At 68.2% G+C, this 100,734-nt stretch carries 100 protein-coding genes; 49 read left to right on the top strand and 51 right to left on the bottom strand.

Going from position 1 to position 100,734, the window contains the following annotated elements:
- The 5 genes from DDE13_RS03430 to DDE13_RS03410 all read right to left on the bottom strand — a co-directional run.
- Positions 1-1,322: glycerol-3-phosphate dehydrogenase/oxidase (locus DDE13_RS03430; protein ID WP_222626017.1), on the bottom strand; the 1,322-nt coding region annotated here is incomplete at its 3' end.
- Positions 1,312-2,844 carry an FGGY-family carbohydrate kinase gene (locus DDE13_RS03425; RefSeq protein WP_111401468.1) on the bottom strand — a complete coding sequence of 511 codons (1,533 nt, stop codon included), beginning with the start codon at positions 2,842-2,844 and terminating at the stop codon, positions 1,312-1,314. The genes DDE13_RS03430 and DDE13_RS03425, both read right to left, overlap by 11 nt.
- Positions 2,845-2,860: 16 nt before the next feature.
- Positions 2,861-3,316: a D-erythrulose-4-phosphate isomerase gene (derI, locus tag DDE13_RS03420; protein WP_111401466.1), complete on the bottom strand. Its 456-nt coding sequence runs from the start codon at positions 3,314-3,316 to the stop codon at positions 2,861-2,863.
- Positions 3,317-3,327: 11 nt separating this feature from the next.
- The gene (locus tag DDE13_RS03415; protein ID WP_111401464.1) at positions 3,328-4,101 is read right to left on the bottom strand and encodes a triose-phosphate isomerase; all 774 of its coding nucleotides are present in this window, start codon (positions 4,099-4,101) and stop codon (positions 3,328-3,330) included.
- A complete protein-coding gene (locus tag DDE13_RS03410; RefSeq protein WP_111401488.1) occupies positions 4,098-4,874 on the bottom strand; it encodes a DeoR/GlpR family DNA-binding transcription regulator in 777 nt (258 codons plus the stop codon). The genes DDE13_RS03415 and DDE13_RS03410 overlap by 4 nt, the downstream gene beginning before the upstream one ends.
- 125 nt (positions 4,875-4,999) lie before the next feature.
- Between DDE13_RS03410 and DDE13_RS03405 the strand changes: the two genes are divergently transcribed.
- Positions 5,000-6,025, top strand: a complete 1,026-nt coding sequence (locus DDE13_RS03405; protein ID WP_111401462.1) for a class 1 fructose-bisphosphatase — start codon at positions 5,000-5,002, stop codon at positions 6,023-6,025.
- 28 nt (positions 6,026-6,053) lie between these two features.
- The gene (fba, locus tag DDE13_RS03400; protein ID WP_111401460.1) at positions 6,054-7,088 is read left to right on the top strand and encodes a class II fructose-bisphosphate aldolase; all 1,035 of its coding nucleotides are present in this window, start codon (positions 6,054-6,056) and stop codon (positions 7,086-7,088) included.
- Positions 7,089-7,090: 2 nt separating this feature from the next.
- Here the strand turns inward: fba and DDE13_RS03395 are convergent, their stop codons facing one another.
- From DDE13_RS03395 to DDE13_RS03380, 4 genes are read right to left on the bottom strand one after another with little or no spacing between them, the layout of a single operon-like run.
- Positions 7,091-8,047, bottom strand: a complete 957-nt coding sequence (locus DDE13_RS03395) for a sugar-binding transcriptional regulator (RefSeq protein WP_111401458.1) — start codon at positions 8,045-8,047, stop codon at positions 7,091-7,093.
- Positions 8,048-8,099: 52 nt separating this feature from the next.
- Positions 8,100-9,032: a sugar phosphate isomerase/epimerase family protein gene (locus DDE13_RS03390; RefSeq protein WP_111401456.1), complete on the bottom strand. Its 933-nt coding sequence runs from the start codon at positions 9,030-9,032 to the stop codon at positions 8,100-8,102.
- Position 9,033: 1 nt separating this feature from the next.
- Entirely contained in the window at positions 9,034-10,545 is a 1,512-nt protein-coding gene (locus DDE13_RS03385) for a glycerol-3-phosphate dehydrogenase (RefSeq protein WP_111401454.1), read from the bottom strand.
- Positions 10,542-12,098: an FGGY-family carbohydrate kinase gene (locus DDE13_RS03380; protein WP_111401452.1), complete on the bottom strand. Its 1,557-nt coding sequence runs from the start codon at positions 12,096-12,098 to the stop codon at positions 10,542-10,544. The genes DDE13_RS03385 and DDE13_RS03380 overlap by 4 nt, the downstream gene beginning before the upstream one ends.
- Before the next feature lie 288 nt (positions 12,099-12,386).
- Between DDE13_RS03380 and DDE13_RS03375 the strand changes: the two genes are divergently transcribed.
- The 7 genes from DDE13_RS03375 (at position 12,387) to DDE13_RS03345 (ending at position 19,924) form a co-directional block, all read left to right on the top strand.
- Positions 12,387-13,043, top strand: coding sequence for a DUF2291 family protein (locus DDE13_RS03375; protein WP_111401450.1), 657 nt, complete (start codon positions 12,387-12,389; stop codon positions 13,041-13,043).
- Entirely contained in the window at positions 13,040-14,593 is a 1,554-nt protein-coding gene (locus DDE13_RS03370; RefSeq protein WP_111401448.1) for a sugar ABC transporter ATP-binding protein, read from the top strand. The genes DDE13_RS03375 and DDE13_RS03370 overlap by 4 nt, the downstream gene beginning before the upstream one ends.
- A gap of 21 nt (positions 14,594-14,614) precedes the next feature.
- Entirely contained in the window at positions 14,615-15,661 is a 1,047-nt protein-coding gene (locus tag DDE13_RS03365) for an ABC transporter permease (RefSeq protein WP_111401446.1), read from the top strand.
- Between the two features lie 90 nt (positions 15,662-15,751).
- Positions 15,752-16,699: a D-ribose ABC transporter substrate-binding protein gene (locus tag DDE13_RS03360; protein WP_111401444.1), complete on the top strand. Its 948-nt coding sequence runs from the start codon at positions 15,752-15,754 to the stop codon at positions 16,697-16,699.
- Between the two features lie 159 nt (positions 16,700-16,858).
- On the top strand, positions 16,859-17,794 hold the full coding sequence (locus DDE13_RS03355; protein WP_111401442.1) for a transketolase: 936 nt from the start codon (positions 16,859-16,861) through the stop codon (positions 17,792-17,794).
- 1 nt (position 17,795) lies between these two features.
- A complete protein-coding gene (locus DDE13_RS03350; RefSeq protein WP_111401440.1) occupies positions 17,796-18,800 on the top strand; it encodes a transketolase family protein in 1,005 nt (334 codons plus the stop codon).
- The gene (locus tag DDE13_RS03345) at positions 18,800-19,924 is read left to right on the top strand and encodes a RuBisCO large subunit C-terminal-like domain-containing protein (RefSeq protein WP_111401438.1); all 1,125 of its coding nucleotides are present in this window, start codon (positions 18,800-18,802) and stop codon (positions 19,922-19,924) included. Before DDE13_RS03350 ends, DDE13_RS03345 begins: the two co-directional genes overlap by 1 nt.
- On the opposite strand, the gene DDE13_RS03340 is transcribed toward DDE13_RS03345, so the two are convergent.
- From DDE13_RS03340 to DDE13_RS03325, 4 genes are read right to left on the bottom strand one after another with little or no spacing between them, the layout of a single operon-like run.
- A complete protein-coding gene (locus tag DDE13_RS03340; RefSeq protein WP_111401434.1) occupies positions 19,921-20,370 on the bottom strand; it encodes an RbsD/FucU family protein in 450 nt (149 codons plus the stop codon). The genes DDE13_RS03345 and DDE13_RS03340 overlap by 4 nt on opposite strands.
- A 49-nt stretch (positions 20,371-20,419) precedes the next feature.
- Entirely contained in the window at positions 20,420-21,469 is a 1,050-nt protein-coding gene (locus DDE13_RS03335) for a substrate-binding domain-containing protein (protein WP_111401432.1), read from the bottom strand.
- A 23-nt stretch (positions 21,470-21,492) separates the two neighbouring features.
- Positions 21,493-22,554, bottom strand: coding sequence for an ABC transporter permease (locus DDE13_RS03330; RefSeq protein ID WP_111401430.1), 1,062 nt, complete (start codon positions 22,552-22,554; stop codon positions 21,493-21,495).
- Positions 22,551-24,062: a sugar ABC transporter ATP-binding protein gene (locus tag DDE13_RS03325; protein WP_111401428.1), complete on the bottom strand. Its 1,512-nt coding sequence runs from the start codon at positions 24,060-24,062 to the stop codon at positions 22,551-22,553. The genes DDE13_RS03330 and DDE13_RS03325 overlap by 4 nt, the downstream gene beginning before the upstream one ends.
- A gap of 126 nt (positions 24,063-24,188) precedes the next feature.
- Here DDE13_RS03325 and mtnK point away from each other — a divergent pair, with 126 nt between their 5' ends.
- Positions 24,189-25,460 carry an S-methyl-5-thioribose kinase gene (mtnK, locus tag DDE13_RS03320; RefSeq protein ID WP_235868568.1) on the top strand — a complete coding sequence of 424 codons (1,272 nt, stop codon included), beginning with the start codon at positions 24,189-24,191 and terminating at the stop codon, positions 25,458-25,460.
- Positions 25,457-26,560, top strand: a complete 1,104-nt coding sequence (gene mtnA, locus DDE13_RS03315) for an S-methyl-5-thioribose-1-phosphate isomerase (RefSeq protein WP_111401424.1) — start codon at positions 25,457-25,459, stop codon at positions 26,558-26,560. Before mtnK ends, mtnA begins: the two co-directional genes overlap by 4 nt.
- 5 nt (positions 26,561-26,565) lie before the next feature.
- On the opposite strand, the gene DDE13_RS03310 is transcribed toward mtnA, so the two are convergent.
- From DDE13_RS03310 to DDE13_RS03300, 3 genes are all read right to left on the bottom strand, one after another.
- Positions 26,566-27,540: a sugar-binding transcriptional regulator gene (locus DDE13_RS03310; protein WP_111401422.1), complete on the bottom strand. Its 975-nt coding sequence runs from the start codon at positions 27,538-27,540 to the stop codon at positions 26,566-26,568.
- Positions 27,541-27,629: 89 nt separating this feature from the next.
- Positions 27,630-28,478, bottom strand: coding sequence for a sugar phosphate isomerase/epimerase family protein (locus tag DDE13_RS03305; protein WP_111401420.1), 849 nt, complete (start codon positions 28,476-28,478; stop codon positions 27,630-27,632).
- 20 nt (positions 28,479-28,498) lie between these two features.
- The gene (locus DDE13_RS03300; protein ID WP_111401418.1) at positions 28,499-29,455 is read right to left on the bottom strand and encodes a sugar-binding transcriptional regulator; all 957 of its coding nucleotides are present in this window, start codon (positions 29,453-29,455) and stop codon (positions 28,499-28,501) included.
- 284 nt (positions 29,456-29,739) lie between these two features.
- Here DDE13_RS03300 and DDE13_RS03295 point away from each other — a divergent pair, with 284 nt between their 5' ends.
- From DDE13_RS03295 to DDE13_RS03270, 6 genes are read left to right on the top strand one after another with little or no spacing between them, the layout of a single operon-like run.
- Complete coding sequence (locus DDE13_RS03295) at positions 29,740-30,720, top strand: autoinducer 2 ABC transporter substrate-binding protein (protein WP_222626016.1); 981 nt, start codon at positions 29,740-29,742, stop codon at positions 30,718-30,720.
- 60 nt (positions 30,721-30,780) lie between these two features.
- Complete coding sequence (locus DDE13_RS03290; protein WP_235868567.1) at positions 30,781-32,304, top strand: sugar ABC transporter ATP-binding protein; 1,524 nt, start codon at positions 30,781-30,783, stop codon at positions 32,302-32,304.
- The gene (locus DDE13_RS03285) at positions 32,301-33,287 is read left to right on the top strand and encodes an ABC transporter permease (RefSeq protein WP_111401414.1); all 987 of its coding nucleotides are present in this window, start codon (positions 32,301-32,303) and stop codon (positions 33,285-33,287) included. The genes DDE13_RS03290 and DDE13_RS03285 overlap by 4 nt, the downstream gene beginning before the upstream one ends.
- Positions 33,288-33,297: 10 nt before the next feature.
- Entirely contained in the window at positions 33,298-34,332 is a 1,035-nt protein-coding gene (locus tag DDE13_RS03280) for an ABC transporter permease (RefSeq protein WP_111401412.1), read from the top strand.
- Positions 34,329-35,330, top strand: a complete 1,002-nt coding sequence (locus DDE13_RS03275) for a dihydroxyacetone kinase subunit DhaK (RefSeq protein WP_111401410.1) — start codon at positions 34,329-34,331, stop codon at positions 35,328-35,330. Before DDE13_RS03280 ends, DDE13_RS03275 begins: the two co-directional genes overlap by 4 nt.
- Positions 35,327-35,941: a dihydroxyacetone kinase subunit L gene (locus DDE13_RS03270; protein ID WP_111401408.1), complete on the top strand. Its 615-nt coding sequence runs from the start codon at positions 35,327-35,329 to the stop codon at positions 35,939-35,941. The genes DDE13_RS03275 and DDE13_RS03270 overlap by 4 nt, the downstream gene beginning before the upstream one ends.
- A gap of 72 nt (positions 35,942-36,013) precedes the next feature.
- On the opposite strand, the gene DDE13_RS03265 is transcribed toward DDE13_RS03270, so the two are convergent.
- Positions 36,014-37,096 carry an aldo/keto reductase gene (locus DDE13_RS03265; RefSeq protein ID WP_111401406.1) on the bottom strand — a complete coding sequence of 361 codons (1,083 nt, stop codon included), beginning with the start codon at positions 37,094-37,096 and terminating at the stop codon, positions 36,014-36,016.
- 306 nt (positions 37,097-37,402) lie between these two features.
- Here DDE13_RS03265 and DDE13_RS03255 point away from each other — a divergent pair, with 306 nt between their 5' ends.
- A complete protein-coding gene (locus DDE13_RS03255; protein ID WP_111401402.1) occupies positions 37,403-37,939 on the top strand; it encodes a DUF3833 domain-containing protein in 537 nt (178 codons plus the stop codon).
- Between the two features lie 106 nt (positions 37,940-38,045).
- On the opposite strand, the gene DDE13_RS03250 is transcribed toward DDE13_RS03255, so the two are convergent.
- Together DDE13_RS03250 and DDE13_RS03245 are read right to left on the bottom strand one after the other, a co-directional pair.
- Positions 38,046-38,699: a helix-turn-helix domain-containing protein gene (locus DDE13_RS03250; protein WP_111401400.1), complete on the bottom strand. Its 654-nt coding sequence runs from the start codon at positions 38,697-38,699 to the stop codon at positions 38,046-38,048.
- A gap of 104 nt (positions 38,700-38,803) precedes the next feature.
- Positions 38,804-39,877 carry a LacI family DNA-binding transcriptional regulator gene (locus DDE13_RS03245; RefSeq protein WP_111401398.1) on the bottom strand — a complete coding sequence of 358 codons (1,074 nt, stop codon included), beginning with the start codon at positions 39,875-39,877 and terminating at the stop codon, positions 38,804-38,806.
- Between the two features lie 133 nt (positions 39,878-40,010).
- On the opposite strand from DDE13_RS03245, the gene DDE13_RS03240 reads away from it, so the two are divergent.
- The 12 genes from DDE13_RS03240 to DDE13_RS03185 all read left to right on the top strand — a co-directional run bounded on the left by DDE13_RS03240 (position 40,011) and on the right by DDE13_RS03185 (position 50,465).
- Positions 40,011-40,190: a hypothetical protein gene (locus tag DDE13_RS03240; RefSeq protein WP_111401396.1), complete on the top strand. Its 180-nt coding sequence runs from the start codon at positions 40,011-40,013 to the stop codon at positions 40,188-40,190.
- Positions 40,191-40,223: 33 nt separating this feature from the next.
- On the top strand, positions 40,224-41,369 hold the full coding sequence (locus DDE13_RS03235) for a TRAP transporter substrate-binding protein (protein ID WP_111401394.1): 1,146 nt from the start codon (positions 40,224-40,226) through the stop codon (positions 41,367-41,369).
- A 124-nt stretch (positions 41,370-41,493) separates the two neighbouring features.
- Positions 41,494-42,009 carry a TRAP transporter small permease gene (locus DDE13_RS03230; protein ID WP_111401392.1) on the top strand — a complete coding sequence of 172 codons (516 nt, stop codon included), beginning with the start codon at positions 41,494-41,496 and terminating at the stop codon, positions 42,007-42,009.
- A 10-nt stretch (positions 42,010-42,019) separates the two neighbouring features.
- Positions 42,020-43,348 (top strand): TRAP transporter large permease, encoded by a 1,329-nt coding sequence (locus tag DDE13_RS03225; RefSeq protein ID WP_111401390.1) that lies wholly within the window; start codon positions 42,020-42,022, stop codon positions 43,346-43,348.
- A 14-nt stretch (positions 43,349-43,362) separates the two neighbouring features.
- Positions 43,363-44,670, top strand: a complete 1,308-nt coding sequence (hisD, locus tag DDE13_RS03220) for a histidinol dehydrogenase (protein ID WP_111401388.1) — start codon at positions 43,363-43,365, stop codon at positions 44,668-44,670.
- A 3-nt stretch (positions 44,671-44,673) separates the two neighbouring features.
- Complete coding sequence (locus tag DDE13_RS03215) at positions 44,674-45,429, top strand: SDR family NAD(P)-dependent oxidoreductase (RefSeq protein ID WP_111401386.1); 756 nt, start codon at positions 44,674-44,676, stop codon at positions 45,427-45,429.
- A complete protein-coding gene (locus DDE13_RS03210; RefSeq protein WP_111401384.1) occupies positions 45,426-46,409 on the top strand; it encodes a zinc-dependent alcohol dehydrogenase in 984 nt (327 codons plus the stop codon). The genes DDE13_RS03215 and DDE13_RS03210 overlap by 4 nt, the downstream gene beginning before the upstream one ends.
- A gap of 18 nt (positions 46,410-46,427) precedes the next feature.
- Complete coding sequence (locus DDE13_RS03205; RefSeq protein ID WP_111401382.1) at positions 46,428-46,718, top strand: UxaA family hydrolase; 291 nt, start codon at positions 46,428-46,430, stop codon at positions 46,716-46,718.
- Between the two features lie 13 nt (positions 46,719-46,731).
- Positions 46,732-47,913, top strand: a complete 1,182-nt coding sequence (locus DDE13_RS03200; RefSeq protein ID WP_111401380.1) for a UxaA family hydrolase — start codon at positions 46,732-46,734, stop codon at positions 47,911-47,913.
- 52 nt (positions 47,914-47,965) lie between these two features.
- Positions 47,966-48,973 carry an Ldh family oxidoreductase gene (locus DDE13_RS03195; protein WP_111401378.1) on the top strand — a complete coding sequence of 336 codons (1,008 nt, stop codon included), beginning with the start codon at positions 47,966-47,968 and terminating at the stop codon, positions 48,971-48,973.
- Positions 48,963-50,012: a YeiH family protein gene (locus tag DDE13_RS03190; protein ID WP_111401376.1), complete on the top strand. Its 1,050-nt coding sequence runs from the start codon at positions 48,963-48,965 to the stop codon at positions 50,010-50,012. The genes DDE13_RS03195 and DDE13_RS03190 overlap by 11 nt, the downstream gene beginning before the upstream one ends.
- Positions 50,013-50,030: 18 nt before the next feature.
- On the top strand, positions 50,031-50,465 hold the full coding sequence (locus tag DDE13_RS03185; RefSeq protein ID WP_222626015.1) for a universal stress protein: 435 nt from the start codon (positions 50,031-50,033) through the stop codon (positions 50,463-50,465).
- 80 nt (positions 50,466-50,545) lie between these two features.
- Here the strand turns inward: DDE13_RS03185 and modC are convergent, their stop codons facing one another.
- From modC to DDE13_RS03125, 12 genes are all read right to left on the bottom strand, one after another.
- On the bottom strand, positions 50,546-51,643 hold the full coding sequence (gene modC, locus DDE13_RS03180) for a molybdenum ABC transporter ATP-binding protein (protein WP_111401374.1): 1,098 nt from the start codon (positions 51,641-51,643) through the stop codon (positions 50,546-50,548).
- Between the two features lie 3 nt (positions 51,644-51,646).
- Positions 51,647-52,327, bottom strand: coding sequence for a molybdate ABC transporter permease subunit (gene modB, locus DDE13_RS03175; protein ID WP_111401372.1), 681 nt, complete (start codon positions 52,325-52,327; stop codon positions 51,647-51,649).
- Entirely contained in the window at positions 52,324-53,088 is a 765-nt protein-coding gene (gene modA, locus DDE13_RS03170) for a molybdate ABC transporter substrate-binding protein (RefSeq protein WP_235868566.1), read from the bottom strand. Before modA ends, modB begins: the two co-directional genes overlap by 4 nt.
- 66 nt (positions 53,089-53,154) lie before the next feature.
- On the bottom strand, positions 53,155-53,526 hold the full coding sequence (locus tag DDE13_RS03165) for a winged helix-turn-helix domain-containing protein (RefSeq protein ID WP_111401370.1): 372 nt from the start codon (positions 53,524-53,526) through the stop codon (positions 53,155-53,157).
- A gap of 40 nt (positions 53,527-53,566) precedes the next feature.
- Complete coding sequence (locus DDE13_RS03160; RefSeq protein WP_222626014.1) at positions 53,567-55,696, bottom strand: AAA family ATPase; 2,130 nt, start codon at positions 55,694-55,696, stop codon at positions 53,567-53,569.
- 143 nt (positions 55,697-55,839) lie between these two features.
- Positions 55,840-56,934: a pyrroloquinoline quinone biosynthesis protein PqqE gene (pqqE, locus tag DDE13_RS03155; protein ID WP_111401368.1), complete on the bottom strand. Its 1,095-nt coding sequence runs from the start codon at positions 56,932-56,934 to the stop codon at positions 55,840-55,842.
- The gene (gene pqqD / locus DDE13_RS03150) at positions 56,931-57,212 is read right to left on the bottom strand and encodes a pyrroloquinoline quinone biosynthesis peptide chaperone PqqD (protein WP_111401366.1); all 282 of its coding nucleotides are present in this window, start codon (positions 57,210-57,212) and stop codon (positions 56,931-56,933) included. Before pqqD ends, pqqE begins: the two co-directional genes overlap by 4 nt.
- Positions 57,209-57,964: a pyrroloquinoline-quinone synthase PqqC gene (gene pqqC / locus DDE13_RS03145; RefSeq protein WP_111401364.1), complete on the bottom strand. Its 756-nt coding sequence runs from the start codon at positions 57,962-57,964 to the stop codon at positions 57,209-57,211. The genes pqqD and pqqC overlap by 4 nt, the downstream gene beginning before the upstream one ends.
- Positions 57,961-58,857, bottom strand: a complete 897-nt coding sequence (gene pqqB / locus DDE13_RS03140) for a pyrroloquinoline quinone biosynthesis protein PqqB (RefSeq protein WP_111401362.1) — start codon at positions 58,855-58,857, stop codon at positions 57,961-57,963. Before pqqB ends, pqqC begins: the two co-directional genes overlap by 4 nt.
- Before the next feature lie 22 nt (positions 58,858-58,879).
- Entirely contained in the window at positions 58,880-58,981 is a 102-nt protein-coding gene (pqqA, locus tag DDE13_RS03135; RefSeq protein WP_111401477.1) for a pyrroloquinoline quinone precursor peptide PqqA, read from the bottom strand.
- Between the two features lie 166 nt (positions 58,982-59,147).
- Positions 59,148-59,555: a type II toxin-antitoxin system VapC family toxin gene (locus DDE13_RS03130; protein WP_111401360.1), complete on the bottom strand. Its 408-nt coding sequence runs from the start codon at positions 59,553-59,555 to the stop codon at positions 59,148-59,150.
- Between the two features lie 10 nt (positions 59,556-59,565).
- On the bottom strand, positions 59,566-59,826 hold the full coding sequence (locus tag DDE13_RS03125; RefSeq protein WP_111401358.1) for a type II toxin-antitoxin system Phd/YefM family antitoxin: 261 nt from the start codon (positions 59,824-59,826) through the stop codon (positions 59,566-59,568).
- 346 nt (positions 59,827-60,172) lie between these two features.
- Here DDE13_RS03125 and DDE13_RS03120 point away from each other — a divergent pair, with 346 nt between their 5' ends.
- Both DDE13_RS03120 and DDE13_RS03115 read left to right on the top strand, forming a co-directional pair.
- Positions 60,173-61,642, top strand: a complete 1,470-nt coding sequence (locus DDE13_RS03120) for an alpha/beta hydrolase (RefSeq protein ID WP_111401356.1) — start codon at positions 60,173-60,175, stop codon at positions 61,640-61,642.
- A 61-nt stretch (positions 61,643-61,703) separates the two neighbouring features.
- Positions 61,704-63,269: a bifunctional GNAT family N-acetyltransferase/carbon-nitrogen hydrolase family protein gene (locus DDE13_RS03115; protein ID WP_111401354.1), complete on the top strand. Its 1,566-nt coding sequence runs from the start codon at positions 61,704-61,706 to the stop codon at positions 63,267-63,269.
- A gap of 96 nt (positions 63,270-63,365) precedes the next feature.
- On the opposite strand, the gene DDE13_RS03110 is transcribed toward DDE13_RS03115, so the two are convergent.
- Complete coding sequence (locus tag DDE13_RS03110; RefSeq protein ID WP_111401351.1) at positions 63,366-64,076, bottom strand: DnaA N-terminal domain-containing protein; 711 nt, start codon at positions 64,074-64,076, stop codon at positions 63,366-63,368.
- A gap of 370 nt (positions 64,077-64,446) precedes the next feature.
- Between DDE13_RS03110 and DDE13_RS03105 the strand changes: the two genes are divergently transcribed.
- The 13 genes from DDE13_RS03105 (at position 64,447) to DDE13_RS03045 (ending at position 78,510) form a co-directional block, all read left to right on the top strand.
- The gene (locus tag DDE13_RS03105; RefSeq protein WP_111401349.1) at positions 64,447-65,766 is read left to right on the top strand and encodes an AAA family ATPase; all 1,320 of its coding nucleotides are present in this window, start codon (positions 64,447-64,449) and stop codon (positions 65,764-65,766) included.
- 1 nt (position 65,767) lies between these two features.
- Complete coding sequence (locus DDE13_RS03100; RefSeq protein WP_111401347.1) at positions 65,768-66,871, top strand: ParB N-terminal domain-containing protein; 1,104 nt, start codon at positions 65,768-65,770, stop codon at positions 66,869-66,871.
- 170 nt (positions 66,872-67,041) lie between these two features.
- Positions 67,042-67,809 carry a 2-keto-4-pentenoate hydratase gene (locus DDE13_RS03095; RefSeq protein ID WP_111401344.1) on the top strand — a complete coding sequence of 256 codons (768 nt, stop codon included), beginning with the start codon at positions 67,042-67,044 and terminating at the stop codon, positions 67,807-67,809.
- Positions 67,810-67,869: 60 nt separating this feature from the next.
- Positions 67,870-68,730 (top strand): MurR/RpiR family transcriptional regulator, encoded by an 861-nt coding sequence (locus DDE13_RS03090; RefSeq protein ID WP_111401342.1) that lies wholly within the window; start codon positions 67,870-67,872, stop codon positions 68,728-68,730.
- 196 nt (positions 68,731-68,926) lie between these two features.
- The gene (locus DDE13_RS03085; protein ID WP_111401340.1) at positions 68,927-69,925 is read left to right on the top strand and encodes a TRAP transporter substrate-binding protein; all 999 of its coding nucleotides are present in this window, start codon (positions 68,927-68,929) and stop codon (positions 69,923-69,925) included.
- A 72-nt stretch (positions 69,926-69,997) separates the two neighbouring features.
- On the top strand, positions 69,998-70,519 hold the full coding sequence (locus DDE13_RS03080; protein WP_111401338.1) for a TRAP transporter small permease: 522 nt from the start codon (positions 69,998-70,000) through the stop codon (positions 70,517-70,519).
- Positions 70,519-71,808, top strand: a complete 1,290-nt coding sequence (locus DDE13_RS03075; protein WP_111401336.1) for a TRAP transporter large permease — start codon at positions 70,519-70,521, stop codon at positions 71,806-71,808. The genes DDE13_RS03080 and DDE13_RS03075 overlap by 1 nt, the downstream gene beginning before the upstream one ends.
- A gap of 4 nt (positions 71,809-71,812) precedes the next feature.
- Complete coding sequence (locus tag DDE13_RS03070; protein ID WP_162630837.1) at positions 71,813-72,499, top strand: aspartate/glutamate racemase family protein; 687 nt, start codon at positions 71,813-71,815, stop codon at positions 72,497-72,499.
- 27 nt (positions 72,500-72,526) lie between these two features.
- Entirely contained in the window at positions 72,527-73,681 is a 1,155-nt protein-coding gene (locus DDE13_RS03065) for an MFS transporter (RefSeq protein WP_162630836.1), read from the top strand.
- A gap of 66 nt (positions 73,682-73,747) precedes the next feature.
- Positions 73,748-75,367 (top strand): thiamine pyrophosphate-binding protein, encoded by a 1,620-nt coding sequence (locus DDE13_RS03060; protein ID WP_111401330.1) that lies wholly within the window; start codon positions 73,748-73,750, stop codon positions 75,365-75,367.
- Between the two features lie 147 nt (positions 75,368-75,514).
- Positions 75,515-76,873 (top strand): tetratricopeptide repeat protein, encoded by a 1,359-nt coding sequence (locus tag DDE13_RS03055; RefSeq protein ID WP_111401327.1) that lies wholly within the window; start codon positions 75,515-75,517, stop codon positions 76,871-76,873.
- A gap of 3 nt (positions 76,874-76,876) precedes the next feature.
- On the top strand, positions 76,877-77,719 hold the full coding sequence (locus DDE13_RS03050; protein ID WP_235868565.1) for an alpha/beta hydrolase family esterase: 843 nt from the start codon (positions 76,877-76,879) through the stop codon (positions 77,717-77,719).
- Between the two features lie 98 nt (positions 77,720-77,817).
- Positions 77,818-78,510: a GntR family transcriptional regulator gene (locus tag DDE13_RS03045; RefSeq protein WP_111401325.1), complete on the top strand. Its 693-nt coding sequence runs from the start codon at positions 77,818-77,820 to the stop codon at positions 78,508-78,510.
- Positions 78,511-78,521: 11 nt separating this feature from the next.
- Here the strand turns inward: DDE13_RS03045 and DDE13_RS03040 are convergent, their stop codons facing one another.
- From DDE13_RS03040 to DDE13_RS03005, 8 genes are all read right to left on the bottom strand, one after another.
- Positions 78,522-79,289, bottom strand: coding sequence for a LamB/YcsF family protein (locus DDE13_RS03040; RefSeq protein WP_111401323.1), 768 nt, complete (start codon positions 79,287-79,289; stop codon positions 78,522-78,524).
- Positions 79,286-80,299: a 5-oxoprolinase subunit C family protein gene (locus DDE13_RS03035; protein ID WP_328587832.1), complete on the bottom strand. Its 1,014-nt coding sequence runs from the start codon at positions 80,297-80,299 to the stop codon at positions 79,286-79,288. Before DDE13_RS03035 ends, DDE13_RS03040 begins: the two co-directional genes overlap by 4 nt.
- Positions 80,290-81,027: a 5-oxoprolinase subunit B family protein gene (locus tag DDE13_RS03030; protein ID WP_111401470.1), complete on the bottom strand. Its 738-nt coding sequence runs from the start codon at positions 81,025-81,027 to the stop codon at positions 80,290-80,292. The genes DDE13_RS03035 and DDE13_RS03030 overlap by 10 nt, the downstream gene beginning before the upstream one ends.
- A gap of 9 nt (positions 81,028-81,036) precedes the next feature.
- A complete protein-coding gene (locus DDE13_RS03025) occupies positions 81,037-82,320 on the bottom strand; it encodes a TRAP transporter large permease (protein ID WP_111401321.1) in 1,284 nt (427 codons plus the stop codon).
- Complete coding sequence (locus tag DDE13_RS03020; RefSeq protein WP_111401319.1) at positions 82,317-82,880, bottom strand: TRAP transporter small permease subunit; 564 nt, start codon at positions 82,878-82,880, stop codon at positions 82,317-82,319. Before DDE13_RS03020 ends, DDE13_RS03025 begins: the two co-directional genes overlap by 4 nt.
- The gene (locus DDE13_RS03015) at positions 82,880-83,911 is read right to left on the bottom strand and encodes a TRAP transporter substrate-binding protein (protein WP_111401317.1); all 1,032 of its coding nucleotides are present in this window, start codon (positions 83,909-83,911) and stop codon (positions 82,880-82,882) included. The genes DDE13_RS03020 and DDE13_RS03015 overlap by 1 nt, the downstream gene beginning before the upstream one ends.
- A gap of 23 nt (positions 83,912-83,934) precedes the next feature.
- Positions 83,935-84,741 carry a putative hydro-lyase gene (locus DDE13_RS03010; RefSeq protein ID WP_111401315.1) on the bottom strand — a complete coding sequence of 269 codons (807 nt, stop codon included), beginning with the start codon at positions 84,739-84,741 and terminating at the stop codon, positions 83,935-83,937.
- Between the two features lie 90 nt (positions 84,742-84,831).
- A complete protein-coding gene (locus DDE13_RS03005; protein WP_111401313.1) occupies positions 84,832-85,731 on the bottom strand; it encodes a LysR family transcriptional regulator in 900 nt (299 codons plus the stop codon).
- Positions 85,732-85,859: 128 nt separating this feature from the next.
- Here DDE13_RS03005 and DDE13_RS03000 point away from each other — a divergent pair, with 128 nt between their 5' ends.
- Positions 85,860-86,891 (top strand): trans-3-hydroxy-L-proline dehydratase, encoded by a 1,032-nt coding sequence (locus DDE13_RS03000; RefSeq protein WP_111401311.1) that lies wholly within the window; start codon positions 85,860-85,862, stop codon positions 86,889-86,891.
- A gap of 7 nt (positions 86,892-86,898) precedes the next feature.
- Here DDE13_RS03000 and DDE13_RS02995 read toward each other — a convergent pair whose 3' ends face one another.
- Genes DDE13_RS02995 through lhpI form a run of 4 tightly spaced genes read right to left on the bottom strand, consistent with a single transcriptional unit; the run spans position 86,899 to position 91,727 of the window.
- Positions 86,899-88,143 carry an NAD(P)/FAD-dependent oxidoreductase gene (locus DDE13_RS02995; protein ID WP_111401308.1) on the bottom strand — a complete coding sequence of 415 codons (1,245 nt, stop codon included), beginning with the start codon at positions 88,141-88,143 and terminating at the stop codon, positions 86,899-86,901.
- The gene (locus tag DDE13_RS02990) at positions 88,140-89,054 is read right to left on the bottom strand and encodes a 4-hydroxyproline epimerase (RefSeq protein WP_111401306.1); all 915 of its coding nucleotides are present in this window, start codon (positions 89,052-89,054) and stop codon (positions 88,140-88,142) included. Before DDE13_RS02990 ends, DDE13_RS02995 begins: the two co-directional genes overlap by 4 nt.
- Entirely contained in the window at positions 89,045-90,004 is a 960-nt protein-coding gene (locus DDE13_RS02985; RefSeq protein WP_111401304.1) for a dihydrodipicolinate synthase family protein, read from the bottom strand. The genes DDE13_RS02990 and DDE13_RS02985 overlap by 10 nt, the downstream gene beginning before the upstream one ends.
- A 22-nt stretch (positions 90,005-90,026) precedes the next feature.
- Entirely contained in the window at positions 90,027-91,727 is a 1,701-nt protein-coding gene (lhpI, locus tag DDE13_RS02980; RefSeq protein ID WP_111401302.1) for a cis-3-hydroxy-L-proline dehydratase, read from the bottom strand.
- Positions 91,728-91,857: 130 nt separating this feature from the next.
- Between lhpI and DDE13_RS02975 the strand changes: the two genes are divergently transcribed.
- Positions 91,858-92,490, top strand: coding sequence for a helix-turn-helix domain-containing protein (locus DDE13_RS02975; protein WP_111401300.1), 633 nt, complete (start codon positions 91,858-91,860; stop codon positions 92,488-92,490).
- A gap of 67 nt (positions 92,491-92,557) precedes the next feature.
- Complete coding sequence (locus DDE13_RS02970) at positions 92,558-93,595, top strand: Ldh family oxidoreductase (protein WP_111401298.1); 1,038 nt, start codon at positions 92,558-92,560, stop codon at positions 93,593-93,595.
- Positions 93,596-93,619: 24 nt separating this feature from the next.
- Here DDE13_RS02970 and DDE13_RS02965 read toward each other — a convergent pair whose 3' ends face one another.
- From DDE13_RS02965 to DDE13_RS02940, 6 genes are all read right to left on the bottom strand, one after another.
- Positions 93,620-94,531, bottom strand: a complete 912-nt coding sequence (locus DDE13_RS02965; protein WP_111401296.1) for a dihydrodipicolinate synthase family protein — start codon at positions 94,529-94,531, stop codon at positions 93,620-93,622.
- On the bottom strand, positions 94,528-95,703 hold the full coding sequence (locus tag DDE13_RS02960) for an L-rhamnonate dehydratase (RefSeq protein WP_111401294.1): 1,176 nt from the start codon (positions 95,701-95,703) through the stop codon (positions 94,528-94,530). The genes DDE13_RS02965 and DDE13_RS02960 overlap by 4 nt, the downstream gene beginning before the upstream one ends.
- Before the next feature lie 15 nt (positions 95,704-95,718).
- Positions 95,719-96,732 (bottom strand): 4-hydroxythreonine-4-phosphate dehydrogenase PdxA, encoded by a 1,014-nt coding sequence (locus DDE13_RS02955; protein WP_111401292.1) that lies wholly within the window; start codon positions 96,730-96,732, stop codon positions 95,719-95,721.
- Positions 96,729-98,009, bottom strand: a complete 1,281-nt coding sequence (locus DDE13_RS02950) for a TRAP transporter large permease (protein ID WP_111401290.1) — start codon at positions 98,007-98,009, stop codon at positions 96,729-96,731. Before DDE13_RS02950 ends, DDE13_RS02955 begins: the two co-directional genes overlap by 4 nt.
- On the bottom strand, positions 98,006-98,569 hold the full coding sequence (locus DDE13_RS02945) for a TRAP transporter small permease (protein WP_111401288.1): 564 nt from the start codon (positions 98,567-98,569) through the stop codon (positions 98,006-98,008). Before DDE13_RS02945 ends, DDE13_RS02950 begins: the two co-directional genes overlap by 4 nt.
- A 64-nt stretch (positions 98,570-98,633) precedes the next feature.
- Complete coding sequence (locus DDE13_RS02940) at positions 98,634-99,617, bottom strand: TRAP transporter substrate-binding protein (RefSeq protein WP_111401286.1); 984 nt, start codon at positions 99,615-99,617, stop codon at positions 98,634-98,636.
- Positions 99,618-99,759: 142 nt separating this feature from the next.
- Here DDE13_RS02940 and DDE13_RS02935 point away from each other — a divergent pair, with 142 nt between their 5' ends.
- Positions 99,760-100,413: a GntR family transcriptional regulator gene (locus DDE13_RS02935; protein WP_222626013.1), complete on the top strand. Its 654-nt coding sequence runs from the start codon at positions 99,760-99,762 to the stop codon at positions 100,411-100,413.
- A gap of 12 nt (positions 100,414-100,425) precedes the next feature.
- Here DDE13_RS02935 and DDE13_RS02930 read toward each other — a convergent pair.
- A partial coding sequence (locus DDE13_RS02930; RefSeq protein ID WP_162630835.1) for a transposase occupies positions 100,426-100,734 on the bottom strand: 309 nt, incomplete at its 5' end.

The raw sequence follows: 100,734 nt of genomic DNA, 5'->3' as shown, positions 1-100,734 counted from the left end.
GCCGCGCCGGAGGCCTGCGCGCAGGCCGTGATCCAGGCCGCGCGCGCGTCCGGTCCGGGGAGGTCGCGCCCGCCGCCGATGGCCATGGCATCGGTCGCCACGCGGCGCGGGCGGTTCAGACGGGCAAGCACGGTATCGGCGACTTCGGCCGCGAAGGCGCGAAAGGTCGTCCATTTCCCGCCCACGAGCGAAATCACCGGGAACGAACGGTCCGGTGCGGGGTCGGTCACGGGCGCGGAATGGTCCCGGCTGATGAGCCCCGGCGCGGTGCCCTTGCTGTTGGGCAGCGGACGGATCCCCGCATAGGCATAGACGATCTGGCTGTCATCGAATTCCAGCCCTGGCAGCAGCGCGCGCAGGCTGTCCATGAAATACGCGGTCTCGGATGCGGTGCAGATCGCGGCATCGGGATCGTCTGCGGCGATGTCGGTGGACCCCACCAGCGCGCGGCCCGCGTACGGAAAGACCAGCAGGATGCGCCCGTCATCGGCTTCGAAATAGATCATCCGCCCGTCGAGCTGCCGCACAAGCTCGGGGTGGTCCAGCAGCACATGGGCGCCCTTCGTCCCGCCGATCAGCGCGCTGTCGATCCCGAGCACCGCGTTGACCCGGTCGATCCATGGCCCGGCGGCGTTCACCACGAGATCCGCACGCACATGGCGCGGGCCGCCTTCGGGCAATTCGAGTGCGATCACCCCGTCGCACTGGCACGTCACGGGTGTCCAGTTGAGCGCCTCGGACTCTGGTGACAGCGCCACGCCGTCCTGCACCAGTTCCAGCACCAGCCGTTCCGGCGCGGTGATAGACGCATCATGGTAGCAGCCCACCGCCCTGATGCGCGGGGTCAGCGCGGGCAGGTCGGCCAGCGCCGCCTTGCGCCCCAGCATCCGGTGGCGGGGCATCACGCGGGCACGCGCGCCGTACAGGTCGTAAAGCGCCAACCCGATCTTCACCAGAAGCGCCCCGCGGCTGCGCGGTGCAGTCCGCGACCCCAGAAGCGTGCGGATCGCGGCGCCGATCCCCTTGGTCCATGACAGGATCGGGATCACCGTCGGCAGGGGCCGCACGAGATGCCCGGCGTTACGCAAGAGCAGGTTGCGTTCATAAGTCGATTCCGCGACCAGCCGGAGTTCCCCGGTCTCGAGGTATTTCAGCCCGCCATGGATCAGCCGCGATGGGGCGGCGCTGGTGCCCGACCCGAAATCGCCCTTGTCCACGATCAGGCAGCGCAGACTCTGCGCGCAGAGATCGCGGAACAGCCCCGCGCCGTTCACCCCCGCGCCGATGATGACCACGTCGAAATGGTCGGTTTCATCGGTCATGGGCATCCCCATGCGGCATGGCGTTCAGCCGGTCCCAGACCGGGGCCAGGTCGTCGGCGATGGCGCGCCACGTGGCGTAGCGGTCGGCGCAGTGCGCCGCGCGGGCCGGGTCGGGTCGATAGACGGTGGCGATGGCATCCATGTCGCGCGGATCGGCCTCCGGTCCTGCGAAGGCGCCCACGGCGGCACCTGCGCACAGGGCCGCGCCCCAGGCGGCGGATTCGTCGGTGTCGGTCACGGTGACCTCCATCCCCAGCACATCGGCGAAAAGCTGCGCAACGACGGGGTTGCGCGACACGCCGCCGGTCAGCCGCACCGCGTCCGCCGGGAACGCCCCGCGCAGGGTGTCGACGTGGTGGCGGTGGTTGAAGGCGACGCCTTCCAGCAGCGCCGCCAGCATGTCGCCCCGGTCGTGCCAGCCGCGCAGGCCGAGGAACCCGGCGCTGGGGCCGGGCCCACGGGGCGAGCCGAAAAGGTACGGATGCCAGACCACCGGTGCGGCGCGGCCCAGCCCTGCCGCGATCTCGTCGGCCAGCGCGGCGTGGATGCTGCGCCCTGCGGCGTTGGCGGCATGGGTATCGGCGGCGCAGAGCGTGTCGAGGAACCAGTCGTAATTGGTGGTCGAGGCAGGCGAGATCGACATGGCGTTCCAGCGCCCCTGCGCGACCGCGTTGCGACAGAACCAGCCGGCGCCGGTGCGCGGCGTGTCGGTGACGCATTCGTTGATCGAATAGGTGCCCGCGACGATGCCGACGACGCCCGGCACATGCGCCCCGATCCCTTGCGCCGAGGCTGTCACGTCATGCAGCCCCGCCGCGACCGGCGTGCCGGGGGCGAGGCCCGTGTCGCGGGCGGCCGCGTCGGTGACATGGCCGACGATCTCGGCCGACCCGGCGATGGGCGGCAGGGCATGGGCCAGCGCACCCAGACCGAACAGGTCGAGCGCGTCCGGCGCATAGTCCTGTGTGGCCACGTCGGTGAAGGATGTGCTCGCCTCCGTCCGGTCGGTGCCGATGGTGCCGGTCAGGCAATACCGCAGCCAGTCCTTGCAGGCGAGGACATGGCCGATGGCGGCGAAGCGTTCCGTTTCGTTGTCCCTCACCCAGGCCAGCAGCGCCGACGGGGCGGACACGTGGGGTTCCTGCCCCGTCAGCGACAGGCTGCGCGCGGCGGTCCCATCCGCCTGCCAGCGCGCGACCTGCGCGCCTGCCCGGCTGTCGAGCGACAGGATGCCATGCCCCAGCGGTTCGCCGGCGCGGTCGAGCATATAGACCCCGTCACCATGGGCCGTCGCCGCGACCGCGATCACGTCGCCGGGCGCGGTGCCGCTTGCCGTCAGCGCGTCGCGGATGACCGACGCGGTCTGACGCCACAGGTCAGCCATGTCCCGTTCCACGCGGTGGGGGGCGGGGATGCGCTGTTCCACGCTGCGGCGCGCCACGCTGATCTGGCGGCCCGCAAGGTCGAACACCACCGCCTTGGTGACGGTCAGCCCGCTGTCGATGGCAACGATCCGCGCCATGCCGCCGCCCACCGGATCAGGCCGAGCGGTACTTGGCATCGACCCCGTCGATGGCCTGCACGTTGCCCGCCGACTTGCCCTCCGGGTCGAAGGATGCCGACAGGAAGGCGTCGGCGATGTCCTTGGCCAGTTCCGGCCCGATCACCCGCGCGCCCATGGTTATGACATGGGCGTTGTTCGACGTGGCGGCCTTGCCGGCGGAATAGGTGTCGTGGCACTGCGCCGCGCGGATGCCCGGCACCTTGTTGGCCGACAGCGCCACGCCGATGCCCGTGCCGCAGAACAGGATGGCGCGGTCGTATTCGCCCGCCAGAACCGCCGTGCACACCCGGTCGGCCATGTTGGCATAGAACGGGTCGGGCCCCGCAGGGCCGTCCGAGATGTCGGCAACGTCGTGCTTGCCCTTCAGGTGTTCGGCGACGACTTTCGCCAGGGGCGCCCCGGCGCTGTCGCCTGCGATCGCGATCTTCATGGTCTGTCCTTTCAGCTGTCGAGAGTGGCGGCGCAGCGCGCGAGAATGTCGAGATACCCCTCGACAGCCCACGCGGAGCGCCCGATGAAAAGCCCGTCGATATGCGGGCACTGGATAAGCTCGGCGCAATTGCCGGGATTGACCGACCCGCCGTAAAGGCACGGCACGGCACGGCCCAGCATGTCGCGCGCGACGGCGATGATCTCGGCCTGCCGTGCGTCGGCATAATCGGCGGTCGCGGGGATGCCGTTTTCGCCGATGGCCCAGACGGGTTCATAGGCCAGCAGGATCGGTGCGCCGTGCTGGTCCGGGCCAAGCCGCGCCAGTGCGCCATCCACCTGCCGCGCCAGCACGTCCGCCGCCTGCCCGCTTTCGCGATCCGCCAGCGTCTCGCCGATGCAGATGAGCGGCGTCAGACCGTGGCGCACGGTGGCTTCGACCTTCAGGCCCACCGTCTCGTCGGTTTCGCCGAAATGTTCGCGCCGTTCCGAATGGCCCAGTTCCACGAGGTCCAGCCCGCAATCGGTCAGCATCACCGGCGACACCTCGCCCGTCCAGGCGCCGCTGTCGGCCCAGTGCATGTTCTGCGCGCCGACCTTGACGGATGTGTCCGCCAGCGCCGCCTTGACCTCGCGCACCATGGTGAAGGGCGGGATCACGAAGCGCTGGATGCGCGGGTCGCGGTCGGAATCGGCGGCGGCAAGGGCGGCGGCAAAGGCCCGCGCCTCGGCCAGCGTCTTGTTCATTTTCCAGCTCGTGCCGATCCAGAAGCGGGTTTCGGTCATTGGGCAGCCTCCGGCGGTGCGATGGTCAGGGTGAGGCCCGCACGGTCCAGCGCCGCGATGGCGTCGGGGTTCGGGCGTGCGTCGGTGATGATGTCGTCGAACTCGGACAGGTCGGCGAGCTTGTGCAGCGCCGCGTGGCCGAAGCGCAGATGGTTGACGATCAGGCAGCGGCGCCCGGCGGCATCCATCATCGCCCGCTTGGCGCGCACGACCGTGTCGTCCATGTGGAACACCTCCGTTCCCGCGACAGCGGGGGTGGAGATGAAGCCGATATCGGCGCGCAGGCCCGCAAGGCTGTCTTCGCAGACCTTGCCAAGAAACGCGTTGAACTTGGCCGAATAGACCCCGCCAAGCGCGATCAGGGTGATCCCCGTCTCGCCCCGCAGCGCGTCGATCACGGCGCAATTGTTGGTGATGACGGTCAGCGGGCGGCAGGCCACGGTCATGCGACCCAGCACGGCGGCCATGGACCCGTCGTTGATCATCACTGTCATGCCCGGCTCGATAAGCCCCAGCGCGGCCGCCGCGACTGCGGCCTTCGTCGCCCCGCCCTGCCGTTCGCGGAACCGGAAATCACTCTCGAACCGCGTGCCGGATTCGATCGTCGCCCCGCCGCGGAACTTGCGCAGCAGGCCGGCCGATTCCAGTTCGTCGAGATCACGGTGGATGGTCATGCGGGACACGGCAAACCGCTCGGCCAACGCATCGAGATCGGCCCGGTGTTCCGCCACCAGGATCTCCATGATCGCCTGCTGCCTGTCTTCGCGTTTCAACGCCATCCCCTCTTGGATTTCTAACATCGCATGTCACAAATCACAGGTCAATGATGTTATTTTGTGATTTTATCTTGTGACGCCCCACCCGGCAAGCTATGATCCACGCAACGCAGGAGGCTTGCATGCCCGACCACACCCCGCCCAACCCGACACCGGCACGCCTGACGCTCGAGACCGACGGCGAAATCCGGGGCACGCCGCTTGCCGCATACCTGGCCGAGACCTGCGGAACGGATCCGCAGCGCCGCGCGCTGGCCGTGCTGATCGAGGGCATCGCGGCGGCCTCCGTACCGCTGGCCCGGCGGCTGGCCGCGGGCAAGCTTCCGGGCGATCCGACCGCCATCGTGGGCACGAACGAATCCGGCGACCGGCAGAAGGCGCTCGACATGGGTGCGCACCATCACCTTGTCGCCGCGATGAATGGCCTGTCCGTTGCAAGCGTTCTGTCGGAAGAGGCGGAGGAGATCATCCCCCTCGACCCCGCCGGGCTGTTCGACGTGGCCATGGACCCGATCGACGGGTCGGGCAGCATCGGCATCGGCGCGCCGCTTGGAGCGCTCTTCTGCGTCTTTCCGGCGGGCGGTGGGTTCCTGCGCAAGGGGCGCGAGGCGATCGCGGCGGTCTACGTGTCCTTCGGGCACAGCACCGATCTGGGCTTCAGCATGGGCGATGGCGTGGCGCTTGCGACGCTCGACCCGGACACAGGCGTCTTCCATATCGACACACCGCGCGTCGCCTTGCCACCAAGCGCCGACACCGTGGCGTTCAACGCGTCCAACCTGTGCCACTGGTCGGACGGCCTGCGCCGCTATGTCGGCGACCTGATGAAAGGCGCGGACGGGCCGCGCGGGCGGGATGTCAACATGCGCTGGCTCGCGGCGGCTGTGGGCGACCTGCACCGCATCCTGCGCCGCGAAGGGCTGTTCATGTATCCCGCCGACGCGCGGCCGGGATACGAGGACGGCTATCTGCGGCTGGCCTATGAAGCCTTTCCCATCGCCTTCCTGATCGAACAGGCCGGCGGGGCCGCGACGGACGGGGCGACGCCAATCCTCGACCTCGCCCCCGCCCATCCCCATGCCCGCGTGCCGCTGTTCTTCGGTGCGCGGGACGAGATCGCCACGGTGCACGACTACCTCGCACGCTGACACCACAAAGACCGCCAAGGAGGCCCCCATGGCCCGCATCACCCTGCGCCAGCTTCTCGACCACGCCGCCGACAACGCCTATGCCGTGCCTGCCTTCAACATGTCGAACATGGAACAGGGCCTGGCGATCATGGCCGCCGCGGACAAGGTCGGCGCACCGGTCATCCTGCAGGCCAGCCGCGGCGCGCGCGCCTATGCCCACGACACGGTTCTGGCACGGCTGATCGACGGGCTGGTGGAGATCTATCCGCATATCCCCGTCTGCATGCATCTCGACCACGGCAACGGGCTTGCCTCCTGCGCGACGGCGATCCAGCACGGGTTCACGTCGGTGATGATGGACGGCTCGCTGATGGCGGACGGTACGACACCCGCCGATTTCGCCTATAACGCCGCGATCACCCGGCAGGTGGTGGACATGGCACATGCCTGCGGCGTGTCGGTTGAGGGCGAACTGGGCGTGCTCGGGTCGCTGGAGACGGGCATGGGCGACCAGGAGGACGGGCACGGCGCCACCGAAAAGCTGTCGCACGACCAGCTTCTGACCGACCCGGAGGAGGCCGAGCGCTTCGTCGCGGAAACCGGGGTCGATGCGCTGGCCGTGGCCATGGGCACCAGCCACGGCGCCTACAAGTTCACCCGCCAGCCCGATGGCGACGTGCTGGCGATGTCGGTGATCGAGGCGATCAACAAGCGCTTGCCCAACACCCATCTGGTGATGCACGGCTCATCCTCGGTGCCCGAGGAACTGCGGCTGGACATCAACGCCTATGGCGGGAACATCCCGCCCACATGGGGCGTGCCGCTGGAAGAAATCCAGCGCGGCATCCGGCATGGCGTGCGCAAGGTGAACATCGACACCGACCTGCGGCTGGCCGCCACCGCCGCCATTCGCCGCGTGCTGACCGAAGACCCGGCGGAGTTCGACCCGCGTAAATACCTGAAGCCCGCGATGGCGGCGATGACCGCCCAATGCATCGTGAAGTTCGACGCCTTCGGCACCAGCGGACAGGCCGAGAAGATTCGCGTGAAATCGCTGTCCGAGATGGTCCGGTATTACTGACGTCAGCCTTCGAGCAGCGCGCGCGCGGTGCGTTCGTCGGAAATCAGCCCCGACAGGCGGCCCGAGTTCAGCACCGCGCGCAGGGGCGCGATCTTTTCCGCGCCACCCGCGAGCGCGATGATCCGGTCGTTCCCGCCGGTGTCCAGAGACACGGCCAGCGTGCGCGCCGTGAGCGGGGTTTCGATCACCCGGCCCGCGGGGTCGAAGAAATGGCCCAGCATCTCGCCCACGCCGCCCACGTCGCGGATCGCCGCGATCTCGGACGCTTCGATCATGCCGGACGTGACAAGCTGCGTGTCCGCCTGCACGGTGCCGATACCTACGATCTTCAGCGGGGCATCCTGCGCCATGGCGAAGACCTCCGCCACACCGCGCTGCGCGAGCAGCACCTCGCGATCCTCGGCGGTGTTGGCGAAGAACGGCACCGGCATGACATAGGCGCGCGCACCGGTCTTCTCGGCCAGCAGGTGCATCACATCATGGGGGTTCGCGGCGAAATTGCGCGTCAGCCCCCCCAGCAGCGACACGAAGCTCAGCCCGTTGGTGGTCAGCCGCGGCATGGTGCGCACGGCCTCGGCCAGCGTGCGGCCATGGCCGATACCGATGGTCTGTTCCTCGCCGCCGTCGAGCCAGCGGCGCAAACGCGCGGCGCCGGCAAGCCCCAATGCGCGCAAGGGCAGGCCCGGTTCGTCGAGATCGGGCGCGATCTCGCAGGTCGTCAGACCGAACCGCGCCGTCAGCGCCTGTTCAAGCTCGATGCATTCGATGATGTCGCCTTCGATGCTGACCTTGACGGCACCATCGGCCACGGCGCGCGCGATCAGCCGGTGCGCCTTGACCGACGGCACGCCCAGCCGTTCGGCGACCTCGGCCTGCCGCAACCCGCCGACATAGTGCAGCCACGCCGCCCGGATCGACAGGGATTTTTCCGCGACTGCGGCCGCCGGGTCGCGCGCCATGTGCCGTGCCTTTCTTCATGTCCCGCCTGCCGCGTTCGGCGCGGGGCCTCGATCAGACCTTAAGGTCTTGCGCCCCGCTGTCGATATGCGGCGCCCAGAATGCGACGCTTTCGGCGATCTGGGGGATCACCTGACGGTCGTTGGGTTCGCGTTCCTTGAAGGACAGCTCCAGGCAGATCTCGTTGTCCGCCGCGCCGCCCTCGGCGAAGGCTGCCAGAAGCGGCGCAGGCTGGATCGCACCCTTGGCGTTGAATTCGGCGGTGAAGGGACGGTGGCCGGACTTGTCCATCATCGACTGCTTGATGTGGATGATCGGGCTGACGCGCGGCACCGCCCGTGCCCAGGCATAGGGGTCGGTGTCGTCCGGGTCGGGCGAGGTCACGTCGCCATGGTCGATATCGGCCATCATCCACATCGGGATCGCCATGTCGGCGGCCGTCAGCCTGTCCTGCAACGCCATGCAGGCGGCGATGGTTTCCCCGAATTCGCGCCCGACGCTCATGGGTTCCCAGAAGACGTAGTCCAGCCCCGCGGCTTTCGCGTGCTCCGCCACCTCGGCCCAGCAGTCGATGGCGATTTGCGTCAGATCTTCGCGCCGCTGCGGGTCGTCGTAGTCGCGGAAGGTGAAGATGGCGAACTGCGTTCCCACCGACGTGCCGCCCAGATCGCCGATGATATCCGCGAAGGTCTTGAACCAATCGACGTAATACCGGCGCACGTCCCTGTCAGGGTGGCCAAAATGGTTCAGCCGCCCGTAAGGCCCCGTCATGCCGGAGGTCACGCGCACCCCGGTGCGATCAAGCGCCGCCCCCATGGCCCGCGTCAGCCGCCGGATCACCGGGGCGGGCCAGCTTGGGTTGATGAATTCGTGCGTGAGTTGCAGGTCGCGGATGCGGATATCCCGCGCCACCGTGTCGATCAGGTCGTCCGGATCGGCGAAGCGGTTCACCAGCGGGTTGGTGTTGAGCGAAAGGGTCAGCGCCATGTCATGCCGCCTGCGCGTGGGCGCGGTCGAACCAGTCGGCAAAGGCCGCCTGTTCCGCGTCGCTCAGGTGCAACCGGTGCTTGGTGCGCCGCCACAGGATATCCTCCGCCGTCCGCGCCCATTCGTGCTGGAGGAGGTAATTCACCTCGGCCTCGTAGAGGTTGCCGCCGAAATGCCGCCCCAGCCCGTCAAGGCTGTCGGCCCCGCCCGCGATCATGTCGATCCGCGTGCCGTAGAGCCGCCCATAATGCTGGCGCAGCGCGCGCGGCATCCACGGGTAATCCTGCTTGATGCGGTTGCGGAACGCCTCGTAATCGGCCTTCTTCATGTCGCCGCCGGGCAGGGCCGCCTTGTGGGTCCAGTCCTTCTTCATGCCGGGGAAGAATTTCGCGATCCGGTGCATCCCGCGTTCGGCCAGTTCGCGGAACGTCGTGATCTTGCCGCCGAAGATGTTCAACAGCGGCGCGCCCCCGGTCTCGTCCAGGTCGAATACGTAATCGCGCGTCACCGCCGACGGGTTGCCCTGCCCGTCGTCGAACAGCGGGCGCACGCCCGAGAAGGTGGTCAGCACGTCGTCGCGGGTCAGTTCCTCCTTGAAGTAGCGGTTCACGGCGTCGATCAGATACTGGACCTCGGACTCGTCCGCGGTCACGTCCTCGGCCCGGCCTTCATAGGCGATGTCGGTCGTGCCGATCAGCGCCTTGTCGCGTTCATAGGGATTGATGAAGATCACCCGCTTGTCGTGGTTCTGCACGAGATACGCGTTCTCGCCCTTCCAGAACTTCGGCACGATGATGTGGCTGCCCTTCACGAGCCGCACATTGCGGGTGGAGTTGGACCCCGCTACCCGTGTCACCACGTCCGTCACCCACGGTCCGGCGGCGTTCACCAGCACTTTCGGCTCGAACACCCGCGTCTCGCCGGTCAGGCTGTCTGTCGTCGTCACGCGCCATTTGCCATCCTCGCGCCGGGCGGACGTGCAGGGCGACCGGGTCAGAACCGTCGCGCCCCGCTCCGCCGCGTCCACCGCGTTCAGGATCACCAGCCGCGCATCGTCCACCCAGCAGTCGGAATACTCGAACCCGCGGGTATACTTGTCCTTGATCGCGGCACCCTCGGGATCGCGGCGCAGGTCGAGCGTTCGGGTACCCGGCAGCTTTTTGCGCCCCCCGAGATTGTCGTACAGGAACAGCCCCAGCCGCACGAGCCACGCAGGTCGGTCCATCGGCGAATGGGGCAGCACGAAGCGCATGGGCCAGATGATGTGTGGCGCGTTGCGCATCAGGATTTCGCGTTCGATCAGCGCCTCCCGCACCAGCCGGAATTCGTAGTATTCGAGATAGCGCAGCCCGCCATGCACCAGCTTGCCCGAGCGCGAGGACGTGCCCTCGGCCAGGTCGTCCTTTTCGGCGAGCACCACGCTCAGCCCCCGCCCGGCGGCGTCGCGGGCGATGCCGGCCCCGTTGATGCCCCCGCCGATCACGAAAAGATCGACCTTCTGGATATCCGTCATGTTCTCGCTCCTTTGGCAGGGATGTCGCCCCAGGCGGGCGCCAGCACCGTGCGCGTTGCGCGGTATGTCGTGAAAAGACTGTCATAGACCGGGACAAGGCTTGTGTCGGGCGGCTCCGGCGGGGCCAGCAGCGGCGTGGTCCATTCGGCGATGCAGGCATCCATGTCCGGATAGGCGCCGATGGCGACCGCGGCCATCATGGCGCAGCCCGCCGCACCGGCCTCTTCTCGCGCCGAGATCCGTACGGGGGTGTCGAGCGCTGCCGACAGAACCCGGCGCAGGGCCGCGGACCGTGCCGCCCCGCCGGTCAGGCGCAGCTCGCGCGGCATGTCGCCCATCGCGGAATAGCAATCGCGCGCGGCCATCCCCAGCCCTTCGATCACGGCGCGCACGAGGTCCGGAAAGCGGTGGGTGGCGTTCAGGCCGATCAGGCTTGCGCGGGCACGGGCATCGACGAAGGGGCCACGTTCGCCCGCCTCGGAAATATAGGGATGATAGACCAGCGCGCCGGGGCGCGAGCGGTCCATCCACCCGTCGATCCGCGCCACCAGTTCGGCATGGGTCACGCTGCCGCCGGTATCGTCCACCAGATCCGCCGCCAGCGCCAACAGCCAATCGAGGTTCAGCGTCGCGGCCATGTTGGTCTGCACCTGCGTGACCAGACCGGGCACGGGCAGGCAGATCACGTAGCCGGTGCCTTCGGCGTTCAGGTGCACCGCATCCGCCGGCACCGCGCGCATGTGCACGCCTGTCGATCCCACGGTAGAACAGGCCGCACCCGCATCGCCCGTATGCACCCCGGCCCCGAGCGCGGTCATCACCATGTCCACGTAGCCCAGCGATACCGGCGTGCCCGCACGCAAGCCCGTCGCCGCTGCGGCCTCCGCCGTCAGCGGGAAGGTGTCCGTCGTGCCATCGACGATCTCGGGCAGCAGGTGGCGGCGATGGGTCAGCCCCAGCGCGCCGATCACCGTGTCGCTATACGTCCGCGCGCGGAAATCGCCGAAGGTGAAGCTGGCTTCGGACGGGTCGGTCGCGCGCATGCCGGTCAGGTTCAGGAACAGCCAGTCCTTGCAATGCAGCGCCACCTCTGCCCGGTCCAGAAGGTCGGGGTGATGGGCATCCATATGGGCCATCTGGCTCCCCTGCTGGCAGGTGTTCAGCCCGGTTCCCGTGGCTTCGAACCGCGCGCGTTCGTCCGGCCCTGCGGCCAGCCGCGACACGGTCGGGGCGGCGCGGGCATCGAGCCAGAGCCAGGCATCCGTGACCGGCGCGTTGCCGGCCCCCACCAGCCAAGACCCATCCCCCTGCCCGGTCAGCGCCACTGCGGCGGTCCGGCCCGCAAGCCCGTCGATTCGGTCGCCAAGCGCGCGCAGCGCCGCGACGCAATCGGCCCATGTCCGGCTGAGGGATTGCGTGGCCGATCCGTCCGCGCCTTGCGTGTAGACGTTGCGCACAGCCGCCGAATCGACTTGCCGCCCCGCCAGATCGAACGCCACGGCCTTGATGACCGATGTCCCGGCATCGACCCCGATGATCAGGTCAGCGGACATGGTGCGATTTTGCCTTTGCGGACGCGGTGCAACGCTGTGTCACGACGTGATCTCCCTCCCCGTGCCGCAACGCCTGTTGCCCGGCGGTTCCTGCGCGGCTGATGACCGAAACCTAGCACAAAAAATCCGGCTGTCTGTATTTTTTTGCAGACAGCGCATTTTTTTTCGTCTAGCGTCTGGGAAACGATGGATGCCAACTCGGGGAGGAGGAGCCCCGGAAAGGCACCAGGCAGGACAGGACGCATCGGAACCGGCGCAGCGCCGATCACGACGCAAGGGGGGGACCAGATGACCGAGACCAGCACCGCGCCCGCTCGACGTGCCGGACCGTCGCGCCGCAACGCGATCGTCGGCCTTGCTGCCGCGGCGCTTGTCGCCGCGATCGCGTTCGACACCACCGTCGTGCGCATCGGGTCCGACGCCGACCTGCGCGAGCAGGCCTTCGATCCCGATGCCTACGGTCGCGACCAGTTCCCGCGCATCCGCGATGTCGTGATCGCGCGAGCCGCCGACGCCCCGGCCCTGGCCGAAAAGCTGGACACGGACAAGACTGCCGCGATCGCCGATCATGGCCGGATGGCCGGGGCGTTTCCGGTGCTTGCCGTGTCCTTCAGCGGCACGGTCGGCGACGGCACATCGGGGATCTTCGGCGTGGACGTGCCGGGCATGCCCGACGGCGTGTCGATCAGGGTGCAGACCGGCCCGGCGATCAACGGCACCGAGTTGCGGGATATCCCCGGCGACATCGTCTTCGGCGATTTCACTAATCAGATCGAGTACCAGGATGCCGGCGCGGGCATCAACCGCGCCATGGCGGCCGCAACGCTCGACGGTCTCGACCGCGACGCGCTGCCGGGCAAGACCGTGTCGGTGACGGGCGTCTTCACGCTCATCAACCCGGCAAGCTGGCTCGTGACCCCCGTGACGTTCGAGGTGCAGCCATGAAGGCCCCGGTGACGGATGAAACCCCCACCGACCGCCCCGACCTGGGCGAGGTCGTTCTGGCAGCGCGCAACGTGGCCAAGTCCTTCGGCGCGGTCCACGCGCTCAAGGGCGTGAATTTCGACGTGCATCGCGGGCAGGTCACGACGCTGTTCGGCGAGAACGGCGCGGGCAAGTCCACGCTGATGAAAATCCTGTCAGGCGTGCAGCGCCCCTCCAGCGGCGCGCTGATCCTCGACGGGCAGCCGATCGAACTGCACTCGACCGTGGACGCCCAGAACCGCGGGATTTCAATCATCCACCAGGAACTCAGCCTCGCGCCGAACATGAACGTGCGCGACAACATCTTTCTCGGGCGCGAGATCATGGGTCGCGGCGGCGTGGACTATGCCGAGGAGGAACGCCGCACCCGCGCCCTGATGCGCGAACTGGAAGAGGACATCGACCCGCTGACACCGGTGGAAGACCTGCGCCTTGGCCAGCAGCAGGTTGTGGAGATCGCCCGCGCGCTGTCGGTCAATTCGCGCATCCTCATCATGGACGAACCCACGTCGGCGCTGTCCGCGTCCGAAGTGGAGGTGCTGTTCAAGGTGATCCGCGACCTGAAGGCTCGTGGCGTGTCCATCGTCTATATCTCGCATCACCTCGAAGAGGCGCTGACGATTACCGACCATGCCGTGGTGCTGCGCGACGGGAACATGACCGCCTATGCCCCGCGCGCCGAGATCGATCTGGAATGGATCGTGCGCAACATGGTGGGCGAGAATTTCGACCTTGGCAGTCCGCCCACCGGATACGACATGGGCGTGCCCGCGCTGGAACTGCGCGGGCTGAGCGTGGGTGCAGCGTCCGGGTCCGGGGTCGCGGTCGACCGGCTCGACCTGACCGTGCGCGCGGGGGAGATCGTTTGCATCTACGGGCTGATGGGCGCCGGGCGCACGGAAATGATGGAATGCGCCGCGGGCCGCCTGCCCGCCCTCGAAGGGCAGGTGCTGCTCCATGGGCAGGACGTGGGCCACATGACCATCGCGCAGCGCATCGCCGCGGGGCTCGTGCTCGTGCCCGAGGACCGGCAGCGCGACGGGCTGGTGCAGACGATGACGGTGGGGCGCAACCTGTCGCTCGCGTCCATCGGCAACTTCACGCGCGGACTGTTCACCAACCGCAGCGACGAGGCTGCGATCATCGACCGGTCGATCCGCGAGGTGACGGTAAAGACCGACGGACCGGACGCGCCCATCGGGTCGCTGTCGGGCGGCAACCAGCAGAAGGTCGTGATCGGCAAGATGCTGGCCACCAAGCCGTCCGTGGTGCTGCTGGACGAACCGTCGCGCGGCATCGACATCGGCGCCAAGGCGGAGGTGTTCCGCATCCTCGCCGAGCACGCACGCGACGGGATGGCCGTGGTCTATACCACGTCCGAAGTGAACGAATGCCTGTCCATCGCGCACCGCGTCATCGTGATGCGGCGCGGCCGGATCTCGGCCGAGTTCACGCAGGACCTAACGAAAGAAGCGATCATGGCCGCCTCTGGCGAAAGCCTGGTTGCCTGACACCTTTGGGGGGACACCACAATGTCTGACGGCACGAACACCGCCGCGGCGAAGGGCAACGGGGGCCGCGATCTGAACATCGTGCACCTGCTGCTGGAAGGGCGCGCCTTCTTCGCGCTGATTGCCATCATCATCATCTTCTCGCTCCTGTCGCCGAACTATCTGTCCGTGGCAAATTTCCTGACGATGACATCGCAAGTCGCCATCTTCGGGCTGTTGGCGACGGGGATGCTCCTGGTGATCCTGTCGGGCGGGATCGACCTGTCCGTCGGGTCCACCCTTGCGCTGTGCGGCGTTTTCGCGGGATTCCTGATGCAGGGGGTCGAGCTGACCGCGCTTGGCGTGATCCTTTACCTGCCGGTCTGGGCCGTCGTGGTCTGCACGCTGGCGATGGGCGCGCTTGTGGGGATCGTGAACGGCGTTCTTGTCGCGTTTCTCAAGGTACCGGCCTTCGTGGCGACGTTGGGCACGCTCTATGTCGCGCGCGGCTTGGCACTGCTGATGACAAACGGGCTGACGTTCAACAACCTGTCGGGCGACCCAAGCTTCGGCAATACCGGTTTCGAATGGCTGGGGTTCAACCGGCTGTGGGGTGTGCCGATCAGCATCTTCGTGCTGGCGGCCACGGCCATCGCAGTGCACCTGCTGCTGTCGCGCGCGCCGTTCGGACGGTGGCTCTATTCCACGGGCGGCAATGCGCGCGCCGCGGAACTGTCGGGCGTGCCGGTCAAGACGGTGCAGGTCTGGGTCTATGTCCTGTCGGGCATGTGCGCGGCCATCGCGGGGTTGGTGCTCAGCTCGCAGCTGACATCCGCCGGACCGACCGCAGGCACCACCTATGAACTGACGGCCATCGCGGCTGTCGTCGTGGGCGGCGCGTCGCTGATGGGCGGACGCGGGACCGTTCAGGGCACGCTGCTGGGGGCGTTCGTGATCGTCTATCTGGGCGCAGGACTCGTGATCGTCGGCGTGTCGTCCTACTGGCAGACCGTCTTCACCGGTGCGGTGATCGTCCTCGCCGTGATGCTCAATTCCATCCAATACGGGGGCAAGGGTCGCAAGACCTGATCCCCACCCCATTCGCGGAAGAACAGGCGAGATACGCCTGACGCGGACACCGCCGGGTTCCGGCACAACAGACCAAGGGAGAGACACACCATGTTCACACTGACCAGACGCGCGCTTTTCGCGGCCGCCGCATCGCTGCCGCTGATGGCGGGCTCGGCCTGGGCCGAGGGCCTGATCTCGATCATCGTCAATGACCCGGCGAACCCCTACTGGTTCACCGAAGGCGAGGTCGCCAAGGCCACGGCGGAAGAACTGGGCTACGAGGCCAACGTCTCCGCCCATCGGGGCGACACCAACACGGAATCGAACCTGATCGACGCCGCCATCACCAACGGCGCCAAGGCGATCATCCTCGACCCCGCGAATGCGGACGGGTCGGTGGGCGTGGTGCGCCGCGCGACCGAAGCGGGCATCCCCGTGTTCCTTGTCAACGCCGAGATCAACGAGGCGGGCATCGCCGTCGCACAGCTCGTGTCGAACAACGCGCAGGGCGCGGCCCTGGGTGCCATCACCTGGCAGCAGCTCGTGGGAGACGAGGCGAAGTATGTCGAATTCTTCGGCAACCCGTCCGACAACAACGCCGCAACCCGGTCGAACGGCTACAACACCGTTCTCAGCCAGTATCCCGGCCTTGAAAAGGTCGCGCAGGAAGTGGCCAACTGGGACCGCACCCAGGGCTACAACCGTATGCAGTCGATCATGCAGGCCAACCCGGAGATCGACGCAGTCATTTCCGGCAATGATGAAATGGCTCTGGGAGCGATCGCCGCGCTGAAGGAAGCCGGGCGTCTCGACGGCGTCATCATCGGCGGCTTCGACGGGTCGCCCGACGCGGTGGACGCCGTGAAGGCGGGCGAGATGGCCTATACCGTGCTTCAGCCCGTCGCCGTCTTCTCGCGCGAGGCGGTGATCCAGGCGGATCACTACATCAAGAACGGCACACCGATGGTCGAACAGGAAAAGCAGCTTTTCGACTGCCTGCTGATCACCCCGGACAACGTGGCGAACTACACCGCACCCTTCACCCTGTCCCAGTAAGGTCACACACGAACCCATGACGGGGGCGCTGTTCCGGCAGCGCCCCTTTTCGTGTGCGGTGCGGGGACTGGCTTGGCCCGAACCGCCGCATATAGCAGATGACAAGCGCGGCTGACATTTGTAGGGTGCCGGTGATTTACGAGATATGCGAGGGACGCGATGCACAACGCTAAGACCACGGCAGAGGTAGCCGCGGGCATCCGCAAGCGGGTGTTCGTCCACGCGATGCGCAACAATGGCGGGTATCTCAGCCAGGCCTGTTCGGCCGCCGAACAACTGGCTTTCCTGTATAACGAGGCGCTGACGCTGGGTGCGCCGACCCTGCCGCCCGTGCCGCCCCCCTTCGGCGGCGTGCCCGCCGCGGACAACCCCGATTACGTCACCGGCGCGGGCTATAACGGCCCCGCCGCGCCCGATTACGACCGGCTGTTCATCGCACCCGCCCATTATGCGCTCGTGGCCTATGCCACGCTGGTGGAGGTCGGGCGGATGGACGACGCCGGTCTGGAGATGTTCAATCTTGACGGGTCGTCGGTCGAAATGATCGGCGCGGAACACTCGCCGGGGATGGAGGTGCATAACGGCACGCTCGGAATCGGGCTGTCGACCGCCGCCGGGCTGGCCTGGGGCCGCAAGCGGCGCAGCGAGGCCGGGCAGGTCTGCGTGTTCATGTCCGACGGCGAGGTGCAGGAAGGCCAGACATGGGAGGCCGTGCAGGCCGCCGCCCATCACCGGATCGACAACCTGTGGGCGCTGATGGACGTGAACGACCAGCAATGCGACGGCGCCATGGACAGCGTGATGGAGGTGCGCGACATCGCCGCCAAGTTCCGCGATTTCGGGGCCGTCTGCGTGGAGGTGGACGCCCACGACCTGGACGCCCTGCGCGAAGCCAGGGCCACGCCGCATCCCGGCGCACCGCTCATCATCCTCGCGCGATCCTCGCCGACGCAAGGCATGTCGTTCCTGCAACGGCGGTTCCCCCGGCTGCACTACGTCCGCTTCAAGTCCGACGACGAGCGGGCGGAAATGAATGCATCCATCGCGGCGGAGCTGGGGATCGACCCGGTGGACCTGACTTCGGAGGCGCACTGACATGGTCGAGATCGTGAACCGCCCCTATGCGTCGGCCTTTGAGGCGCATGCGCTCGCCAACCCCGACGTGCTGTGCCTGTCCGCCGATCTGACATCGTCCTGCGAAATCGACGGGTTCCGCGACCGCCACCCGGACCGCTTCCTGTCGCTGGGCATGGCCGAACAGAACATGATGAGCTTCGCCGGGGGTCTCGGGATGGCGGGCTACCGGCCCTTCCTGCATTCCTTCGGTGTGTTCCTCTATCGCCGTCCCTATGACCAGTTGATCGCATCGGTGGCCTATCCAAGGCGCAAGGTGCGACTGATGGGGTTCCTGCCCGGCATCACCACGCCCGGCGGCATGACCCACCAGGCGATCGAGGACGTGGCCGTGATGCGGTCGATCCCCAACATGACGATCCTGGAAACCGGCGACGCGACCGAGGTGGAAAGCATCTGTGCTGCCGCCGACAGCATCGACGGTCCGGTCTATTGCCGCGTGCTGCGCGGGGCCATTCCGCGCCTGTTCGACACGCCCATCGCGGTCGGCGAAATGCGCGAACTGGCGTCGGGTAGCGACGTGTTGGTCGTCACCTCGGGCATCGCCACAGAAGAAGCCTTGCGCTGCCGCGCCGCGCTGGCCGGGGCGGGCGTGTCGATCCGGCATCTGCACATCCATACGATCAAGCCCTTCGACCGTGGCGCACTCCTGGACCATATCGGCAGCGTCACCAAGGGCGTCGTCGTTCTGGAAAACCACCTGATCGACGGGGGCGTCGGGTCGCTCGTGGCCGAGATCATGGCCGAGGCCGGGGCCGGCAAGCGGCTGGTGCGGCTCGGGCTGCGGGACACGTTCGCCCATGGCGGGTCGCGCGCCTATCTGATGAAGCATTACGGGCTGGACGCGACGGCGCTTCTGGCGGGGATCGAGGACCTGCTGGGCGCGAAGACCGGCATCGCCGAAGAAGACCTTGCCACCGCAAGGGTCGATGCGGTCCACTCCGCCGTGAAGGCCGAGGCGCTGTGATGGCCGGGGGCGACCGTATCCGCGTGACCTACCGGATCATGGCCAGCGATCTGGCAGAGGCCCGCACCCGCGCCCATGGCATCGCGTTGGAACAGACCGTGGAGGTACCCGACGACGTGGTGCCCGACGGCTTCATCCGCGACGAGATCGTGGGCCGGATCGAACGGCTGGAACCGGACAAGGGCGCGTTCGAGGCCGTGATCTCCTATTCGCCGGACAGCGCGGGGTCCGAGGTCATCCAACTCATCAACGTGATCTTCGGCAATTCGTCGATGCAGGCGGGGATACGGGTGACCGCCATCGACACCGCCGCCATGTCCGACCGCCTGCCGGGGCCACGTTTCGGGATCGATGGGGTCCGGGCGCGCACGGGTCGCGCGCGCGGCGGTCTGATCGCGCCGGTCATCAAGCCGCAGGGGTCGTCCCATGCGGATCTTGCGCGGATCGCGGCGCGCTGCGTGGCGGGCGGGGCCGATATCATCAAGGAAGACCACGGGCTTGCCAACCAGCCCATGGCCCCGTTCGAGGATCGCCTGCGCGCCGTGGCCGACGCGGTGGGCGACGCGAATGCGCGCCACGGCGGGCGCACGATGTATATCGCCAATGTGACCGGTCGCGGCGGCGACCCGATCGCCGATGCCCACCGCGCCAAGGAACTGGGTGCCACCGGTGTGCTGCTGATGCCGGGGCTGCTCGGGTTCCAGACGGTGCAGGCGCTGGCGGGCGATCCCGCGTTCGACCTGCCGATCATGGCGCATCCGGCCTTCAGCGGGGCGTTCGTCCAGTCGCCCGATTTCGGGATCGCGCACGGGGTGATGTATGGCGCGCTGCAGCGGGCCACGGGTACCGATATCTCTATTTTTCCGAATGTCGGCGGGCGGTTCGGCTTCACCGAAGCGGATTGCCATGCCATCGCCGATGCCTGCCGCACGCCGCGGGGGCACGGCCACTCCATCATGCCATCGCCCGGCGGGGGCATGAGCGTGGACCGCGCCGCCGACATGGCGGCGATGTACGGCGATGACGTGGTCTACCTGCTCGGCGGAAGCATCCTTCGCGAAGGCGACCGGATCGGCGACGCCGTTGCGGAAATGCGCCGGGCGCTGGACACCGCGGCGGGTTAGTCCGGAAACACAACGCCCATCCGCAGGATGAAGCAGCCGAAGGGCCGGTCCTCGGAGCACGCCACCACCGCGAAGGCCGTTTTCGCATGGGCATAGAACGCCTGCCGTTCGAGGCTGCGCAGATGTGCACCCGACGGGGCGGCCTTTTCGAGGACGGCGAAGGTGTCGGCATGGACCGAATCCACCCGGTCCGGTTCCCCGTCCACCTCCATCCGTAGCGCGCCGTAATCGGTGAAATTGTCGATGGGCATGAGCGTCGTGATCAGCGCCACCGCGTCGGGCGCGTCGAACCCCGGCAGCCGGATCACGTCGGGCAGGACGCAATGCGCCGCCGTGGAGGCCGCGGGAAAGTTGCGGTCGGCGATCACGATCTCGTCGCCATGCCCCAGCCGGATCAAGCAGTCCATCAGCTCGGGCGTGATCCGCGGATCGATGGTCTTCAGCATGTTGTCTCCTCCCGGGGTCGGGGCCGCGCCGTGGCGGCCCCGGACAGGCTCAGCGCGGCGGCAGCGGCATCCAGTCGGTCATGGCCACGTCCGCATGGGCGAACTGCGGCAGTCTTTCCGACAGGGTTTCCATGTTGGTGATGTCCATGTCGTTCAGCATCGCTTGTGTGATGAGCGTCGGCGGCACGACCACCTGCGCACCCGGATCGCCCCCCGCCAGCATGATTGCCAGCGCGCGCACCGACACCTCCCCCACCACGGCGGGATTGGTGGCGACGGTCGCCTTCCATGCGCTGTCGGGTTCGCGCATCGCGGCGATGTCTGCGGTGGACACGTCGGCCGAATAGATCGAAATGTCCGGGGTCAGCCCCGCCTCGTCCACGGCGATCTTCACCCCCTTGGCGAATTCGTTGTAGGGCGCGAAGAACACGCTGATCGTCGGGTTCGCCTGCAGCACCGACCGCGCCTGGTTGGCGTTGGAGTTGGCGATCGGGTTGTCGAGCGTGCCCATCTGCGCGACCTCGCGGATACCGGGATTGGCGGCCTTGATGTCCTCCCACGCGGCATGGCGACGGTCGAGCGGTGCGATGCCGGGGACGTAGACGTACCCCGCATCCCATTCGGTGCCGTTGTCGCGGATCGCCTGTTCCAGCGCGAGTTCCCCAAGCAGGTAATCGGACTGTTCGATCTGCGGGATCGCGGCGTTTTCAACGTTCACGTCGAAGGCGACGACCTTGATGCCGGCATCCACGGCGCGTTGTGCCGCCTCGCGCATGGACTCGGTCAGGCCGTGCTGGATGATGATGCCGTCCACGCCAAGGGCGATGGCCTGGTCCACCATGTCGGCCTGCAACGCCGCGTCCTGGCGGCTGTCGAAGATCCGCAGATCGACCCCGAGCGCCTCGGCCTGCCGTTCGACGCCGGACAGGTAGGCCTGGAAGAAATCCCCGGTGGACAGGTACCGCACCAGCGCGATGCGGACCTCGCCCGGGTCGTCGAAGGGCGGCGGCATGTCCTGCGCCGTGGCTATGCCACCCGTGGCAGCCGTGAACGCGGCGGCGATCAGCCCCAGCGCGGTCCTGCGTGTCGTTCTTGTCATGGTGTCCTCCCCTTGGTTCCTGTTCAGCCGCCACCGCGGGCGCGGCGGGCCGACAGCGCGAAGGTAAAGACCAGCGCGACCACCAGCACGGCGCCCTTGATGAAATCCTGCGTGTAATAGGGCGCGTTCATCATCGTGAGGCCCTGCAGCAGGATCCCCACGAAGAGCGCGCCCATGGCCGTCCCGAAGGCGTTGGGCTTTGCCGCGCCCAGCACCGCGAAACCGATCAGCGCCGCGGCCACGGCATCTAGCAGCAGGTTGGTACCCGAAGCTATATCCCCCCGGCCCAGCCGCGCCGCCAGCAAAAGGCCCCCGACCGACGCCAGCACACCCGAGATCGCGTAGGCCAGCACCTTGTAGCCGTTGACGTTCGTTCCGGTCAGCGCGGCAGCGCGGGCGTTCGATCCCACCGCGTACATCAAACGTCCGTGACGCGTCAGTTCCAGAAAGCACCACACCAGCACGCCGATCACGATCAGGAACACCACCGGCGCCGGGACCAGATCGTCGAGAAACAAGTCGAACCGGTGCCGCCCCATCGTCAGGAAGGCAGGCGAAAACGCGCCCGCCGCCGTCTCGCCATCGGGCAGGGTCATGCCGACGGAAATCGACCGCCCCTCGGTCGGGATGCGTTGCAGGCCCACCAGCAGGAACATCATGCCCAGCGTGGCCAGAAGGTCCGGCACCTTGAAGCGCACGATCAGGATGCCGTTCACGACCCCGATCAGCGCGCCCATGACAAGGCAGGCAAGGATGGTGGCCCCCGCGCCCTGTTCCAGCACCACCATCATGTAGGCCGCGAGCATCATCGACGACGTGGCCACCGACCCGATGGACAGGTCGAACCCGCCCACCACCAGCGTGAAGGTCACCCCCAGCGCGAGGATGCCGGTGATCGCCACCGACTGAAAGATGAACACGGCGGATCGCGGCCCGGCGAACCCCTCGGCGAAGACCGAGAAAAACAGGACAAGCCCCGCCAGCAGAAGGAGAAACCCGTAGCGGATCGCCAGATCCAGAGCGACGCGCCCGCCCTGCCCCGTTGCGCGCGTTGAAGCAGTTGTCTTGTCGGCCTCGACGGTCATGCGGCTTGTCCTTCGGCTGCGCTGCCGGTGACCGCGGACAGGATCGCACCCACGTCAACGTCGCGGTTGACAAATTCGGCGGTCACGGCGTGGTCGTGCATCACGACGATGCGGTCGGCGATCTCGAACGCCTCGTCGAGTTCCGCCACGCAGACCAGCGTCGCGCGCCCCTGCGCCGTGCGGCGCACCTTGGCGCCGATATCGCGGCGCGACCGGATATCCACGCCCTGAAACGGCTCGTCCAGCACCAGAAACCGGCACGCCTGCGACAACCAGCGCGCCAGCATCACCTTTTGCTGGTTGCCGCCCGACAGGCTGAGGATGGCGTCACGGTCCGAGCGGCACACGATGTCCAGCGCCGCGATCAGATCCTGCGCCTGCGCGCGTTCCTGCCCGCGCGACACCACCGACAGTGTGGACACCGCGCCGAGAAACGGTACGGAAATGTTCCGCGCGATGTCGAAGCCGGGCACCACGGCGTTGCTGGCGCGGTCCTTGGCGGACATGAACACCCCCGCCCGGATCGCCGCCGCCGGGCTGCGCGGGGTATGGGGCGCGCCATCCAGCCGGATCGCACCACCCGCGGGCCGGTGCAGCCCGAACAGCGCCAGCGCCAGCGCGGTCTTGCCACTACCCAGCAGGCCGGTAACCGCGACCACCTCGTTCTCGCGCAGGGTCAGGTCGAATGGCCGGGCGCCCGCGCGCAGCCGCAGGCCGGTCATCTCCACCACTGCCCGCCCCGGCTGGGCCATGGTCAGGTCCGCATCCGTCAGCCCGTGGCCCAGCATGGCGTTGACGGCACCTTCGTAATCCAGCGCGTCCCCCTCGAACACGCCCGCGATTTCGCCGTCACGCATGGACACGATCCGGTCGGCGATGCGGCGGATGTCGGACATGCGGTGCGAGATATAGAGCACGGCCACCCCGCGGGCCTTGAGCCTGTCGATCAGCGCGAACAGCCGCTCGGCCTCAAGCGCGGACAGCGACGATGTGGGTTCGTCGAGGATCAGCAGCGAAGGTTCGTGCGACATGGCCCGCGCGATGGCGATGAGCTGCCGGTCCGCCACGCCAAGCTGCGCCACCGGCGTCCGTACATCGATATCAAACCCCATGCGCGCGGCGATCCCGCGCGCCTCTGCCAGCAGACCGCCGCGGCGCAGGAAAAATCCGTAGCCCGGCTCGGCCAGACGGTCGATCATCAGGTTCGACGCCACGTCCAGATCCGGGATCACCCCGTCATCGATGGACTGGTGCACGGTGACCACGCCGCCGCGGATCGCCTCGGCGGGCGTGGCGGGCGCGAAATCCCGGCCCGCGATCTCGATCCGGCCACCATCGCTTGCATGGACGCCGGACAGGATCTTCACCAGCGTGGACTTGCCCGCCCCGTTCGCGCCCATCAACGCCGTGACCTGCCCCGCCGGCAGATCGAGGTCGAGTCCGCGCAGCACGAGGTTGTCCCCGAACGCCTTCGTCAGTCCGGTCATGCGGCAGAAACTGCGATCCATGGTGCCTCCCCTGCGGCGGAGCAAAGCAAGCGACCCAACAAAAGTCAACTGTGATTGACAAATGGCGCCAGCCGCTTCTACCCTTGCGCAGGTGGCATGGCCGCGCGCCCGCAGACGGAGACACCCGTGAGCGATTACGAACCCTTGACCCCGGACACGCTGCCTGCGCGGCTGGGCGGTCTGGCCACCATGGCCGACGCGGTGGGCGGCGCGCCAGAGACATGGCGCGTGGCCGAGGTGGGCGACGGCAACCTGAACCTCGTGTTCATCGTCGAAGGCAGCTCAGGGTCGGTGATCGTCAAGCAGGCGCTGCCCTATGTGCGGCTGGTGGGCGACAGCTGGCCCCTGCCGCTCAAGCGCGCGTGGTTCGAATACAACGCCCTCATCCGGCAGGACGCCGTCGATCCGGGCGTCGTGCCGGCCGTGCTGCATTTCGACCGCGATCAGGCGCTGATCGTGATGGAACGGCTGCATCCGCATATCATCCTGCGCGGCCAGACAATGGCCGGGCGCCGCGTCGCGGGGCTGGGGCAGGTGATGGGCCGGTTCTGTGCGCGCACCGCGTTTCGCTGTTCCGACCTCGCCATGAACCCCGCCACGAAGAAGGCCGATGTGGCGCTGTTCACGGGCAATGTGGAGCTGTGCGACATCACCGAGAACCTCGTGTTCACGGACCCCTATTTCGACGCGCCCATGAACCGGCACACGACCCCGCAGCTCGATGGCGTGGTCGCCGACCTGCGCGCCGACGCGGCGCTGAAGGTCGAAGCGCAGCACCTCAAGCGCGCCTTCACCGCGCGGGCCGAAACGCTCTGCCATGGCGACCTGCACGCGGGATCGATCATGGTGACGGATGACAAGGTGCGCGTGATCGACCCGGAATTTGCATTCTACGGGCCAATGGGCTTCGATATCGGGATGCTCGTGGGCAACTACCTGATGGCGCATCAGGCGATGCCCGCCCATATTTCCGATGCGGGGGCCTGCGCGGCCTATCAGGACTGGCTGCTCGATGTGATCCGCGAGACATGGGATGCGTTCTGCGAAGAGTTCCGCAGGCTTTGGTCGACGGAGCGGACAGGCATCCTCTATCCCGCAACGCTCTACGAGGACCAGGGCCACGTCGCGGCGTCAGATCGGGCGCGCGACGACCTGCTGGCCGAGATCTTCACCGATCTGCTGGGATTTGCCGGGGTGGAAATGCACCGGCGCATCCTCGGGCTTGCCCATGTGGCCGAGTTCGACAGCATCGAAGACCCGGACATCCGCGCCCCGCTGGAGGCGCGCAGCCTGCGGCTGGGGCGCGACCTTGTGCTGTCGCGGCGCAACATCACCACAATGGACGACGTGCTTGACATGGCGCGGGCACGGACAGCAGCGGAAGGGGACGAGGCATGAAGGTTGGCGACACCCATTACCGATCCATCTGGCGCGACGGCGCGACGGGTGACGTGCGCATCATCGACCAGCGCTGGCTGCCCCATGATTTTCCCATCGCCACGCTGGACAGCCTTGACGATTTCGCAACCGCGATCCGCGACATGTGGGTGCGCGGCGCGCCGCTGATCGGGGCGACGGCGGCGTATGGCATCGCCTGCGAAATGGCGCGCGACCCGTCCGACGCGGCGCTGGCGCGGGCTTACGATCTGCTGCACGCCACGCGCCCCACGGCGATCAATCTGCGGTGGGCGCTGGACGCGATGCGGGCGCTGCTGCGACCGCTGCCGCCCGGCGACCGGGCCGTGGCCGCCTTCGCCAAGGCCGCGGCGATCTGCGATGAAGACGTGGAGACGAACCGCCTGATCGGGGAACACGGGCTGGCCATCATCCGCGAGATCGCGGCGACGAAGGCGCCCGGAGAAGCAGTGAACATCCTGACCCATTGCAACGCGGGCTGGCTGGCGACGGTGGACTGGGGCACCGCCACGTCGCCAATGTATCACGCGCAGGCGGCGGGCATTCCCATCCATGTCTGGGTGGACGAAACCCGCCCCCGCAACCAGGGCGCGCAACTGACCGCGTGGGAAATGGCCGGTGCGGGCATCCCCCATCACCTGATCGTGGACAACGCGGGCGGGCACCTGATGCAGCACGGGCAGGTCGACATGGTGATCGTCGGCACCGACCGGACCACGGCGTCGGGCGACGTGTGCAACAAGATCGGGACGTATCTGAAGGCGCTCGCGGCCCATGACAACGGCGTGCCGTTCTACGTGGCGCTGCCGTCCTCGACCATCGACTGGACCGTATCGGACGGGCTGACCGAGATCCCGATCGAGGAACGCGCCGGGCGCGAGGTCACCCATGTCTATGGCCGCGACGACGACGGGACGGCGCGCTTCGTGCAGATCTCGCCCGACGGCACACCGGGCGGCAACCCGGCGTTCGACGTGACGCCCGCACGGCTCGTTTCCGGTCTGATCACCGAACGCGGCGTTGCCGCCGCCAGCCGCGACGGGCTGCTGGGCTTGTTCCCGGAGCGTCGCTCCACCGCCTGAGCGGATCACCGGGCCAGCGCGAGCATCCCCTCCGCTTGCGCGACCGAGGTGACGAGATGGGTGGCGTAACCGCCCCGGATCGCCGCCACCGCCGCCGTGATCCGCTCCGGCCCGGCGACGACCAGTATCCCTGCATCGCGGTCCCGCATCCGCGCAAGGTCCACCGCCATCATCCTGTCGTCGAGCGGCCCTTCGATATGCGCGCCCGCCCGGTCGATGAACCGCCCGCACAGCACGCCCACTGCGCCCTGCCCCAGGTACCATGCCAGATCCTGCCGCGTCGCCACGCCGGATGACACGACATGGCTGTCCTCGCCACAGGACCCAACCGCGAACAGGGTCTTGGTGAAGCTGTTGATCGCATCGAATTGTGCGGCGATCAGGTGCTCGGCCCGCAGCATCCGCGCGATCCGCGCCTCGGACAGGATCGCGGGGACATGCAGGTTGACGCAGGACGCCCCCAGCCTGTGGGCCACGTTCGAGGAACAGACATCCGCCGAAAACCCGTAGGGCGTGGCCATGGATCCCACCAGTTGCAGCACCGTCAGACCCGCGATGGGCCGGGGTTCAAGGGCTTCCGACAGGTCATAGATCGTCTTGCCCCACGCCACGCCAAGACGGTCGCCCGGGGCCAGCAGGCTGGGCAGCCAGTCCGCGGCCCCCCGCACGACCCGCGCGGCGATGTCAGCCGCGATTCCACCCTGGTCGGGCACCACGAAGGCGCCCGCCAGCCCGAAGGCGTCGCGCAGCGCCATGGCCAGCCTGTGCCCGGTAAATGCGTCATGGGAAAGCCGCACCTGCACATGGCCCCGTTCCCGCGCAAGCTGAAGGTAGTTGACCACCGTCGCCCGTGACACGTCGAGCCGCGCCGCGATCTCGGTCTGGTTCAGGCCGTTCTCATAATAGAGCCACGCGGTCTCGATGACGATGTCGTCACCCGTGACCTGGCGGGATGACCGCTGGGACCCTGTTGCCGGCATCGCATCCTCCGGATGGCAGTCTCGACAGGCGACAGGCAATCGTGACTTTTGTCAAGCCTGCCGAGACATAGCGTTCCGATGCCCGCCGTTCAGATCAGACCGTACTGACGGGACTTGTTGCGCAGGAAAGGCAGCCCGTTGCCCATCACCTCGTCCGCGCCGGACGCGACCGGACGCCACACGGACAGGCCGTGGGCGATCTCGGGCGGCATGTCGATGAAGCTTTCCATGGCCAGCCCGCCCCGGAAGCCAACGGCTTTCAGCGTGGCGAAGACCTCGTCCCAGGGCACGGTCCCGGCACCGGGCGTGCCGCGATCGGATTCCGACAGGTGGATGTAGCGCAGGTGCTCGCGCGCATCGAGGATCCCCTGGGCGATACCCTTTTCCTCGATATTCATGTGGTAGGTGTCGAGATGTACGAACAAGTTGTCGGCCCCGATCCGTTCGACCATCGCCACCGCCTGCCAGCCCGTGTTCAGCAGATGCGACTCGTAACGGTTCACCGGTTCGATCCCCAGCGACAGACCCAGAGATTTCGCATGGGCCGCGGCGGCGGTCAGTGCGCGGGCGACATTGTCCAGTTCGCCGGTCGTGGGCGGCTGCCCGCTGCGTTCGCCGATGCCGCCATAGATCACGCCGCTCAGCGCCTCCGCCCCGATGGCGGCCGCGGCATCGAGCGCGACGCGCAGGAAATCCACGGCGCCGTCGGGGTTGCGCGAGGCCCAGACCGCTTCCGGCAGGCCGAGCGAACAGACCGCGCGCATCCCCGCCGCCTCCAGCACCTTGCGGCTGTGCGTGGTGTCCACCGCGTCGGGGCGGAGAAGCGCGATTTCAAGGAAATCCATGCCGTGCAACACGGCCTGCGCCACCGCGCGCTCGCAGCCGTCCCTGTCCCAGCTCATGGTCCACATGCTCGTATGCACGCCGAAACCTTCCATCCTGTCCTCCTCTTCGTGTTTCAGATCCGGTCCAGCAGCGCCCGCGCCAGCGCCTCGTCGATCATCAGGCGATTGACGAAGCCCGCGCGCAGCACCGCCAGCGTGGCCGCGGCCTTGGTGATGCCCGCCGCGGTCACCAGCACGTCCATCGCGCCCATCTCGGCGGGCTTCACGCACGGCGTGCAGCGGTTGAGGGGCGTGTCCGCCACGGCGCCATCGGCGGTGAAGAACACCCCGCAGCAATCGCCGACCACGTTGTTGCGGCGTAGTTCGGCCATCTGTTCGGGGCTGAAGATGCCGCTTTCGAACAGGATCGCGCCGTCGCGGCATTCGCCCACGCTCATCAGCGCATGGCTGGCATGGCGCGCGACGTTGAGGGTTTCGCGCACCAGCCGCTGGTCGAGGATCGCGGCGCAGGCCGCTTCCGTGTCGGCGATGAAGGGCGCGGGCAGCAGCATCGCCCGGCCGCCTGTCTGGGCCGCCAGCCGCACGCAGACCACGCCGGGCGCGGTGCGGGTGGCATGGGTCACGGACCCCATCAGCGACACGAATGTCAGGTTGCGGTTCGACACGCCCGACAGGTTGTCGGCCATCGCGGACAGGGTGCGCCCCCAGCCAACGCCGATCACCAGCCGCTGGTCGGCAGACGCCACCCGCGCAAGGTAGTTCGCGGCGAGGATACCGACGGCGGTGCGTTCGTACTCCCCGTCGTCGGTGGGTGCGGGCACAGGGGCCACCTGCACCTCGCCCAACCCGAAGGTATCGGCCAGCCTGTCCGCCAGAGCCAGCGTGGCCGAGGTGCGATGTTCGACCGACACGCGCACCATGCCCTGCTCACGGGCATCCGTGAGCATCCGGTTCACCTTGAACCGCGAGATCCCCAGTCGGTCGCTCACCTGCTGCTGGCTGAGATTGCCAACGTAATACAGCCACGCCGCCTGCGCGATCTCGTCATCATGCCGTCGTCCGGTGGACATGTGGCTTCATGTCTCCCTACCGGTCCGGGATCGGCAGAAATCCCTTGACCGACTCTCCCCGCTGAATATGGTCAGGCTCACATAGGTGCAGGGCTTGCACAAGTGTTGCTCGTGCTGCCCCTTCAACGAAAGAGCACACCGGCCGCTGCCGGAACGTGCCTGACCAAGTCAGTGGCGCGCCATGCGGCCCCATGGGCAGCCGCGCGCCGGTTGCTCGGCGCGGCGCGATGGGCGTCGGCCTGAACGTCCCCGGACAACCGGGGCAAGGGAGGAAGATGATGAAGATGAAACAGTCCGTTTCGCTTCTGGCCATGGCCGCTGCGGCCAGCGTAGCGGCGGGGTCCGCCGTGGCGCAGGACGCCCCGTCGATCGCGACGGTGGTGAAGATCGCCGGCATCCAGTGGTTCAACCGCATGGAAGAGGGCGTGAACCAGTATGCCGCCGATACCGGCGCGAATGCGTTCCAGGTGGGTCCGGCGCAGGCCGATCCGCAACAGCAGGCCGCGCTGATCGAGGACATGATCGCGCAGGGCGTCGATGCGCTTGCCGTGGTGCCGATGTCGCCCGAGGCGCTGGAACCCGTGCTGGGCCGCGCGATGGAGGCGGGGATCACCGTCATCACCCACGAGGCCGCGGCACAGCAGAATACGATGTACGACATCGAGGCCTTCGTGAACGAGGATTTCGGCGCGAACCTGATGGAGCAACTGGCCACCTGTATGGGCGGCGAGGGCGAATATGCCGTCTTCGTCGGCTCGCTGACCAGCCAGACCCACAACCAGTGGGTGGACGGCGCCATCGCCTATCAGGAAGCCAATTACCCCAACATGACCATGGTGGGCGACAAGAACGAAACCTTCGACGACGCCCAGAACGCCTATGAGCGCGCGCAGGAGGTGCTGCGCGCCTTCCCGAACGTGAAGGGGATGCAAGGGTCGGCATCGACCGACGTGGCGGGCATCGGGCTGGCGATCGAGGAACGCGGGATGGAGGACGCGACCTGCGTCTTCGGCACCTCGCTGCCGTCGATTGCCGGCCAGTACATGGAAACCGGCGCCGTGGACGGCATCGGGTTCTGGGATCCGTCCGTCGCGGGCTACGCCATGAACAAGCTCGCACAGATGGTCATGGATGGCGAGGAAATCACCGACGGCATGGATCTCGGCCTGCCGGGCTATGAGAACGTCACGCTCGACGGCAAGGTGATCTATGGGCAGGCTTGGGTGAACGTGACCGCCGACAACATGGCCGATTATCCGTTCTGATCCTTGCGACGGCCAGCGGGGCTGCCACTGTGCCGCCCCGCCGGCTTGCCATGAAACCCCATGAAAAGACCTGATCCGATGGATGTGTCCGACCCCGGCGCCCCCGGCCCTCTCGTCGACATGACGGGTGTCACCAAGCGTTACGGCGGCGTGACCGCGCTCGAAGACGTGGATTTCCGCGTGACACCGGGCGAGGCCGTGTGTCTTGCCGGCGAGAACGGGTCGGGCAAGTCCACGCTGATCAAGATCCTGTCCGGGGTCGAACGGCCCACGGAGGGCGAGATCCGGATCGGCGGGCAGATGATGACCGGGCTCGATCCACGCCGCGCTGCCGCCGCGGGGGTGATGGTGATCTTCCAGGACTTTTCCCTTTTCCCGAACCTGACGGTCGCCGAGAACATCGCGCTCGCCCGCGACCTGACGGCCCATCGGCGGTTCTTCGACCGGCGCGCGGCGCGGGCGACGGCGCGGGCGGTTCTGGACCGGATCGGCGTGGACATCCCGCTGAACGCCCGGCTCGAATCCCTGCCCGTGGCGCACAAGCAACTGGTCGCGATCTGCCGCGCGCTGGCCTGTGACGCAAGGCTCATCATAATGGACGAGCCCACGACCGCCCTGACGGAGCGCGAGGTCCGACGGCTTCTGGGCATCATCCGCCTGCTGAAGGACGACGGCGTCGCCGTGGTCTTCGTCAGCCACAAACTGGCCGAAGTGCTGGAGGTCAGCGAGAAGGTCGTCGTGCTGCGCAATGGCCGCAAGGTGGCCGAGGGTCCGGCGGACAGGTTCGACGCAGCGTCCCTGACGCGGCACATGACCGGGCGCGACGTGCCCGAGGCGGCACCGGGCCCCTATCGCGGCGACGGCGAAACGTTGATGGCGGTGGACCGGTTGCACAAGGACGGCGCCTTCACCGATGTCAGTTTCGCGTTGCGCCGGGGTGAAGTGCTGGGCATCACCGGGCTTCTCGGCAGCGGCCGCACGTCGCTCGCCAAGGCACTGTTCGGACTGGTGCGGCCTGATGCGGGAACCATCACGGTGGACGGGCGCACCGTGCCGCTGGGCGACCCGATCGGCGCGGCCGAGGCACGGATCGGCTATGTCCCCGAGGACCGGTTGACCGAAGGGCTGTTTCTCGCGCAGTCGATCCTGCGCAACGTCGCCATCGGGCGACTTGATGTGCATGAGCGCCGCGGGTTCGTCGACCGTCGCGGATTGGAAAACGAAGCGCAGGACTGGCTCACGAAGCTCAAGGTCAAGGCGTCCTCCATCGCGGCCCCCGTGCAGTCCCTGTCGGGGGGCAACCAGCAGCGGGTCGTGCTGGCACGGTGGCTTGCGCGTGCGCCGCAGGTGCTGATCCTCAACGGACCGAGCGTCGGGGTGGACGTGGGTTCGAAATCCGAGATCCACGACATCATCCGCGATCTCGGCACACGCGGGCTGGGGGTGATCGTGATCTCCGATGACCTGCCCGAACTGATCGCCACCTGTCACCGCATTCTCGTGATGAAGGACGGCCGCATGGTGGACGAGATCGAGGCCGGCACCGTGACCGAGGACGAACTTTCCCACAGGCTCGCCTCATGACCGCACTTCTGGCTCGCAACGAAACGCTCGTCGCCGCGGTGATCGTGCTGTTCTGCATCGTGGCGGCGCTGTCCGACCCGAACTTCCTGAGCGTCACGACCCTGAGCGACCTGCTGCGCGCCTCCATAGTGCTGGGCATCCTCGCCATCGGGGCGATGCTGGTGCTGATCTCAGGCGGCATCGATGTCAGCTTCACCGCCGTGGCCGTGTCGGCCATGTACATCACCACCAAGGCCGCGCTGATCTTCTGGCCCGGCATGCCATGGCCGATGATCTTCGCGCTGTCGATCCTGATCGGCGCGGGACTGGGCGCGATCAACGGCGTATTCATCGCGGGTTTCGGCCTGCCCACGCTGATCGTGACGCTGGGGACGCTGTCCGTGTTCCGCGGGTTCCTGCTGACCTTCGTGGGATCGGACCGGATTTCCGCCCTGCCCCCGGACATGCGGGAATTCTCGCGGATGGTGATCGCGCGGGGCACCACGCCGGGGGGCGATTTCTACAACCTGCCCTGGTCACTGGCGGCACTGGCGGGGGTGATCGCGCTCACCGCCTTCATCCTGCACAAGACGATGCTGGGGCGGTCGATCTTCGCGCTCGGCGGGTCGGTCGAAAGCGCGCGGCGGATCGGTATCGACGTGCGGCGCACGCAGTTCTTCGTCTATGTCTATGTCGGCGCGCTGGCGGGGTTGGCGGGCATCCTGCACGGGTCCATGGGGCGGATGGCCGATCCGTTCAGTCTCGTGGGGCTGGAACTGTCGGTCATTGCCGCCGTCGTGCTGGGCGGGGCGCGGCTGGTCGGCGGATATGGCACCATCACCGGCACGCTTCTGGGGGTCGCGCTGATCGTACTGGTGCAGAACAGCCTGGTCGTGGTGGGCATCCCGTCCACATGGCAATCGGTCACCATCGGCGCGCTGATCCTGCTGGGCACCGGCCTGCCCGCGTGGCAGGCGAAACGCGCCGCGGCGCGCGCAGGATAAGGGCAGGGCCATGAGCGGATCCCGAACCGAAACGCGGCTGATCGAGACGCCGGAATTTCGGCTGGCGATCATCGCCGTGGCAATCTTCGCGCTGATGGCGGGACTGTCGCCCGAGCGGTTCCTGTCGCCGCAGAACCTGACGTCGATGGCGTTCCAGTTCCCGGAATTCGCGATCCTCGCGCTGGCCATGACGATCACCATGATGACCGGCGGTATCGACCTGTCGGTGGTGGGCGTGTCCAACCTGTCGGCGGTGGTCGCGGCCACGATCCTCGCATCGCTCGCCGGGCCTGAGGTCGCCGGGGCGCAGGCGGGGCTGTGGCTGGGTTTCGCCGTTGTCGCATCGCTCGCGGTCGGGGCCGCGGCCGGTCTGTTCAACGGCATCCTCGTGTCGCGTTTAGGCCTGCCGCCGATCCTTGCCACGCTGGGATCAGGCCTGGTCTATACCGGGCTTGCGGTGGCGATGACCGGCGGGTCGGCGATCATGGGTTTCCCGGAAATCGTCGCGGTCATCGGCAACAGCCGCATCGCCTTCGTACCCGTGCCGCTGGTGATCTTCGCCCTGCTCGCACTGGGGCTGCACATCCTGCTCACGCGGACCGGCTTCGGACTGCGGGTGACCATGTATGGCGCGAACCCCATGGCCGCGCTCTTCGCCGCCGTCGACATCGACCGCATCCTTCTGCGGGTCTACGTGATCGCAGGCATGTTCTCGTCGGTGGCGGGGCTGATCGTCATGAGCCGGGCGAATTCGGCCAAGGCCGACTACGGCTCCAGCTACCTGCTGCTCGCGGTGCTGATCGCGGTTCTGGGCGGCGTGAACCCCTATGGCGGGTATGGCCGCGTCGTCGGGGTCGTGCTGGCGGTGCTGTCCATGCAGTTCCTGTCCTCGGGGCTGAACATGCTGCAAGTGTCGAATTTCGCGCGCGAACTGATCTGGGGGCTGCTGCTTTTGTTTGTGATGGTCATCAACGTGACGAACTGGGCGGGGCTGCGGCTGCGGCGCGCGCCGCCCCGGACCGGAACACAGGGAGAGAAAGCATGAAGAAAATCCTCAACGCCCCCGAAGCATATGTCGATGAAATGCTGTCGGGACTGATCGCGGCGCATCCCGAATACTACCGGCTGCACGGCGAAAGCGGCAAGGTCGTGGCCCGCGCCACGCCGGGCAAGGCGGGCAAGGTCGGCATCGTCACCGGCGGCGGGTCGGGGCACCTGCCCGTCTTCACGGGTTATGTTGGCACCGGGCTGCTGGATGCCTGCGCCATCGGCGACGTGTTCGCCTCGCCGTCGGCAGAACAGATGGCCGATGCGATCCGCGCCGCCGATCAGGGCGCGGGCGTGCTGCGGCTCTACGGCAATTACGGCGGCGACGTGATGAATTTCGACATGGCCGGGGACCTCGTGGAATTCGACGACATCGCCTGCACAACCGTGCTGCTGACCGACGACGTGGCCTCTGCCCCGCCCGCGGAGGCCGAGAAGCGCCGGGGCGTCGCGGGCATGGTCTATGCCTTCAAGATCGCGGGTGCGGCTGCCGAAGAAGGCCGCGACCTCGACGCCGTGACCGCCGTCGCGCAGAAGGCCGCCGATGCCTGCCGGTCCATCGGCGTGGCCCTGTCGTCCTGCACCGTGCCGCAGGCGGGCAAGCCCACCTTCGACATCGCCGACGACGAGATCGAGATGGGCATGGGCATCCACGGCGAACCCGGTGTCTGGCGCGGCAAGCTGCGCACCGCCGATCAGATCGCGGGCGAGATGATCGACAGGCTGCTGGCCGACATGCCGTTGGGTCAGGGCGACCGCGTGTCGATCCTCGTGAACAGCCTCGGCGCGACCCCGCCGGAGGAGCTGTATATCCTCTACAACGTCGTGAAGGCACGGCTTGAGGGCGAAGGCGCCACCATCGTCATGCCGCTCGTCGGGCGGTATGCGACGTCCATGGAAATGGCGGGCGTGTCCTTCACGCTGATCAAGCTGGACGACGAGTTGGAGTCTCTCCTGAAGGCCCCGTGCGATTGCGCGTTCTGGAGGGTCGGATGACGATCGATATCGCAGCGCTGCGCATCGGCTTGGCGCGTGTCGCCGCCGCGATGGAAAGGGATTTCGAGGAACTCAACGCCGCCGATGGCGCGCTTGGCGACGGCGATCTGGGCGTGACCCTGACCCGCGGGATGCGCGCGATCATGGCACAGGCCGACGACCTGCCCGAGGACCTGGGCCGCGCCCTGCTGGCGTGTGCGCAGGCGTTTACCAAGGCGTCCGGGTCATCCTATGGCACCCTCATGGCGACGGGGCTCATGGCCATCGCCAAGGAGTTGAAGGGAGAGACGACGCTCGATCCCGCGCGTATCCCGGACTTGGTCGCCAAGGCACGCGACCAGATGCAGGCGCGCGGCAAGGCCGATCTGGGCGGCAAGACCGTGCTCGACAGCCTCGACGCCGTCGCCACCGCAACTGCGGGCAAGACCGACGCCTCTGCACTGGCCGATGCTGCCGCGACGGCGGCCGAAACGGTACTCGAAACGTTCCGCGACAAACGTGCCACCGTGGGCCGCGCGCGCATCTTTGGCGACAAATCCGTGGGCATGGACGATCCCGGCATGCTCGCCATGGCCCGCATCGTCCGCGCGCTTGCCGCCCGCGACGCCTGAGCACCCCTTCTTCTGTCGGCAAATATCACCGCCGGAGGCACGGGGCGCCGAACAGGCGCCCCGTTCGATGTCTCAGACCAGCGGGTCCTCACCGACATACATCCGATCGGGATAATCCGCGTGCAGCGCCTGGTCGGCCTCGCTGAACCGGGTCCGCGCGAAATTGTGCTGGTGCCAGTAGGGATAGAGCAGCGGCAGCCGGCTGACATCGTTCAGCCGCTGCAACTCGTCGTCGTTCAGCTTCAGGTCCACGGCCCGGAAATTCGCGCGGAACTGATCCTCGGTCCGCCCGCCGACCACCAGCGACGACACCGCGGGCCGCGTCAGCAGCCACGCCAGCGCCACTTGCGCGGCCTCCACTCCGTGCGCGTCCCCGATCTCCACCAGCGCATCGACGATCCGCCACAGCCGTTCGGTGTCTCGGATCGGCGGCTCCACCCAGCCGGCAGCTTGCCGCGATCCTTCGGGCACCGCCTGCCCGCGCCGGTGCTTGCCGGTCAGCAGGCCCGCGGCGAGCGGCGACCACACCAGCACGCCAAGGCCCTGATCGACAGACAGCGGCAGCAGTTCATACTCCGCCTCCCGCGCCTCCAGCGTGTAATGGATCTGCTGGGTGACGAACCGGGACGTGCCGCGCGCATCCGCCGCCATCAGGGATTTCGACACCTGCCAGCCGGAATAGTTGGAACAGCCCGCGTAGCGGATCTTGCCCTGCTGGATCAGCGTTTCCAGCGCAGCCATCTTTTCCTCGACCGGGGTCAGCCCGTCCCATTCATGGATGTAGTAGATGTCGATATGGTCGGTGCGCAGCTTGCGCAGGCTCCGTTCGCATTCGCGGATCAGGTGCCAGCGCGACACGCCTTCGTCGTTCGGCCCTTCCCCGATCCGCATCCGCGCCTTGGAAGTCACGAGGATGTCGTCGTAGCGTCCCTCCAGCACCTCGCCCAGGATCTCTTCGGACAGGCCGGTCGAGTACATGTTGGCCGTGTCGAACAGGTTCACCCCGTGATCGATGCACAGATCCACGAGGCGGCGGGCCTCCGCCACCCCATGCGATCCGAGCATGGCGAAGGGGCCCTCCCCCCCGAAGGTGAACGTGCCCATCGTGATCGCGGACACCTTGAGGCCCGAGCGGCCCAGCGTGCGGTATTCCATCTGTCTTTCCTGTCCCTCTATCAGCATGCTTTCCCATCGCCCGGTCCGGGCGGGGACGGCTTCGGGGGCAGCGCGACGGCGACCGTCGCCGTGCCCCTGTCCGGTCCGGTGTGGTTCACCGAACCGTCCTTCCGGCAATCTCCCCCGTCCCGATTCCAGCAGGCGCGCACGGGAAAGGCCAGCCCCTTTTCGACGACGCGACGCACATCGGCGAAAATGCCGACGCGCTGTCCGCGCGGCGCCATCGCCCTAACTCGTCGCGCGGACAGGCAACTGCGCCACAGGCCGCAGCGGGGGGACAGGGACATGAAATTCGCGATGCTCGCAGCCATCATCCTCCTTGCAGGGTGCGTGGGCCGACCTGCGCTGGACGATCCCGCCCTGAGCGACCGGCGCCTGAACCTTGAGGAGTTCTTCGACGGTCCCGTAACCGCCTCGGGCCAGTTCCAGGACATCTTCGGCACCGTGCGCCGCCGCTTCGACGTGGACATCGCCAGCACATGGGACGGCGAGACGCTCACCCTGACCGAGGATTTCGTCTACGAGGACGGCAGCACGGAACGCCGCGTCTGGACACTGGTCAAGACCGGACCCGACACGTGGGAGGGGACGGCACCCGGCGTGCGGGGCACCGCCACTGGACGGGAGTCCGGCGATACCTTCAACTGGCGCTATACCATCGACCTGCCCGTGGGCCCCGAGGACGACGACACGCTGCGGGCCACCTTCGACGACTGGATGTGGCTGATGTCGGACCGGACGCTGCTGAACCGCGCATACATGACCCGCGCTGGCATCCCGCTGGGCGAGGTCATCATCTGGTTCGAGAAGGCCGCACCGTGAGAGCCGTTGCTCTGACCGTGCTGGGGCTGGTCCTGGCGGCGGAATTGGCGCTGATGCTTGGGGTCTGGTCGCCGGCCTGAATGGCGTTCAGGCTGGCGCGACGCCATCAACGCGCCTGCGGATAGGTGATCACGGACAGGTAGCGGATCGGGAATTTCCGCAGCACCTCGGGGCCATGGGGCGCATCGGCGTCGAACAGAAGCGTGTCGCCCGGCTCCATCGTGAAAAGCTGCTCGCCGTGGCGATAGCCCATCACGCCGTCGAGCATGTAGAGCATCTCGATTCCCTCGTGCTGGAAGGTCGGAAACCGGTCGCTCTCGCTGTCGAGCACGATCAGATAGGGTTCCACCACCACGCCGGAATTGTTCGACCCGATATGGCCGAGCAGGTGATACTGGTGCCCCGCCCGCGTGCCCGCCCGCGCGATTTCGACACCCGCGCCGGATTTCACATGCATGCAGCCGCGCGTTTCGGCGTAGCCGTCGAACAGTTGCACCAGCGGTACCTGCAAGGCGTTGGCCAGCGTCGAGATCGTACCGAGAGAGGGTGAGATCGCGCCGTTCTCTATCTTCGACAGCATGCCGACGGACAGACCGGCCAGACCGGCCAGGTCGGCCCCGGTCATGCGCCGCCGGGTTCGCAGCGCGCGCACCTGCCGACCGATGGCAACCTCCAGGTTCCGCTCCCGCGCGTCGCGGACCGCGTGTGGATCCTGGCTCAGCCCTTCGGGGGGCGCGGCCTTGGGGCGGTCGTTGTCCATGGTGGGTCCTCGGCATGCGGTACGGCGTTCGCGGTCCCTGTCTTTCTGCACCGTGACGCGCCGGGCTGAAAGGGCATTTGCACACCCGCCGCATGTACACGGGTTCAGCCGCGCGGGGAACCCGCGACAGCGGCCGCCGCGCCAAGACTGCCGCGTTCGCGGATATCGGTGGCAAGCCGCACGCTGGCCGGCGGCGTGCCGCTTTCGATTGCCGCCACCAGCGCCTGCGCGGCGCGGCGACCCATTTCTCGGTGCGGGACATGCACCGTGGTCAGGCCCGGCTCCGCCAGGGTCGCAATGTCGATGTCGTCGAACCCGGTGATCGAGATGTCGTCGGGCACCCGCAATCCGGCCTCCCGCGCGCCGCGCAGCGCACCCACGGCCAGCACGTCGTTGCCGCACAGCACGGCGGTCGTCTGCGGCGCGCGGGCAAGGATGTCGTGCAAGGCGGCACGGCCGGTATCCAGCCCGTACTCGGTCTCGACAAGGGTCAGCGTGTCGTCGGGCAGACCGGCCTCTTTCATGGCCAGACGCACCCCGGCAACCCTGCCGCGTGCCCGGTCGTTGGCCGCCGTCGGGGCCGAGATCATGCCGATCCGCCGGTGCCCATTGTGCAGCACGCGCCGCGCCAGTTCGGCCATTGCGGCGACGTTGTCGAACCCGATGCAGGGCAGCGGCGCATCGGGCGCATAACACCATGCCGCCACCGTCGGCACCCCGCGGCGGCGCAGGAACTCGTGGATCTCCGGGCCCCGGTGCAGACCGATCAGCAAGAGCGCATCCGCCCCGCGCGCGACCAGCGTTCGGATCTGCGCCGCTTCCAGATCCTCGCGGTATCCCGACGACGCGATCAGCAGCGTCTTGCCGTTGCGGCCCAGTTCTTCCTGGAACGCCTGCACGCCACGGGCGAAGATGGCGTTGTCCATGGTCGGGATCACGACGCCCAGGGTGCTGGTGCTGCGCACGGCCAACGCACGGGCGCTGAAATTCGGTGCGTATCCCAGCGCCTCGACCGCGGCCATCACGCGGTCCCGCGTCGGACCGACCACGCGTGCCGGATCGTTGAGACAGCGCGACACGGTGGCGGTGGACACGCCCGCGATGCGTGCGACATCGGCAAGCGTCGGCGCCCGCGTCCGCGACATGTCCGCAGGCAGGTTTCCGGTGGCGTCGTTCATGTCATGGCCCCTGTCATGATGCACTGTAGCAGCGGGGACGCACGGGCGGAAGCGCCATGAAAGCGCTTGCATGACTTCGTGCAAGCGTTTACACGTGAGTCAGAGACTAAAGGTCCGACGCGTGGGGGGATACATGGCACTCATAATATCCGGCCTGTTCATGCTGGCATTCGTCGCCAATGTCGTGCTCGGCGCGTTCACCCCGCAGGCCCCCGTCGGCGATGTCGGCGAGATGCTGCTTCTGCTGGGCGCCTCCGTGGCCTTCGTCGCCGCCATTCTCATGCGCGAGGCAGCCGAAAACAAAGACGACTAAGCAGACCGGTCCAAATCAGGGAGGATAACGACCGTGACGAAAGACACCAGGGATCTGAAATCGGCCGAGCGCCGCAACTTTCTCAAGCTGGCCGGCAGCGGCAGCTTCACCGCGGCACTTGTCGCGGGCGCCGCGGGCACACTGTGGTCGTCCGAGGCCGCAGCCCAAAGCGCGCGGGAAGAGCGCGAGCGGGAAGAAGCCGCCGAACACACGATGACCATCGCCACGGCCTATGTCCTGGGCGCGACGCGCAGCTACCCGATCATGCAGCTCGACCTGAAGGAAAACATCCAGAACGCGACGAACGGCAAGGTCTATGTCAAGCTGGCGCCGGGCGGGCAGCTTGGCGCGGGCGGTGCGCTCGTGCAGGCGGTGCAGGGCGGCACGATCCAGTGCGCGCAGCACTCGCTGGCCAATTTCGCGCCCTTCGCCAGCGCCGCCGACCTCATCAACCTGCCGTATTTCTGCGGGTCGAACCAGCGCTTCACCAATCTCGTGACCTCCGACGCCTGGAAATCCGAGGTGCACCCGAAGATCGAGGCCGCGGGCTTCAAGGCGCTGTTCTACGTCAACATCGACCCGCGGGTCGTGGCCGTGCGCCAGGGCGGTGACGCGGTCATCACGCCGGCCGACATGCGCGGCGTCAAGTTCCGGGTGCCGGGCTCGGCGATGCTGCAGCAGTATTATCGCATGGTCGGCGCGAACCCGACGCCGGTGGCCTGGGGCGAAACCCCCTCGGCGATCAAGCAGGGCGTGGCCGACGCGCTCGACCCGTCCGTCGGCGCGCTCTACGTCTTCGGCTTCGCGGATATCCTGAGCCATGTCACCTTCACCCAGGCGGTGCCGGACAGTCAGGTCTATTCGATGAATCTCGAATGGTTCAACGGTCTGCCCGCCGACGTGCAGGAAGGCATCGAGTTCGCCGGCGAGATGACCCAGCACCAGAACCTCGCCAAGGTCGCCTCTGCACGCACCTACGCGATGGCGGAACTGGTGAAGGCGGGCGTGCAGTTCCACACGCTGACCGACGACCAGCTGGCCGAATGGAAGGACACGGGCGGCTACCAGCGGTCCGAATGGGACGAATTCAAGGTCGAGCTGGCCGGGTCGATGGAAACCTTCGCCCGGCTTGAAGAAGCCGCCGGAACACGAGGCCGCTTTTACGTCCACGACGCGTGATCGGGGCCTGAACAGGGCCTGATCGACGGCGCGGGGCGGTCCTTCGGGCTGCCCCGACCCAACAGCCAATCGGTATCACCAACATGGCGGCGGCGCATCCAGCGGCAGCCGGCGGGAGACGTGCATGCGAAACCTGTTGCACCACTTGAACCGGAACGCGGAACGATGGGCGCTGCTCGTGTTCTACACGATGCTGGTCGCCACGATGTTCATCGAGGTGCTGCGGCGCGAGATCTTTTCCTACTCCTCCATCTGGGGCGAGGAAATCGTGCGCTACGCCTTCATCTATCTTGCCTGGATCGGGGCCGCCGCGGCCGTGCGCGAACGGGGCCATATCCGCATCGACGTGATCATGAACTACGTCGGACCGCGCGTGAAGGCGGCTCTCTACATCTTCGGCGATCTCGTGATGTTCGTCGTGGCGGTCATCGCGCTTTATTGGTCTTTCGAAACGGTGATGGTCTCGGCCAAGTTCGGTTCGGTGACCCACGGGTTGCGGGTCAGCCAGGTCTGGTTCCTGTCCGCCGTGCCCATCGGCTTCGCGCTGGTGGTGTTCCGGCTCGTCCAGTCATTCCTGCGTGACATCAACGACCTTCGGAACGGCCGACCCGTTTACGAAGGCGACAAGCTGTTCGACTGAGGGGATCGTCATGCTCTGGAACCAAGTCGAACAGGAAGTCATCCTTGGATGGGACTTCTACGGCCCGGTCATCATGTTCGTGGTGCTGATAGCACTCGCGGTGCCTGTCTGGGCGGCGATCGGGGCGTCCTCGATCCTGATGCTGGTCTGGTCGGGTGCCCTGCCGCTCAGCCTCGTGGGCGAACGGCTCTTCAGCGGGATCGACGCCTTCGCGCTGACCGCGGTGCCGCTCTTCATCCTCACCGGCGACGCGCTGGTGCGAACGGGGCTGTCGCGAAAATTTCTCGACGTGGCCGAGGCGCTGACCAAGTTCGCCAAGGGCGGCTTCGGGTCGGCCACGGTGCTTGTCTGCGGGATGTTCGCCGCGATCTCGGGCTCCGACGCGGCGGGGGCGGCGGCTGTGGGGCGCATGACCATCGACCGGCTGGTGGAATCCGGCTACCCGCGCCCCTATGCCTGCGCGCTGGTCGCGGCGGGGGCCTGTACCGGCATCCTGATCCCGCCCTCCATCGCTTATATCATCATCGGTCTCGTGCTGGGCATTTCGGCATCCACGCTGTTCCTTGCCGCCGTGATCCCCGGTCTCGCGATCCTCGTGTCGATCCTCGCCACCAACATCATCATGAACCGGCTCTATGGCTGGGAAGGCGGCGGCAACATCGCCATGGGCGAGTATTTCGCCCGGCTCTGGAAATCGCTGAAATCCGGCTGGTACGCGTTCATCGTGCCCGGCGTGATCTTCTACGGCATCTTCTCGGGCCGGCTTACCCCGACCGAGGCCGGGGCCACCGCCGTCGTGGTCACGATCATCATGGGTTTCATCCTCGGCACGCTGAAACTGTCGGATTTCCCGGCTATGTTCGTCAGTTCGGCCAAGGTGAACGGGGTGATCCTGCCGATCATCGCCTTTTCGGTCCCGCTGGCCGAGGCACTGGCGATCATCGGCGTGCCGCAGGGCTTCGTCGCCGTGGCGACCGGCATCAGCGACGAGCCGTGGGTGCTGATCCTGATGATGGTCGGCATTCTGATCGCGGCGGGTTGCGTGATGGAGACGACGCCGAACATCGTGATCCTCGCGCCGATCCTGAAGCCGCTCGCGGACGATATCGGCATGAACGAAATCCAGTTCTGCGTGATGATGATCACGGCACTCGGCGTTGGTTTCATCACGCCGCCGCTGGGCCTGAACCTCTTCGTGGTCTCCGGCATCACGGGTGAATCCATTCTGAAGATCGCCGTCTGGGCGGTGCCCTTCGTGATCTTCATGCTGATCGTGACATTGCTGATCGCCTTTGTTCCGGCGATCTCGACCAGCCTCCTTCCCGAAATCTTCAGATAACGACAGGGCTACCCATGGCGCGCGAATACCTCAAGAAAGCCACGCTGACCTCGAAATCGGATGCATCGCAGACGCGGGACATCGTGCGGGGCATTCTCGACGACATCGAAGCGGGCGGCGATGCCAAGGCGCTGGAATACGCGGCGAAGTTCGACAAGTACGACGGCGACATCATCCTGACGCCGGACGCCATCGAGGCCGCTTGCGCGCTGGTCCCGCAAAAGCTGAAGGACGACATCCGCTTCGCCCAGAACAACGTGCAGCGTTTCGCCCAGGCGCAGCGCGACACGGTGCAGGATTTCGAGCTGGAGGTCGTGCCGGGCCTGATCGCGGGCCAGAAGGCCGTACCGGTGGACGCGGCGGGCTGCTACGTGCCCGGCGGGCGCTACAGCCACATCGCCAGCGCGATCATGACCGTGACGACCGCCAAGGTGGCGGGCTGCAAGCACATCACCGCCTGCTCGCCGCCGCGTCCGGGCGTGGGCATCCACCCGGCCATCGTCTATGCCGCCCATGTCAGCGGGGCCGACACGATCATGGCGATGGGCGGGGTTCAGGGCGTCGCCGCGATGACCTTCGGCCTGTTCGGACTGCCCAAAGCGAAGATCCTCGTCGGTCCCGGCAACCAGTTCGTGGCCGAGGCCAAGCGGATGCTGTTCGGGCGCGTCGGCATCGACATGATCGCGGGGCCGACCGACAGTCTCGTGCTGGCGGACGGCACGGCGGACGCGCATATCGTGGCCACCGATCTCGTGAGCCAGGCCGAGCACGGCTACAACTCCCCCGTCTGGCTGGTGACGGACGACCGCGCGCTGGCCGAACGGGTGATGGAACTGGTGCCCGACTACATCGCCGACCTGCCCGACCTGAACCGCGAGAACGCCACCGCCGCCTGGCGCGACTATGCCGAGGTGATCGTCTGCGCCGACCGGGAGGAAATGGCCGCCACCTCGGACGACTACGCGCCCGAACACCTGACCGTGCAGGCCGCCGATCTCGACTGGTGGCTGAGCCGCCTCACCTGCTACGGCTCGCTGTTCCTGGGCGAGGAAACGACCGTCAGCTATGGCGACAAGGCCGCGGGCACCAACCACGTCCTGCCGACCTCGGGCGCGGCGAACTACACCGGGGGCCTCAGCGTGCACAAGTACATGAAGATCGTGACATGGCAGCGGGCCACGCGCGAAGGGTCCAAGCCCGTCGCCATCGCCACCGCGCGCATTTCCCGGCTGGAGGGGATGGAGGGCCACGCCCGCGCCGCAGATGTGCGGCTGGCCAAGTACTTCCCCGGCGAAAACTTCGACCTGAGCGCCGAGGCCTGATCCATGGCCACCCACGGCATCGATCTGTCAGGCCACGTGGCCTGCGTCACCGGGGCCAGTTCCGGCCTCGGGCGCCGGTCGGCCGAGCTGCTGGCGGCAGCCGGTGCGCAGGTCGTGGCCATCGCGCGGCGGGCCGCGGCGCTGGACGATCTGGCGGCCGGGGCGGACGGGGCCATTGCCCCCCTGCCCTTCGATCTGACCGACCGCGACCGGCTGTCCGACTGCGCCGCCGCCGCGGCGAAACCGTTTGGGGCGCCCGACATCGTCGTGCATGCTGCGGGCGTCAACACCCGCGAACCGGCGGACGAGATCACGCCCGAAGGCTGGGACACCACCCTCACCCTCAACCTGTCGGTGCCGTTCTTCCTCAGCCAGGCGCTGGTGCCTGCGATGCGGGCGCGCGGCTGGGGGCGGATCGTGAATTTCGCCTCGCTGCAAAGCTACCGGGCCTTTCCCGGCGGACTGGCCTACGGCGCGTCCAAGGGCGGCGTGGCGCAGATGACCCGCGCGATGGCACAGGCATGGTCCCGCGACGGCATCAACGCGAACGCTATCGGGCCGGGGTTCTTCCGCACGGAACTGACCGAAGCCGTGTTCGCCGACCCCAACCGCGCCGCGCGCAATGCCGCCCAGACCTGCATCGGACGCAACGGGGAGCCGGCGGATCTCGATGGGCCGCTGCTGTTCCTCTGTTCAGACCTGTCGGCTTATGTCACAGGGCAGATCCTGATGGTCGACGGGGGGTTCACCGCGACATGAAGGCGCTTGTCTACACCGCGCCCGCGGCGCTCGATTACCGCGACATGCCCGACCCGGCCCCCGCACCGGGCGAACAGCTGATCCGCATCGACAGCGTCGGGATCTGCGGGTCCGACATGCATGCCTTCCTCGGCCATGACGACCGCCGCCCCGCGCCGCTGATCCTCGGGCACGAAGGCGCGGGCACCATCATCGGCGGACCGCGTGACGGCGAACGCGTCACGATCAACCCGCTGGTGACCTGCGGCACCTGCCCGGCGTGCCTGTCCGGGCGCGACAACCTGTGCGCCACGCGCCAGATCATTTCCATGCCGCCGCGCGAAGGCGCCTTTGCGCAATACGTCGCCATGCCGGAACGCAACCTCGTCCCCGTGCCCGAAGGCTTCGCGCTGGAGGCCGCAGCGCTTGCCGAACCCATCGCGGTCAGCTGGCATGCCGTGCGGCTGGGGCTGGACATGCTGGCCGACACGCGGCGCCGCGCGGGACTCGTGATCGGCGGCGGGGCCATCGGGGTCGCCGCGGCACTTAGCCTGATCGCGCAGGGCGTCACAGATGTCACGCTGATGGAACCGAACGCCCTGCGCCGCGACTACCTCGGCGAGAGCGCCGGATACCGGGTCATCGCCCCGGACGCGCTGGGGGATGCGTCATTCGACCTCGTGATCGACGCGGTGGGCTATGACGCCACCCGCACGACTGCCTGCGCCCGCGCACGGCCCGGTGGGGTGATCCTGCATGTGGGGCTCGGCGGCGGGTCCGGGGGCCTCGATATCCGGCGGCTCACCTTGCAGGAAATCGCCTTCGTCGGCACCTATACCTATACCGCGCAGGATTTCCGCGACGCCGCCGCAGCCATGTTCGCCGGGCGGCTCGGGGCCCTTGACTGGTTCGACACGCGCCCCCTTGCGGACGGCGCCGCCGCGTTCGCAGACATGCGCGCGGGCGTGATCGCCGTCCCCAAACTCATCCTGAAACCCTGACAAACAAGAGGAAGACCAATGTCCAACGCTCCGCATCTTCTGGTGCACGAAAAGGCCGACAATGTCGGCGTGGTGGTGGTCGAGGGGCTGACCGCCGGCACCGACATGCTGTGCTGCATCACCCATGACAATTCGACCTTCCGTCTGACCGCGGGCGCCGACGTGCCCATCGGCCACAAGATCGCGCTGACCGACCTGAAGGCGGGCGACACCGCCATCAAGTATGGCGAGGATATCGGCAAGATCACCGCCGATGTGCCCAAGGGCGGCCACGTCCACACCCACAACTGCAAGACAAAGCGCTGGTAAGGAACCCATCAAGATGGCATCGAAATACTCCAACATCACGTTCCAGGGCTTCCGCCGCGAAAACGGGCGCGTGGGCGTGCGCAACCATGTCGTCATCCTGCCGGTGGACGACATCTCCAACGCCGCCTGCGAGGCGGTGGCGAACAACGTCAAGGGCACGCTGGCCATTCCCCATGCCTATGGCCGTCTGCAATTCGGCGAAGACCTCGACCTGCACTTCCGCACCATGATCGGCACCGGGTCGAACCCGAACGTCGCTGCCGTGGTCGTCATCGGCATCGAACCCGGCTGGACCAAGAAGATCGCCGACGGCATCCGCGCCACGGGCAAGCCGGTGGCCGAGTTCTCCATCGAGCAGAAGGGCGATTTCGAAACGATCCGCGCCGCAAGCTGGGCCGCCAAGGAATACGTTCACTGGGCGACCGAATTGCAGCGCGAGGAATGTTCGATCTCGGACCTGTGGGTGTCCACCAAGTGCGGCGAGTCCGACACCACGACCGGTCTCGGCTCCTGCCCCACGGTCGGCAACATGTATGACAAGCTGATCCCCGAAGGCATCTATGGCGTCTTCGGCGAGACCTCGGAAATTACCGGGGCCGAACATATCTGCAAGACCCGCGCGATCAACGATGACGTCGCCGAACGCTGGTACAGGATGTGGAAGGCGTATCAGGACGACGTGATCTTCGCCCACCAGACCGACGATCTGTCCGACAGCCAGCCCACCAAGGGCAATATCGAAGGCGGGCTGACCACGATCGAGGAAAAGGCGCTCGGGAACCTCGAAAAGATCGGGCGCGAGTGCAAGTTCATCGACATCCTCGAACCCGCCGAGGCGCCGCAAAAGGGCAACGGGCTCTATTTCATGGACTCGTCCTCGGCGGCGGCGGAATGCGTGACGCTCATGGCCGCGGGCGGGTATGTCATCCACACATTCCCCACCGGGCAGGGCAACGTGGTCGGCAACCCCATCGTGCCGGTCATCAAGATCACCGCCAACCCGCGGACCGTGCGCACCATGGCCGAGCATGTGGATGTGGACGTGTCGGGCATCCTGCGCCGCGACATGACCATCGACGAGGCCGGGGACGAGCTGATCGACATGATCCGCCGCACGGCCAATGGCCGCAACACCGCGGCCGAGGCGCTGGGACATCGCGAATTCTCGATGACGAAGCTCTATCGCAGCGCGTAAGACAGGACCGGGGCGGTTCGATGGCGGACCGTCCCGCAACGAAGGAAACACGATGTCCGATACCGTCAGCCTCAGCCTGACCGAAGCGCAGGACCTGCTGACAGCGGCCTTTCTGGCCGCAGACCTTCCCCCACCCGTCGCCACGTCGGTCGCGCAGGCCCTCGTGGCGGCCGAAGCCGAAGGCCAGGCGGGCCACGGGTTTTCGCGCGTGGCCGACTACGTCGCACAGGTCCGGTCGGGCAAGGTGAACCGCACAGCGAATATCCGGGTGACGGAACGCGGGGCCGCGTCGCTGCTGGTGGACGCCGATTGCGGCTTCGCTTACCCGGCGCTCGATGCCGCACTCGACCATGGCCTGCCCGTGGCGCAGGCGCAGGGCATCGCCATCATGGCGATCACCAACTCGCACCATTGCGGGGCCCTGTCGGTGCAGGTGGACCGCATCGCGCGCGCCGGGCTGATCGGGATGATGGTCGCCAATGCACCCAAGGCCATCGCCCCATGGGGCGCGGCCGCACCGCTATTCGGCACCAACCCCATCGCGTTCTCCGCCCCGCGCGACGGCACGGACCCGCTGGTCATCGACCTGTCGCTGTCCAAGGTCGCGCGCGGCAAGGTGATGAACGCCGCGAAGTCCGGCAAGACCATCCCCGACGACTGGGCGCTCGACACGGACGGCAACCCCACCACCGATCCCCACGCAGCGCTTGCGGGCACGATGGTGCCCATCGGCGGGGCCAAGGGCACATCGCTCGCGCTGATGGTGGAAATCCTCGCCGCCGTGTTCACGGGCGCCGCCATGAGCCATGAGGCCAGCTCCTTCTTCTCCGCCGACGGGCCGCCGCCGCGCGTGGGCCAGACGCTGATCGCCATCTGCCCCGATCCGGCCAGCGGCTTCGCCGCCCGGCTCGAAAGCCTGCTCGGCCAGATCGAGGGCATGGAGGGCGCGCGCCTGCCCGGCACGCGGCGCTTGGCCGCACTGGACCGCGCCCGCGCGGCGGGGTTGGACGTTCCCGCAGCCTACGTGACGCAGGCAAGGGAGATCGCGGATGGCCGATGACACGACCGGAACCACGGACGCGGGCATGATGGCCGGCTGGCAGACGCGTCTGCGCAAGATCGTGCCGGGGCTGCTGCTGGCCGTGGTGATCGCAATGGCCAGCCAATTCGTGTCGGAACATTACGGCGCACCCGCGATGCTGCTGGCGCTGCTGTTCGGCATCGCCATGAACTTCTTGTCCGAAGACCCGCGCAGCGCGCCCGGCATCGCCTTCGGCGCGCGCACGGTGCTGCGGGCGGGCGTGGCACTTCTGGGCCTGCGCATCAGCTTCGACATGGTCGCGGCCCTCGGCTGGCCCATCGTGGCGCTGGTGGTGCTAATGGTGCCGCTCACCATCGGCTTCGGCCTGTCGGTGTCCCATCTCTTCGGCTTCCGCTACCGCTTCGCCGTGCTGTCGGCGGGGGCCGTGGCGATCTGCGGCGCATCCGCCGCCATGGCCATCGCCGCCGTGCTGCCCAAGGACGAGAAATCCGAGGACCGGCTGGTGTTCACGGTCGTCGGCGTCACCGTCCTGTCCACCGTGGCGATGATCCTTTACCCGATGTTCAGCGGCTGGCTGGCCTTCGACGACGTCACCGCGGGCATCTACATCGGCGCGACGGTGCATGACGTGGCGCAGGTCGTGGGCGCGGGCTTTTCGATCTCGGAACAGGCGGGCGAAACCGCCACGCTGGTCAAACTGCTGCGCGTGGCGATGCTGGCGCCCGTGGTGGTCATCACCGCGCTGATCCTGCGCAGCCGCGACGACACGGCCGCCGCCGATGGCAGCCGCCCGCCGCTGATCCCCGGTTTCGTGATCGGCTTCGTGGCGCTGGCCACGCTGAATTCCGCCGTCGATCTGCCCCGCTTCGTGCTGACCTTCGCCCAGGACGGCGCGGGCTGGCTGCTGCTGACGGCCATCGCCGCCGTGGGGCTGAAGACAAAGCCGGCCGAGATCCTGAAGGTCGGCCGGTCCGCCGCGGCGATGATCGTGACCCAGACCGTGTTTCTCGCGGTGGTCGTGGCGCTTGCGCTGACTCTGCTACCCATCGCCCCCTGAGCGCAAAGGACACGCCCCATGACGGACATGGCCGACGATCCCGACCTTCCCCGCCACATCCTGATCCCCGTCGCGCTCGATCACGACGGCGCCGCGGCGCGCAAGCTCGCCTTCGCGCGGCGGATGCTTGCCCCCGGCGGGCGGATCACCCTGCTGACCGTGCTGGAACAGATACCCGCCTTCGCCGCCGAATTCGTCACGGTGAAGACGGAAAACCACCTGTCGCAGAAGGTGCTGGCGAAACTCGAGGCGGTGGCGCAGGGCGCCGCGGACGTGGACTGCCGGATCGCAAGCGGAAAGCCCGGCATGCAGATCGTGCAGGTCGCGCGCGACATCGGGGCGGACCTGATCCTCGTGGCGGCGCATCACCCGGCAGCGGTGGAATACTTCCTCGGCTCCACCGCGGCACGCGTGGCCCGGCGGGCCCCGTGTTCGGTCCACATCCTGCGCTGATCCACGTCACGTGCCGGATGCGGGCCGGGACGCATCCAGACCCGACGCGCGCCCCACGCGATCCAGTAGACGCCGCGCCGTCACCCGCGCGGCAGCGCCTGCCGGTCGAAGGACACCGCCTTGACCAGCGCCACCACGGGCTGACCCGGCACAAGCGCCAGATCGGCCACCGCCGCCCGCGTCACCCGCGCGCGCAGGTGCTGCCCGCCCAGATCGAGCAGCACCTCGGCAAAGGCCGAGGCCTGTTCCGGGTCGATCCGCAGCACCGTCGCGTCCAGCATGTTGCGGATGCTCAGCCCCGAAGGCCGCGCCAGCGCCAGCGACACGTCCCGCGCCCGCACCCGCAGCCGCACCGCCTGCCCGGTCGCCAGCCCGATCTGCGGCACCTCGATCGCCCCGCCCCCGCGCAGGTCCACGCGCGTCAGGTGCAGGCCCGCGTCCTGCGCCCCGATGCGCCCCTCCAGCACGGTCCCCGCCTCGAACCGGCCCTGCACGTCGGCCAGATCGAGCCGCTCCAGCACTTCGGCCACGCCGCCGGTGGCGACGACCCGGCCCCCGGCCAGCGCCACGATACGGTCGCAGACCTGCGTCACCTCTTCCAGCGCATGGGTGACATAGATCACCGGCACGCCGAAGGCGGCGGGCAGCCGCGCGATATAGGGCAGGATCTCGCCCTTGCGCCTTGTGTCGAGCGCCGCGAGCGGTTCGTCCATCAACAGCCACCGGGGCCGCGCCAGCAGGGTCCGCCCAATGGCCACCCGCTGCCGTTCCCCGCCCGACAACTGCCCCGCGCGCCGGTCGAACAGGGGTGCGAGGTCCAGCATGTCGACCACGTCATCGAACCCGTATCCCGCCTGAACCCCGCGTGCCCGCCGGTCGGCATAGCGCAGGTTGTCCAACGCGGTCAGATGCGGAAAGAGACGCGCATCCTGGAACACATACCCCACGCCGCGCCGGTGCGGCGGCACGAACACCCCCGGACCCTGCCAGACCATGTCGCCGTGCGTCACCCGGCCCGCGGCCCCGCGCTCCAGCCCAGCGATGATCCGCAGAAGCGTGGACTTGCCGCAGCCGGACGGGCCGAACAGCGCGGCGATCCCCTTGCCGGGAAAGACCTGCGCCACCGCCAGCGAAAAGGCCGGGAACCGCAGCGCCACGTCGAGCGTCAGATCGCCCATGGCTTACCCCACATGGACCGGGAAGCGGCGGTTGACCGTGTAGACCCCCAGCAGCACCACGAAGGAAAACACCAGCAGGATCGCCGCCAGACCGTGCGCGGTGGCATAGTCGATGGTCTCCACCGCCTCGTAGATCTGGATCGACACGACCTTGGTGCGGCCCGGAATGTTGCCCCCCACCATCAGCACCACGCCGAACTCGCCGACCGTATGGGCGAAGGTCAGCACCACCGCCGTCAGGTAGCCGCGCAGCGCCATGGGCGTCGCCACCGTGAAGAACGCGTCCCACGGCCCCGCGCGCAGGGACGCCGCGGCCTCCAGCGGCGCGCGTCCCACGACCTCGAACGCGGCTTGCAGGGGCTGCACCATGAAAGGCAGCGAATAGATCGCCGACGCCACGACCAGCCCCGTAAAGGAAAATGTCAGCGTCGATCCCGTGGCCGACAGCCACAGCCCGCCCAGCGGCGCCGAGGGGTTGAGAAACACCAGAAGGTAGAACCCCAGCACCGTCGGCGGAAGCACGAGCGGCAGGGCCGTCACCGCCTCCACCGCCGGTTTCAGCCGCGACCGTGTCTGCGCCAGCCACCACGCGACGGGCGTACCGACGACCAGCAGCACCAGCGTCGTCACCCCCGCCAGTTGCGCCGTCAGCCACAGGGGGCCAAGATCGGGCAGCGCCATCATTCCGCCGCTCCGTAGCCGAAGCGGTCGATCACCGCCGCCGCCTCCTGCCCGCGCAGGAAATCGAGGAACGCGCGCGCCGCCGCATTATCCGCGCCCGCAGTCAGCAGCACCGCATCCTGCCGGATCGGCGCATACATCGCCTGCGGCACGTCCCAATGGCTGCCCTTGGTCTCTGCGCGCGGGCTCAGCACCGCCGACAATGCCACGAACCCGATCTCCGCCGCGCCAGTGGCAACCATGGCATGGGTCTGGCCGATATTCTGGCCCATCACGATCTTCGGTTGCAGCGCCTCCCACAGGCCCAGCGATTGCAGCGCTTCCCGTGCCGCGATGCCGTAGGGCGCTAGGTCCGGGTTGGCGATGGCGACGAAGCGCAGGCCGGGGTCCGCCAGCGCCGCGCGCCCGTCACCGCCGATCCGCGCGGGATCTGCGCTCCACAGCGTCAGCCGCCCCACTGCATAGGTGAAGCCGCTACCCGCCACCGCGCGCCCTTCGTCCAGAAGCCGCGCGGGCGTCGCCGCATCCGCCGACAGCAGCACGTCAAACGGCGCACCCGCTTTGATCTGGGCGTAAAGCTTGCCCGTGGACCCGGTCGTGATCTCCAGATCGTGCCCCGTCGCGTCCCGGAACGCGGGCAGCAGCGCGTCCGCCGTTTCGGCGAAATTGGCCGCGACCGCCACAAGCGCGGTGTCGGCCCGCGCAGCGGCAGGACCCGCAAGGCACAGCATGAGGGCAAGGATCAGGCGGAACGGCGCTGACACGGGCAGGGTCCAACGGCAATATGTTTCACCGAAAATATCGCCCGGTGGCACAGGCACGGTCAACCGTTATTTCCCACCGGGAATATCCCGCCGCGCCGCCTGCAACTCGGCCAGACGCGCGGCCCCGCCCGCGGCGGCCTCCGCCTCCAACGCGCGATACTGCCCGAGCACCGCGCGCCCAAGGTCGGTCAGTGCGGCCCCGCCGCCGCCCGTCCCGCCGCGCGTGCTGTCCACCAGCGGCCCCGCGAACATCGCGTTCAGCGTGCCCACCAGTTCCCACGCGCGCTTGTAGCTCATGCCCATCTCGCGCCCTGCCCCGGCGATGGACCCGCAACGCCCGATCCGTTCCAGCAGGTCGGCCTTGCCCGGCCCCATGACAGCGCCATCGCCAAAGACGATGCGGATACGCAGCCGTGGGTCATCGGGATCGGGTGCCATTGCGGCAGCTTCCCGCGTCCCGCCGCCGGACACAAGGGCGCTACCCGTCAAGCTGCGCGAACACCGCCACCCAGCAGGCGGCCATGTCGCCGTCAAACGCCGCCACCCCGATCTGCAGGGCCCGGCGCTTGGCCCGCAGGGCCAGGTCCTCGCGCCATTCCGACGCCAGCTTCAGCCCCTGCTCCGCCGCCCAGGCATCCACCTGCGCCACGAAGGGCCGGTCCGGCTTCACGATGTCGAACAGCCGCAGTTCCGCCGTGCGCTCGATCCGGTCCATCTCCTCGGCTAGGAACCGGCGCGGGAACAGGTCCTCGACCGTGGCACCGTCCATGCCCACCAGCGCGGCTACGTCCAGCACCCGGCCGGGCAGGTCGCGGTAGATGTCCGCGCGCAGCGCATCGCCCATCGCCACGCCCTCCGCGTCGCCGTCCAGCAGCACGCGCGGCAACGCGTCTTCCCGGCCCGTCAGGATCTCGGCGATGATATGCGCCGTGCGCGTGCCGCCCGCGGGGGCGAAGACGATCTCCCGCTTCGGCGTGATCCGCCCCGCCCCCAGCAGCAGCGTCTTGATCGCGGTCAGGTAATGCTGGTCGGCCCGGCCCCTGACAAGAACCGGCAGGCATTCGGGCATCATCCCCTCGGCCACGCTCAGGTTCAGCGCCGACTGCACGGCATAGGCTGCACCCCGCTGGGTATCGGTGCCCTCGGCCCCGCCCAGATGCGCAGTGACCTTGGTCGTGCCGTCGCCGGTCACATAAACCTTCCGCGCCCGGTCAAGCCGATCCGCCTCCACCAGGAACGGCGAGTGGGAGGTATAGATGATCTGGTTGGTCCGCCCCAACTGCTCGAAGAACGCCGAAAGGTCGCGCTGCGCCAACGGGTGCAACGACACCCCCGGCTCGTCCAGCAGCAGCACCGCATCCCGGTGCGCACCTTTGCTTTCGACCAGGAACACGAGGTAGAAACTCAGGAACCACTGCAGGCCGGTGGAGCGGTTCTCCAGCTCCACCTCCGCCGGGCGGCGGCTGTCCGACACCCAGATGCGAAAGAAATTCCCGTCCGCCTCGAACCGGAACCGGTAATCGCCCTGCTGCCACCAGTCCTTGAAGCTGCGCGTCAGGTCGGTGCCTGCCGATTGCAGCAGGATAGACCGGGTCCGCTTCTGCTCCGCGATCTTTTCAAGGTCCTTCTCGTCGGGCTGCTTCTGCGATCGCCCGAACCAGCCCGACCGCTTCGGCTCCGCCTGCGACGGCTTGAGCACGTCGCTGCCAAGATCGAGGATCTCCTGCGCGCTCAGCCGCACGAAGCCGAACAGCACCCGCAGCGTGCGCGCCTTCGCGGCCTCCTTGGTGCCCAGATCCTCCCGTTCGAGGTTCTCGACCACATGGGGCAGGTAGATCTCGGAATCGAGGTTCCCGTAATTGGAATAGTAGACGAATTTCGGCAGCGCCTTGACCACCGCCGCGCGCACGCCTTCGCGGCCATGGGGCGGCACGGCCTCCAGCCGCGACTGTTCGCGCACCAGTGCCGCCGCCAGATCCCGCACCAGCGGCACCAGCGCGCTTTTCTCGTCCGGCTCGGGCGGCAGCGCCGCCATGATCCGGTCGCGCATGTCCGCCAGCGCCCCGGCCTCCCGCGCGTCGCCATCGTGCAATTCCCGCATGATCGCGTCGATCTCGGCCAGCACGGCATTATAGACCGCGCCCTCATCGCGCAGCGGCATCACCTCGTCGATCAGCGCGCGCGACCGGCCAAGAATTGCAGCCAGATCCGTCGCAGGCATGGTCGTGATGACCGCATGTTCGGGAAAATACAGGTCGTAATGCCCGTCATGGAACCGCCGCACCCGGACCAGCGACGCGTCCGTCAGCGGCAGACCCGACAGGCCCGCGACCCTTTCCGCCACCGGCCCCAGCACGAATTCCGCCTCGATGAACCAGTAGGCGCCGGGATCGGCCCGGATCTCGCCGAATTTCGGCTTGGGATAGTCCGAGGTCGGCTCGATCTCGCCCTCGCGCGCAGGGTTCAGCTTCCACAGGGGCAACAAAAGGTTGGTCTTGCCGGATTCGTTCACGCCGATCAGCGCCGTGACATCATCGACCGTCATCCATCCGCTGGTATCGACCGACCGGAAATCCCGCACCTGAAACTGGACAAGCCGCACACGCATCTCCCTTCGCTGGCGCCGGGGCGAGATGCCGTCCTGCGCAATCCGGATACCATCTAGGTACCCGGTGGGGGATACGCCATGGGCCGGCGGCTGTCATGGCCGCTGACGCATCCGTGATCGGGAAAAATGCGGCCTTTCCGGGCCTATGGCACCGGCGCGAAGGTCCGGTACACCAGCGCCGCCCCCGCGTCCGCCGCCGCCGCATCTGCCAGCGCGCGCACCTTGTCGCGGTGAGGCGAGCGGCTGCACACCGGGTCGGTCGCCGACGCATCCCCCGCCAGCGCCAGCGCCTGGCAGCGGCAGCCGCCGAAATCGATCTCGCGCCGGTTGCAACTGCAGCACGGCTCCTGCATCCAGTCGGTCCCGCGATAGGCGTTGAACGCCGCACCCTCGTACCAGATCTCGGCAAGCGGCCGGTCCTGCACCCGGTCGAAGCTCAGATGCGGGATCGTCTGCGCCGCGTGGCAAGGCAGGACGGTGCCGTCCGGCATCACGTTGAACCCGGACGACCCCCAGCCCCCCATGCAACGTTTCGGAAACTCCGCATGGTAATCCGCCGGAACATAGTCGATCACCAGCCGCCCGCCCAGCCGCGCGCGCGCGTCGCGCACCATCGCGTCAGCCTCCCGCGCCTGTTCCAGCGTGGGCATCAGTGTGCCGGTGTTCCTGATGGCCCAGCCGTGGAACTGCACCGTGGCCACCTCGATCCGCCGCGCGCCCATCTCCTCGGCCATTTCCAGCGCGCGGGGCAACTGGTGCAGGTTGCGCCGGTGCATCACGAAGTTCAGCGTCAGGGGAAAGCCGATGTCGCTTATCCAGCCCGCGACCTCCATCTTGCGATCGAACCCACCGCGATAGCCGCCGATCGCGTCGGCCATGGCCGCGTCGGTGCCCTGCAAGGACAGTTGCACATGGTCCAGCCCCGCGGCCTCCAGCGCCAAAAGCCGGTCCCGCGTCAGCCCGATCCCGGACGTGATGAGGTTCGTATACAGCCCCGCGCCCGCCGCGGCCGCGACCAGCTCTTCCAGATCGCGCCGCGACGCGGGCTCGCCCCCCGACAGGTGCACTTGCAACACGCCCATCGCCGCGGCCTGCGCGAAGACATCCACCCAGACCTCGGTCGGCAATTCGCCGGCCTTGTGGGTCAACTCCACCGGATTGGAGCAATAGGGGCAGGACAGCGGGCAGCGATGGGTCAGTTCCGCCAGCATGGCGATAGGGCGCGCGATCCCGATCATGCCGCCACCACGTCCAGGAACCGCCGGTTGCGCAGCCCGCCAAGGAACCGCGCTGCATCCGCCGCGATCCGGTCGGCGGGCGCGTCGTACCGCGCGGCCAGCATAGCGGTGATGGTCCCGAAATCGCGCGTGCCGTCCACTTCGTCCAGGATCGCCAGCCCGATCTCGTCCAGCATCAGCACCCGTTCCGGCGCCAGCAGCACCCAGACGCCGCGCACATCGTCGAAGCGCGTGCGCACGCCGCGTGGCAGGCTTGGGACATCCGTCGCTTCCATCATGACGCCTTCCGCGCCGCCACGCGCAGCCCTTCGTCGGGTCGCCACGCGCCCGGGGGGATGCGCGCGGGCTCGACATACGCGCCCCACAGCGCGTCGAGCTGCGCCCACAGCACATCGGTCTTGAACGTCAGCGCCGCCGCCGCCGCGTCCTGCTTTTCCGCCGTGTCTGCGTGATCCAGCACCCAGCCCAGCCCGAAGGCCACGTCGCGCGGCGCCTCCTGCAAGCGGTTCCGGAAATAGGACAGCGCGCTGTCGTCCGCGAAATCGTAGTTCTTCAGCAGCCCCGCGATCCGTTCGGAATGGATCTTCGGCGCGAACAGTTCCGTCAGCGAGGCCGCCACCGCCTCCAGCAGCGACTTGTCGCGCACGAACCGCACATAGGCATCGACGGCAAAGCGCGTCGCAGGCAGCACGCCACGGGTGGAGGCGACGTAATCCGGGTCGAGCCCCACCGCTTCGGCCAGCCGCAGCCAGCGGCGGATGCCGCCTTCGTTTTCCGCCGTGCCGTCGTGATCCTCGATCCGCGACCGCCACGCCCGGCGCAGGTCGGGGTTGTCCACCCGGCTCATGAAGGCCGCGTCCTTCATGGGGATCGAATGCTGGTAATAATAGCGGTTGATGACCCAGGCCCGCACCTCGTCGATGGTGCAGCGCCCGCCATGCAACCGGTCGTGAAACGGGTGCAGGTCGTGGTAGCGTTCGGCACCGATCCGGCGCAAGCGCGCCTCGAAAACGTCTCTGCCGTCGGTCATGGCGTGATCTCCATTCCATCCTGTCCGATGGTCCAGCCCGCGGCCTCGGCCTCGGCGCGTTCCGGGCTGCGCGGATCCAGCACCGGGTTGGAATTGTTCATGTGCACGAACACCTTGCGGCGCACGTTCAGATCGCGAAACGCCGCGATGGAACCGGCCTCCCCCGCCATCGACATGTGCCCCATGCGCTCGCCGGTCTTGGTGCCCAGCCCCGTGCGCTGCATCTCGTCATCCGACCACAGCGTGCCGTCGAAAAAGACCGCGTCAGCCCCGCGCAGCCGATCGCGCAGGCCATCCGTCAGCGCCGCACAGCCGGGGATGTAGAACGCCACGCGCCCGCCCGCGCGCAATTCCACGCCCACGGTCTGCTCGCCCATCAGGTCGGTCTGCACCGCGTCCCCTTCCAGATACAGCGGCACCTTGCCCGGCACCGGGAACAGCACCGCCTTCAGCCCCGGCGCGATCTCCACGGGCTGCTCCAGCGCCACGGCCACGCGCGGCACCACAGACGGCCTCAGTGCCCCGAAGATCGGGTTGGCCTCCAGCACCGCGTGGATGCCCGCCGTGGCATACAGCGCAAAGGGCTGCACCTCCCGCAGGGTCAGCAGGCCCGCCACATGGTCGATATCGCCATTCGTCACCAGCACCGACTGCAGCGGGAGATCCCGCAGTCCGGTCGGATACAAGGGCGCCGCCCCGGCCAACTGCACCCGGATATCGGGCGAGGCGTTCAACACGGCCCAGTCGCGCCCGTTGCCCGTCACCGCAAGCGAGGATTGCGTCAGCGCCGGGATCCTGCCCGCGCGGGCGGCATTGCAGTTCGCGCAGCCACAATTCCACTGCGGCAGGCCACCCCCGGCCGCCGCCCCGAGAACAAGGGCGCGGAATCCCATCGCGCGACCCCGCGCCCGCCGATCAGAACAGGACGCCGCGGGCGTCGTCTTCGTGCTCGGGTCCGTACATGTTGATTTCCATGCCGCATTCGATCTCGCGGATCATCGGTGTCGTCCAGGCCATCGGGTCCTCCCTCATGGGGTTTCAGGAACGTGCCGGGGATGCCCGGCACATCCCGCACCCTAGGCGGCGCCGCCCCGCCCCCGCTACCCGACCTTGGTCGGATCAGGGTCGTAGACGCGTGCATGCCGCCTTGCCGGCCCACGGGCCCCGGCGTTGCGCGAACGGCTCAGGCGAACGGGTCAACCAGCCGCGCGCCGGTCGCGGCGAAATCGACGGTGTTGCCCGTCACAACGATACCGTCGCGTGCCAGCGCCTGCGCCGCGATCATCAGGTCCGCGCCGGGATGCCCGATCCGCGCCGACAACTGCCCCCAGTGCCGCGCGTCCCGGTCGTCGAACGGCAGGATGCGATCCCCGAACAGGGTGACCGTGCGATTGATCCACGCGCGCAGGTCGCCGGCGAAGCCGGGGTTCTGCCGATCCTGCAAGGCGATGCCGCGCTCGATCTCGCCCAGCGTGACGACGCTCAGGAACAGGTCGGATTCGTCCCGCGCGGCCAGCCAGCGGGCCACCTGCGGTGCACGATCCGCCCGCCGCACAGCCGAAATCACGTTGGTATCGAGAATGTAGATCACGGCGCCCCGATCACAGGACCACGTCGCGCGGCACCGCCTGCGCGCGCGGGATGTCAGCGGCATCGTGGGCAGCCGGTCCGGGGAAGCTCATCAGATGCGCGGCGAAGCTTTCGCGCTGCGCCTGCGCCTGCCCCAGCAGGCGGCGGTATTCTTCCACCGACAGGACCACGACCACGGGCTTGCCCCGGCGCGTGACCTCTTGCGGGTGACCGGACAGCGCAGCGTCGACCACGGCGCTGAATCGGTTCTTGGCATCCTGAAGGGTCAGCATCGATCCGTCCTGAGCTGGCTAGATAGCTGTCTAGATATATTATCCTGCGCCGTCCGGCAAGTCCCGAGGGCTACCAAGGACGGATATGCGATCTTGTTCCCAGCATCGACACCCTGCCTCCAGGGGCCGCGCCCGAGCCAAGGAGGGCGCAGCGATCCGCCAGAGCAAGGCGGAATGCGCGAAAGAATCGCTGTCGTCAGCATGACACGCGGCATCGCCAAAGCACACTTCCGGAGGGAGGCTCGGGCCAGACCCCTCTTCGGCGCGGTGCCAAGGCATCCCCGCGTTCCGTTTTCCCGCCAGCCTGCTAGATCAGGACCCAACGGAACCCAAGACAAGGACGACCATGATACGCATCGGCATCGGCATTCTGGCCGTGATCGCGGCGCTGGCAGCACTCTGGCAGATCGACCGCACGCGTGGCGACCTGCGCACCGAAAGGGTCACGCTGGCCGGATCGCCCGCGACGGTCTACCGCCCCGTCACTCCGCGCGACGGCGCGCCGCTCGTGGTGGTCGCGCATGGCTTCGCCGGGTCGCGCCAGATGATGCAGGCGCTGTCCTTCACGCTCGCGCGCGCCGGGTCCGTGGTGGTCGCCTTCGATTTCATCGGCCATGGGCGGCATCCCGGCCTGATGTCGCCGCAGGTGGAAACCGTGGACGGCACCACCGCCGCGCTCGTGGACCAGACCTTCGCCGTGGCGCAGGCGGCGCGCGCGCTGCCGGGCGCGGGAGCCGGCCCGCTGGCACTCGTGGGCCATTCCATGGCGACGGACGTGACGATCCGCGCCGCACAGCGCCTGCCCGACATGGCCGCGATCGTGGCGATCTCCATGTATTCCGACACGGTGACCGCCGATTTCCCCGAGCACCTTCTGATCGTGTCGGGCGCGTGGGAACAGCGCCTGCGCGACGTCGGCCTGCGGTTTCTGCAACAGGTGGACCCGGCGGCGGCCGAGGGCGACACGGCGACCGCGGGCGCCGTGCAGCGCCGCGCCGTCGCCGCGCCGAATGTCGAACATGTCGGCGTGCTCTACAGCCCCACCACCCTTGAGGAAGCCCGCGACTGGATCGCCATCGCCACGGGCGGCCTGCCCGTCGGTCCCGTGGCCGCGGGCTTCGGCCCGGCGATGCTCGTGCTGCTCGGGGCCGTGGTCGTGGCCTACCTTCCGCTGTCCATGCTGGCCGGTCCCCCCTGTCCGGCCCCGCCGCCCCCGTCGCGGCGGCGCTACCTTGCGGCCATCGCCCTGCCCGTGCTGCCCGCCGCCGCCGCGATGGTGCTCCTGAAGGACCAGGGGACCGTCGCGGGCTTCGTCCCGCTCGCCGCGTTCCTCGGGGTCTGGGGCGCCGCGCAGCTTGCCGTGCTTGCCCGTGGCGGCTGGCGGCCTGACCGGCCCCGCCTGCGCGCGCTCGCCCTGCTCGTCGCATGGGGGCTCGTGTTCGCGCTGGTGCTCGACGCCGCCTTCTCCGCCTTCATTCCCATGGGTCCGCGCGCGGGACTGATGGTGCTCTTGCTGCTTGGCGCGCTGCCCTTCGCCGTCGCCGACGCCGCCCTCGCCCATGGCGCGCCCCTCTGGCGGCGGGTGCTGGCGCGGCTGATCCTGCTGACCGCGCTCGCCGCGACCATGATCGCAGCGCCCCGGCCGCTCGGCCTGATCTTCACGGTGCTGCCGGTGCTCCTGCTCTTCTGGCTGGTCTATGGCAGCTTCGCCCGCCTCACCGCCGCCCGCGCGGGCACGACCACCGCCGCCATCGGCAGCGCGCTGGCCCTGGCCTGGGCGCTCGCCGCCAGCACGCCGCTCTTCGCGCTGCCCTGACCGGCTTGGCACGGCACGCCGCAGACGATACCCCAGCCCAGACACCGCAAGGGACCGCATCATGACCGACACGCCCGACCGCCCCGGCAGCACCGCCGCCCGGCTGGAAATTCGCACCGCCGAACCCCGCGACGTGCCCGGCATCGTGGAACTGTCCCGCCGTGTCTATGCCGACCAGGGCCCCTATACCCATGGCCAGATCGCGGGCCAGATCAACGCCTTCGCCAAGGGCACCTTCGTGGCGCTCTATGACGGGCAGGTGGCCGGCTACGCCGCCACCCTGCGTGTCACGCAAGCCCGCGTCATGGCCCAACACACCTGGGACGAGGTCACCGGCGCCGGCTATGCCAGCCAGAACAACGCCCGCGGCGACTGGCTCTACGGGATCGAGGTGATGGTGGATCCCGCCCACCGCCGCCTGCGGCTGGGCAAGCGGCTCTACCAGGCGCGCGAACGGCTCTGCATCGATCTCGGGCTGCGCGGCATCGCCTTCGGCGGGCGCCTGCCGGGCTTCCGGCGCCACCGCAAGACCCATCCCGACCCGCAGGCCTATATCGACGCCGTGCGCGGCGGCGACCTGCGCGATCCCGTGATGGCCTTCCAGATGAAGGCCGGGTTCATGCCCGCCCACGCCCTGCCCCGCTACGCCCCCGAGGACAAGGCCTCCGGCGGCCACGCGGCGCTGATGCTCTGGCACAATCCCTATTACGAAGACCCCGACGCCGCCCAGCCCATCACCCGCACCGACCCGGAGGTCGTGCGCGTCGCCGCAGTGCAGCTTCAGGCCCGCACCCTGCGCGACACCGACCAGTTCTACGCCAACGTGGACTACTTCGTGAACATCGCGTCCGAATACGGCGCCGATTTCGTAGTCTTCCCCGAACATTTCACCCTGCAGCTGCTGTCCTGCGAAGCCACCGAACTGCCGCCCGAACAGGCGATCCAGCGGACCTCGGACCACACGGCGGAGTTCGTCGAACGCCTGCGCGCCATGGCCATCGGCCGCGCCATCAACATCGTCGGCGGCAGCCACGCCACCGTCACCGATGACGGCGACATCCACAACGTGGGCTATGTCTTCCTGCGCGACGGCACCGTGCACACCCAGGAAAAGCTGCACCCCACCCCCGACGAACGCGCCTCGTGGCACATCAAGGGCGGCGACAGCGTGGACGTGATCGACACCGATTGCGGCCCCGTCGGCGTGCTCATCTGCTATGACAGCGAATTCCCCGAAGCCGCCCGGCGCCTTGCCGACCAGGGCGCGCGGGTGATCTTCGTGCCCTACAATACCGACACCCGCCACGGGCACCTGCGCGTGCGCTATTGCTGCCAGGCCCGCGCGGTGGAAAACCAGTGCTACGTCGTGACCGCGGGCATGGTCGGAAACCTCGACAACGTCAGCAACATCGACATCCAGTACGCGCAATCCGCGATCCTGACGCCTTGCGATTTCCCCTTCGCCCGCGACGGCATCGCCGCCGAGGCGTCGGAAAATGTCGAGATGATCATCGTCGCCGACCTCAACCTCGCCACCGTGCAATGGGCGCGGGCCCAAGGGTCGGTGCGCAACCTGCGCGACCGTCGCTTCGACCTCTACCGCACCCGGTGGGCCGACGGGGGCTGAGGCCGGTCGAAGACCCGTCAAACACGGATCCCGCAGGTCAACAGCCTGCATATCTTGCCGCGCAGAATCGCGCCCTTCTGCACAGCACCCCGCGCCCTACCCCGCGCGCAGCGACACCCGGTGCCCTGCACCAAAAACCTGCGTCACCGCCGCCTCCAGCGGCGCCGCCAGATGGGTCGCCACATAGGACGTGACGAACGCATTCGGTGCGTGCAGGCACACGGCCCCGCCCTCGCAGCCTGCCAGCGACAGCCGCTGATACCAGTTGGCAAAATCCTCGGGGCTTTCGGCGGCAAGCCTCTCCAGCACCGCCTGCCAGCGGGGATCGACCCCTTGCCCCGCTGCCTCGGGCGCACGCGGTCCGGCGAAATCCACCCGCAGGACGTTGCCCGGCGCTTCCCGCCCCGCACGCTGCGCCAGCAGCCGCCCGGCCCGATCCGCGAAATCCGGGCCGACACACTCCCAGACCGGGCGCGAGCGCTCCTCCAGCACCGCAAGGTTCAGCCGGTAACTTGCGACCCGGCCCCGGACGCCCGCCCGCACGATCTCCAGCAGCCCCGACGCCACCAGCCGCTTGACCTCGCGCTTCGCCGTGCGCGGATCGACCCCCCAGATCCGCGCCATCTCCGCCTGCCCGATCGACAATTCGTTGCGCTGCCAGTTGTATCGCGCCGTGATCAACGCGATCAGCCGCAGGGCCGACACCTGCTGCACCGTGCTGCCGTGCAAGCCGGCAATGGCCAATGCCGTCAGGATGTCATACTTGTGAACCCCGGCACCGGGGCCCGTCATGCGCACGGGTTGCATCGCTACTCTGCCTCTGTCGGATCGCGCTGATCGCCACGATTCTCGTTACGGGGATTGAGCAGGAAATCCCGTTTTCTGTCAAACGAAAAGGAAAACCGGGATTTCAGACCTCTGTATCCTTCCTCGAAAAGATCTTGGGGTTATAGGTGTAGCGGGACACCATATGTCACCCATTCGGTCGCAAGCTGTCACCCTATCCTGTCATGAGGTGACAGTGCTGCCACCCAATCTTGCGGTGATCTCGCGCAAATCGTTTGTCCCTTCCGTGCAATCTCCCGTTCTTTCCGGCCGTTCCGGAAAAAATCATGTTTTGCAAAATTCGGAAAATCCCGCTATTCCAATTCCAGCAGGCAAGAACACGAGGCACCCGATGCGGGATCATACCGACCTTCAATCCATGAACGAACGCAGCCTCGCGCAGCAATCCGCGGTGCGCAAGGCGACCTTCTCTCCGGCGGAGGTGAAATCCCTCCGCGCCTTCTCGATATGGGAGATTTCCAGCTTCATGTTCAACGTCCCCGCCGACACGTTGCGCAAGAAGCTGGCCGACGATCCCTCCCTGCCCCAGGGCATGACCCAGGACGACGGCCGCCAGCGCTGGTTCACACTTGAGGAAATCAACGAACTGCGGCGCCGGGTGCGCTTCCGCGGCAAGTCGCTGTTGCCCGACCGACCCAAGGGCCGCGCGATGCGCGTCGCCGTCAGCAACTTCAAGGGCGGCGTCGGCAAGACCGTGGTGGCCCAGCACCTCGCCAATGCCGCCGCGCTCGACGGCTACCGGGTGCTGTGCATCGACTTCGACCCGCAGGCGACGTTGACCCACTCCATGGGCCTGACCGAGGTGAAGGAATGGCACACGGTCTGGGGCATCATGTGCCGCGATCTGTGCCGCGAAGCCGACCGGATCGCCGCCGGCTACGACGACCCCGACGACTGCCCCTACCCGTCCTCGGACGAACTGCCCGAGGACGTGCAGTCCATCGGGGCGCAACGCTTTCAGGACTTCATCCAGAAAACCTGCTGGCCCACCATCGACATCATTCCGTCCTGCGCCAATGCGGCCTTCGTCGAATTCGCCTCGGCGCAATACCGGTCGCTCCACAAGGCATGGTCGTTCTTCGGCTGCGTCGACCGTTATCTGGACGAATTGCCGGACGACCAGTACGACCTCATCATCTTCGATTGTCCCCCGGCCATCGGTTACCAATCCCTGAACGCGGCGTTCGCCGCCGACATCCTCTACATCCCCTCCGGTCCCGGCTACTGGGAATACGACAGCACCACCAGCTATCTCGGCCAGCTCGGCGACGCGATGGCCGACATCTCCGACGGGTTCGGCGCGCTGGCCGAAGATGCGGGGATCACCCTGCCCAAGACGTTCCGCGACGTGCGGCTGCTGATGACCCGGTTCGAGCCGGCCAATCCGCTGCACGTCGCGATGATGGGTGCGTTCCGCAACGTGTTCGGCGACGACGTCTGCGACCATCCGATCGAGATGACCCGCGCGGTGGAGCAGTCGGGCCGCTTCCAGATGTCGGTCTACGAACAGGACTACCGGCAGATGACCCGCGACACGTGGAAACGCGCGCGGCAAAGCTTCGACCGTGCCTATGACGAATTCCGCGGCACGCTGCTCGCGGCATGGCGCGACCATGCCGACAGCGTGGCGCAGACGAAGAAGAGGGCCTGAGATGACCGGCAGCAAGAACAAGTTCGGCTTCGATCCCATCGATCCGAAACCGGCGGCGAAGCGCGAACGCAATGTCGGCCCCATGGGCGCCGCGGTGCGCGAGGCGGCGGCGAGCCTTGCGGAAACGACCGAGGCCAAGATCGAACAGCGCCGCAAGAACGCCGAGGACGCCAAGGCGTGGCGCGCGGCGGAAGCACAGGGCAGGGTGCTCGTCACGCTCCTGCTGAGCGACGTGGCGACGGACGATCTGCCGCGCGACCGGCTCGACCTGGAGGCGGTCGCGCGATCCGACGAGATGGAGGAGTTGAAGGCATCCATCCGCGCGCGCGGGCAACGCGAACCGATCGAGGTCTACCGCGATGCCACCGGGCAATACCAGCTCAAGAAAGGCTGGCGGCGCCTGACCGCGCTGAAACAGTTGCTGGCGGAAACTGGCGAGGATGATTTCCTGCGCGTGGTCGCGCGGGTCGAGCCGGGCGGCGAGGCGACCACGCCGGACCGGGTCTCACGCTATATCGACATGGTGGAGGAGAACGTGGTCCGCGAGGATCTGACTTTCGCCGAGATGGCGCAGGTCGCGATCCAGGCCGCGCGCGACCCGGAGGTGGAGGGCGACCACCCTGATGCCATGGTGGGCCGGCTTTACGCGTCGCTGCACAAGATGAAGCGGTCCTATATCCGCAGCTTCGTGTTCCTGCTGACCGAACTGGAAGGCGCGCTGAAGTGGCCGAAGGCGGTGTCGCGGAACCTTGGCGTCGATCTGGCGCGGGTTCTGAAGGCGCAGCCGGATCGCACGGCGATGCTGCGCCGGTCGCTGACGGCTTGCGCGGCGCCCGAGGATCAGGCGGAGACGCTGGCGTTCTTCCTGCGGTCGAGCCAGAAGTCCGCAGCGGCGGCCAAGGCCCCGCGGGAGCGGCGCGAGAAGTACGAGTTCCACGTTGGCAGCACCAAGGTCACGGCGCGCAGCGGCGAGTGCCGGATCGTGAGCACGCGGGATTTCGCGGACGTGCCGCGCGACCGGCTGGAACGCGCGATCCGGGCCTTCGAGGCGGAGCTGGAGGCGGAGCCGCCGCGGCCGCGTAACCCACGGGTTACGTCGCTTTGAGGGTAACCCATGGGTTACGGCCGCACATTGGGTAACCCGTGGGTTACCCCGGATGGCTGCAATCCAGCCTGACTTATGTGCATAATGGTTGCATTATGCACATTGCGGCTCGCGTCTCCGCCGGTTCCCGCAGGCTGGCGGGCAAGGCCGGGGCGGTGTAAGGCGGTGCCATGACACAGGATATCCGCCCCCGGCCCGACCCTGACACGGCGCCCGCCCTTGCCCGGTCGATCCTCGAAGCCTTTGCAACCGCGCACCGCGCGGGCTGCGATGCGGCGCCTGTGGATGCCGCCGCAGCCTATGCGGTGCAGGCCGCGGTGGCCGCGCGGCGCGGGCCGGTGGCGGGGTTCAAGACCGCGCGCAAGCCCGGACAGCCGCAGATCATGGCGCCGATCATGGCCGGAGACGTGATCGACAGCGGCACGTCCATGGCCAGCCTGTTCGGCGGGCCGCTGGGGATCGAACTGGAGCTTGGGCTGCGGATCGCCGCGCCGCTGCCCGACCCGGACGATCAGGATTTCGTCAAGGCGCTTGGCGGCTGCGTTGAGCCGCTGGCGGTGATCGAACTGGTGGATACGCGGCTGGACGGTCCCGCCGCGACCGACCCCCTGAGCAAGCTGGCCGACGCGCAGATCAACGCGGCGCTGGTGATCGGCCCGACGCTGCGCGGCTGGGACGGCGGGCCGCTGACGGGGGCCATGGCGCGGATGACGGCGGGGGAGGACACCCTGCTGGATGGCCCCGCCACGGTGCCCGGCGGCGATGCGCGCGAGACGCTGCACGCGCTTGCGGCGATGATCGGGGGGCATTGCGGCGGTCTGAAACCGGGACAGATCGTCATCACCGGATCGCTGCACCCGTTGACCTATGTCGCGCCCGGCACGCCGGTGGACGGCTGGATCGACGGCTGCGGCACGGTGTCGGTTCGGATCGACTGAGCGGGGCAGGGGGCGTGGTTTCGCCGTTTCCCGGCGGGGGAAATCGGGTAAGGCTGCACAATGGCTGACGATCTGACAGGGTCCTATATCGCCCGCATTCGCGCGGTCCTGCACGCGCTGCACCCGAGCGAGCGCAAGCTGGCGGAAACGATCCTGTCCTTTCCGGGCGAGATCGCGAGCTATTCGGCGACGGAACTGGCGCAACTGGCCAACGTGTCGAACGCGACGGTCACGCGCTTCGTGCGCAGGCTGGGCTATGGCAGCTTCGACGAGGCGCGGCAGGCGGCGCGGGCCGCGCAGCAGGCCGGCGCGGCGGTGTTCCGCACCCCGGTCGATGCCGCGGGGCCGGAGGCGGCGCTGGCGGCGCAGATCGCGCAGGGGCGGCTGAACGTCGAGAACAGTTTCGCCGCGCTGTCGCTGGCCGAGGTCGACGCGATCGCCGACGCGATGCTGGGGGCCGACCGGGTCTGGGTGCTGGGCTTCCGCACCGCGCAGGCGTTCGCCGTCTACCTGGGCGCGCAACTGGGGCAGGTGCTGCCCAATGTCACGCTGCTGCCGCAGGCGGGGCAGACGCTGGCCGAAAGCCTGTGCAGCATCCGGGCAGGCGACGTGGTCGTGGTCTTCGGGCTGCGCCGGACTGTGCGCCCCTTCGCGGCCGTCTGCCGCGAGTTGGGCCGCGGGCCCGCGCGCTGCGCACTGGTGACGGATATCGCGCCGGGGCAGGGGGCCGATGCGGCGGGGTTCGCGCCGGAATGGCGGATGCGCGTGCAGACGACGGCGCCGGGCGTGCTGTTCAACCATGCCGCGGTGCTGGCGCTGTGCCACCTGCTGGCGACACGGGTGCTGGAACGGTCCGGCCCGGCGGGGCGCAAGCGCCTGCTGGCGGTCGAGTCGCTGCACGATTCGCTGGACGAGTTATAGACCGCACCCCCGGAATCGCCCGAAACCTGTTCAATCGCCGTGCAATGGTGCCGCCGGAAGCGGCAATCCGGGGCTGGCTGGCAGAAACCGCTTGTGAAAATCATTTTTCATGAAAGTATATTGAGAAAATAACTTACCGAAGTCTGGACGGGTCGGTGTGACGGCCCGCGGACACATACCAACCGGAGGTTACACCATGCCGTTTGCCAACTATCGCACGATCCGCGCGACCCTTGCCGCCACGGCGCTGGGGGCGTGCCTGCCCATGGCCGCGCTGGCCAATCCGACCGTGCTTCAGATCAATTCGTCGCTGCCGGACGGCAGTTTCGCCCATGTGTTCCTTCAGGAATTCGAAAGCCGGGTCGAGGCGGAGTTGCCCGACGACATCGATGTGCAGGTCTTCATGGGCAACACGCTGGGGTCCGAAGAGGACGTGTTGCAGGGGCTGGGTTTCGGCACGCATCATGCATCGCTGTCGGCGTCGGCGGTGGTGCAGATCAACCCGCGCGCGGCGGTGTTCGACCTGCCATACCTGTTCGAGAACCGCGAGAAGGTGCAGGATTTCGCGGCCTCGCCCGCGTTCGATCTGCTGGCGGAGGGGTTCGCGGGGCAGGGCATGGTTCTGGCGGCGCTGTGGGACAACGGGTTCCGGGTCATCACCAATTCGGTGCGCCCGATCGTGACGCCATCGGATCTGGAGGGTTTGAAGATCCGCACGCCCACCAGCCGCCAGCGGGTCACGATGTTCAACACGCTGGGCGCGAACGCCACGCCGCTGTCCTTCGGGGAGGTGTATTCCGGGCTCGACCAGGGTGTGATCGACGGGCAGGAGAACCCCGCGCAGGTGGTGCAGAGCGCGCGGCTGTATGAAGTGCAGGAGTACATGTCGCTGTCGAACCATGTCTACCTGCCGACCTTCCTGCTGTTCGGGGAGCCGTTCCTGAATGGGCTGGATGCCGACGTGCGCGAGACGCTGCTGCGCATCGCCGCCGAGACGGCGCCCTGGACATTCGCCTGGGGTGACGAGACGGATGCGCGGGTTGTGGAGGAACTGTCGGCGGAGATCGCCGTGAACGAGGTCGATTTCGCGGCCTTCCAGGCGGCGGCCATGCCGCTGTACGACGACCCGGTGTTCACGGACGCCATCGGCCCCGAGATGATCGCGGCCACGCGCGCGGCGTTGGGCCTGAACTGAGCCTGAACTGAGCCGGTTGGCGCGGGTGATCCCGCCCGCGCCCGTTTCCCCCGACATCTGCAAGGAACCGCCATGGATCCCCTTGGAAAGACCGTGATCGTCGTCGATCGCTGGATGTGCCGCGTGCTCGATCTGTTCGTGATCGTCGTGGCGGGCATCCTTCTGGTGCTGCTGAACTATGCCGTGTTCGCGCGGTTCATCCTGAACGCGTCGGTGTCGTGGGGGGAGGAGTTGCCGGCGCATATCCTGGCGATGCTGACCTTCATCGGGGCGGCGTATCTGACGCGGACGAACGAGCATCTCGGGTTCGATTCCGTGGCGCGGAGCCTGCCGCCTGCCATGCAGCGGGTGGTGGTCTGCGTGAACCAGGTGCTGATGGGGGGCTTTGGCGCCGCGCTGATGTGGTTCGGGGGGCTGGCGGCGATCAGCTTCACGGGGCGCACGCTGATTTCCGTGGACCTGCCCATGGTGCTGTTCCGCGGGGCGGTGCCGGTGGCGGGGGCGCTGATCCTGTGCGTGTGCCTCGTGCGGCTCGTGGGGCTGGTGCTGGGCCAAATCCATCCCGACGACCTGCTGCCCGAGGGGGACGACTGATGTTCATGGAACCCGGATACCTGATCCTGATCCTGCTCGTGGCGCTTTTGATGATGGGCGTGCCCATCGCTTATGTGCTGGGCGTCACCGCGTCGGTGATGATCTTCCTCGACCCGGCGGTGGTGCCGATGATCATCGGGCTGATCCCCTTCGGCGGGGCAAACAATTACCTGCTGGTCGCGGCATTGCTGTTCATGATCGCGGGGGAGGTCATGAACCAGGGCAAGATCGCGGAGAAGCTGATCGCCTTCGCCGCGTCGCTGGTGGGGCATATCCGCGGCGGGCTGGCGCATGTGAACATCCTGACGTCGCTGTTCTTTTCCGAGATCTCGGGGACGGCCACGTCGGACGCGGCGGCCATCGGGTCCGTGATGATCCCGCAGATGAAGAAGCGCGGCTATTCGGCGGCCTTCGCGGCGGCGGTCACGTCCACATCGGCCACGATGGCGATCATCGTGCCGCCGTCGCTGAACCTGATCCTCTATGCCTATGTCGCCAACGCATCCATCGCGGAGCTGTTCGCGGCGGGCATCCTGCCGGGCTTCCTCGTGTGCTTCCTGCTGCTGATGACGGCCTACGGGCTGGCGGTGTGGCGCGGCTATCCGACCGAGGGCGCGTTTTCATGGGCGCGCGTGGGTGAGACCGGCAAGGACGCCGCCCTGCCGCTGACCCTGCCGATCCTGATCCTGCTGGGCATCCTTGGCGGCATCTTCACCGCGACCGAGGCGGGGGCCGTGGCGGCGCTGTGGTCCATCGTCATGGCCTCGACCATCTATCGCACGCTGAGCTGGGCGAGCTTCGTCGATACCCTGCGCATCGCGGGCAAGCGCAGCGCGATGCTGATGTTCATCGTGGCGACATCGACCCTGCTGGGCTGGTACCTGACCAACCAGCGCATCCCGCAGGACATCGCCGAGGCGATCCTGGGGATTTCCGAAAGCTACTGGGTCGTGCTGCTGGCGATCAACGTTTTCTTCCTGCTGGCGGGGACCATCGTGCATGGCACGCCCGCGATCCTGATGCTGGTGCCGATCTTCCTGCCGCTGGCGGACCAGCTAGGCATCGACCGGGTGCATTTCGGGCTGATCGTAACGATCAACCTTGGCATCGGGCAGCAGACCCCGCCGGTGGCATCGGTGGTGCTGATCACCTGTTCCATTGCCAAGATCACCATCGGGCAGATCATCCCGCCGCTGATGTGGTTCATCGGGGCGATGCTGGTGGCGCTGGCGCTGATCAACATCTTCCCGGCGATCTCGTTGTGGTTGCCTTCCGTGCTGCTGGGGTGACGGGATGCGACTTCTTGTAGTGAACCCCAACGCGTCGCCTACGGTCACGGCACGCATCGACGAGGCGGCGCAGGCGGCCTGCCTGCCCGGCGAGCGGATCACCACGATCTGCGCGCGCGGCGCGCCCGAGCTGATCGTGACGCCCGAGGATGCGCGCGCGGCGGAGGGGGCCGTGACCCGCACGCTGGCCGACTGGACCGGAGAGGTGGACGGGATCGTGCTTGCATCCTTTGGGGATACCGGGCTGGAGGCCGTGCGCGCCATGACCGCGCGGCCCGTGGTGGGCATTGCGCAGTCGGCCTATGCCATGGCGTCGGTGATCGGGCCGCGCATGGCCATCGTGTCCTTCGCGGCCGCCATGGCCGACGCGCTGCGCCGCACCGCCGAGGGCTATGGCCATGGTGGGCGGCTGTGCGCGATGCACATGGCCGAAGGGCCGGTGCCGGACGATCCCGGCGATATCCGCGAGGTGTTCGCGCCGCAGATCCTGGCGCTGTGCCAGCACACGGCGCGCGCGGATCGGGTGGACAGCATCGTTCTGGGCGGCGGGCCGCTGGCGGGGCTTGCGGCGCGGTTGCAGCCGCGCGTGCCGGTGCCGGTCATCGACGGGACGACCGCGGCCATCGCCACGCTGCGGGTGGCCCTGGGGACCCGCGCGCCCGACCGGCAGGCCGGGGCGGTGCCCGCCTGACCGATGGGGCAGGCGCGCAGGGACGGAGTGCGGTTCGGGCTGATCCTGTCGGCCCATGCGCTGGGGGCGATGTCGCTTCTGTCGGTGCTGACGGCGGGGCCGCGCATCGCCGCGGATCTGGGCCTGACCGCGGTGCAGGTGGGTGCGCTGGCGAGTTTCTATTCCGCGGCACTGGCGGCGGCGTCGCTGCCCGGCGGGCTGGTCAGCGACCGGCTGGGCACGCGCCGCGCGCTGGCGCTGGCGGCGGCGCTGGTCGCGACGGGTTTGGCGATTGCGGCGAGCGCGCGGGGCTTCGCGCCGTTGGGCGGTGGCGTTGCGCTGTGTGGTCTGGGCTACGGGGTCATCAACCCCGCCGCCGGGCGCGCGGTGACGCTGTGGTTCACGCCCGCATGGCGCACGACGCTGATGAGCCTGAAACAAACCGGCGTGCCGGGCGGGGCGGCGATCGGCAGCGCCACGGCGGCGCTTGGGGCCGCATGGGGCTGGCAGGCGGGTATCTGGGCGGCGGCGCTGGTGGCGGCGTGCCTGTCGGCGCTGTTCGTCGCGTTCCTGCCGCGCGACCGGGTGGCGCCGGGTCGTGGCGTGCCGTTCCGGCCCGTGGCGACGTTGCGCGCCGTGCTGGGCCTGCCGGGGCTGGGGCGCGCGAACCTGGCCGCCGGGCTGACCAATGGCGGGCAATTCGCGCTCTGGGCGTTCCTGCCGGACCTGATCCAGCGCGGGGCGGCAGGGTATGCGCTCGCGCTCGGTCTGGGGGCGCTGCATCTGGGCACCTTCGCGGGGCGCGTGTTCTGGGGTGTGGCCGCCGACCGGCTGTTCGGCGGCGATGCGCGGGCCGCATTGCGCTGGCTTCTGGTCGTGGCCGTCGCGGGGGCCGGGACCCTGTGGGGTGCCGGGGCGCTTGGAATGCCGGGGCTTGTCGCCGGGGCGGGGTTCTTGCTGGGATTCACCATCTGCGCCGCCATTGGCCTGCATGTGGCGGTCACGGCGGGGATCGCGCCCGCGGACCGGCTGGGCGGGGCCATCGGTTACACCATGCTGGTCACGAACCTTGGCGGGGTTCTTGTGCCGCTCGCGCTGGGGGCGGTGCTGGCGCGGTTCGGCGTGGCGGGCTTTGCCTTGGGTCTTGCGGCGGCGGCCCTGCTGGCGCTGGGGCTGCTGGCGGGGTCCGGGCGCCGGGCCTGACCCGGATGTGAGTTGCGTTTCGGGGCTGGCGCGGGTCTGGTCCGGCCAATGCATGGGGGACCGCCGATGACCGACACGATGCGCTGCGCCGATCTGCTCGCCCGCCGCCTGTTCGATTCCGGTATCCGCCATGCCTTCGGTATGCCGGGCGGCGAGGTGCTGACCCTGGTCGATGCGCTGGAGCGCGCGGGCATCCGGTTCGTGCTGGTGCGCCACGAGAACGCGGGCGGGTTCATGGCCGAAGGCGTGCACCACGCGACGGGCGCGCCGGGCTTGCTGGTGACGACGGTGGGGCCGGGGGCGCTCAACGCCGTCAACGTGGTGGAGAACGCGCGCGAGGACCGGGTGCCGCTGATCGTGGTCACCGGGTGCATCGACGCGGCGGTGGCGCAGCGGTACACGCACCAGGTCGCGGACCAGCGCGCGGTCTTCGCCGCGGTGGCGAAGGCGAGCCTGACCATGGACGCGGGCGCGGCGGAGGTGATCGCGGATCGTGTGGTGGCGCTGGCGACCACGGGCCAGCCGGGGCCGGTGCATATCGACCTGCCCATCGGCGTGGCAGAGGCCCCGGTCGTGGCGGCACCCGCGCTGCGCCGTCGTCTGGTGATGCCGGTGGGGCCTGCGCCGGGGCCGGGACTGGAGGATCTGCGCGCACGGGTCGCCGCGGCGGCGCGGCCGCTGATCGTGGCGGGGGTGGACGCGCTGAACGGCGACGCGGGCGCGGCGCTGCGGTCGGCTGCCGAGGCGCTGGGGGCGCCGGTGGTGACGACCTACAAGGCCAAGGGGCTGCTGCCGGAAAGCCATCCGCTGTCGCTGGGCGGGGCCGGCCTGTCGCCGCGCGCCGATGCGATCCTTTTGCCGGTGGTGGCGGCGGCGGACGTGGTGCTGCTGGCGGGGTACGATCCGGTGGAGATGCGCACGGGCTGGCAGGACGCGGTGGACCCGGACCGGCAGACGGTCATCGACATCTCCGCCGTTCCAAACACCCATTACATGCACCAGGGCAGTGTGAACATCGTGGCGGATGTGGCGCCGACCCTTGCGGCACTGACCGAGGGCGTGGCGGTGCGCGACCGCTGGACCGGGGGCGAGATCGCGGCGGTGCAGGCGGCGCTGGCCGAAGCGTTCGCGCCGGAAGCCGACTGGGGACCGGGTGCCGTGATCGCCACCTGCCAGAGGGTGCTGCCCGGCGACACCCGCGCCAGCGCCGACAGCGGCGCGCACCGCATCCTGCTGTCGCAGATGTGGCGCTGCGATTATCCGCGCGCGCTGGTGCAATCCTCGGGGCTGTGCACGATGGGCTGCGCCGTGCCGCTGGCCATCGGGGCGCAGGTCGCGGAGCCGGAGCGGACGGTCGTGTCGTTCTCGGGCGATGCCGGGTTCCTGATGGTTGCCGGGGAACTGGCAACCGCCGCGGATCTGGGGCTGCGCACGATCTTCGTGGTGTTCGTGGACCGGTCGCTTGCGCTGATCGAGATGAAGCAGCGCGCGCGGCAATTGCCCAACGCGGGCGTGGATTTCGGGCGGACGGATTTCGCGGCACTGGGGCGGGCGATGGGCGGCGCGGGCCATGCCGTGCGGTCGGTCGCGGAGCTGGAGACCGCACTGGCGGCGACGCCGCGGGCCGATACGTTCACCGTGATCGCCGCCGAAATCGACCGTGGCGCCTATGACGGGCGGTTCTGACTGGGGAAACTTGCGGCACCGGGCACACGGGCGGTCACATCTGCGCGGGCGCGGCGGTGTCGTGATGTCAATATGGCCATGTGCAGACTAGCTTGGACTTGGGGGCGGCGCGTGCTGTCCCGCGCCCGAATCACGAAAGGCCGGACTGTGAGCGACGATATCTGCCGTGCCGAAACGGGCCTCGCCACCGCCGAGGCGCTTGCCGCCTGGAACGCGATGGTGCGCGCCGTGCTGGCCCACGGCGCGGCGGCGCCCGCCCACCTGGCCACCGTGCTGGAACATGAGCCGGATGCGCCGATGGCGTTGGCCGCACGGGGCCTGTTCTGCCTGATGCTTGGCCGCAGCGAGATGGTGGCGGCGGCGCGCGGGTCCTCTGCCGAAGCGCACCGGGCGCTGGCGACCCGTGGCGGCCCTGCGCGCGCCGCGGCATGGCTGTCCGCGCTGGATGGGTGGCTTGACGGATCGCCGGGGGCCGCCGTGTTCCATCTTGAGGGCGTGCTGGCGCGCAACCCTTCCGACACGCTGACGGCCAAGGCCTGCCACGGGGTCCGGTTCATCATGGGTGACGCGGGCGGCATGCGGCGGTCGATCGAGCGCGCGCTGGCTGGGCACGGCGCGGATCACCCTTTGCGGGGCTTCGCGCTAGGGTGTCACGCCTTCGCGCTGGAGGAAACCGGGGATTACGCGGCAGCCGAAGCCACCGGGCTTGCGGGGCTGGACCTCGCGCCCGACGACGCGTGGGGGCTGCACGCGGTGGCCCATGTCCACGACATGACGCACCGGCCCGACGCGGGTATCGCGCTGATCGAACGCAATGCCGCCGCCTGGGACCACTGCAACAACTTCCGCTACCATGTCTGGTGGCACAAGGCGCTTCTGCATCTCGACCGCGGCGAGCATGATCTGGCGCTGTCGCTGTACGACACGCGCATCCGCGAGGACAGGACCGACGATTATCGCGACATGGCGAACGCGGCGTCGCTGCTGGTGCGGCTGGAACTGGAGGACGTGCCCGTGGGCGACCGCTGGGGCGAGTTGGCGGATCTGGCCGAGGCGCGGGTCGGCGACGGCTGTCTTGTCTTCGCCGATCTGCATTACATGCTGGCGCTGACCGGCGACGCGCGGCCCGATGCCGCCGGGCGCCTGCTGGCGCAGGTCGCGGGCACGGGGCGCGACCGGACCGAGCTGGGGCGCGTCGCGGCCCATCCGGGCGTGACGGCGGCAGAGGGGCTCGCGGCCTTCGGGGAGGGGCGGTACGACCGGGCCTTCGCGCGGTTGCAGGCCGCGCGGGCGCATATGCAGACCATCGGCGGCAGCCACGCGCAGCGCGACGTGTTCGAACGCATGACCGTGGATGCGGGCATCCGGGGCGGGCGGCTTGACGATGCGGCGGCGATCCTTGCAGCGCGCACGGCGCTGCGGGGCGGGCATGCCGACAGCTTCGCGCGGACGCGGCTGGACCGGATCGCCGATGCGCGCCGGGTCAGCAACCGGGCGGCGGAATAGCCCGTGTCCCTGCGGTTTGCCGCGACGGGCGCGTTCATGCTGCTGGCCGCCGGGACGGCACTGGCACAGGATCCGGGCTGCGGCGGGGCCGCGGCCCCCTGCGAGATCGCGGGCGGCAGTTATCGCATCGTGCTGCCGGATGGCGCGGCGGACGGCATGGCCGCGCTGGTCTTTCTGCATGGCTGGGGCGCCAGCGGGCAGGGCGTGCTGCGCATGACCGGGCTGGTCGAGACGGCGCTGGCGCGCGGCTATGCCGTGATCGCGCCCGATGGCGTGCCGCGCGCATCGGGCAACGGGCTGACATGGGGCTTCCACCCCGACCGCCCCAGCCCGCGCGACGAGATCGCGTTCCTGCAAGCCGTGGCCGACGACGCGGCGGCGCGCCACGGGATCGACCGCGACCGGATGCTGCTGGGCGGCTTTTCCATCGGCGGGTCGATGGCCAGTTACGTCGCCTGTGCCGCGCCGGGGGCCTTTGCCGCCTATGCCCCGGTGGCGGGCGCGTTCTGGGTGCCCGTGCCCGAAGCCTGCGCGGGGCCGGTGGACCTGCTCCACACCCATGGCTGGACGGACACGGTGGTGCCGCTGGAGGGCCGCGTGCTGCGCGACGATGGCGAGAGCGGGGTCTTTGCGCAGGCGGATGTCTGGCAGGCGATGCAGGTCTGGCGCGCGGCCAATGGCTGCCGCCCCGATGCCAGCGGCCACACGCAGGCGGACGGTTTCTGGCGAAAAAGCTGGACTGGCTGCGATAGCGGCCGGCGGCTGGATTTCGCGCTGCACGACGGGGGGCACGGCGTGCCGCCGGGCTGGACGGCCATGACGCTCGACTGGTTCGCGGCGCGCTGAAAGGGGCCGTGCCGGGCGCGACCCGTGCGTCGTGGTATCCTGATCGCCCGTGTCATGCTACGCCTGAAAATCGTGCATGTTCGGGCGGAGGCGACGCGATGACATCTGGCGCTCCGAGGCAGGTCCTGAGCCAGAGGATCGCCGCGCAGCTTGAGGAACGGATCCTGCTGGGCCGAATCGCGGCGGGCGCGCGGCTGGACGAGGTCGCGCTTGCGCGCAGTTTCGGTGTGTCCCGGACACCCATCCGCGAGGCGCTGCAAAGCGTCGTGGCGCGGGGTCTCGCGGTGCGGCTGCCCTATAGGGGTGTCCTGGTGAGCGAGATTTCACCCGACCGGATCGACCAGCTGTTCGAGGCGATGGGCGAGATCGAGGCGCTGTGCGGCCGTTTCGCGGCGGAGCGCATGACGCCGGAGGAACGCACGGCGCTGCGCGCGCAGCACGCGGAGATGTCGGTTCTTGCGGGCGCGGGCGATGCCGAGGGTTACGAGGCGGCGAACACGCGGCTTCACCAGATCATCTATGCCGGAAGCCACAACGCGGATTTCGCCGAGATGGCCGAGGCGATGCGGCTCAGGCTGTCGCCATTCCGCCGGTCGCAGCTTGCCGACGCCCCGCGCATGGACCGGTCCGATGCGGAGCATGCCCGGATCGTCGCGGCCATCGTGGGCGGCGACGGGCTTGCCGCGGAAAGCGCCCTGCGCCGGCATCTTCTGAGCGCCGCACAGACCATGCGCGAGAAGTGGCGCACCCTGCGGGCCGAGCCCGTGCCGCCGCGGTCGCGGGCGTCCTGACTCCGGGGCTGTCAGAACCGGCGCAGCGTGATCCCGGCGTCTGCCAGACGCGCGCGCAGGTGGCGGGCCATGTCCACCGCTTCTCGCGTGTCGCCATGCAGGCAGATCGTGTCGATCCGGGCAGGCAGGTGCGTGCCCTGCGCCGTGATGATCGCGCCCGCGTCGAGCATGGCGAGGATGCGGTCCGCCACGGTGCCCGCGTCGTGCAGCACCGCGCCCGGTTCGCGCCGGTCGAGCAGCAGGCCGGTTTCCGCATAGGCGCGGTCGGCGAAGATCTCGTGCGCGATGGGGCCGCCGAGGTTTTCCGCGGCGCGCTGCTGTGCCGTACCCGCGATCACCATGAGGATCAGGTCCGGGTCCACGGCGCGGGCGGCGGCATAGCAGGCATGGGCGAGCGTTTCGTCCTCCGTCGCCATGTTGGCCAGCGCGCCGTGCAGCTTCAGGTGCCGCACATGGCCACCCGCGGCGCGCGCCATCGCCTGCGCGGCCCCGAGTTGATAGGCCGTCAGGTTCGCGGCCTCGCTGTTTGTGATCTGCATCCGGCGGCGTCCGAAGCCCTGAAGGTCGGGCAGGCCGGGATGGGCGCCGATGCCGACGCCGCCCGCCACGGCGCGGGCCATGGTCGCGGCCATGGTGTCCGGGTCGCCCGCGTGGAACCCGCATGCGATGTTGGCCGAGGTGACGATATCGAGAAGCGCGCCGTCCGCGCCCATGGGCCAGGGACCGAAGCTTTCGCCCATGTCGGCGTTGAGGTCGATGGCTCGGGTCTGTCCGGTCATGGGGTCGGCTCCGGTTCCGGGTCGTGTCCGGCGGTGACGCCGCTGACCAGTTGATAGGCCAGCAGGTCCGGGATGTCATGGGGGTCGCGGATGAGCGGGCGCAGATGACGGTACAGGTCGGCGCGGCGGGCGGTCTCCGTGGCTTCGGCCGCGCGGGCCTGATCGAGCGGCACGAAGGCAAAGCGCAGGCTTGCGCCGGGCGGGGCCTGCACGAGATTCGGCAGGTCGCAGGGCAGCACCGATCCGATGCGCGGGTAACCGCCCGTGGTCTGGCATTCCGCCAGCAGCACGAAGGGCGTGCCGTCCCCGGTGATCTGGATGTCGCCGGGCACCACCACGTCTGACAGGATCGACAGCCCGCCCTGCGCCGGGAACTGCCCGCCGGTCAGCCGCTGGCCCATGCGGTTGCCGCGCGCGTCGCGGGACAGGGTGGCATTGGCGAAGCGGTCGCGGGTGGCGTCGTCGAACAGCGCCGTCTGCGGACCTTCGACGATGCGGATCGTGCCGCCGTCCCAGCGGGGCAGGGGTGTCAGCGTCAGCCCGGTGCGGGTGCCGGTGTCGTCGCCGGTGGGCAGGGTGTCGCCCGCGTCCAGCATCCGCCCGATCCCTGCGGCGAGATGCGCCGACCGGCTGCCGAGCACGCAAGGCGTGGCGATGCCGCCGCCCAAATGCAGGTAGCCGTAGCCGCCGCCGCGCGCGGCGATGTCGAGGCGCGCGCCCTGCGGGATCGCGTGGGAGGCGTGCCAGGCAAGCGGGCTCCCGTCGCAACTGGCGGACATGGGCGCGCCGGTGAGCGCGATGCGCAACGGGGTTTCGGCGCGCAAAGCGACGGTGCCCGCGGCGATTTCAAGTGCCGCAAGATCGGCGGACTGGCCCAGCAGGGCGGCGCCTTCGGTCAGCGCGAGGCGGTCCATCGCCCCCCCGCGCGACAGCCCCTGCGAGAGGTATCCGGGGCGGCCCCGATCCTGCACCGTGATGCCGCCCATCGCGCGCAGGACGGTCAGGGCCACGGGATCACCTCGGCCCCGCCATCCGCGCGCGCAGCCTCCAGCCCTTCGCGGTCGGTGGCGGCGAACAGCACCGCGTCGCCGGGGCGCAGCAGGAACGGGTCGGTTCGGTCCGGGTCGAACAGGCGCGCGGCGGTCTGGCCGACGTGCCGCCAGCCGGTTGGCGAGGCGACCGAGAACAGCACCACCTGCCGGATCGCAACGGTCAGCGCGCCGGGTGGCACGCGCGGGGACAGCCCTTCCTGCCGGGGGATATCCCAAGCGTCCGGAAGCTGCCCCAGATAGGGCTGGCCGGGGGCGAAGCCGATGGTCTGCACGCGCAGGGGTTCGGCCGTCAGGCTTTCGACCGCCTCGTCGGGCTTGAGACCGGCGAGGTCCGCGGCCTCGTCCAGTTGCGGGGCGAGGTCCGTGCCGAAGACGGCCGGCACCCGCCACAGGCGGCGGCCCTCGGGCAGGGGGGCCTGCGTCCAGTCCCGCTCCGCCAGCAGCGCCGACAGGCAGGCCGCGAAGGCGTCGGGGTCCGTTCGCGGCAGGTCGAGGCGCACCAGCACCGACACCGGGCCGGTGGAGACCTCGGCCAGCCCCGGCGGGTCGGCCCTCGCCACCGCCGCGGCAAAGGCTAGGGCTGCCCGGTTGGCCGGCTCGGTCAGCCGGTCCGCGAAGCGGATCAGCAGCCCGTCCACGCCCAGAGTTGCGATCTGTGGGGCGATCTGCGGTGCGGCGTCTGTCATGCCCATGGCCTAGCGCAGGGTTTCCGGCAGGAACAGGGCGATCTGCGGCATGGCGATCAGGGCCGCGGCCATCACGAGCATCACGACGACGAAGGGGATGGCGCCCACCATCACCTCGGACATGCGCCCAGATCGCCGCGCGCCTTGCACCACGTAAAGGTTCAGACCCACGGGCGGCGTGATCAGTGCCATCTCGATCAGCAGGATCATCAGGATGCCGAACCACACCGGGTCATAGCCCTGCGCGATCACCAGCGGCACGATGATCGGGATCGTCACCACCATCAGCGACAGGGTTTCGATGAAGAAGCCCAGCACGATGTAGATCAGCACCACCACGAGGATCGTGCCCAGCGGCGACAGGCCCATGCCTTCCATGAAGGCCGACAGTTCCGCGCCCAGCCCCGCGCTGGCCAGCGTGAAGTTCAGGAACGATGCGCCGATCACCACGAGCATGATCATGCAGGTGATCTTGACCGTGCCAAGGCAGGCCGCGCGCAGCATTCCCAGCGAGATCGACCCGAAGAGCGCCGCCATCAGCAGGGCACCGGCGACACCCACGGCGGCGGCCTCGGTCGGGGTGGCCCAGCCCTGGTAGATCGAGCCGACGATCAGCGCGAAGAGGATCAGGATCGGCCCCAGTTCCAGCAGCGCGCGCAGCATCTGGGATAGCGGAAAGGTCCGGCGCGGGCCGCCAAGCGCGGGGCGCCATGTGCAGATCAGCGCGGTGATGGCCATGAACCCGAGCGCGAGCCCGATGCCGGGGATCAGCCCTGCAAGGAACAGTTGCGGGATGGATGTCTGGGTGAGGAAGCCATACACGATCAGGTTGATCGACGGCGGGATCATGATGCCCAGCGTGCCGCCCGCCGCGATGGCCCCCGAGAACAGGCGCGGGTCGTATCCCAGCTTTTCCGCCTGGGGCATCGCGACGGTCGCCACGGTCGCGGCGGTGGCCACCGAACTGCCCGAGGTTGCGGAAAACAGCGTGGCGGTGGCCACGTTGGCGTGCACCAGCCCGCCGGGTAGCCAAGACACCCAGCGGTCGAGCGCGCCATAGGTCCGCGCCGCGATGCCGGACCGCACGAGGATCTCGCCCAGCATGACGAAGAACGGGATGGCGATCAGGGTGGAATTGTTCGAGGTGGACCAGACCATGTTGCCCAGGCCCCGGATCAGCGGGAAGGGCGTGAAGAACGTGTCCACCCCGAAGCCCAGAAGGAACAGCACGATGCCCACGGGGATGGACAGGCTGAGCAGGCCCAGCAGGCCGAATGTCAGCGGCGCGATCATGCCTCGGTCTCCGCTTCGGATGTCATGCCGATGGCGGCTTCGGCGGCGTCCGTGTCGCGGTGCAGCACCATCCACAGTGCGCAGAGGAACGTGACCCACGCTGTCAGCGCGAACCACACCCAGCCCGCGAACCACGGCCCCTGCACCAGCGCCAGCGGCGTTTCGAGCGCGGAGTTCGACCGGCTGTCATTGGCGATGGACCGCGCCAGCACCGGCCAGGATTGCAGCGCGATCAGGCTGACGGTGCCCGCCAGTGCGAGCAGCGCCACCAGATCCAGCACCCCGCGCAGCCGCCCATGAAGCTGGCTGCGCAGGATGTCGATGCGGACATGGCCCAGTTCCAGAAGGGCAAAGGCCATGCCCCAGCTTGTGGCGATGGCCATGACATAGCCAGAGATGTCATCGGTCCCGCCCAGCGACCCCCCCGCACGGCGCAGCCCGATATCGAGCATCACCACGCCCGCGCAGGCCAGAAGCCCCGCGCCCACCAGTAGGGCGATCCAGCGGTTCACGCGGCGCAGGATGTCGAGCGCTTGCAGCGCCGTGCCGGGGGCGGCCATCAGTTGACCGTCACGCCGACGGCGGCACCGACGCTGTCGTTCCAGCGCGCGACCCAGTCGTCACCGGCGCGGTCGGCCCAGTCGGGCAGCACGCGGGTTTCCAGAACCTCGCGGGCGCGGGCCATGTCGGCCTCGGACACCTCGACCAGAACCATGTCGCGCGTCTCGCCTGAGGCGCAGTCGCCGGTTCCGGTCAGGCAGGCCACGTCATTGGCGAGCGCACCCGCGGCTTCGGCCCAGACGGGGGTTTCGAAATCCTCGGCCAGACGGGTCTGGATCAACTCCTGCTGTTCCGCGCTCAGGCTGTTCCAACGGTCCATGTTCATGGCCGTGACGACGGAATCCCAGCCGCCCAGCGGGATCGGCATGAGATGGGTGGAGACCTCCCACCAGCCCGCGCTGTAGCCCGACCCGGCGCCCGTGACGCCGCAATCGATCACCCCGCGCTGGAGCGCGCCCGGCACCTCGGAGAAGCTGACATTGACGCTTTCGGCGCCGAGCGCTTCGAGGAACATGGCCGTCATGCGGCCCGATCCGCGCACCTTCAGACCCTGAAGGTCGTCGAGGCTGTTCACCTCGGCGTTGCAGAACACGACCTGCGGCGGGTAGGGCACGATGGCGAGCACATGGGCGTTGAACCGCTGCGCGAAGATGTCGGCCACCATGGGGCGCGCGGCATCGACCATGGTCCGCGCCTCGGCGGCGGTCATCGCCAGCAGCGGCACGTCCAGCCCTTCAAGCTCGGGCGCGTCGGCGACGGCGTAATCGGCCACGGTCATGGCCACGTCATAGACCCCGTCGCCCAGCAGCCGGTAGACGTCGCCCACGCCGAGATTCATCTGGTTGTGGGTGGTCAGCGCCACCTCGATCCCGCCGTCCGACGCGGCAGGCAGGGTTTCCGACCAGAACGGGGCCTCGTGCTGGATATGCAGCGGCAGGCCGGACCAGGACCCGACCACGGACAGGGTTTCGGCGGAAAGCGGCGTGGCCAGCGCCGTGGTGGTGGCCAGAAGGGCGAAGGTGCGAGTCATGGTGTTTCTCCTGTTGGGGTCGGTTATTGATGTGCCGGGTCGAGCGCCGCGGCGTCGTCGGGAACGTCGGTGATCAGCATGTGGCCGGGTTTGTGCGTGATGCAGAAGGCCGGGCGCGCGGCGGTGATCGCGGCCTGCGGCGTGACCCCGCAGGCCCAGAACACCGGCACATGACCCGCGGGCACCGGGGCCGGATCGCCCCAGTCGGGGCGGTCGAGGTTGGTGATGCCGATGGCCGAAGGGTCGCCCGCATGCAGCGGCGCGCCATGGGCATGGGGGAAACGGGCCGAGATCGCGCGCGCCTCGTCCACCCGGTCTTCGGGGATCGCACGCATGCTGACCACGGTCGGCCCCATGAATGGCCCGGCGGGGGCCGTGGGGATGCTGCTGCGGAACATCGGCACGGTGCGGTCGTTATCGATGTGCCATTGCGGGATGCCCGCGGCCTGCAACGCCGTCTCGAAGGTGAAGGAACACCCCAGGGCGAAGGCCACGAGATCGTCGCGCCACAGGTCCGCGATATCGGTGGTGCTGTCCGCCAGCACGCCGTCGCGGTAGACGTTATAGGCTGGCAGGTCGTGGCGCAGGTCGAAATCGCCAAGCGCGTCGATCCGCGGGCTGCCGGTGTCGGACACACCCACGAGAGGGCAGGGGCGCGGGTTTCGGTGGCAATAGCGCATGAAATCGAGCGCGTGGCTTTCCGGCAGAATCACGAGGTTCGCCTGAAGGAAGCCGGGGGCCAGCCCGGCGGTGTGGCCCATATAGGCGCCGTCGCGAATCGCGCGGCGCAGGGTGGCGGGATCCGCCTGCCTGAGTTGGGCATAGGACATGGGTTGCCCCTTTCATGATCCCCCTAACGATGGGGGATGCGGGGGCATTTGCGCAAATCGAATGTTTCGCGTCCACGGGATAGGATTTTTCTATACCCCTTCCGTGCGTGCGTAGGTTTTGGCCACCTCCTGCGCGATGGCGGCGGCCTGTTCTTCGATATGGCGGCGGCCTTCACCGAGATAGCTGGCGGTGAAGCGCAGCGGCACGGGGATGAAGCCCGGATCGAAGGGCTGGATGCGCCCCTCCGCCACCCAGTCGCGCGCCAGCGCCACGGGCAGCGCGGCGACGCCCAGGTCGCTTTCCACCAGCCGGAAACAGGCCGACAGGGACGAGGACGGGAAGATCGCCACGTCCTCTCCCCGCAGCGCGTGAAGTGCTGCCTTCAGTTCGCGATAGGGCCGCGTGTTGCGCGCGTAGCTGAGCACCGGCTTGCGCAGGTAGTCGGCCGGATCGTCGGGCACGGGTGCCGACCCGGCGGCATACCAGCCGAGCGCGAAAGGCGGCAGGTCCACGTTGTCGACGGAGAACTCCGACACCGGGCCGAGCAGTATGGCAAGGTCGATTTCCCGCGCCAGCAGGGCGTCCCGCAGGTGCACCGACACGTCCACGTTGAATTCGATCTCCAGCCGCGGGTAGCCGGCATGGAGCCGGGTGATGAGCGCGGGCAGCCAGCTTTGGGCTATGGTTTCCGACACGCCAAGCCGCAGGCGGCCTTCGATGCCCGCGGGATCCATCACGTCGCGCTGGATATTCTGGGCCAGCCGTTCATGGGCCTCGGCATGGCCGACGAGCAACTCGCCCCGCTTGGTCAGGCGCATGCCGCCGGGGCCGCGGTCGAAGAGCGGCGCGCCGATCGTGTCTTCGAGGTTGCGGATGCGGCTGGTGACGGCGGGCTGCGACAGGTGCAGCGCGGCAGCGGCCTTGTTCACCCCGCCCAGCCGGACGACGGTCAGGAAGGCTTGCAACTGGTCGAGGGTGTAGCGGGTCAAGGCGGGAATCCGGTCGGGGTGTTGCCGCCTGCATAGCACGGCACGGGGGCCGGGGTCGTCTTTCCGGCTTGCCCGTCGCGCAAGCCCATGAAATCAATCCCGTGTCACTCGTCCGGAAGGTCCCCTCCATGCGCAGCAGCCGTATCGTCCATGTCGTGTCCGCCCATGCCGAGGGGGAGGTGGGCGATGTCATCACCGGCGGTGTGGCCCCGCCGCCCGGCGACACGATCTGGGACCAGCGCGCCTGGATCGCCGCCGACGACACCCTGCGCCGCTTCGTGCTGAACGAGCCGCGCGGCGGTGTGTTCCGCCATGTGAACCTGCTCGTGCCGCCGAAACACCCCGAGGCGCAGGCGGCATGGATCATCATGGAACCCGAGGACACGCCGCCCATGTCGGGGTCCAACTCGATCTGCGTGGCGACGGTGCTTCTGGATACGGGCATCCTGCCGATGGAGGAACCCGTGACCCATCTGGTGCTGGAGGCGCCGGGCGGGCTGGTGCGCGTGCGCGCCGATTGCGCAAACGGCAAGGCGGTGCGTATCCATGTGGAGAACCTGCCGTCCTTCGCATCGCGCCTTGCCGTGCCGCTGGACGTGCCGGGGCTGGGGACGATCACGGTGGACACGGCCTTTGGCGGGGACAGTTTCGTGGTGGTCGATCCGGTCGCGCTGGGGGTCGATCTGGTGCCCGACCGCGCGCGCGAACTTGCCGAGCTGGGCGTGCGGATCACAAATGCCGCCAACGCGCAGTTGCGGTTCGAGCACCCGGAGCGGCCCGACTGGGCGCATCATTCGTTCTGCATGTTCGCGGGGCCGATCGACCGGGATGGGCACGACTTGCGGGCGCAATCGGTGGTGGCGATCCAGCCCGGCAAGCTGGACCGCTCGCCCACGGGCACGGCGGTGTCGGCGCGCATGGCGATCCTGTCGGCGCGCGGCGAGATGGGGCCGGATGACCGGTTCACTGGGGTGTCGATCATCGGGTCCGAATTCACCGGTCGTATCCTGGGCGCCGCGCATGTGGGCGGGCAGGCGGCGATCCGGCCCGAGATCAGCGGACGCGCCTGGGTAACGGGGACGCACCAGCACATGCTGGACCCGGACGACCCGTGGCCGGGCGGCTATCGGCTGTCCGACACCTGGCCGCGGATCGTCTGATCGCGGCCTAGAACCGCGTCGGTGCGAATGGGGCGAGCGGGATTTCCGGGTCGCGCCGGTCGGCCAGTGCGGTGACCAGTTCTGCGGTGCCCGCGGATTGGGTCAGCCCCAGATGCCCGTGCCCGAAGGCGTATATCACCGCGGGCGCACCCGGCGCGCGCCCGATCACCGGCAGGCTGTCGGGCAGGGACGGGCGGAACCCCATCCATTGCGCGCCGCCCGCCGGATCGAAACCGGGCAGGAACGTTGCGGTTTTCTTCACCAGCGTTTCGGCGCGGCGCATGTTCGGCGGAAGCTCCAGCCCTCCCAGTTCGACTGCGCCGCCGACCCGCAGCCCGTCCCCGATCCGCGACACGACGAAGCCGTGATCGGCAAAGGTCAGGTGCGTGCGGACATCGAAGCTCGCGGTCGGAAAGGTCGTGTTGTAGCCGCGCTCGGTTTCCAGCGGGATGCGGTCGCCCAGCGTTGCGGCCAGCCGGTGCGACCACGCCCCGGCCGCCACGACGACCTGCGCGGCGCGGCGCGTGCCATCGGCGGTGGTGATCTCCACCCCGTCGCCCGTCTGCCGCAGGGCGCGCACATCCGCTGTGTCGATCCGCCCGCCGGCATCGGTGAACGCGCGGGCGAGGTGGTCCGTCCAGCGCGCCGGGTCCACCGTGTTCATCCATGTGGGCGTGTAGCCGCCATGGGTGAAACGCGGGCTGAGGCCGGGCTGGATCTCGGCCAGCGCGCCGGGGCTTTCCAGCAGGTCGAACGGGATGCCATGGGCGCGGCGCGCTTCCCATGCGGGCAGGGCGGCCCGGTAGCTGGCCGCGCTGTCGTACAACTGCAACTGGCCCTCGCGACGCATCAGCGGCTCGCCCGACACCGCTGGGATCAGGCGTTCGAGTGCTTCGCGCGACAGGTCCATCAGGCTCGCCTGTGCCGCGATGGCGGCGGTATGGCGGCCGGGCCGGGACGCGCGCCAGAAACGCCACATCCAAGGCGCGATCTGCAGCGCATAGGCGGGCCGGATCGACAGCGGACCCAGCGGATCCAGCAGCCAGCGCGGCGCGCGGCGCATGATGCCCGGCGCGGCCAGCGGTTCGATATCGCTGAAGGCGAAGGCCCCGGCATTGCCGCGGGAGGCTTCTGCCGCGACGCCCTTGCGGTCGATCAGCGTGACCCGGTGGCCCGCGTTCTGGAGTGCGAAGGCCGTGGTCACACCGACGATACCCGCGCCGATGACGGTGATATCAGGTGCGTAAGTCAAGCCGGGATGCCGTCCCGGAATGGGTCTGCGGGGTCGAAGATCAGCGTCGCCTCGGCCATGACATGGGCCTGCCCCGTGATGGAGGGGATCACGCCCCCGGTGGGGCCGGGACGCCACGACAGCCGGTAGCTGCTGCCGATGATGCTGTGCTGCACGATCTCGGTTCCTTCGGCGAGCTTCCCGTCGGCGGCGAGGCAGGCGAGCCGCGCCGAACAGCCCGTCCCGCAGGGGGAGCGGTCATAGGCGTCGTCGGGGCACAGCACGAAGCTGCGCCCGTGGTCCGTTTCGCTCACGGCGGGGCCGTGGAAGATGACGTGATCGACGGGCGATCCGGCGGCATGGACCGCCGCGCGCACGGCGATGCCCGCGTCGGTGAGCGCGCGGATATTGGCCGGATCGACGGGCAGGGGGGACGGGTCGACGATGAAGAAGAGGTTGCCCCCGTAGGCCACGTCGCCCGTCACCGGGCCGAGCCCCGGCACGTCGACCGTCAGCCCTGCGGTGATCCGGCGGCTTTCCACGTTGGTCACGGTAACGGTATGGGCGTCGTGCAGCACCACGCCGACCGGTCCAACCGGCGTGTCGATCCGGTGGGTACCGGGCGCGATCCGGCCCATATGTACCAGCGTCACGGCAAGTCCGATGGTGCCGTGGCCGCACATGCCCAGCACCTCGGCCGCGTCGAAATAGATGACGCCCGCTGCGCAGCCCGGGTCCACGGGTTCGACCAGCAGCGCGCAGACCATGGCGACCTGCCCGCGCGGTTCGGCCGCGACGGCGCGGATGAAATCGGCATGATCCTCGGCCAGCCTGCGGGCGCGGTCGGCCAGCGGCCCGGACCCGAGATCCGGCCCGCCCGACAGGATCACCCGCGTCGGCTCCCCCCCGGTGTGGCTGTCTATCACATGCATGCGGCGATGACCCCGCCCTGTTTCGACCAGTCGGCGAACCAGCGGTTGAACTGGTGGAACTGCGCCTCGCAGAAGCGCGCCTGCGACGGCGACAGCGCGTCGGTTTCCAGCAGGTTCAGCCGATATTCCTCGTGCCCCTTCAGCACCATGAGATGCTTGAAATAGAGGACGAGGTCCACGCCCTCGTCGAACTTCGCCAGCACGGAGAACGCGTTTTCCAGCTCGCGCGCGCGCTGGTCAGCCTCGGCGTCGCCCTGGGCGGCGCGGCGCGACAGGGCGACCTGCAAGAGCGTTTCCTTGGGGAAGATCGTGCCGATGCCAGTGATCGCGCCCACGGCGCCGCATTTGACGAAGCCGTGATAGACCTCGGTATCCACGCCGACCATCAGGATCACGTCGTCATCGCGGTGGGTGATGTGCTCGGCGGCGTAGCTGAGGTCGTCCTTGCCGCCGAATTCCTTGAACCCGATCAGGTTCTTGTGCGCGTCGCGCAGGGCGAAGAACAGGTCCGCCTTGGTGGTGTAGCCGTAATAGGGGCTGTTGTAGATGATCGCGGGCACGTCCGGGGCAGCCTCCAGGATAGCCTTGAAATGGTTGTGCTGCGCGGCGACCGACAGGCCCCGCGACAGCACGCGCGGGATGACCATGAGCCCCGCCGCGCCGACCTTCTGCGCATGGGCGGCATGGGCCACGGCCGATGGCGTGTTGATCGCCCCGGTGCCGACGATCACCGGCACGCCGGCAGCGGTCAGGCGCTCCACGCCTTCCATCCGCTGCGCGTCGGTCAGAAGGGGCCAGTCGCCGCAGGAGCCGCAATAGACCACGCCGGACATGCCCGCCGCGACCATTTCCTGTCCCTTGCGCACGAGGGCGTCGAAATCGGGCTGGCGGTCCGCCGTGCAGGGAGTCAGCAGGGCGGGGATGGTGCCGTGGAAGACATCGGTGTTCATGGGGGTCTCCTTGTCGAACGGGTCAGGGGGCGGCGTTGGCGGTGGCAGGCGCGATCCACGCGGGCGGGTGCTGCGGCGCGCGGCCCGTGCGGGCCGCGTCGGCGCAATGGGCCAGCGATCCGAAACGCACGGCGCGGTCGCTTAGACCCGGCGCGTAATGGGCGTACTTTCCGGAATTGGTCATCAGTACGCGGGCCGAGGGCGGGAATACGGGTTCCGAGATCGAACACCAGCAAAGGTCGGGGACGACGGTCACGCCCGCCGCCGCCAGCCGTGCCAGCACCCCGTTGGCCGCGATGGCGGTGTGCGTGCCGCGCCCCAACGTGATGATCGTCGCCACGTCAGGGTGGACGTGGTGGCCATCCATCAACTCGGCGAAGGCCGCGCATTCGGTGGCGGAGAAATGCGGGCTTCCCAGCGCCACGAGGTCCACCTTGTTCGGCGCGTCGTTGAACCCGGCCCACGCGCGGGCGAAATCGTCCGGGCCGATCGCCACGGTATCGGCACCGGGTTCGGGCGGGGTGTCCGCCTCGGGCGTGTGACCCGCGACATGCAGCATGGGCGAAGCCGAGGTCGTGCCATAGGCGGCGCAGAGCGCCTTCAGGTCGTCGGCGGTGGGGCTCAGTCTTTCCAGCCCCCGGATCAGCGGGATGCGGTCGGGTGCGGCCTGCCCGATCAGCCAGCCGAGCATGGGCCAGAACGCGTCGTCGATGCCGTGTGGAACGGTGACGTCGATGATCCGCCGGGGCGTGCGGTTCTCGGGCAGGTACACGCCCGCCAGTGCAGCCCGGCCCGTCAGCGCGATGCACAGGTCCATGAAATCGGCGTGTTTGACGGTGCGCGCGCCCAGCACCGAATTGGCATAGATCACCGCGTTGCTTTCGGCCCAGGCAATGTCTTCGCCCGCCGAAGGCTTGTCTTCGAGCAGATAGGGCGCGCAGGTGAAGCTGGGCCGCGCGCCCATCTCGACATAGGCGTCGGCCAGCGCGCTGGCGGGTCCGCCGAAATCCTCGGCCACGCCCTGCGCGCGCCAGTTGGCGTGGTCCACCGAGATCGCGTTCATGGTCGTAGGCACCCGCACGCGCCCGCCGCGATCCGCCATGGCGCGGGCGAAGGTCAGGAACGCCGGACTGGCATAGATGCAGCCGTCGATATGCACGCGGGTCACATCGGTCAGGCGGCGCGCGCCCTGTGCTGCGGCCATGGTGGCGATGATGTCCATGGCGATGCGCGCGGCCTCGCCATGATCGCCGTTCAGGAAAGCCCGGTCGGTATCGGTAAGGGTCAATGTGTCGGGATCGACCAGGTTCAGCGGCAGATCGAACGCCCCGGCGTGCAGCCGGTGGCCCGTGATCGTGGCGCGCGGTTCCCGCGCCAGCCGGTCGTAATCCGCCCCGGACAGGCGCAGCACCGCGATCCCGTGCCCGAAGAGCCGCTGTGCCACCAGCGCGCCCAGCGTCAGGATATCTTCGCCCTCGCGGAACACCAGCGCGGCGGGTGCGGCCCCGGCAAAGGCCAGCCCCAACAGCACGCCGCTGCCTGTGCAGGACCCGCGCGAGGTGGGCATCAGCACCACGCAGCCCGCCAGCGATTCACCCTGCTGGGGGTGGTGCGCGTCGATGATCCGGCCCGTGACCGGGTCCACCCCGCCCCAGACACTCAGCCCCTCGTCGCACACGAGAACCGGTCCCTCGACCTCGGCGGGCACGATCAGCTGCGACATGCGCGGTCCTTTCGGGGCTTCGGGTGGGTCCGGCGGGGTATCGCTTTCCCGGCGCGGGGCGTGGAATGCCAGAGTTGTGCGCCCGGCAGATATGTGCTTAAACAATCAGGATTGGTAAGAAAAGAAAAATATGGCCCGAACGGAAAAAACCCGCCGTCATCCGGTCGAGGACTGGGACACGGAGCGCCAGCAGTTGCGCGCGGACCTCGGTGCGCGGATGAAGGCGGTGCGGCAGGCCTGCGGCTTCACGCTGGAGGTTGCGGCGCAGCGCACGGGGCTTGCCGTGTCCACCATCCACAAGATCGAGAACGGGCGCGTGTCGCCGAGTTACGAGAACCTCGTGCGGATCGCGCGGGCCTATCACATCGGGATGGAACGGCTGTTTTCCGCCGACCACGACGCGGTGCAGACGACGCGCATGACGGTGACGCGGGCGGGGCAGGGGCGGGTCGTCCGGTCGCGGCATTTCGAATACGAAGTGCTGTGCAACGCCCTGGCGGACAAGAAGATCATCCCGCTGGTGACCCGGGTCGAACGGCGCACGCCGCTGGCCGATTCGGACCTGGAGGCCCATACCGGAGAGGAAACCCTGTTCGTGCTGTCGGGCCGGGTGGAACTGGTGGTGGAACATTACCAGCCCGTCACGCTTGAACCCGGCGACTGCGCCTATTTCGACAGCACGCTGCGGCATGGCTTGCGCGCGCTCGACGACGGCGACACGCGGGTGTTCTGGGCCTGCACCTATACGGATGTGGCGAACTAGCCCCGCGCATCCGCTGCCCGTCGGCGCATGGCCGCGGCACGCCTGACCCCCTGACACGGAGAGTCTCATGACCGATCCCGCCCCCGTTTCCGTCGATGCGCTGCTGGCGCGCGTGACGGGCATCTTCGAAGGCTGCGGCGTGCGGCCGGACGCTGCGGCGTCCGTCGCGCGTGTGATCGTCGCGGGGGAGCGGGACGCCTGCAAGTCCCACGGCATCTACCGGATCGAGGGCTGCCTGAAGGTGCTTGCCGCGGGAAAGGTGAACGGGCAGGCGGTGCCGCGTCTTCACGACGAAGGCCGCGCCGTTGTCGAAGTGGACGCGGTGGGCGGCTTTTCCAACCCGGCTTTCGACGCGGCGCTGGACCTGCTCGACGCGCGGGCGCGCGACACCGGGCTGGCGGCGCTGGTGATCCGCGACTGCCTGCATTTCTCGGCCCTGTGGCACGATGTGGAGGCGCTGGCGGGCCGGGGGCTTGCGGGGCTGTCCATGTGCCCGAGCTATTCCTTCGTGGCGCCCGCGGGTGGGACCACGCCGCTTCTGGGTACGAACCCTTTCGCCTTCGGCTGGCCGCGTTCAAGCGGCGATCCTTACGTGTTCGACTTCGCCACGTCCGTCGCGGCGCGCGGCGAGATCGAGCTGCACCGCCGCGCGGGCACGCCCATCCCCGAAGGCTGGGCAATGGACGCGGACGGGAACCCAACCACCGACCCGGAAGCCGCACTGGCGGGCGCGATGCTGACCTTCGGTGGGCACAAGGGATCGGCCCTGTCCACGATGATCGAGCTTCTGTCCGGCGCGATGCTGGGCGAATTCATGAGCCGCGAAGCGCTGGATTTCATGGGGCGCACCGATCTTCTGCCGCGCCACGGCGCGCTGGTGCTGGCCTTCGATCCCACGGTCTTCGCGGCGCGCAGCGGCCGCGACCCGCTGGCAGAGGGGGAAAAGCTGCTGGACGCCATCGCGGAGCAGGGCGCGCGCCTGCCGTCGCAGCGCCGGTTCCGGGCGCGCGCGGCTGCGCTTTCGGACGGCATCCTGTTGTCGGCCGCGGAACTGGCGCAGCTCGACCGGTTCGAGACCGAGGGGTTGTCCGCCGTCGCCGGCTGACCGGCGCCCCGGCCGGACCGCCTCCTATCGGCCCCAGCGCAGGACCAGCGGATCGAGCGGCCGCAGGAGATCGATCATCCGCTGACGGATGGCCGGGTGCAGCGGTGGAATCGGGTGGCGGCAGAACTCGGACCTGATGACGCCGCCTTCGACCATCGCGGCCTTGCAGGACTGCCAGCCGCATTGACGGTTCTCGTGGTTGATGGCCATGGCGACGCGGCCGTATGCGGATGTCGCACCTTCGATGTCGCCCGCGCGGTGCAATTCGATGACGGGCTTGATCCGGTCGACGATCATGCCGCTGGTCATCGACCCGGTCGCGCCTGCGTCGAGATCGGCCAGAAGGGTGATCCCCTCCTCCCCGTCGAAGGGGCCTTCGATTGCGTCGCCGCCCGCGTCGATCAGCGCGCGCAGCTTGTTCGCAGCCTTCGGGCATTCGATCTTGAACAGGCGCACCGCGTCGATGTCCCGCGCCATGCGCACCAGCAGCGGCACGGGCAGGTCCACCCCGGACAAGGGCGCATCCTGCACCATGATCGGAATGCCGACTTCGCCCACGGCGCGGAACTGCTCGAAGGTCTGCTCGGCGGTGCCCTTCAGAAGCGCGCCGTGATAGGGCGGCATCATCATCACGATATCCGCACCAAGCGCCTTGGCGAAACGCGCACGTTCCACCGCGATCTGCGTGGCGAAATGGCTGATGGTGACGATCACGGGCACACGGCCCGCGACATGTTCAAGGCACAGCCGCGTGAGCGTCGCGCGTTCCTCGTCCGAGATCAGGAACTGTTCCGAGAAATTGGCGAGGATGCAAATCCCGTCCGCCCCCTGATCGATGAGACAGTCGAGAACGCGTTTCATCCCGTCGAGATCGAGCGTGCCGTCGTCATGGAACGGCGTGGGCGCGACAGGCCAGATACCGGAATAGCGGGTCATTCGACGATCTCGAAATTGGCGAGGTGCCTGTCGCTGATCGTGATGCCCAGCCCCGGCGTGTCGTCGTCGAGCTGCAGGAACCCGTCCACGGCCTCGGGGTCGCCCTCGAAGATGTAGTAGAACAGCTCGTTGCCGACCTCGACGTCGAAGACGGGGAAATATTCGCTGATCGGGCAGTTCGTGTTCGCCATGGTCAGGTGGTAATTGTGCATCTGCCCGGCATGGGGGATCACGGGGATCTGCGCGGCCTCGGCGATGGCGTTGATCTTCTGCGCCGCCGTGATGCCGCCAACGCGGTTGGTGTCGTATTGCAAGACGCTGACGGCCTTGCGGTCGATCAGATCCTTGCAGCCGATCACGGAAAACTCGTGCTCGCCTCCGGAAATCGGGACGATGTTCATGGCATTGAGTTCGGCATAGCCCGCCACGTCGTCAGCGATCACGGGTTCCTCCAGCCAGCGCGGCTCAAACGGGGCGAGCTTGGGCAGTATCCGTTTGGCGTAGTCGAGGTTCCAGCCCATGTAGCATTCGAGCATGAGATCGGTGTCGTAACCGATCACTTCTCGCAGGGCTTCCACCCGCTTGATGTTCTCGCGCATGCCCTTCATGCCGTCCTTGGGACCGAAGCCGAAACGGGTCTTGAACCCGGTATAGCCATGGGACAGGGCGTCGGCGGCCTCTGCCTGCATCGCGTCGACAGCGCCGGAATAGAGCTTCGAGTAATAGACAGGAATCCGGTCCTTGGTGCGCCCGCCCAGCAGCTTGAACACGGGCTTGCCCACAAGCTTGCCCATCAGGTCCCAGATGGCGATGTCGATGGCGGAAATCGCTGTCATGCCGATGCCCTTACGGCCCCAGGCATGGGTGCGGCGGTACATCTTTTCCCAGATATAGGCGTAGTCGAACGGGTCCTCGCCGATCACCATCGGCGCATACCAGTCGTCGATGGCCTTCTTGACCACGGTGGGCGCCAGAGCGGCGTTGCCGATGCCGATGGTGCCGTCCTCGGTTTCCACCTCGCAGGTCAGCCACTGGTGGAACCGGAACGATGCCATCGCGTCGCCCTTCGTCCGGAGCGCGTCCGACGCGTTGGTGCAGAAATTGCCGGTCGGCGGCACGGTCGGGCCGGTCCAGTTCCAGACGCGTGTACGGATGGATTTGATACGGGTCATGTCGGTGTTTCCCTGTCAGGCGGCGCGGGCCGCGCGGTGATGTCGGGCCATGCGTACGAGCAGCCTGTAGGCTTCCAGCGTCGCGCCCACATTGGCCTTGCCCTGTCCGGCAATGTCGAAGGCGGTTCCATGGGCGGGGGTGGCGACCGGGATCGGCAGGCCGCCCGCCACGGTCACCCCGCGGTCGAAGCCCATCAGCTTGATCGCGATCTGGCCCTGGTCGTGATACATCGTCACGACCGCGTCCACTTCGCCCCGCTGCGCCTTGAGAAACACGGTATCCGACGGCCATGGCCCGGTAACGTGTTTCTGCTTCGCCTGTGCTGCGTCGATGACGGGTTGCAGCACGTCGATTTCCTCGCGCCCGAACTTGCCGTTGTCGCCCGCATGGGGGTTGAGCGCTGCGACCGCGATATGCGGTCGGGACTTGCCAGCGCGGCGGCACGTGTCCTCGGCCAGACCGATGGCCTGCGTGATGGCTTCGGGCGTGATCCGGTCGGCCACGTCGCGCAGCCCGATATGGCTGGTGACACGCGTCGTCATCAGGTCGCCCAGCACGTTGATTTCGCCGTGATAGCCCCGAAACCCGAGATAGCGGGCCATGTAGCGATGCTCGTCCTCGGCGTTCAGGCCGGCGCTGGTCAGCGCCGCCTTGTTGAAAGGCCCGAACAGCACACCGTCCACCGCACCATCCATTGCAAGGTCGAGCGCCGTGTCGAGACAGCGCAGGCTGGAGGTGCCGCCGGCGACGGTCACTTCGGCGATCCGCACGTCCTCGGGCGCGATGGTCTGCATCGGCAACCATGAAAGCCCATGCTGGTCGTGCAGGTCAGGCGCGGCAATCGGCGCCAGTTGGATGCCCAGCCCGGCCTGTTCGGCGCCCCGATGCCAGACATGGCCATCCCCGACCAGCACGATATCGGCGGCGTCGGTCACGCCGTCCTCGTGCAGCAGGCGGGCGATCAGTTCCGGCCCGATGCCCGAAGGATCCCCGGGAATGATGGCGATGCGCGGTTTCGGGTCGGTCATTGGATCAGGTCCGTCAGGGCGAGGGACACCTGCGGAACGTAGGTGACCAGCAGCAGGATGAAGGCGAGCACGCCGATGAAGGGCAGGTTCGCGCGCGAGGTTTCCCAGATCCCCGCCTTGGCGATGGAACAGGAGGTGATGAGCACCGACGCGACCGGCGGGGTCTGCTGCCCGATGGCGAGGTTCAGCGTCACCATGATGCCGAAATGCACCGGGTCGATCCCCACGGCATTCACCAGCGGCATCACCACGGGCACCACGAGGATGATGGCGGCGGCCCCGTGCAGGAACATGCCCAGCACCAGCAGCAGCAGGTTCAGAAGCGCCAGCACGATGAGCGGGTTGGTGGTGAATTCGGTGATCTGCTGCGCCAGTTGCTGCGGCACCTGCGCCTGGGTCAGGAACAGTCCCAGCGCGGCGGATGTCGCCACGAGCAGCATGACCACGCCCGTCTGGCTGACGCCCTCGAGCATCACCTTGCGCAGCTTCGACACGTCGAGATCGCGGTAGATGACGATGCCGATGACCAGTGCGGCCAACACGGCCAGCCCGGCGCCTTCGGTGGCGGTCACGATGCCGGAAAAGATGCCGCCCAGGATGATGACCGGCATGAGCAGGGCCCAGATCGCCTCCTTGAACGACCGCCAGACATGGCAGAGGTCGAACCCGTCGGCGCGGGGCAGGTCATAGCGGATCGCCAGCACGTAGGTGACGGCCATCAGCAGCGCACCGCCAAGCACGCCCGGCACGATCCCCGCCACGAAGAGCTTCAGAACGGACACTTCGGCGATCGCGCCGTACAGGATCATGGGGATGGACGGCGGGATGATGATGGCAAGCGATGCAGAGGAAGACGTGATCGCCGCTGCGAGCGTGCGGGAATAGCCACGCTTCTTCATCTCGGGGATCAGGACGGTGCCGGTGGCTGCCACGTCCGCGACGGCCGACCCCGAGATCTCGGCAAAGACCATCGACACGCCGATATTCACCATCCCGAGCCCGCCGCGGACGAACCCGATCAGCGCGGCCACGAAATTGATGAGCCGCAGGGAAATGCCCGAGGTGTTCATCAGGTTGCCGGCCAGGATGAACAGCGGGATCGCAATAAGCGGAAAGGACGTCGCGCCGGAATACAGCGCGATGGCCATGTCATAGAGCGTGGCACCGCCGGGCGTGACCAGGAGCCCGCCCAGGGCCACGATGCCGATGGCGACCGCGATGGGCACGTTGATCAGGATCAGCCCGACCAGCGCCACGGTTGTGAAGAACAGGATCATGTGCGGTCGTCCTTCCGGAACGCCTCGGCCTTGTCGCGCTCGGCCTCGGCAATGGCGTGTTCGATCTCGGCATGGTCGGCGTCGATGCCCGCCGCGGCATTGCGCAGCGCGCGCGGCATGGTCAGCAGCGTGCCGAGGATCATCAGCACGGCGGTGATCGGGATGACCGACTGCACGATATCGAGCGTCATCCAGCGGATGCTGAGCAGGGAATCCCACTTGGCCACGGCGAGAACCGCGTTTCCGTACCATGCGACCACGGCGAAGAAAGCGAGGACGAGGGTCTCCGACAGGAGCGCCAGCGCCACCGCGGCCTGTTTCGGCAGCGCCGTGACCAGCCCGCCGAAGCTCATGTGCTGGCGCAGGAACAACGCGTAGGTTGCGCCGAAATATGTCAGCCATGCCAGAAGCACGCTGGCGACCTCGTCATACCAGGACGGTGAGGCGCCGAGATAGCGCATCGTCGTGGCGTAGATGACCGACAGAGCCAGCGTGACCAGCAGCGCAAGGCAGATTGTCTCGATGATCCGGAGGATCATCCGTTCGAGTTTCGCGACCATCGCGGTGCGTTCCTTCGATGCGGGATTGGCCGGCCGGGCTGGCCCGGCCGGCGCGATGCCGGGTTCAGTCGGCCAGGGCCTGCGCGTCGCGCACCAGTTCGGCGCCGCCGTCGACCTGGGCTGCGAACGCGTCATAGATCGGTGCGGAGGCCGCGATGAACGCGGCCTTGTCCGCCGTGTTGATCTCCACCCCGGCGGCCTTGACCTTTTCTACCAGCGCCATGTCCGCGGCTTCGCCTTCGGCCAGCGACCAGTCCTGAACCGATGCGGCGACAGTTGCGACCGCGTCGCGCACGTCTTCGGGAATCTCGTTCCAGTTGCCCAGTCCGGTGGTCAGGTAGGTCGGCGAATAGACATGGCCGGTCATGCTCAGATAGCTCTGGACTTCCTGGAAATTGGCGCCCGTGATGTTCGTCAGCGGGTTTTCCTGCCCGTCCATCGTGCCGGTCTGAAGCGCCACGAACACTTCGGAGAACGCCATCGGCGTGGGGTTCGCGCCCCATTCCTTGAACATCGCGACGCGCCATTCGGACGAGGGCGTGCGGATCTTGAGCCCTTCCAGATCGGCAGGCGTGTTGATCGGGCGTGTGTTGTTGGTGATCTGACGGAAGCCGTTTTCCCAGGTCGACAGCACTTTCAGCCCGGCTTCTTCGGCCTTCGGGGCGAGAACGGGCTGCACGATCGCCTCGTCGATCGCCTTGAGATGCGCGCGGTCCTGCACGAGGAACGGCATGTCGAACAGCGCGAATTCCGGCGCGACATTGGTCATGATGGACGAGACGAGTGTGAACTGGACGGTGCCGAGCCGCAGCTTCTGCAACGGTTCCTTTTCGTCGCCAAGCTGCCCATCCGCGTAGAATTCCACCGTATGGGCATCGCCAAGCGCGGTTTGCAGGTCTTCGGCGAATTTCGCGGCGCTGCGCCCCTGCAGGCTGTTCGATGCCGCGCCGACGGCGACGATGTAGGTGTCCGCGGCAACCGGTGCGGTCGCGAACGCCAGGGTGCCCGTCAGGGCGGTGGCGGCAAGGCCGAATCTCAGGGCTTTCATGGTGGTCTCCTCTCCTCCATCGGACTGCATATCGCATATCCGCTCCATGTATTTTGTATACATATAGCACGTATGGACTGGCAAGCGGTTTCTGGATATTCTTTCTGCACGAGCAAAGAACATGAAACACAAGGGTTTACGGATGGGATCGTCCCTAGCCATCACGAACCGGTCCCTGCACGACCAGGTCGCAAGCCGCGTGCGCGACCTGATCATCGAAGGGACGCTGGAGCCGGGCAGCCGAATCGACGAAGCCCATCTGATCGAGGAACTGGGCGTGTCCCGCACCCCGTTCCGCGAGGCGTTGCGAACGCTTGCCGCAGAGGGGCTCGTGATCGTGCGACCGTCCAAGGGCAGCATCGTGCGCAAGCTGACCCCGGAGGATGTGTTCTCGATGCTCGAAGTGCTCGGGCATCTTGAACGGTTGGCCGGGGAACTTGCCTGCGAACGGGCCACCGATGCGGAAGTTGCCGACCTGATCGCGCTGCACGAACGGATGATGGCGTGTTACCGGACCCGCGAGCGGATGCCGTACTACAAGATGAACCAGGAATTCCACGCGCGTCTTGCGGAACTGTCCAAGAACGAAACCCTGCGCGAGATGCAGGCGAATATCCAGGCGCGGCTCAAGCGCATCCGGTATATCGGCAACCAGAAGCCCGACTCGTGGGCCGGGGCCGTCGCCGATCACGAAGACATGGTTCGTGCGCTGAAGGACCGCGACGGCCCGCTTCTTGGGGAGGCCATGGCGAGCCACCTAAAGAAGACATGGGAGCGCGTGAAGGACAGCCTCTAGAGCGTGTCGCGTTTAATCGGTTCCGTATCCGGCGGCCTTGAAGAAGTTGTTGCACTCTTCATCGGTGAACAGGTCGCACACATGGCCGACGGCCTGCCAAAGCTGATCGTAGGTTCGAGCGGCAGCCTTTCGGATCAGGGCCTTCAGCTTTGAGAAGGCCATTTCGATCGGATTGAGGTCAGGGCTGTAGGGCGGCAAGAACAAGAACCACGCTCCAATATCGCGCAAGGCGCGGGCGGCACCGGGGCTCTTGTGACTGGACAGGTTGTCGAGGATGACCACGTCACCGGGGCGGAGCGTCGGCACCAGCTGGGTCTCGAT

It is taken from the genome of Meridianimarinicoccus zhengii, assembly GCF_003254465.1.
In the GTDB taxonomy this organism is placed as follows: Bacteria; Pseudomonadota; Alphaproteobacteria; order Rhodobacterales; family Rhodobacteraceae; genus Meridianimarinicoccus; species Meridianimarinicoccus zhengii.
The sequence above is the reverse complement of the archived record's forward strand: the minus strand, read 5'-3'. Positions and strand labels throughout refer to the sequence as shown.

Excerpts from the sequence above, each read along its gene's own strand:
- DDE13_RS03425 (WP_111401468.1), bottom strand. The coding sequence starts at position 2,844 with ATGGCGCGGATCGTTGCCATCGACAGCGGGCTGACCGTCACCAAGGCG.
- derI (WP_111401466.1), bottom strand. The coding sequence starts at position 3,316 with ATGAAGATCGCGATCGCAGGCGACAGCGCCGGGGCGCCCCTGGCGAAA.
- DDE13_RS03415 (WP_111401464.1), bottom strand. The coding sequence starts at position 4,101 with ATGACCGAAACCCGCTTCTGGATCGGCACGAGCTGGAAAATGAACAAG.
- DDE13_RS03405 (WP_111401462.1), top strand. The coding sequence starts at position 5,000 with ATGCCCGACCACACCCCGCCCAACCCGACACCGGCACGCCTGACGCTC.
- fba (WP_111401460.1), top strand. The coding sequence starts at position 6,054 with ATGGCCCGCATCACCCTGCGCCAGCTTCTCGACCACGCCGCCGACAAC.
- DDE13_RS03395 (WP_111401458.1), bottom strand. The coding sequence starts at position 8,047 with ATGGCGCGCGACCCGGCGGCCGCAGTCGCGGAAAAATCCCTGTCGATC.
- DDE13_RS03390 (WP_111401456.1), bottom strand. The coding sequence starts at position 9,032 with ATGGCGCTGACCCTTTCGCTCAACACCAACCCGCTGGTGAACCGCTTC.
- DDE13_RS03385 (WP_111401454.1), bottom strand. The coding sequence starts at position 10,545 with ATGACGGATATCCAGAAGGTCGATCTTTTCGTGATCGGCGGGGGCATC.
- DDE13_RS03380 (WP_111401452.1), bottom strand. The coding sequence starts at position 12,098 with ATGTCCGCTGACCTGATCATCGGGGTCGATGCCGGGACATCGGTCATC.
- DDE13_RS03375 (WP_111401450.1), top strand. The coding sequence starts at position 12,387 with ATGACCGAGACCAGCACCGCGCCCGCTCGACGTGCCGGACCGTCGCGC.
- DDE13_RS03370 (WP_111401448.1), top strand. The coding sequence starts at position 13,040 with ATGAAGGCCCCGGTGACGGATGAAACCCCCACCGACCGCCCCGACCTG.
- DDE13_RS03365 (WP_111401446.1), top strand. The coding sequence starts at position 14,615 with ATGTCTGACGGCACGAACACCGCCGCGGCGAAGGGCAACGGGGGCCGC.
- DDE13_RS03360 (WP_111401444.1), top strand. The coding sequence starts at position 15,752 with ATGTTCACACTGACCAGACGCGCGCTTTTCGCGGCCGCCGCATCGCTG.
- DDE13_RS03355 (WP_111401442.1), top strand. The coding sequence starts at position 16,859 with ATGCACAACGCTAAGACCACGGCAGAGGTAGCCGCGGGCATCCGCAAG.
- DDE13_RS03350 (WP_111401440.1), top strand. The coding sequence starts at position 17,796 with ATGGTCGAGATCGTGAACCGCCCCTATGCGTCGGCCTTTGAGGCGCAT.
- DDE13_RS03345 (WP_111401438.1), top strand. The coding sequence starts at position 18,800 with ATGGCCGGGGGCGACCGTATCCGCGTGACCTACCGGATCATGGCCAGC.
- DDE13_RS03340 (WP_111401434.1), bottom strand. The coding sequence starts at position 20,370 with ATGCTGAAGACCATCGATCCGCGGATCACGCCCGAGCTGATGGACTGC.
- DDE13_RS03335 (WP_111401432.1), bottom strand. The coding sequence starts at position 21,469 with ATGACAAGAACGACACGCAGGACCGCGCTGGGGCTGATCGCCGCCGCG.
- DDE13_RS03330 (WP_111401430.1), bottom strand. The coding sequence starts at position 22,554 with ATGACCGTCGAGGCCGACAAGACAACTGCTTCAACGCGCGCAACGGGG.
- DDE13_RS03325 (WP_111401428.1), bottom strand. The coding sequence starts at position 24,062 with ATGGATCGCAGTTTCTGCCGCATGACCGGACTGACGAAGGCGTTCGGG.
- mtnA (WP_111401424.1), top strand. The coding sequence starts at position 25,457 with ATGAAGGTTGGCGACACCCATTACCGATCCATCTGGCGCGACGGCGCG.
- DDE13_RS03310 (WP_111401422.1), bottom strand. The coding sequence starts at position 27,540 with ATGCCGGCAACAGGGTCCCAGCGGTCATCCCGCCAGGTCACGGGTGAC.
- DDE13_RS03305 (WP_111401420.1), bottom strand. The coding sequence starts at position 28,478 with ATGGAAGGTTTCGGCGTGCATACGAGCATGTGGACCATGAGCTGGGAC.
- DDE13_RS03300 (WP_111401418.1), bottom strand. The coding sequence starts at position 29,455 with ATGTCCACCGGACGACGGCATGATGACGAGATCGCGCAGGCGGCGTGG.
- DDE13_RS03295 (WP_222626016.1), top strand. The coding sequence starts at position 29,740 with ATGAAACAGTCCGTTTCGCTTCTGGCCATGGCCGCTGCGGCCAGCGTA.
- DDE13_RS03290 (WP_235868567.1), top strand. The coding sequence starts at position 30,781 with ATGAAAAGACCTGATCCGATGGATGTGTCCGACCCCGGCGCCCCCGGC.
- DDE13_RS03285 (WP_111401414.1), top strand. The coding sequence starts at position 32,301 with ATGACCGCACTTCTGGCTCGCAACGAAACGCTCGTCGCCGCGGTGATC.
- DDE13_RS03280 (WP_111401412.1), top strand. The coding sequence starts at position 33,298 with ATGAGCGGATCCCGAACCGAAACGCGGCTGATCGAGACGCCGGAATTT.
- DDE13_RS03275 (WP_111401410.1), top strand. The coding sequence starts at position 34,329 with ATGAAGAAAATCCTCAACGCCCCCGAAGCATATGTCGATGAAATGCTG.
- DDE13_RS03270 (WP_111401408.1), top strand. The coding sequence starts at position 35,327 with ATGACGATCGATATCGCAGCGCTGCGCATCGGCTTGGCGCGTGTCGCC.
- DDE13_RS03265 (WP_111401406.1), bottom strand. The coding sequence starts at position 37,096 with ATGGAATACCGCACGCTGGGCCGCTCGGGCCTCAAGGTGTCCGCGATC.
- DDE13_RS03255 (WP_111401402.1), top strand. The coding sequence starts at position 37,403 with ATGAAATTCGCGATGCTCGCAGCCATCATCCTCCTTGCAGGGTGCGTG.
- DDE13_RS03250 (WP_111401400.1), bottom strand. The coding sequence starts at position 38,699 with ATGGACAACGACCGCCCCAAGGCCGCGCCCCCCGAAGGGCTGAGCCAG.
- DDE13_RS03245 (WP_111401398.1), bottom strand. The coding sequence starts at position 39,877 with ATGAACGACGCCACCGGAAACCTGCCTGCGGACATGTCGCGGACGCGG.
- DDE13_RS03240 (WP_111401396.1), top strand. The coding sequence starts at position 40,011 with ATGGCACTCATAATATCCGGCCTGTTCATGCTGGCATTCGTCGCCAAT.
- DDE13_RS03230 (WP_111401392.1), top strand. The coding sequence starts at position 41,494 with ATGCGAAACCTGTTGCACCACTTGAACCGGAACGCGGAACGATGGGCG.
- DDE13_RS03225 (WP_111401390.1), top strand. The coding sequence starts at position 42,020 with ATGCTCTGGAACCAAGTCGAACAGGAAGTCATCCTTGGATGGGACTTC.
- hisD (WP_111401388.1), top strand. The coding sequence starts at position 43,363 with ATGGCGCGCGAATACCTCAAGAAAGCCACGCTGACCTCGAAATCGGAT.
- DDE13_RS03215 (WP_111401386.1), top strand. The coding sequence starts at position 44,674 with ATGGCCACCCACGGCATCGATCTGTCAGGCCACGTGGCCTGCGTCACC.
- DDE13_RS03210 (WP_111401384.1), top strand. The coding sequence starts at position 45,426 with ATGAAGGCGCTTGTCTACACCGCGCCCGCGGCGCTCGATTACCGCGAC.
- DDE13_RS03205 (WP_111401382.1), top strand. The coding sequence starts at position 46,428 with ATGTCCAACGCTCCGCATCTTCTGGTGCACGAAAAGGCCGACAATGTC.
- DDE13_RS03200 (WP_111401380.1), top strand. The coding sequence starts at position 46,732 with ATGGCATCGAAATACTCCAACATCACGTTCCAGGGCTTCCGCCGCGAA.
- DDE13_RS03195 (WP_111401378.1), top strand. The coding sequence starts at position 47,966 with ATGTCCGATACCGTCAGCCTCAGCCTGACCGAAGCGCAGGACCTGCTG.
- DDE13_RS03190 (WP_111401376.1), top strand. The coding sequence starts at position 48,963 with ATGGCCGATGACACGACCGGAACCACGGACGCGGGCATGATGGCCGGC.
- DDE13_RS03185 (WP_222626015.1), top strand. The coding sequence starts at position 50,031 with ATGACGGACATGGCCGACGATCCCGACCTTCCCCGCCACATCCTGATC.
- modC (WP_111401374.1), bottom strand. The coding sequence starts at position 51,643 with ATGGGCGATCTGACGCTCGACGTGGCGCTGCGGTTCCCGGCCTTTTCG.
- modB (WP_111401372.1), bottom strand. The coding sequence starts at position 52,327 with ATGATGGCGCTGCCCGATCTTGGCCCCCTGTGGCTGACGGCGCAACTG.
- DDE13_RS03165 (WP_111401370.1), bottom strand. The coding sequence starts at position 53,526 with ATGGCACCCGATCCCGATGACCCACGGCTGCGTATCCGCATCGTCTTT.
- DDE13_RS03160 (WP_222626014.1), bottom strand. The coding sequence starts at position 55,696 with ATGCGTGTGCGGCTTGTCCAGTTTCAGGTGCGGGATTTCCGGTCGGTC.
- pqqE (WP_111401368.1), bottom strand. The coding sequence starts at position 56,934 with ATGATCGGGATCGCGCGCCCTATCGCCATGCTGGCGGAACTGACCCAT.
- pqqD (WP_111401366.1), bottom strand. The coding sequence starts at position 57,212 with ATGATGGAAGCGACGGATGTCCCAAGCCTGCCACGCGGCGTGCGCACG.
- pqqC (WP_111401364.1), bottom strand. The coding sequence starts at position 57,964 with ATGACCGACGGCAGAGACGTTTTCGAGGCGCGCTTGCGCCGGATCGGT.
- pqqB (WP_111401362.1), bottom strand. The coding sequence starts at position 58,857 with ATGGGATTCCGCGCCCTTGTTCTCGGGGCGGCGGCCGGGGGTGGCCTG.
- pqqA (WP_111401477.1), bottom strand. The coding sequence starts at position 58,981 with ATGGCCTGGACGACACCGATGATCCGCGAGATCGAATGCGGCATGGAA.
- DDE13_RS03125 (WP_111401358.1), bottom strand. The coding sequence starts at position 59,826 with ATGCTGACCCTTCAGGATGCCAAGAACCGATTCAGCGCCGTGGTCGAC.
- DDE13_RS03120 (WP_111401356.1), top strand. The coding sequence starts at position 60,173 with ATGATACGCATCGGCATCGGCATTCTGGCCGTGATCGCGGCGCTGGCA.
- DDE13_RS03115 (WP_111401354.1), top strand. The coding sequence starts at position 61,704 with ATGACCGACACGCCCGACCGCCCCGGCAGCACCGCCGCCCGGCTGGAA.
- DDE13_RS03110 (WP_111401351.1), bottom strand. The coding sequence starts at position 64,076 with ATGCAACCCGTGCGCATGACGGGCCCCGGTGCCGGGGTTCACAAGTAT.
- DDE13_RS03105 (WP_111401349.1), top strand. The coding sequence starts at position 64,447 with ATGCGGGATCATACCGACCTTCAATCCATGAACGAACGCAGCCTCGCG.
- DDE13_RS03100 (WP_111401347.1), top strand. The coding sequence starts at position 65,768 with ATGACCGGCAGCAAGAACAAGTTCGGCTTCGATCCCATCGATCCGAAA.
- DDE13_RS03095 (WP_111401344.1), top strand. The coding sequence starts at position 67,042 with ATGACACAGGATATCCGCCCCCGGCCCGACCCTGACACGGCGCCCGCC.
- DDE13_RS03090 (WP_111401342.1), top strand. The coding sequence starts at position 67,870 with ATGGCTGACGATCTGACAGGGTCCTATATCGCCCGCATTCGCGCGGTC.
- DDE13_RS03085 (WP_111401340.1), top strand. The coding sequence starts at position 68,927 with ATGCCGTTTGCCAACTATCGCACGATCCGCGCGACCCTTGCCGCCACG.
- DDE13_RS03080 (WP_111401338.1), top strand. The coding sequence starts at position 69,998 with ATGGATCCCCTTGGAAAGACCGTGATCGTCGTCGATCGCTGGATGTGC.
- DDE13_RS03075 (WP_111401336.1), top strand. The coding sequence starts at position 70,519 with ATGTTCATGGAACCCGGATACCTGATCCTGATCCTGCTCGTGGCGCTT.
- DDE13_RS03070 (WP_162630837.1), top strand. The coding sequence starts at position 71,813 with ATGCGACTTCTTGTAGTGAACCCCAACGCGTCGCCTACGGTCACGGCA.
- DDE13_RS03060 (WP_111401330.1), top strand. The coding sequence starts at position 73,748 with ATGACCGACACGATGCGCTGCGCCGATCTGCTCGCCCGCCGCCTGTTC.
- DDE13_RS03045 (WP_111401325.1), top strand. The coding sequence starts at position 77,818 with ATGACATCTGGCGCTCCGAGGCAGGTCCTGAGCCAGAGGATCGCCGCG.
- DDE13_RS03040 (WP_111401323.1), bottom strand. The coding sequence starts at position 79,289 with ATGACCGGACAGACCCGAGCCATCGACCTCAACGCCGACATGGGCGAA.
- DDE13_RS03030 (WP_111401470.1), bottom strand. The coding sequence starts at position 81,027 with ATGACAGACGCCGCACCGCAGATCGCCCCACAGATCGCAACTCTGGGC.
- DDE13_RS03025 (WP_111401321.1), bottom strand. The coding sequence starts at position 82,320 with ATGATCGCGCCGCTGACATTCGGCCTGCTGGGCCTGCTCAGCCTGTCC.
- DDE13_RS03020 (WP_111401319.1), bottom strand. The coding sequence starts at position 82,880 with ATGGCCGCCCCCGGCACGGCGCTGCAAGCGCTCGACATCCTGCGCCGC.
- DDE13_RS03015 (WP_111401317.1), bottom strand. The coding sequence starts at position 83,911 with ATGACTCGCACCTTCGCCCTTCTGGCCACCACCACGGCGCTGGCCACG.
- DDE13_RS03010 (WP_111401315.1), bottom strand. The coding sequence starts at position 84,741 with ATGTCCTATGCCCAACTCAGGCAGGCGGATCCCGCCACCCTGCGCCGC.
- DDE13_RS03000 (WP_111401311.1), top strand. The coding sequence starts at position 85,860 with ATGCGCAGCAGCCGTATCGTCCATGTCGTGTCCGCCCATGCCGAGGGG.
- DDE13_RS02990 (WP_111401306.1), bottom strand. The coding sequence starts at position 89,054 with ATGCATGTGATAGACAGCCACACCGGGGGGGAGCCGACGCGGGTGATC.
- DDE13_RS02985 (WP_111401304.1), bottom strand. The coding sequence starts at position 90,004 with ATGAACACCGATGTCTTCCACGGCACCATCCCCGCCCTGCTGACTCCC.
- lhpI (WP_111401302.1), bottom strand. The coding sequence starts at position 91,727 with ATGTCGCAGCTGATCGTGCCCGCCGAGGTCGAGGGACCGGTTCTCGTG.
- DDE13_RS02975 (WP_111401300.1), top strand. The coding sequence starts at position 91,858 with ATGGCCCGAACGGAAAAAACCCGCCGTCATCCGGTCGAGGACTGGGAC.
- DDE13_RS02970 (WP_111401298.1), top strand. The coding sequence starts at position 92,558 with ATGACCGATCCCGCCCCCGTTTCCGTCGATGCGCTGCTGGCGCGCGTG.
- DDE13_RS02965 (WP_111401296.1), bottom strand. The coding sequence starts at position 94,531 with ATGACCCGCTATTCCGGTATCTGGCCTGTCGCGCCCACGCCGTTCCAT.
- DDE13_RS02960 (WP_111401294.1), bottom strand. The coding sequence starts at position 95,703 with ATGACCCGTATCAAATCCATCCGTACACGCGTCTGGAACTGGACCGGC.
- DDE13_RS02955 (WP_111401292.1), bottom strand. The coding sequence starts at position 96,732 with ATGACCGACCCGAAACCGCGCATCGCCATCATTCCCGGGGATCCTTCG.
- DDE13_RS02950 (WP_111401290.1), bottom strand. The coding sequence starts at position 98,009 with ATGATCCTGTTCTTCACAACCGTGGCGCTGGTCGGGCTGATCCTGATC.
- DDE13_RS02945 (WP_111401288.1), bottom strand. The coding sequence starts at position 98,569 with ATGGTCGCGAAACTCGAACGGATGATCCTCCGGATCATCGAGACAATC.
- DDE13_RS02940 (WP_111401286.1), bottom strand. The coding sequence starts at position 99,617 with ATGAAAGCCCTGAGATTCGGCCTTGCCGCCACCGCCCTGACGGGCACC.
- DDE13_RS02935 (WP_222626013.1), top strand. The coding sequence starts at position 99,760 with ATGGGATCGTCCCTAGCCATCACGAACCGGTCCCTGCACGACCAGGTC.